General features: G+C 65.9%; 90 protein-coding genes (1 of these 90 running past the window's edge). 52 read left to right on the top strand and 38 right to left on the bottom strand.

What is annotated here, in order from left to right:
• Positions 1-141 precede the first annotated feature (141 nt).
• Positions 142-1,056, bottom strand: coding sequence for a ZIP family metal transporter (locus I8J34_RS05560; protein ID WP_214360388.1), 915 nt, complete (start codon positions 1,054-1,056; stop codon positions 142-144).
• Positions 1,057-1,434: 378 nt separating this feature from the next.
• On the opposite strand from I8J34_RS05560, the gene dnaX reads away from it, so the two are divergent.
• The 10 genes from dnaX (at position 1,435) to I8J34_RS05510 (ending at position 10,173) form a co-directional block, all read left to right on the top strand.
• On the top strand, positions 1,435-3,300 hold the full coding sequence (gene dnaX / locus I8J34_RS05555; RefSeq protein WP_214360387.1) for a DNA polymerase III subunit gamma/tau: 1,866 nt from the start codon (positions 1,435-1,437) through the stop codon (positions 3,298-3,300).
• Between the two features lie 29 nt (positions 3,301-3,329).
• Positions 3,330-3,653: a YbaB/EbfC family nucleoid-associated protein gene (locus I8J34_RS05550; protein WP_214360386.1), complete on the top strand. Its 324-nt coding sequence runs from the start codon at positions 3,330-3,332 to the stop codon at positions 3,651-3,653.
• 81 nt (positions 3,654-3,734) lie between these two features.
• Entirely contained in the window at positions 3,735-4,328 is a 594-nt protein-coding gene (gene recR, locus I8J34_RS05545; RefSeq protein WP_214360385.1) for a recombination mediator RecR, read from the top strand.
• A 34-nt stretch (positions 4,329-4,362) separates the two neighbouring features.
• Positions 4,363-5,568, top strand: coding sequence for a CaiB/BaiF CoA transferase family protein (locus I8J34_RS05540; protein WP_214360384.1), 1,206 nt, complete (start codon positions 4,363-4,365; stop codon positions 5,566-5,568).
• 223 nt (positions 5,569-5,791) lie between these two features.
• Positions 5,792-6,385, top strand: coding sequence for a ubiquinol-cytochrome c reductase iron-sulfur subunit (gene petA / locus I8J34_RS05535; protein WP_214360383.1), 594 nt, complete (start codon positions 5,792-5,794; stop codon positions 6,383-6,385).
• A 3-nt stretch (positions 6,386-6,388) separates the two neighbouring features.
• Positions 6,389-7,660, top strand: a complete 1,272-nt coding sequence (locus I8J34_RS05530) for a cytochrome b (RefSeq protein WP_214360382.1) — start codon at positions 6,389-6,391, stop codon at positions 7,658-7,660.
• Positions 7,660-8,427: a cytochrome c1 gene (locus I8J34_RS05525; RefSeq protein WP_214360381.1), complete on the top strand. Its 768-nt coding sequence runs from the start codon at positions 7,660-7,662 to the stop codon at positions 8,425-8,427. Before I8J34_RS05530 ends, I8J34_RS05525 begins: the two co-directional genes overlap by 1 nt.
• A 93-nt stretch (positions 8,428-8,520) precedes the next feature.
• Positions 8,521-9,117, top strand: a complete 597-nt coding sequence (locus tag I8J34_RS05520) for a glutathione S-transferase N-terminal domain-containing protein (protein WP_214360380.1) — start codon at positions 8,521-8,523, stop codon at positions 9,115-9,117.
• A gap of 61 nt (positions 9,118-9,178) precedes the next feature.
• Entirely contained in the window at positions 9,179-9,601 is a 423-nt protein-coding gene (locus tag I8J34_RS05515; RefSeq protein WP_214360379.1) for a ClpXP protease specificity-enhancing factor, read from the top strand.
• Between the two features lie 110 nt (positions 9,602-9,711).
• A complete protein-coding gene (locus I8J34_RS05510; RefSeq protein ID WP_214360378.1) occupies positions 9,712-10,173 on the top strand; it encodes a hemerythrin domain-containing protein in 462 nt (153 codons plus the stop codon).
• Between the two features lie 60 nt (positions 10,174-10,233).
• Here the strand turns inward: I8J34_RS05510 and I8J34_RS05505 are convergent, their stop codons facing one another.
• Complete coding sequence (locus I8J34_RS05505) at positions 10,234-11,499, bottom strand: D-amino acid dehydrogenase (protein WP_214360377.1); 1,266 nt, start codon at positions 11,497-11,499, stop codon at positions 10,234-10,236.
• A gap of 129 nt (positions 11,500-11,628) precedes the next feature.
• On the opposite strand from I8J34_RS05505, the gene I8J34_RS05500 reads away from it, so the two are divergent.
• The 5 genes from I8J34_RS05500 to I8J34_RS05480 all read left to right on the top strand — a co-directional run bounded on the left by I8J34_RS05500 (position 11,629) and on the right by I8J34_RS05480 (position 21,052).
• Positions 11,629-12,630, top strand: a complete 1,002-nt coding sequence (locus I8J34_RS05500; RefSeq protein WP_214360376.1) for a class 1 fructose-bisphosphatase — start codon at positions 11,629-11,631, stop codon at positions 12,628-12,630.
• 284 nt (positions 12,631-12,914) lie between these two features.
• Positions 12,915-16,580 (top strand): trifunctional transcriptional regulator/proline dehydrogenase/L-glutamate gamma-semialdehyde dehydrogenase, encoded by a 3,666-nt coding sequence (gene putA, locus I8J34_RS05495; protein ID WP_214360375.1) that lies wholly within the window; start codon positions 12,915-12,917, stop codon positions 16,578-16,580.
• A gap of 175 nt (positions 16,581-16,755) precedes the next feature.
• Positions 16,756-17,886: a branched-chain amino acid ABC transporter substrate-binding protein gene (locus I8J34_RS05490; protein ID WP_214360374.1), complete on the top strand. Its 1,131-nt coding sequence runs from the start codon at positions 16,756-16,758 to the stop codon at positions 17,884-17,886.
• Positions 17,887-17,980: 94 nt separating this feature from the next.
• On the top strand, positions 17,981-19,720 hold the full coding sequence (locus tag I8J34_RS05485; RefSeq protein WP_214360373.1) for an autotransporter assembly complex protein TamA: 1,740 nt from the start codon (positions 17,981-17,983) through the stop codon (positions 19,718-19,720).
• Between the two features lie 306 nt (positions 19,721-20,026).
• Positions 20,027-21,052: a porin gene (locus I8J34_RS05480; protein ID WP_214360372.1), complete on the top strand. Its 1,026-nt coding sequence runs from the start codon at positions 20,027-20,029 to the stop codon at positions 21,050-21,052.
• Between the two features lie 94 nt (positions 21,053-21,146).
• Here the strand turns inward: I8J34_RS05480 and I8J34_RS05475 are convergent, their stop codons facing one another.
• Positions 21,147-21,917 carry an outer membrane lipoprotein-sorting protein gene (locus tag I8J34_RS05475; protein ID WP_214360371.1) on the bottom strand — a complete coding sequence of 257 codons (771 nt, stop codon included), beginning with the start codon at positions 21,915-21,917 and terminating at the stop codon, positions 21,147-21,149.
• A 44-nt stretch (positions 21,918-21,961) separates the two neighbouring features.
• On the opposite strand from I8J34_RS05475, the gene I8J34_RS05470 reads away from it, so the two are divergent.
• Together I8J34_RS05470 and I8J34_RS05465 are read left to right on the top strand one after the other, a co-directional pair.
• Entirely contained in the window at positions 21,962-22,711 is a 750-nt protein-coding gene (locus I8J34_RS05470) for an ABC transporter ATP-binding protein (protein ID WP_214360406.1), read from the top strand.
• Between the two features lie 82 nt (positions 22,712-22,793).
• Positions 22,794-24,029 carry a DUF1302 family protein gene (locus I8J34_RS05465; RefSeq protein WP_230411721.1) on the top strand — a complete coding sequence of 412 codons (1,236 nt, stop codon included), beginning with the start codon at positions 22,794-22,796 and terminating at the stop codon, positions 24,027-24,029.
• 39 nt (positions 24,030-24,068) lie between these two features.
• On the opposite strand, the gene I8J34_RS05460 is transcribed toward I8J34_RS05465, so the two are convergent.
• Entirely contained in the window at positions 24,069-24,803 is a 735-nt protein-coding gene (locus I8J34_RS05460) for an N-acyl amino acid synthase FeeM domain-containing protein (RefSeq protein WP_214360370.1), read from the bottom strand.
• A 339-nt stretch (positions 24,804-25,142) separates the two neighbouring features.
• On the opposite strand from I8J34_RS05460, the gene I8J34_RS05455 reads away from it, so the two are divergent.
• From I8J34_RS05455 to I8J34_RS05360, 20 genes are all read left to right on the top strand, one after another.
• A complete protein-coding gene (locus I8J34_RS05455) occupies positions 25,143-25,754 on the top strand; it encodes an XrtA/PEP-CTERM system exopolysaccharide export protein (RefSeq protein ID WP_431193976.1) in 612 nt (203 codons plus the stop codon).
• Positions 25,755-25,813: 59 nt separating this feature from the next.
• Positions 25,814-27,355, top strand: a complete 1,542-nt coding sequence (locus tag I8J34_RS05450) for an XrtA system polysaccharide chain length determinant (protein WP_214360369.1) — start codon at positions 25,814-25,816, stop codon at positions 27,353-27,355.
• A 10-nt stretch (positions 27,356-27,365) separates the two neighbouring features.
• Positions 27,366-28,289, top strand: coding sequence for an XrtA-associated tyrosine autokinase (locus I8J34_RS05445; protein ID WP_214360368.1), 924 nt, complete (start codon positions 27,366-27,368; stop codon positions 28,287-28,289).
• Positions 28,273-29,793 carry a TIGR03016 family PEP-CTERM system-associated outer membrane protein gene (locus tag I8J34_RS05440; protein ID WP_214360367.1) on the top strand — a complete coding sequence of 507 codons (1,521 nt, stop codon included), beginning with the start codon at positions 28,273-28,275 and terminating at the stop codon, positions 29,791-29,793. The genes I8J34_RS05445 and I8J34_RS05440 overlap by 17 nt, the downstream gene beginning before the upstream one ends.
• A gap of 3 nt (positions 29,794-29,796) precedes the next feature.
• On the top strand, positions 29,797-30,882 hold the full coding sequence (locus tag I8J34_RS05435; RefSeq protein ID WP_214360366.1) for an XrtA/PEP-CTERM system-associated ATPase: 1,086 nt from the start codon (positions 29,797-29,799) through the stop codon (positions 30,880-30,882).
• Positions 30,879-32,042 carry a non-hydrolyzing UDP-N-acetylglucosamine 2-epimerase gene (gene wecB / locus I8J34_RS05430; protein WP_214360365.1) on the top strand — a complete coding sequence of 388 codons (1,164 nt, stop codon included), beginning with the start codon at positions 30,879-30,881 and terminating at the stop codon, positions 32,040-32,042. Before I8J34_RS05435 ends, wecB begins: the two co-directional genes overlap by 4 nt.
• Positions 32,039-32,872 (top strand): XrtA system polysaccharide deacetylase, encoded by an 834-nt coding sequence (locus I8J34_RS05425; RefSeq protein ID WP_214360364.1) that lies wholly within the window; start codon positions 32,039-32,041, stop codon positions 32,870-32,872. The genes wecB and I8J34_RS05425 overlap by 4 nt, the downstream gene beginning before the upstream one ends.
• A 22-nt stretch (positions 32,873-32,894) precedes the next feature.
• Positions 32,895-33,932 carry a FemAB family XrtA/PEP-CTERM system-associated protein gene (locus I8J34_RS05420; RefSeq protein ID WP_214360363.1) on the top strand — a complete coding sequence of 346 codons (1,038 nt, stop codon included), beginning with the start codon at positions 32,895-32,897 and terminating at the stop codon, positions 33,930-33,932.
• A gap of 2 nt (positions 33,933-33,934) precedes the next feature.
• Positions 33,935-35,167 (top strand): TIGR03087 family PEP-CTERM/XrtA system glycosyltransferase, encoded by a 1,233-nt coding sequence (locus tag I8J34_RS05415; RefSeq protein ID WP_230411720.1) that lies wholly within the window; start codon positions 33,935-33,937, stop codon positions 35,165-35,167.
• The gene (xrtA, locus tag I8J34_RS05410) at positions 35,164-36,699 is read left to right on the top strand and encodes an exosortase A (RefSeq protein ID WP_214360362.1); all 1,536 of its coding nucleotides are present in this window, start codon (positions 35,164-35,166) and stop codon (positions 36,697-36,699) included. Before I8J34_RS05415 ends, xrtA begins: the two co-directional genes overlap by 4 nt.
• Positions 36,696-37,868, top strand: coding sequence for a TIGR03088 family PEP-CTERM/XrtA system glycosyltransferase (locus tag I8J34_RS05405; protein WP_214360361.1), 1,173 nt, complete (start codon positions 36,696-36,698; stop codon positions 37,866-37,868). The genes xrtA and I8J34_RS05405 overlap by 4 nt, the downstream gene beginning before the upstream one ends.
• A 20-nt stretch (positions 37,869-37,888) precedes the next feature.
• On the top strand, positions 37,889-39,802 hold the full coding sequence (locus I8J34_RS05400) for an XrtA/PEP-CTERM system amidotransferase (RefSeq protein ID WP_214360360.1): 1,914 nt from the start codon (positions 37,889-37,891) through the stop codon (positions 39,800-39,802).
• Positions 39,802-40,308, top strand: coding sequence for a hypothetical protein (locus tag I8J34_RS05395; RefSeq protein WP_214360359.1), 507 nt, complete (start codon positions 39,802-39,804; stop codon positions 40,306-40,308). The genes I8J34_RS05400 and I8J34_RS05395 overlap by 1 nt, the downstream gene beginning before the upstream one ends.
• Positions 40,309-40,320: 12 nt before the next feature.
• Positions 40,321-40,785 (top strand): glycosyltransferase, encoded by a 465-nt coding sequence (locus I8J34_RS05390; protein WP_214360358.1) that lies wholly within the window; start codon positions 40,321-40,323, stop codon positions 40,783-40,785.
• A gap of 53 nt (positions 40,786-40,838) precedes the next feature.
• On the top strand, positions 40,839-41,456 hold the full coding sequence (locus I8J34_RS05385; RefSeq protein ID WP_214360357.1) for a class I SAM-dependent methyltransferase: 618 nt from the start codon (positions 40,839-40,841) through the stop codon (positions 41,454-41,456).
• 98 nt (positions 41,457-41,554) lie between these two features.
• Complete coding sequence (locus tag I8J34_RS05380) at positions 41,555-42,760, top strand: TIGR04063 family PEP-CTERM/XrtA system glycosyltransferase (protein ID WP_214360356.1); 1,206 nt, start codon at positions 41,555-41,557, stop codon at positions 42,758-42,760.
• Entirely contained in the window at positions 42,757-43,878 is a 1,122-nt protein-coding gene (locus tag I8J34_RS05375) for a glycosyltransferase family 4 protein (protein WP_214360355.1), read from the top strand. Before I8J34_RS05380 ends, I8J34_RS05375 begins: the two co-directional genes overlap by 4 nt.
• Positions 43,875-45,224 carry a phenylacetate--CoA ligase family protein gene (locus tag I8J34_RS05370; protein WP_214360354.1) on the top strand — a complete coding sequence of 450 codons (1,350 nt, stop codon included), beginning with the start codon at positions 43,875-43,877 and terminating at the stop codon, positions 45,222-45,224. Before I8J34_RS05375 ends, I8J34_RS05370 begins: the two co-directional genes overlap by 4 nt.
• Positions 45,225-45,252: 28 nt before the next feature.
• Positions 45,253-46,608 (top strand): putative O-glycosylation ligase, exosortase A system-associated, encoded by a 1,356-nt coding sequence (locus tag I8J34_RS05365; protein ID WP_214360353.1) that lies wholly within the window; start codon positions 45,253-45,255, stop codon positions 46,606-46,608.
• A gap of 5 nt (positions 46,609-46,613) precedes the next feature.
• Positions 46,614-47,558, top strand: coding sequence for a polysaccharide deacetylase family protein (locus I8J34_RS05360; protein WP_214360352.1), 945 nt, complete (start codon positions 46,614-46,616; stop codon positions 47,556-47,558).
• Positions 47,559-47,562: 4 nt separating this feature from the next.
• Here the strand turns inward: I8J34_RS05360 and I8J34_RS05355 are convergent, their stop codons facing one another.
• Together I8J34_RS05355 and cysQ are read right to left on the bottom strand one after the other, a co-directional pair.
• Positions 47,563-49,296 (bottom strand): SLC13 family permease, encoded by a 1,734-nt coding sequence (locus tag I8J34_RS05355; RefSeq protein WP_214360351.1) that lies wholly within the window; start codon positions 49,294-49,296, stop codon positions 47,563-47,565.
• Positions 49,297-49,308: 12 nt separating this feature from the next.
• On the bottom strand, positions 49,309-50,076 hold the full coding sequence (gene cysQ / locus I8J34_RS05350) for a 3'(2'),5'-bisphosphate nucleotidase CysQ (RefSeq protein ID WP_214360350.1): 768 nt from the start codon (positions 50,074-50,076) through the stop codon (positions 49,309-49,311).
• A gap of 127 nt (positions 50,077-50,203) precedes the next feature.
• On the opposite strand from cysQ, the gene cysD reads away from it, so the two are divergent.
• Together cysD and cysN are read left to right on the top strand one after the other, a co-directional pair.
• Positions 50,204-51,919 carry a sulfate adenylyltransferase subunit CysD gene (gene cysD, locus I8J34_RS05345; protein WP_313798437.1) on the top strand — a complete coding sequence of 572 codons (1,716 nt, stop codon included), beginning with the start codon at positions 50,204-50,206 and terminating at the stop codon, positions 51,917-51,919.
• Position 51,920: 1 nt separating this feature from the next.
• Entirely contained in the window at positions 51,921-53,831 is a 1,911-nt protein-coding gene (gene cysN, locus I8J34_RS05340) for a sulfate adenylyltransferase subunit CysN (protein WP_214360349.1), read from the top strand.
• 36 nt (positions 53,832-53,867) lie between these two features.
• On the opposite strand, the gene I8J34_RS05335 is transcribed toward cysN, so the two are convergent.
• The 3 genes from I8J34_RS05335 to I8J34_RS05325 are packed head-to-tail and all read right to left on the bottom strand — an operon-like array spanning position 53,868 to position 58,395.
• Positions 53,868-55,661 (bottom strand): asparagine synthetase B family protein, encoded by a 1,794-nt coding sequence (locus I8J34_RS05335; RefSeq protein WP_214360348.1) that lies wholly within the window; start codon positions 55,659-55,661, stop codon positions 53,868-53,870.
• Complete coding sequence (locus tag I8J34_RS05330) at positions 55,658-57,139, bottom strand: lipopolysaccharide biosynthesis protein (protein WP_230411719.1); 1,482 nt, start codon at positions 57,137-57,139, stop codon at positions 55,658-55,660. The genes I8J34_RS05335 and I8J34_RS05330 overlap by 4 nt, the downstream gene beginning before the upstream one ends.
• Before the next feature lie 11 nt (positions 57,140-57,150).
• Positions 57,151-58,395, bottom strand: a complete 1,245-nt coding sequence (locus I8J34_RS05325) for a pyridoxal-dependent decarboxylase, exosortase A system-associated (RefSeq protein WP_214360347.1) — start codon at positions 58,393-58,395, stop codon at positions 57,151-57,153.
• Positions 58,396-58,573: 178 nt separating this feature from the next.
• Between I8J34_RS05325 and I8J34_RS05320 the strand changes: the two genes are divergently transcribed.
• On the top strand, positions 58,574-59,608 hold the full coding sequence (locus I8J34_RS05320; RefSeq protein ID WP_214360346.1) for a GNAT family N-acetyltransferase: 1,035 nt from the start codon (positions 58,574-58,576) through the stop codon (positions 59,606-59,608).
• 13 nt (positions 59,609-59,621) lie between these two features.
• Here the strand turns inward: I8J34_RS05320 and I8J34_RS05315 are convergent, their stop codons facing one another.
• From I8J34_RS05315 to I8J34_RS05280, 8 genes are read right to left on the bottom strand one after another with little or no spacing between them, the layout of a single operon-like run.
• Complete coding sequence (locus I8J34_RS05315) at positions 59,622-60,452, bottom strand: hydrolase 2, exosortase A system-associated (protein ID WP_214360345.1); 831 nt, start codon at positions 60,450-60,452, stop codon at positions 59,622-59,624.
• Positions 60,449-60,697, bottom strand: a complete 249-nt coding sequence (locus I8J34_RS05310; RefSeq protein ID WP_214360344.1) for an acyl carrier protein — start codon at positions 60,695-60,697, stop codon at positions 60,449-60,451. The genes I8J34_RS05315 and I8J34_RS05310 overlap by 4 nt, the downstream gene beginning before the upstream one ends.
• A 35-nt stretch (positions 60,698-60,732) precedes the next feature.
• Positions 60,733-61,647, bottom strand: a complete 915-nt coding sequence (locus I8J34_RS05305) for a hydrolase 1, exosortase A system-associated (protein WP_214360343.1) — start codon at positions 61,645-61,647, stop codon at positions 60,733-60,735.
• A complete protein-coding gene (locus I8J34_RS05300) occupies positions 61,644-62,456 on the bottom strand; it encodes a sulfotransferase family protein (RefSeq protein WP_214360342.1) in 813 nt (270 codons plus the stop codon). Before I8J34_RS05300 ends, I8J34_RS05305 begins: the two co-directional genes overlap by 4 nt.
• Complete coding sequence (locus I8J34_RS05295; RefSeq protein WP_214360341.1) at positions 62,453-63,451, bottom strand: glycosyltransferase family 2 protein; 999 nt, start codon at positions 63,449-63,451, stop codon at positions 62,453-62,455. The genes I8J34_RS05300 and I8J34_RS05295 overlap by 4 nt, the downstream gene beginning before the upstream one ends.
• Positions 63,448-64,425: a glycosyltransferase family 2 protein gene (locus I8J34_RS05290; RefSeq protein ID WP_214360340.1), complete on the bottom strand. Its 978-nt coding sequence runs from the start codon at positions 64,423-64,425 to the stop codon at positions 63,448-63,450. Before I8J34_RS05290 ends, I8J34_RS05295 begins: the two co-directional genes overlap by 4 nt.
• 50 nt (positions 64,426-64,475) lie before the next feature.
• The gene (locus I8J34_RS05285) at positions 64,476-66,218 is read right to left on the bottom strand and encodes an arsenate reductase/protein-tyrosine-phosphatase family protein (protein WP_214360339.1); all 1,743 of its coding nucleotides are present in this window, start codon (positions 66,216-66,218) and stop codon (positions 64,476-64,478) included.
• A 45-nt stretch (positions 66,219-66,263) separates the two neighbouring features.
• Complete coding sequence (locus I8J34_RS05280) at positions 66,264-67,691, bottom strand: oligosaccharide flippase family protein (protein WP_214360338.1); 1,428 nt, start codon at positions 67,689-67,691, stop codon at positions 66,264-66,266.
• A 291-nt stretch (positions 67,692-67,982) separates the two neighbouring features.
• Here I8J34_RS05280 and I8J34_RS05275 point away from each other — a divergent pair, with 291 nt between their 5' ends.
• Complete coding sequence (locus I8J34_RS05275) at positions 67,983-69,560, top strand: acyl-CoA ligase (AMP-forming), exosortase A system-associated (RefSeq protein WP_214360337.1); 1,578 nt, start codon at positions 67,983-67,985, stop codon at positions 69,558-69,560.
• Here the strand turns inward: I8J34_RS05275 and I8J34_RS05270 are convergent, their stop codons facing one another.
• Entirely contained in the window at positions 69,561-70,784 is a 1,224-nt protein-coding gene (locus I8J34_RS05270; RefSeq protein ID WP_214360336.1) for a glycosyltransferase family protein, read from the bottom strand.
• Between the two features lie 200 nt (positions 70,785-70,984).
• On the opposite strand from I8J34_RS05270, the gene I8J34_RS05265 reads away from it, so the two are divergent.
• From I8J34_RS05265 to I8J34_RS05245, 5 genes are read left to right on the top strand one after another with little or no spacing between them, the layout of a single operon-like run.
• On the top strand, positions 70,985-71,233 hold the full coding sequence (locus tag I8J34_RS05265) for an acyl carrier protein (RefSeq protein WP_214360335.1): 249 nt from the start codon (positions 70,985-70,987) through the stop codon (positions 71,231-71,233).
• Positions 71,230-72,057, top strand: a complete 828-nt coding sequence (locus I8J34_RS05260; protein ID WP_214360334.1) for a hydrolase 2, exosortase A system-associated — start codon at positions 71,230-71,232, stop codon at positions 72,055-72,057. Before I8J34_RS05265 ends, I8J34_RS05260 begins: the two co-directional genes overlap by 4 nt.
• Positions 72,054-72,920, top strand: a complete 867-nt coding sequence (locus I8J34_RS05255) for a hydrolase 1, exosortase A system-associated (RefSeq protein ID WP_214360333.1) — start codon at positions 72,054-72,056, stop codon at positions 72,918-72,920. Before I8J34_RS05260 ends, I8J34_RS05255 begins: the two co-directional genes overlap by 4 nt.
• A 12-nt stretch (positions 72,921-72,932) precedes the next feature.
• Complete coding sequence (locus I8J34_RS05250) at positions 72,933-73,676, top strand: tetratricopeptide repeat protein (protein ID WP_214360332.1); 744 nt, start codon at positions 72,933-72,935, stop codon at positions 73,674-73,676.
• A gap of 59 nt (positions 73,677-73,735) precedes the next feature.
• On the top strand, positions 73,736-75,319 hold the full coding sequence (locus tag I8J34_RS05245) for an acyl-CoA ligase (AMP-forming), exosortase A system-associated (protein WP_214360331.1): 1,584 nt from the start codon (positions 73,736-73,738) through the stop codon (positions 75,317-75,319).
• Positions 75,320-75,334: 15 nt separating this feature from the next.
• On the opposite strand, the gene argB is transcribed toward I8J34_RS05245, so the two are convergent.
• The 15 genes from argB to I8J34_RS05170 form a co-directional block, all read right to left on the bottom strand.
• The gene (gene argB, locus I8J34_RS05240) at positions 75,335-76,234 is read right to left on the bottom strand and encodes an acetylglutamate kinase (RefSeq protein WP_214360330.1); all 900 of its coding nucleotides are present in this window, start codon (positions 76,232-76,234) and stop codon (positions 75,335-75,337) included.
• A gap of 82 nt (positions 76,235-76,316) precedes the next feature.
• Positions 76,317-77,477 carry a right-handed parallel beta-helix repeat-containing protein gene (locus tag I8J34_RS05235; RefSeq protein WP_214360329.1) on the bottom strand — a complete coding sequence of 387 codons (1,161 nt, stop codon included), beginning with the start codon at positions 77,475-77,477 and terminating at the stop codon, positions 76,317-76,319.
• 96 nt (positions 77,478-77,573) lie between these two features.
• The gene (locus tag I8J34_RS05230) at positions 77,574-77,990 is read right to left on the bottom strand and encodes an Hsp20/alpha crystallin family protein (RefSeq protein ID WP_214360328.1); all 417 of its coding nucleotides are present in this window, start codon (positions 77,988-77,990) and stop codon (positions 77,574-77,576) included.
• A 119-nt stretch (positions 77,991-78,109) separates the two neighbouring features.
• Positions 78,110-78,571 (bottom strand): dihydroneopterin triphosphate diphosphatase, encoded by a 462-nt coding sequence (gene nudB / locus I8J34_RS05225; protein ID WP_230411718.1) that lies wholly within the window; start codon positions 78,569-78,571, stop codon positions 78,110-78,112.
• On the bottom strand, positions 78,561-78,989 hold the full coding sequence (locus tag I8J34_RS05220; RefSeq protein ID WP_214360326.1) for a barstar family protein: 429 nt from the start codon (positions 78,987-78,989) through the stop codon (positions 78,561-78,563). The genes nudB and I8J34_RS05220 overlap by 11 nt, the downstream gene beginning before the upstream one ends.
• Positions 78,986-79,354 (bottom strand): guanyl-specific ribonuclease, encoded by a 369-nt coding sequence (locus I8J34_RS05215; RefSeq protein WP_214360325.1) that lies wholly within the window; start codon positions 79,352-79,354, stop codon positions 78,986-78,988. The genes I8J34_RS05220 and I8J34_RS05215 overlap by 4 nt, the downstream gene beginning before the upstream one ends.
• 75 nt (positions 79,355-79,429) lie before the next feature.
• Positions 79,430-81,055 (bottom strand): response regulator, encoded by a 1,626-nt coding sequence (locus tag I8J34_RS05210; protein ID WP_214360324.1) that lies wholly within the window; start codon positions 81,053-81,055, stop codon positions 79,430-79,432.
• Between the two features lie 138 nt (positions 81,056-81,193).
• Positions 81,194-82,990, bottom strand: a complete 1,797-nt coding sequence (gene aspS, locus I8J34_RS05205) for an aspartate--tRNA ligase (protein ID WP_214360323.1) — start codon at positions 82,988-82,990, stop codon at positions 81,194-81,196.
• A 48-nt stretch (positions 82,991-83,038) separates the two neighbouring features.
• Complete coding sequence (locus I8J34_RS05200; protein WP_214360322.1) at positions 83,039-83,665, bottom strand: DUF502 domain-containing protein; 627 nt, start codon at positions 83,663-83,665, stop codon at positions 83,039-83,041.
• 9 nt (positions 83,666-83,674) lie between these two features.
• Positions 83,675-83,944, bottom strand: a complete 270-nt coding sequence (locus I8J34_RS05195; RefSeq protein WP_214360321.1) for an FmdB family zinc ribbon protein — start codon at positions 83,942-83,944, stop codon at positions 83,675-83,677.
• A gap of 74 nt (positions 83,945-84,018) precedes the next feature.
• Positions 84,019-84,870, bottom strand: a complete 852-nt coding sequence (locus tag I8J34_RS05190; protein WP_214360320.1) for a prepilin peptidase — start codon at positions 84,868-84,870, stop codon at positions 84,019-84,021.
• Between the two features lie 42 nt (positions 84,871-84,912).
• Positions 84,913-86,148: a type II secretion system F family protein gene (locus tag I8J34_RS05185; RefSeq protein ID WP_214360319.1), complete on the bottom strand. Its 1,236-nt coding sequence runs from the start codon at positions 86,146-86,148 to the stop codon at positions 84,913-84,915.
• Positions 86,149-86,165: 17 nt separating this feature from the next.
• Positions 86,166-87,878 (bottom strand): type IV-A pilus assembly ATPase PilB, encoded by a 1,713-nt coding sequence (pilB, locus tag I8J34_RS05180; RefSeq protein WP_214360318.1) that lies wholly within the window; start codon positions 87,876-87,878, stop codon positions 86,166-86,168.
• An 88-nt stretch (positions 87,879-87,966) separates the two neighbouring features.
• Positions 87,967-89,214 (bottom strand): HlyC/CorC family transporter, encoded by a 1,248-nt coding sequence (locus I8J34_RS05175; protein ID WP_255553115.1) that lies wholly within the window; start codon positions 89,212-89,214, stop codon positions 87,967-87,969.
• Positions 89,215-89,302: 88 nt separating this feature from the next.
• Complete coding sequence (locus tag I8J34_RS05170) at positions 89,303-90,130, bottom strand: cytochrome C assembly family protein (protein ID WP_214360316.1); 828 nt, start codon at positions 90,128-90,130, stop codon at positions 89,303-89,305.
• A gap of 37 nt (positions 90,131-90,167) precedes the next feature.
• Here I8J34_RS05170 and ffh point away from each other — a divergent pair, with 37 nt between their 5' ends.
• Both ffh and I8J34_RS05160 read left to right on the top strand, forming a co-directional pair.
• The gene (gene ffh / locus I8J34_RS05165) at positions 90,168-91,526 is read left to right on the top strand and encodes a signal recognition particle protein (RefSeq protein WP_214360315.1); all 1,359 of its coding nucleotides are present in this window, start codon (positions 90,168-90,170) and stop codon (positions 91,524-91,526) included.
• Complete coding sequence (locus I8J34_RS05160; RefSeq protein ID WP_214360314.1) at positions 91,526-92,356, top strand: ferritin-like domain-containing protein; 831 nt, start codon at positions 91,526-91,528, stop codon at positions 92,354-92,356. Before ffh ends, I8J34_RS05160 begins: the two co-directional genes overlap by 1 nt.
• A 129-nt stretch (positions 92,357-92,485) precedes the next feature.
• Here the strand turns inward: I8J34_RS05160 and I8J34_RS05155 are convergent, their stop codons facing one another.
• Entirely contained in the window at positions 92,486-93,112 is a 627-nt protein-coding gene (locus I8J34_RS05155; RefSeq protein WP_214360313.1) for a c-type cytochrome, read from the bottom strand.
• A gap of 113 nt (positions 93,113-93,225) precedes the next feature.
• On the opposite strand from I8J34_RS05155, the gene yihA reads away from it, so the two are divergent.
• The 4 genes from yihA to I8J34_RS05135 all read left to right on the top strand — a co-directional run bounded on the left by yihA (position 93,226) and on the right by I8J34_RS05135 (position 95,536).
• Entirely contained in the window at positions 93,226-93,858 is a 633-nt protein-coding gene (yihA, locus tag I8J34_RS05150; RefSeq protein ID WP_214360400.1) for a ribosome biogenesis GTP-binding protein YihA/YsxC, read from the top strand.
• 178 nt (positions 93,859-94,036) lie between these two features.
• Positions 94,037-95,044: a porphobilinogen synthase gene (hemB, locus tag I8J34_RS05145; RefSeq protein ID WP_214360312.1), complete on the top strand. Its 1,008-nt coding sequence runs from the start codon at positions 94,037-94,039 to the stop codon at positions 95,042-95,044.
• Positions 95,041-95,394, top strand: a complete 354-nt coding sequence (locus I8J34_RS05140; RefSeq protein WP_214360311.1) for a GNAT family N-acetyltransferase — start codon at positions 95,041-95,043, stop codon at positions 95,392-95,394. Before hemB ends, I8J34_RS05140 begins: the two co-directional genes overlap by 4 nt.
• Complete coding sequence (locus I8J34_RS05135; RefSeq protein ID WP_214360310.1) at positions 95,363-95,536, top strand: hypothetical protein; 174 nt, start codon at positions 95,363-95,365, stop codon at positions 95,534-95,536. The genes I8J34_RS05140 and I8J34_RS05135 overlap by 32 nt, the downstream gene beginning before the upstream one ends.
• Here the strand turns inward: I8J34_RS05135 and I8J34_RS05130 are convergent.
• From I8J34_RS05130 to nifS, 4 genes are all read right to left on the bottom strand, one after another.
• Positions 95,526-96,179 carry a pyrimidine 5'-nucleotidase gene (locus I8J34_RS05130; protein WP_214360309.1) on the bottom strand — a complete coding sequence of 218 codons (654 nt, stop codon included), beginning with the start codon at positions 96,177-96,179 and terminating at the stop codon, positions 95,526-95,528. The two genes, I8J34_RS05135 and I8J34_RS05130, sit on opposite strands and share 11 nt — an antisense overlap.
• The gene (gene bioC, locus I8J34_RS05125; protein ID WP_214360308.1) at positions 96,176-97,060 is read right to left on the bottom strand and encodes a malonyl-ACP O-methyltransferase BioC; all 885 of its coding nucleotides are present in this window, start codon (positions 97,058-97,060) and stop codon (positions 96,176-96,178) included. The genes I8J34_RS05130 and bioC overlap by 4 nt, the downstream gene beginning before the upstream one ends.
• 7 nt (positions 97,061-97,067) lie before the next feature.
• The gene (gene bioB, locus I8J34_RS05120) at positions 97,068-98,051 is read right to left on the bottom strand and encodes a biotin synthase BioB (RefSeq protein ID WP_214360307.1); all 984 of its coding nucleotides are present in this window, start codon (positions 98,049-98,051) and stop codon (positions 97,068-97,070) included.
• Positions 98,052-98,633: 582 nt separating this feature from the next.
• On the bottom strand, positions 98,634-99,710 hold the 3' portion of the coding sequence (gene nifS, locus I8J34_RS05115; RefSeq protein WP_214360306.1) for a cysteine desulfurase NifS. The gene runs 132 nt beyond the window's last position; only the last 1,077 of its 1,209 coding nucleotides appear in the window; the start codon falls outside the window, past its right edge; it ends in the stop codon at positions 98,634-98,636.

Below are 99,710 nucleotides of genomic sequence, written 5' to 3'. Positions count from 1 at the left end.
CTACTTCGACCGGCTCGGCGTACCTCGGCTCTCATGACCTCAACTGCTCGAACCGCCCGGTGCGGACCCGCATGCCGGGTGGTGTGGGAGGGGATCGGTCAGAATACCTGACCGCCCCTATCCCGATTGGCGCCCGCGCGCTCAGGCCAGCGCGGTGTCGAGCAACATCATCACGCAGAAGCCGATCAGCAAGCCTTTCGAGGCCGAGCGCTCGTGGCCGCTGCGATGCGACTCGGGGATGATCTCGTGGCTCACCACCAGCAGCATGGCGCCAGCCGCCAATGCCAAGCCCCAAGGCAGGGCGACGGCCGAGACCTGGATGAGGCTGGCACCGAGGACGGCGGCGATCGGCTCGACCAGACCCGAGGCCGCGCCCACCAACGCGGCGGTGCCAGCCCGATAGCCCGCGCCGCGCAAGGCCAATGCCACCACCAAGCCCTCGGGAATGTCCTGGATCGCGATGCCCATGGCCAGCGCCTCCGCGCCTGCGCCGTCCTTGGCCGCGGCGACGCCGATGGCCAGGCCTTCCGGCAGGTTGTGCAGGGCGATGGCGAAGACGAACAGCCACACTCGGGCCAGCGCTTCGGTGTCCACGCCTTCCGCGCCGTTCAGGAAATGTTCGTGCGGCAGGCGGCCGTCCAGCCACAACAGGGCGCCGCCGCCGGCCAGGATGCCGGCAACCATCACGCCGCCAGCGATCCACGGATCGTTCCACAGCGCCCGCGCGGCATCCAGCCCGGGGATGACCAGCGAAAACGCCGTCGCGGCCAGCATCACGCCGGCGCCGAAGCCGAGCATGGCCGCTTGCGTGCGGGCCGACAACGGGCGGGCGAACAGCACCGGCAAGGTGCCCAGTGCGGTGGCCATGGCGGCCAACAGGCCGCCGGAGAGCGCGCGGCCGACAATCGGATCGGCCGCCATGGCCGACAGCATCCGGTAGAGGTCCTGGCCGAAGACGGCCAATCCGGCGACGAGCAGCAGGATGCCGAGCAGCCGCCGTGGCGGGGCTTCGGGGATGAGGCTGTGGGACAGGAGACGGAGATCGCGGGTGGTCATGGGGCACTCCGGTTCGATATGTGAATGCCTCTAGTTTGCCGAGGTCTGAAAATAGATTCCAACGATTAATTGCTAATGTGGTGATAGGTCGAGTCAATGAATGATGGCAGCGCTGCCAAGACGGCACGGGGCCGGGGTGCCTGGGTCGTCGAGTTCAGTGGCCGAGGGCGTAGCAGGCCATGGCGTCGATCAAGGCCTGGCGCCAGTGGGCGAATGGAGCTTGCATGGCGGCGTTTCCGTTGAGGAGGTGGTGTCAGCATAGGAGGCGACGGGCGGCAATGAAATTTCATTGATTCAATGTTTGTCGTAGCTCCCGGCTATCGCCGTCGTGCGCTCGCCGCCCCCCGGCAAATCGGGTGCCTCTGCTAGAATCGCGCCATGAGTTATCAGGTCCTCGCGCGCAAGTGGCGCCCCAAGAGTTTCGACACCCTGGTGGGGCAGGAGCATGTGGTCCGGGCGTTGACGCATGCGCTCGAAACCGGGCGCCTGCACCATGCCTATCTGTTCACCGGCACGCGTGGCGTGGGCAAGACCACCATCGCCCGCATCCTGGCCAAGGCGCTCAATTGCGAGACGGGCGTGACGCCTACCCCCTGTGGGGTGTGTTCGTCCTGCCAGGAGATCGACAGCGGGCGATTCGTCGATCTGCTGGAGGTCGACGCGGCCACCAACACGCGTGTCGACGAGATGCGCCAGTTGCTCGAAAACGCGGTCTACGCCCCGACCCGCGGGCGCTTCAAGGTGTATGTGATCGACGAAGTGCACATGCTCTCCAACTCGGCCTTCAATGCCATGTTGAAGACGCTGGAGGAGCCGCCCGAGCACATCAAGTTCATCCTCGCCACCACCGATCCGCAAAAGATTCCGGTGACCGTGCTGTCGCGCTGCCTGCAGTTCAACCTCAAGCAGATGCCGCCTGGTCACATCGTCGAGCATCTGTCGCGCATTCTCGAAACCGAAAACATCCCCTTCGATGCGCCGGCACTGCGGCATATCGCCAAGGGCGCCAGCGGGTCGATGCGCGATGCGCTCTCCTTGCTCGACCAGGCCATCGCCCATGGTGCCGGCCAGGTCGAAGAGGCCGGCGTGCAAGCCATGCTCGGCTCGGTGGGGGAAGATCACCTCTATGCGATTCTCGACGGCCTGGTGGCCGGCGACGTGTCGGCGATCCTGCAGGTGGCCGAGGCGATGGATGCGCGCAGTCTGTCCTTCGACGCCGCGCTGCAGGCGCTGGCCTCGCTGTTGCAGCGGATTGCCGTGTTCCAGTTCGCGCCGACGGCGATTGCCGATGAGGTCGAGCAGGCTAGGCTGCAGCCCTATGTCGAGGCCTTCGACCCCGAATTTCTCCAACTGGCCTACCAGATCGCCATTCACGGCCGCGATGAGCTGCCCTTGGCGCCCGACGAGCCGGCCGGTTTCGTCATGACGCTGTTGCGTCTGCACGCTTTCCGCCCGGTGCAGGCGGCACCGTTGGTGGGCGGCGGCAGTGCCCCGATGCCGCGCGTGGCCGAGAAGACGGCGGCAGCGTCGCCTGCGCCGGTGCGCGCTGCCGCGACCGCCATGGCGGCGGCCCCGGTGGCCCGGACGCCGGTGGCAGCGGCTGCCGCCGCGCCGGTGGTGCCGGTCGTCCAGGAGACCGCCGCGCCGCCGGCGCCTGACCTTGCACCGGCTTCTGTTGCCGCACGTGGCGATGTGCCGCCATGGGAGGACTTGCCCGAAGAGGCGCATGCCCGATCGGAGGATCGCCCGCTATCCGGTGATGAGCCCCCGCTCGACACCGTCGAGGTGGCGGCCGAGCCATCCGTGCCCGAACCGAAGCCCACATCCGCGCCCGTGCGGGCTGCTGCCGTCGTGCCGTCGGGCGATGTGGACTGGCATGGCCTGATCGTCGAGCTGGGTCTCAAGGGTATGGTGCGCGAGCTGGCGCAGCACTGCGAATGGCTGGGCATGGCCGAGGGCAGCATCCGCCTGCGGCTGAGCGAAGCCCACCGCCATCTGATCGCCATGAATCGCGGCAACCGCGAACGCCTACAGGCGGAGATCGACCGCCATTTCGACCGTCCGGTGAAGCTCGACATCGAGATCGGCGGCATCGAAGGCGAAACCCCGGCACAGCGCGACGCCGCCACGCGTCAGGCGCGTCTGGCGCAGGCGATCGCCTCGCTGGAGCAGGACCCATTCGTACAGGAAATGATCGAGCGTTTCGACGCCACCTTGCAGGAGGCGTCGGTCCGCCCCTTGTGACATAGCGGATTGCACTGGAGAAAAGCACCATGATGAAAGGCGGTATTGCGGGCCTGATGAAACAGGCCCAGAAGATGCAGGAAAACATGCAAAAGGCGCAGGAAGAGCTGGCATCGATCGAGGTCGAAGGCCAGGCCGGCGCCGGCATGGTCAAGGTCACCATGACCTGCAAGCACGATGTGCGTCGCGTGCAGATCGACGACTCGGTGATGGACGACCGCGAAATGCTTGAAGACCTGCTGGCTGCCGCGGTCAACGATGCCGTGCGCCGGGTCGAAACCACCACGCAGGAAAAGATGGCCGGGTTCTCGGCCGGGCTGAACCTGCCCCCCGGCTTCAAGATGCCGTTCTGATGCTGTGATTCGTGATGGATGGTTGGCCATGGAGGCTCGCGTCTCCAGCCATGACCCATGCCGAAGCACCAATCACCCCCCATGACCCCGTCCACGCTAGACGCCCTCATCGAAGCCCTGCGCTGCCTGCCCGGTGTGGGCCCGAAATCGGCCCAGCGCATGGCCTACCACCTGCTGCAACGCGACCAGCGCGGCGCCGCGCGTCTGGCCGGTGCGCTGGCCAAGGCGCTGGAGGTGCTGCGCCACTGCGCGCGCTGCAACACATTTACCGAAGACGAGATCTGCCAGCGCTGCGCCAATCCGCAACGCGACCCGCGCCTGCTGTGCGTGGTCGAGATGCCCTCCGATCTGGCGATGATGGAGCAGACCCACGCCTTCAAGGGCATGTACTACGTGCTGATGGGGCGCATGTCGCCGCTCGATGGCATCGGCCCGCGCGAGCTCAAGCTCGAGAAGCTGGTCGAGCGGGCGACCGACGGGGTGGTCGAGGAGGTGATTCTGGCCACCAACTTCACCAACGAGGGCGAGGTGACGGCGCACACCGTCAGCGAGCTGATGCGCGCGCGCGGCCTCAAGGTCAGCCGCATCGCCCGTGGCGTGCCGGTCGGTGGCGAACTGGAGCACACCGACATTGGCACCATCGCCCAGGCGCTGATCGAGCGCCGGTCGGTGTGAGCGCCATGCGCCGGCGTCCACAGGCACTTCATCGATGACGCAGAACGCGCACGACAAGCCGCTCAAGGGCGTCCGGGTGATCGAGTTCGGCACCCTGATCGCCGGGCCCTTCTGCACCCGGGTGCTGGCCGAGTTCGGTGCCGAGGTGATCAAGATCGAGGCGCCGGGCAGCGGCGATCCGCTGCGCAAGTGGCGCAAGCTGCATGGCGACACCTCGCTGTGGTGGTATGTCCAATCGCGCAACAAGCAGTCGGTGACGCTCAACCTGAAGGCGCCCGAGGGCGTGGCGATCGCCCGCCGCCTGGTGGCCGGGGCCGACATCGTGGTCGAGAACTTCCGGCCCGGCGTGATGGAAAAGCTGGGGCTCGGCTGGGAGACGCTCAAGGCCGACAATCCGGCGCTGGTGATGGTGCGCCTGTCCGGGTTCGGCCAGACCGGCCCGTATCGCGACCAGCCGGGTTTCGGCGCCATCGGCGAGTCCATGGGCGGGCTGCGCTACATCACCGGCGATGCCGACCGCGCGCCGGTCAAGACCGGCATCTCCATCGGTGACTCGATTGCCGCGCTGTGGGCCGCGCTGGGGGCGTTGATGGCCTTGCGCCATCGCGAGGTCAACGGCGGGCAGGGGCAGGTGGTCGATGTGGCGCTGTACGAGGCCGTGTTCGCCATGATGGAGAGCATGGTGCCGGAGTTCGACCGCTTCGGCTTCGTGCGCGAACGCACCGGCAACGTCATGCCCGGCATCACCCCCTCCAATACCCATACGGCACGCGACGGCAAGCACATCATCGTCGGCGGCAACGGCGATGCCATCTTCAAGCGCCTGATGCTCGCCGTGGGGCGCCCCGACCTGGCCGAGGATCCGGCGCTGGCCGACAACGCCGGGCGCGATGCCCGGGCGGCCGAGATCTACGGCGTCATCGACGACTGGGTCGGTCGGCACGACGGGGCGTTCGTGCTTGAAACGCTGAAGGCGGCGCAGGTGCCGGTGTCGAGCATCTACTCGGTGGCCGACATGTTCGCCGATCCGCAATACCTTGCCCGCCAGATGATCGAGCGTGTCGGCCTGCCCGACGGCGCCTCGCTGGCCATCCCCGCCGTGGTGCCGAAGCTGACGGCCACGCCGGGCGGCACCGACTGGCTCGGCCCGGCGCTGGGGGCGCATACCGAGGCGGTGTTGGCGACATTGGGGTTCAGCGAGGAAGAGGTGCAGCGCCTGCGTACGGACGGCGTGGTTTGACGCAAGGCCGGCCACTGAAAATTAGCGACTTCTGATGCTGTTCTGCAGCATTCGTGGTGTTTTCGAACCGAATCCGGATCAAGTATTTTGCACCGTGATCACCGCAAACCTTTGATTGACAAGCGTTTCAAAAGATCGGGGTTTTTCTGCGGTGCCATATTCGTTATACTCTCGCGGTTTTTGTATCTAGAATTTTTGCTTCCTTTTTGCGGGGAAATGGCTCATGAGCGTTGATGAAAAGATGGACGGTGGCCGTCGGCAGTTGTTGCTGGCCACGTCGGTCGCAGGTGGCGCGGCGGTGGCGGCGACAGCCGTCCCCTTCGTGGCCAGCCTGACACCGTCGGAGCGTGCCAAGGCAGCCGGCGCACCGGTCGAGGCCGACGTCAGCAAGCTGGCGCCGGGCGAAATGATGACCGTCGAGTGGCAAGGCAAGCCGGTGTGGATCCTGCGGCGCACCGAAGAGATGCTGGCGACGCTGGACAAGCTGGACGACCAGCTGGCGGACCCGAACTCCGACAAGTCGATTCAGCCTGAGTATGCGAAGAACCCGGCGCGTTCGATCAAGCCCGAATTCCTGGTGACCATCGGCATCTGCACCCACCTGGGCTGTTCGCCGTCGCAGAAGTTCAAGATCGGCGCAGCCAGTGGTCTGGGCGACGATTGGCCGGGCGGCTTCCTGTGCCCCTGCCACGGTTCGACCTTCGATCTGGCCGCCCGGGTGTATGCCGGCAAACCGGCCCCGACGAACCTGGACATCCCGCCGCACAAGTACCTGGCGGACACCAAGATCCTGATTGGCGAAGATGGGACGGCATAAGTCATGACCACAAAATCTCAAGCCCTGCTCAACTGGGTGGACGAGCGTTTTCCGCTCACGTCGACCTGGAAGGCGCATCTGTCCGAGTACTATGCGCCGAAGAACTTCAACTTCTGGTACTTCTTCGGTTCGCTGGCCCTGCTGGTGCTGGTGATCCAGATCGTGACCGGTATCTTCCTGGTCATGCACTACAAGCCCGATGCGTCGCTGAACGCCGCCGGCGTGCCGGTGGCCTTTGCCGCGGTCGAGTACATCATGCGCGATGTGCCGGGCGGCTGGCTGATCCGCTACATGCACTCGACGGGCGCCTCGGCGTTCTTCGTGGTGGTGTATCTGCACATGTTCCGCGGTCTGCTCTACGGCTCCTACCGCAAACCGCGTGAGCTGATCTGGCTGTTCGGCGTCGGCATCTTCCTGGCGCTGATGGCCGAAGCCTTCATGGGCTATCTGCTGCCCTGGGGGCAGATGTCGTTCTGGGGCGCCCAGGTGATCGTGAACCTGTTCTCGGCGATCCCGGTGATCGGCCCGGATCTGGCGCTGGTCATTCGTGGCGACTTCGTCGTCTCTGACGCCACCCTGAACCGCTTCTTCTCCTTCCACGTCATCGCCGTGCCGCTGGTGCTGATCGGCCTGGTGCTGGCCCACATCGTGGCGCTGCACGAAGTCGGCTCCAACAACCCGGACGGGGTGGAAATCAAGAAGAAGAAAGACGCCAACGGCATCCCGCTCGACGGCATTCCGTTCCACCCGTACTACACGGTGAAGGACATCGTCGGCGTGGTCGGCTTCCTGATTGTCTTCTCGGCGGTCATGTTCTTTGCGCCCGAGGGCGGCGGTTACTTCCTCGAGTACAACAACTTCCTGCCGGCCGACCCGCTGGTCACCCCGCCGCATATCGCGCCGGTGTGGTACTTCACCCCGTTCTATTCGTTGCTGCGCGCCGTGACCTATCCGTTGTTCGGTCTGGATGCCAAGTTCTGGGGGGTGATCGCCATGGGCGCCGGGGTGGTGATCTTCGCCTTCCTGCCGTGGCTCGATCGCAGCCCGGTCAAGTCGATCCGCTACAAGGGCCCGATCTTCAAGACCGCGCTGGTGCTGTTCGTGATCGTGTTCTTCATCCTCGGCTACCTGGGTGTCCAGCCGCCTGACAACGGTGGCATCAAGGACCGTACGACGCAGATCTGCTCGGTGCTGTACTTCGCGTTCTTCCTGCTGATGCCCTGGTACAGCAAGTTGGACAGCTGCAAACCGGAACCGGAAAGGGTGACTTCCTGATGAAAACGCGTGCAATGAAATTCGTGAAGCGCCTGTTCGCGGTCGCGCTGTTTGCGCCGGTGGTGGCCATGGCCGCAGGGGCGGCGCTGCACCTGGACAAGGCGCCGGTCAGTACCGACCCGGCCGCCTTGCAGAATGGCGCAAAGGTCTTCGTCAACTACTGTCTGAACTGCCATGGCGCCAGCTTCATGCGGTACAACCGTCTGAAGGACATCGGCTTGTCCGAAGAGTTGATCAAGGACAACCTGCTGTTCACCGCCGACAAGATCGGCGAGCAGATGAAGATCGCCATGACGCGGGACAACGGCAAGGCCTGGTTTGGTGCGGCACCGCCGGATCTGACCCTGGTCGCGCGGGCCCGCGCGTCGGAATTCGGCAGCGGTGCCGACTGGCTGTATACCTACCTGCGCCAGTTCTACCGTGACCCGAACCGGCCCACCGGCTGGAACAACAAAGTCTTCGAAAACGTCGGCATGCCCCACGTGCTGTGGGAACTGCAGGGCGACCAGGTAGCTCATATCGAAGAGAAGGACGATGGCCACGGCGGCAAGCTCAAGGAAGTCTCGCTCGAGTTGGCCAAGCCGGGTACGCAGACGACGGCCGAGTACGACAAGACGGTTGCCGATCTCGTGTCCTTCCTGGTCTGGATGGGCGAGCCGATGGCCGAGAGCCGCAAGAACATCGGCGTCATCGTTCTGATTTTCCTGACCGGTCTGTTCGTCCTGAGCTACGCGCTCAAGAAGAACTACTGGAAAGACATCCACTGACCGGCAGGCCGTCGTTTCGGCGGCCGCTGGTGATCAATGGCGCCGTATGCCTCCAGGCATGCGGCGTTCAGCATTCATGGAGCTGTTACTGTCATGATGAATCTGTATTCCGGGACGACGGACCCTTTCAGCCACCGTTGCCGGATTGTGCTCTTTGAAAAAGGCATGGACTTCCAGGTGATCGATGTGGATCTCGATCACAAACCCGAAGACATCGCCGTGATCAATCCGTACAACCGTGTGCCGGTGCTGGTCGATCGCGATCTGGTGCTGCACGAGGCGAACATCATCAACGAATACATCGATGAGCGCTTCCCGCATCCGCAGCTGATGCCGCCCGACCCGATCATGCGCGCCCGTGCGCGGCAGTTCCTGCACACCTTCGAGCAGGAGTTGTTCGCCGGCATCGAACTGCTCGAAAAGAACCAGAAGGGCGCCGACAAGGTGCGCGCCCAGGTGCGCGAGCAACTGACGCAGCTGGCGCCGATGTTCGCCAACCAGAAGTTCATGCTGGGCGATGATTTCTCGATGCTCGACGTAGCCGTTGCGCCGCTGCTGTGGCGCCTCGAGCACTACGGCATCGATCTGCCCAAGGCCGCCGCGCCCTTGATGAAGTACGCCGAGCGGGTGTTCAGCCGTCAGGGCTTCATCGATTCGCTGACGCCTTCCGAGAAGGTGATGCGCCGCTGATCCACGACCGCGGGGCTGCCGGCGTCGTGCCGGCCCCCGCGGCAGTGTTGCAGGAAACGCCATGTCCGAGGTCTCCACCAAGCCCTACCTGATTCGCGCCATCCATGCGTGGTGCACCGATCAGGGATTCACCCCTTACCTCGCCGCGCTCGTCGATGAGCATGTTCGCATTCCGCCGGGCACCGCGCGCGAAGGCCAGATCGTCCTCGATATCGGCTTCGAGGCGACCCACCAGCTCGATCTGGGTAACGAAATGATCCAGTTTCAGGCCCGTTTCGGTGGCGTCGCCCAGTGGGTGCGCATTCCGGTCGCCAATGTGCTGGCGGTCTATGCACAGGAAAACGGTCACGGCATGGCCTTCGAACCCGAGCCCTTCGATGGCGAGTCCGCGCCGGCGCCGGAACCTGCGCCCGATGCGACCGAACCGGAGGCTCCCGCCGACAAGCCGGCCGCCGAGCGCAGCCACCTCAAGGTCATCAAGTAACCGCCCGACCGCCGGTCGGCGGGTCGCCGGAGATTGACCTGCGTCACGGCCCGGCGTGCGCAAGCTCGCTATAAACAATCCCGGGATCGATTCGGAAGCGGAAGCGCAAAATGGCCACCATGGAATGGACTGAGAATCTGGAAGTCGGGCTGGGCCCGATGGACGACACGCATCGCGAGTTCGTGGTCTGCTACAACGCAATGGTCAACGCCGACGACAGCGCGTTTCTGGGGCAGCTCGACGCCTTCATCCAGCACACGGTGCGCCATTTCGCGCAGGAAAACGTGTGGATGGAAAAGGTCAATTTCCCGGGCTGCCACCGCGCCGAACATGATCGCGTACTGGCGGTCATCCAGGATGTGCGAAAGCGTGTCGCCAACGGTGACATCGCGCTCGGCCGCCGGTTGGCCGAGGAGTTGCCGGCCTGGTTCGAAACCCACGCTACCGGTATGGATGCGGCGCTGGCCTTTCATCTGCAGACGCTCGACTTCAACTTCAAGACCGGCGAGATCGGTAATCCGGCTGCGCTGGCCGATGTCAGCTGCAGTACGGCGAGTCACGAAACCGCCTGACGGGTGCATGCCGCATTTTGAAAGGCCGCCGGCAAGGCGGCCTTTTCGCATCCACGACCCCTAGTCGAAACGCGAACCCAGAAACGGAAAATCCGGCCGGGGCGGGGTGCCCGACATCAGGTCGGCCAGCGCGGCGGCCGAGCCGCAGGCCAGCGTCCAGCCGAGTGAGCCGTGGCCGGTGTTGTAGTACAGATTGATCATCTTCCCCTTGCCGATCAGCGGCCGGTTGCTCGGTGTCGAGGGGCGCAGCCCGCACCAGGGCACGGCGCCGGCCGGGTCGGTGGCGCCGGGGAAGTTGCGCTGCGTCCAGTCGATCAGGTTCTGGCAGCGGGCGGCATCGATGTTCAGGTCGTAGCCATTGAGTTCGGCCGTGCCGGCAACCCGGAAGCGGTCGCCAAAGCGTGAGCAGACGATGCGTCGCGCCTCGTCGGTGAGGCTCACGTCGGGGCATCGGGCGGGGTCGATCACCGGCAGCGTCACCGAGTAGCCCTTGACCGGATAGACCGGCAGGTACTCGCCCAGCGGTGCCACCAGCCGCGGGCTGTAGCTGCCCATGCACAGCACGTAGGCGTTGGCCTCGAGAAGATCCCGCGTGCCGTCGGCGAGGACGACCTCGAGCCCCGACACCCGCCCGCCCTCGCGGACGATGCGCTCGATGCCCGTGTCGTAGCGGAACTGCACGCCGCGTTTGGCCAGGAACTCGCCGAGCGCGGCGACAAAGGCATGGGCATCGCCCGATTCGTCGTCCGGGGCAAACAGGGCCCCCGCGGGCGGCTGGGCCAGATGCGCCAGGGCGGGCTCGATGGCCAGGGCGCGGTCGCGGTCGCAGGCTTCGGCCGTGATGCCGAGCCGGGCCAGCGCAGCGGCGCGGTGGCGGGCTTCGGTCGCCGCACCGGTACCGAAGAACAGATGCAGGATGCCGCGTTGCTGGTAGCGATAGTCGATGCCGGTTTCATCGCGCAGCTGGCGCAGCTGCTCGCGGCTGTAGCGGGCGAGGGCGGCGATGGCCGCCGTGTTGCGATGGGTGCGCCAGGGCAGGCATTCGCGCAGGAAGGCGGCGCTCCACAGCCACTGGCGCCAGTCGGCGCGCGGCCGGAAGCGCAGCGGCGCGGCGTCGTTGCCCAGCCAGCGCAGCACCGTCATCGGCGCCGAGGGGTTGGCCCAGGGCTCGGGGTGGCTGACCGAGATCTGCCCGCCGTTGGCAAAACTGGTCTCCATGGCCGGCGCACTCTGGCGCTCGACGACGGTGACGTCGAAGCCGGCCTTGTTCAGATACCAGGCAGAGGTGACGCCGGCCAGACCGGCGCCCAGGACCATGACGTGCATGCAGGGCGAGATGCGCAGTGGAGGTGAGGCGCAGGATGCGAGCCGGCATCATACCGCCAACGTGCAGTCGCGCGCCGAAAACGGGATAATTCGCCGATCACGATAGACGAACCCCCTGGAGTCAGTTTCATGCAACGAATTTCGCTCACGCAGTTTCTCATCGAGCAGCAGCGGGCCGGGCGCACCACCGCCGATCTGCGTCTGCTCATCGAAGTGGTGGCGCGGGCGGTCAAGGCGATCAGCGTCAATGTGTCGAAAGGCGCGCTGGCCGGTGTGCTGGGCGAGGCCGGCTCGGACAACGTGCAGGGCGAGGCGCAGAAGAAGCTCGATGTGATCGCCAACGAAATCCTGATCCAGGCCAACGAGTGGGGCGGCCACCTGGCCGGCATGGCCTCCGAAGAGGTCGAAGATGTGCGCCCGATCCCGCGCGAGTTTCCCAAGGGCGGCTATCTGCTGCTGTTCGATCCGCTCGACGGCTCGTCGAACATCGACGTGAACATCTCCGTCGGCACCATCTTCTCGGTGCTGCGTTGCCCCGAAGGCTGCACCGAGCCGGTCGAGGCCGACTTCCTGCAGCCGGGGCGCGACCAGGTGGCGGCGGGCTATGCGCTCTACGGCCCGTCAACCCAGCTCATCCTCACCGTCGGCGACGGGGTGCACGGCTTTACGCTGGACCGCGAGATGGGCAGCTTCGTCTACACCCATCCGTTCATGACGGTGCCGGTCGACACCCAGGAGTTCGCCATCAACGCCTCGAACGCCCGCTTCTGGGAGGCCCCGATCCAGCGCTACGTGAGTGAGATGCAGGAAGGCAAGACCGGTCCGCGCGGTCGCGACTTCAACATGCGCTGGGTGGCCTCGATGGTGGCCGACGTGCATCGCATCCTCACCCGCGGCGGGGTCTTCATGTATCCGCTGGACGAAAAATGCCGCGCCCAGGGCGGCAAGCTGCGCCTGATGTACGAGGCCAATCCGATGGCGATGATCGTCGAGCAGGCCGGCGGTGCGGCGAGCACCGGGCGCGAGCGAATTCTCGATCTGGTGCCGACGCGTCTGCACCAGCGCGTGCCGGTCATTCTGGGCTCGCGCAACGAGGTCGAGCGCGCGGCGCGCTATCACACCGAAGCGTGATCCGACGCCTCTCCTGTCGATCGACCGCGGCCCGTTTTGGCCGCGGTTTTTTTTTCCACCTCCGTCGATGAAGGGGGGCGATCGAGGGCGAATTTTCCTGTGGCGACGGGCTGGCGAAACAGCGTTGCCAAGACGGCGAAACGGGCCGTTTGAGCGATTTACCGCGCTGCGGTGAGTCCTTAGACTGCACGGCTGAGCGGCCGCGAACCCTTGTCCGGCCGCCATTTCCGATCCGTCTTTCGTCCGGTGCCGCCGTGGCGGCGCCGGCAACCAGGAGTTTCACCATGGGTCTGTCTCCCCAAGGCCGTGAAGCGGCCGCGTTGCCGCAGGATGATCGTGGCGCGCTGCGCCGGGCGATCGATGCGGCCTATCGCACGCCCGAGCCCGAGTGCGTGCCGGCGCTGGTGGCGGCGGTGCAATTGCCGGCCGAGCAGGGGGGACGCATCCGTGAACTGGCCCGCAAGCTGGTGGTCGGCCTGCGCCAGAAGCGTACCCGCTCCAGCGGTGTGGATGCGCTGATGAAGGAATTCTCGCTCTCCAGCCAGGAGGGCGTGGCGTTGATGTGCCTGGCCGAGGCGCTCTTGCGCGTGCCCGACCGGGCCACCGCCGACAAGCTGATCCGCGACAAGATCGCCCGCGGCGACTGGCGCGCCCACCTCGGCCAGAGCCCGTCGCTGTTCGTCAATGCCGCCACCTGGGGGCTGCTGATCACCGGGCGGCTGGTATCGACATCCAGCGAAAAGCGCCTCGGTGCCGCGCTCAACCGCATCGTCGCGCGCGGCGGCGAGCCGCTGATCCGCAAGGGCATGGACCTGGCCATGCGCATGCTCGGCGAACAGTTCGTCACCGGGCAGGACATCGACGAAGCGCTCGAGCGCGCCAAGGCCTGCGAGAAGCGCGGCTACCGCTACTCCTTCGACATGCTCGGCGAAGCGGCCATGACCGCCGCCGACGCCGAACGCTACACCCGCGACTACGAAGCGGCCATCCACGCCATCGGCCAGGATGCCGGCCAGCGCGGGGCGGTCGCCGGCAACGGCATATCGGTCAAGCTCTCGGCCCTGCATCCGCGCTATGTGTGGGCGCAGCGCGACCGTTTCATGGCCGAGCTGCTGCCGCGCTTGAAGGCGCTGTGCCTGCTGGCCAAGGGCTACAACATCGGCCTGAACATCGACGCCGAAGAGGCCGACCGGCTCGACCCCTCGCTCGACCTGCTCGAAGCGCTGTCGCTCGACCCCGACCTGGCCGGCTGGGACGGCATCGGTTTCGTGGTGCAGGCTTACCAGAAGCGCGCGCCGGCGGTGCTCGATTTCATCATCGACCTGGCGCGCCGCAGCGGCCACCGGCTGATGATCCGCCTGGTCAAGGGCGCCTACTGGGACAGCGAAATCAAGCGCGCCCAGATCGACGGCCTGCCCGGCTACCCGGTGTATACCCGCAAGGTGTACACCGATGTGTCCTACCTGGCCTGCGCCCGCAAGCTGCTCGCCGCGCGCGACGCGGTGTATCCGCAGTTCGCCACCCACAACGCCCACACGCTGGCGGCGGTGTATCACATGGCCGAGGGCAATTACCGCGTCGGCGACTATGAATTCCAGTGCCTGCACGGCATGGGCGAGACGCTGTATGACCAGGTGGTCGGCGCCGACAAGCTCGGCCGGCTGGTGCGCATCTACGCGCCCGTGGGCAACCATGAGACCCTGCTCGCCTACCTGGTGCGCCGTCTGCTCGAGAACGGCGCCAACTCCAGCTTCGTCAATCGCATCGTCGACGAGAACGTGCCGGTCGAAGAGCTGATTGCCGATCCGGTCGAGGTCGCAGCCCGCCTGGCTGGCGCACCGCATCCGGCGATCGCCCTGCCGCGTGACCTCTATGGCGCCACCCGCGCCAACTCCACCGGCTTCGACCTGTCCAGTGAAGCGGTCCGCGCCCGCCTGGCCGAGGCGCTGGACGCCTCGCGCGCCACGCTGGTGGCGGTGCAGCCGCGGGTGGCCGGTGTGACGGCGGGCGGCACGCCGCAGCCCGTCACCAATCCGGCCTGCCGTGACGACATGGTCGGCTCGGTGGTCGAGGCCGATGCCGCCACCGTGCAGGCGGCGCTTGCCGCCGCGGCCGACATCGCCCCCGAGTGGGGTGCGACGCCGGCACCGCAGCGCGCCAGCATGCTGCTGGCCGCTGCCGACGCGATGGAAGCCGCCGCCCCGGAGCTGATCGCCCTGATCGTGCGCGAAGCCGGCAAAACCTTCGCCAACGCCATTGCCGAGATCCGCGAGGCGGTCGACTTCTGCCGCTACTACGCCCGTCAGGCGGCCGACCATTTCGACCCGGTGGCGCATCCGCCGCTGGGCCCGGTGGTGTGCATCAGCCCGTGGAACTTCCCGCTCGCCATCTTCACCGGCCAGGTGGCCGCGGCGCTGGCCGCCGGCAACCCGGTGCTGGCCAAACCGGCCGAGCAGACGCCGCTGATCGCCGCCAAGGCAGTGGCCTTGTTCCATGCTGCCGGCGTGCCGCTGGCCGCGCTGCAATTCCTGCCCGGCTCCGGCGAGGTGGTGGGCGCTGCGCTGGTGGCCGATGCGCGCACCTGCGGCGTGATGTTCACCGGCTCGACCGAGGTCGCGCGGCTGATCCAGCGCACCCTGGCCGAGCGCGGTGGCGACATCCCGCTGATTGCCGAAACCGGTGGCCAGAACGCGCTGATCGTCGATTCCACCGCCTTGCCCGAGCAGGTGGTGGCCGATGTCATCGCCTCCAGCTACGATTCGGCCGGCCAGCGCTGCTCGGCGCTGCGTGTGCTGTGCCTGCAAGACGAGATCTACGACCGCACGCTGGCCATGCTCAAGGGCGCCGTGGCCGAGCTGCGCATCGGCTCGCCAGAGGATGTGCGCAACGACATCGGCCCGGTCATCGACGCCGCGGCGCGTGATCAGCTCCAGGCCCATGTGGCCGCGATGCGCGATCGCTACGAATGCTCCGCCATGCCGCTGCCCGAGGCCTGCGCTGCCGGCACCTTCATGGCGCCGACGCTGATCGAGATCAGCTCGCTGGCCAGCCTCGAGCGCGAGGTGTTCGGCCCGGTGCTGCATGTGCTGCGCTATCGCGCGCAGGATCAGGGCGTGCTGGTCGACGCCATCAATGCCACCGGCTACGGCCTGACCCTCGGCGTGCATTCGCGCATCGACGAATCGATCGCCTATGTGGCCAGCCGGGCGCATGTGGGCAACATCTATGTGAACCGCAACATCATCGGTGCGGTGGTCGGCGTCCAGCCCTTCGGCGGCGAGGGCCTGTCCGGCACCGGTCCGAAAGCCGGCGGGCCGCTGTATCTGCACCGCCTGGTGCGTGGAACGGCCGGGCCGCAGGAGATGGCCGCGCTGACGCCCATGCCCGACCCCGTGCTCGACACTTTCGCCGAATGGCTCGACGGGCCGGCGCGGGCCTTCGTCGACGGCGAGAGGGTGGTCCAGCTGCGCGACCGTTTCGACGACTATCGTCGCAGCTCGATGGCCGGGCGCGAGTTCGTGCTGACCGGCCCCACCGGTGAAGACAACCGCATCCGCTTCCTGCCGCGCGAGCAGCTCGCCGGCGTGGCCGAGAGCACGGCGGCCTGGCTTCACCAGATTGCTGCCATGCTCGCCACTGGCAGCCGCATCGCGCTCGAGGCCCGGCCCGGGCTCGAGACGCTGGTGGCTGCCTTGCCCGAGGTGGTGCGCCAGCGGGTCAGCGTGGTGCCGGACATCATGGCCACCTTGTTCGATGCGCTGCTGTATGACGGACCCCAGCCGCATGCCGACACGCTGCGCCGCCAGCTGGCTGCACGGCCGGGGCCGATCGTTTCGCTGGTGGGCCCGACGCCGGCCTACGACCTGGCGCGGCTGGTGACGGAGCGCACGCTGAGCATCAACACCGCCGCGGCCGGTGGCAACGCCAGCCTGATGGCGATTTCCAATTGATCCGGTGTGGCGCTATGCTCGTCGCCACGCCCGCAAGACATGGGCAGTCCGTCATGACCCGGCAACGGGGCGTGACCCAGGCAACCATGGTAAGGCGGCAGTGCGCTCCTAGGGCCGCATTGACCGTTGTTGATTGAACCACGATACAACTAGGAGAGACTCCGTGGAACGCAGAATGAAGATCCAACTGACGACGCTCGCTGCTGCAGTTACGCTGTTTGCCGCTGCTCCCGCCATGGCCGCCGAAACCGTGGTCAAGCTGGGCTTTGCCGCCCCGCTGACCGGGCCGCAGGCGCATTACGGCAAAGAGATGCAGAACGGCGTGGTGCTGGCCGTGGAAGAAGCCAATGCCGCCAAAACCATGCTGGGCGACAAGGTCGTGCGCTTCGAGCTGAAGTCCGAAGACGACATGGCCGATCCGCGAACCGGTACCGCGGTCGCCCAGAAACTGGTCGACGAAGGCATCAACGGCATGATCGGCCACTTCAACTCCGGCACCTCGATTCCTGCTTCCCGGGTGTATTCGGATGCCGGCATTCCGCAGATCGCCATGGCGACCTCGCCGGTGTACACCTCCCAAGGCTACAAGACCACGTTCCGCGCCATGACGTCCGACACCCAGCAAGGCTCGGTGGCCGGCAAATTTGCCGTCGATAAGCTCGGCGCCAAGAAGATCGCCATCATCGACGACCGCACTGCCTACGGCCAGGGCCTGGCGGACGAGTTCGGCAAAGCGGTCAAGGCGGCCGGTGGTGAGATCGTCAAGCGCGAGTTCACCAACGACAAGGCCACCGACTTCGCCGCCATCCTGACCAACATCAAGAAGACCAACCCGGACCTGATCTATTTCGGTGGCGCCGATGCACAGGCAGGCCCGATGATCAAGCAGCTGAAGCAGCTGGGCATCCAGGCCAAGTTCATGGGCGGTGAAATGGTCAAGTCGCCGACCTTCGTGAGCCTCGCAGGTGACGCCGCAGAAGGCGCCATTGCCTCGCTGGCCGGTGTGCCGCTGGCCCAGATGCCGGGTGGCAACGACTATGCCGCTCGCTACAAGGCGCGCTTCAATGCTGAGGTCGAGACCTACTCGCCCTATGCCTACGATGCCACCCGCGCCATGATCGAAGCCATGAAGCAAGCCGGCTCGGCCGACCCGTCGGCCTATCTGCCGAAGCTTGCCGCGATTCAGTTCGCCGGCATCACCTCGCGCAGTATCGCCTATGACGCCAAGGGCGATCTCAAGTCCGGCGGCATCACGCTCTACCAAGTGAAGGGCGGCGAATGGACGGTGATGGAAACGGTGCAGTAAGCCGTTCCACGCTGATGCATCGGCGGCGGCCAGCGGGCCGCCGTTTTTCGTTGACCTTGGCGTCCGCGCGGAGCAGCCGTTTTACAATGGCGCGATGACGTCGACCTCTCACCCTCTGTGGCGCTTCCTGGCCGGGCTGTGCGGATGTCTGCTGGCTCCGCTGGCGCTGGCCGCCGCGCCGATCGAGCTGATCGCGCCGGACGCCGTACGCCCGCTGCTGGCCGCACACCTGACCACCCTGCGAGAAGACGCGCTGCCCGATGTTGCCGACGAGCGCGAACGCCAGGCACTGATCCGCCGCACCCGCACGGAAGTCGAGTCGCTGCTGGCCACCGAAGGCTATTTCACGCCGACGGTGCGGCGCGTCGGCGATACCAAAATGCCCATGCGCGTCGAAGTCATTCCCGGCGCGCGGGCCGAGATCGCCGAGGTCGACATCCGCTTTGCCGGCCAGCTGACCGACGCCCGCTACGCCGAGCGGCGCGAGGCGCTACGGCAGGCCTGGGCGCTGCCGGTCGGCGCCCCGTTCCGCCAGGCGGACTGGGACAGCGCCAAGGGGCAACTGCTCGATGCCGTGGCCTATCGCGACTTCGCCGCCGCGCGCCTGACCCAGACACGCGCCGAAGTCGATCCGGAGGCTGCCCGGGTGCGGCTGTCGGTCAGTATCGATTCCGGGCCGCCCTTCACCCTGGGGCCGCTGGAGATCGAGGGCTTGCAGGATTACCCGGACGATCTGGTCGCCCGCTACAACCTGATCGAACCTGGCGACGCCTACGATCAGGATCGCCTGCTCGAATTCCAGAGCGTGCTGCAGTCGACGCCGTATTTCTCCTCCGTCATCGTCGATGTGCCGACCCGCGGCATCGATCCGGAGCGGGTGCCGATCCAGGTGCGCGTGGTCGAAGCCCGGCCCAAACGGGTCGGCCTGGGGATTGGTTTCAGCAGCAACAACGGCTATCGCACCGAAGCGTCGTATCGCGACGCCAATCTGTTCGGTCGCGGCTGGCTGCTGACTACCGGTGTTCGCCTGCAGCAGCGCGACCAACTCGCCTACGCCGACATCTTCCTGCCGCCGGAACGCGGCGGGCGGCAGGACAGCCTCGGTGCCCAGATCGAACGCAGCGATACCCAGGGCCTGCGCATCACCAGCAGCGCCATCGGTGTGGCCCGCCGCCATCAGCGCGGCGACATCGAAACCCACCTGGCGCTCAAGCTGCAACGCGAGATCTATGCACCGGAGGACGCCGAGGAGGATCATCGCCAGGCCTTGTCGCTCAACTGGACGTGGACCTGGCGCCAGGTCGACAACCTGCTCGATCCGCGTGAAGGCTTTGTCGTCTCCGGCCAGATCGGCGGCGGCGCCAAGGCCGCGCTCTCCGATCAGAACTTCCTGCGTCTGGCCGGGCGCGTCGTGCGCTACCAGCCGGTCGGCGAGCGTGACGTGATCATTCTGCGCGCCGACGGCGGTGTGACGCTGGCGCCGAGCCGCGACGGCATCCCGCAGGACTTCCTGTTCCGTACCGGCGGCGCACAAAGCGTGCGCGGCTACGCCTACCAAAGCCTCGGCGTGGCGGAGGGCAGTGCCACGGTCGGAGGCCGCTACATGGCCGCCGTCAGCGCCGAGTATGTGCATTGGCTGAAGAACGACTGGGGCATTGCCGCCTTTGTCGACGCCGGCAACGCCGCCGACGAGCGCGCCACCTTCCGCCTCAAGCCCGGCTACGGCCTGGGTGCCCGCTGGCGCAGCCCGGCCGGCCCCTTGGCGGTCGATCTGGCCTACGGTCACGACGATCGCACGCTGCGCCTGCACTTCGCGATCGCCGTGGCGTTCTAGTCGGGCGTCTTGCCCGATAGGTGCGCCTGCAGGGGGGGCGGCTTTCAACCCGGCAGGACCGGCCAACACCAGCCTGCGGCCTACCAAAGTGGCCAAAACATCACAGGGAAAATGCCGCTCTCCGTCCGCGGGTGTTTCGCGATGTTGCACAAAAGCAACAGCCCGATCCGGAAAGCCACGTTATTTGGGGTTCTCGCTTGCGACAAGACGCCAGGGTTTGCAGAATCACCCCAACTTCTCGGCTTGAGAGGTCAGTCGGGCCCAGGCAACCCCTGGGGTTCAACTACACAATCTTAGGAGAAATCCATGCAGAAGAAACTGATCGCCATGGCCATCGCCGGCATGATCGCCGCTCCGGCCTTCGCACAGTCCAACGTGACCGTGTACGGCATCATCGATACGTTCGTCGGTTTCGGTAAGGCGGGTGACGCCAAGTTCTCGGGTGTTGCCAACGGCGTGCTGAACGGCCCGCGTATCGGCTTCAAGGGCGAGGAAGATCTGGGCAACGGCCTGAAGGCCAAGTTCACCCTCGAGCAGGGCTTCAGCTCCGACGACGGTGAGCCGAACTCGTCCAAGCAATTCCATCGTCAAGCTTGGGTTGGCCTGGAAGGCGGCTTCGGTTTCGTTGGCCTGGGTCGTCAGTACGCGCCGGGTTACCACGCATACCGTAACGCAGCCATCGCTGCTGGCGCGCTGGATCCGTTCGCCATTCTGGCCGGTGCCAAGAGCCTGCAAATCGACGCCGGCTCGGACTCTCGCTGGGACAACTCGATCAACTATCAGTCGAAGTCGTTCGGCGGCTTCAGCGCCCAGGTGATCTACGGCTTCGGTTCGACCGAAGCTGATACTCAAGCGAAGAACCCGAACCGCAACAACGACGACCGCGTTAGTCTGGGTCTGAACTATGCCAATGGCCCGCTGAACCTCGATTACATCTACGTTGATGCTGGCAACACGGCCTTCGGTGATGATCACAAAGAGCACTACCTCGGCGCTGCATACGACTTCGGCGGCTTCAAGCTGGTCGGTTCGTACCAGATCGCTCGCCAGGACGCGGACGATAGCGACGTTAAGGTGTACCAGATCGGCGGTATCATTCCGGTCGGCAATGGCAACATCCACGTTGCTTACGGTGCCCGCAACGAAGACGCGCAAGACTCCGACAGCCGTTCGTTTGGTCTGGCTTACACCCACAACCTGTCGAAGCGCACCATCGCTTACGTCGGTCTGAACCGCACCACGAACGACGACGCAGTTGCTCTGGGCGCGCTGGCCAAGGCAAATGGCGAGAGCTCCAACGCTGTGGGCTTGGGCATCCGCCACGCTTTCTAATCGATTCGTCGATCTGAAAGTTGAAAAAGGCGCCTTCGGGCGCCTTTTTCTATGGGGCGCCGATGATGGCGCCCTTTTCATATTTTGTTCTGCGTCAGTTCAGTTTCTTCAAGTAGTCCTTGGTGAACAGTTTGTCCGGCAGGGGGCGAGGGTTCATCGCGCTGTAGGTCAGGACCGACACATCGCCACTCTTCAGCCCATCGGTCATCACCAGCCGGGTCGGGCGCACGGCGCCGGCCATTTCTCGATAATCCGTGTATTCGCAGGTTTTCAGCAGGCGCCCTGAGACGGCGTAGAACGCGGCCTTGCGGGGGCGTTGGGTGGCGACATCGATCCAGTATTCGACGCGGGCATAGGTGACGCCGTCGTCGACCGCTGTCAGCTCCAACACATGGGCCGGCTTGCCGTCGATGGACTCTTCACGCAGGTACTTGGCGGTGTAGTCGCCCGTGAAGTTGGCGCGGGCCAAGTCTCCGTTGGCCACCTGGCCGGTGAGCCGCTGTGCCAACGACAGGCGCACCGGCTGCGAAACCGAGGGTAGAAAGACCCACAGATCGCGATGTTTCATGAGCAGGATCTGGCCGCGTTCGCTGGCTGGCTCCAGGGTGAGGACCACGGTGTCTTCGCGACCCTTGGACAGCACCCGGTAGCGGCGCTGGTCGGCCGTCTCGCTGTCGCTTTGACGGCTTTCGATGTCGATGTCGACCTGAAAACTGTCCTGCGGAAAGCGAATCGCATCGGTGCTGGCGAGCAGGGCGTTGGCGTCGGGGGGCTCGGCGGCCGAGGCGGTGGCGCCGAACGCGGCGAGGGCGCCGAGAAGTGCGGCACGCAGGGCGGTGCGGCGGAGTCGAAATGGCTGTGTCATGAGTGCTATCCTTGTGGCGGTACGACTTTTACTACGGCTGCGACATGGCGATTGTTCAGGTGGAAAATGTCTCCAAGCGTTATCGCTTGGGGAATCAGACGGTGACCGCGCTGCGCGACGTGACCTTGTCTATCGAGCCGGGCGTGTTTCTGGCCATCGCCGGCCCGTCGGGAAGTGGCAAGTCGACAGTACTGAATATTATCGGTTGCATCGATACGCCTTCGACCGGCCGGGTGTTGATCAATGGCCAGGACGTGTCCGGCAAGCATCCTGACGAGTTGGCCGATCTGCGTGCGCGCACGGTGGGGTTCATCTTCCAGACCTTCAACTTGATGCCGGTGCTGTCTGCCGAGGAAAACGTGGAGTATCCCTTGCTCCAGTTCCCCGAATTGAGCAAAACCGAGCGCCAGGAGCGGGTCAAGCATTATCTGTCGATGGTCGGCCTGCGCAAGTATGCGACACACCGGCCCAACCAGCTCTCCGGCGGTCAGCGCCAGCGCGTGGCGATTGCCCGGGCCTTGGCCACGCATTCGAAGATCGTGCTGGCCGACGAGCCGACGGCGAACCTCGACCGCAAGACCGGTGAGAGCATTCTGAAGCTGATGAAGCAGATCAATCGGGAGTCGGGGACGACTTTCGTGTTTTCCACGCATGATCGGCGGGTGATGAACATGGCCGATAGGCTGGTGCGTATCGAGGATGGTGAAATCAAGGCGCTTGGCATGCGCATGGCTGACGGCTGGAAATTCGTCCAGGACCGTCGTGCACAAGACGAAGAAGATCCGGAAATCTAGGGAGAGCTTGATGAGGCGATGGCGAGCAGTGCTTGGGGCGGGGTGTGTGGCGTGGGCGGGTGTTGCCGTTGGGGCGGACGATTTGGGACTGGACGATCTGCTCGATGTGGCGAAGCCGGCGGAGTCGGGGAGCGCGGTGCAAGGGTTCGCCGAGTTCTCCGCGGCGCGCGCGTACGAATCGCCCTCGCATTGGTCCAAACTGCGCGCACGACTGAATTTGCAAGGCAGTGGCCGCCTCAGCGAGCAGGTGAAGTGGAAGCTGTCGGGGCGTTTCGACGCGGATGCGGCGCCGGATATCGAATCCGACGTCTACCCGGCGGCGGTGCGCCGCGACCGGCGCAGCGAGGCAATGATTCGCGAGGCCTACCTCGATATCTCCGCAGGCGACTGGGACTACCGCTTGGGCCGGCAGCATGTGGTTTGGGGGGAGATGGTCGGCCTGTTCTTTGCCGACGTGGTGTCGGCGCGCGACACGCGCGAGTTCTTCCTGCCCGAGTTCGACCAGATGCGCATTCCGCAGTGGGCCGCGCGTGCCGAGTATTTCGGCGCCGGCTGGCATGGCGAGTTGTTGTGGATTCCGTTCCCCAGTGTCGACAACATCGGCAAGCCGGGCGGTGATTTCTATCCGTTCGTGGCACCCGAGGGAACCCGCTTCGCGGGTGAGGATCGGCCGGATCAACGCCTTGGCAACATGAACTGGGGCGCACGGCTGTCGGCCCTGATCGATGGTTGGGATGTGTCGGGGTTCTTCTACCGGAGTACGGACGTGGCGCCGACCTTCTACCGTGTCGGGACGGCGCCGCTGACCTACGAGGCGCGCCACGACAGGATCAACCAGATCGGCGCGACCTTCTCCAAGGATCTGGGCTTTGCCGTCCTCAAGGGTGAGGCGGTGCATACCTCGGGGCGGAAGTTCAACACGAGCGATGCTGCCGCGCCGTTTGGCCTGGTGTCGTCAGACACCCTGGACTATGTGATCGGGCTGGATGTGCCGCTGGCCAGCGTCTGGCGGGTGAACACGCAGTATTACGCCCGCACCCACTTCGATCATCCGGACGGCATGGTGTGGGACAAGCACGAGCAGGGCGCCACGCTCCTGGTCAATCGCGAGTTCGGCGACAAGTTCGAGGCCGAAGTGCTGTGGGCGGCAAGCCTGAGCGGCGGGGGCTATATGTTGCGGCCGAAGGTCGTGTGGCAGATGGATGCCAACTGGCGCGGCATGGCCGGGCTGGACGTGTTCGGCGGGCCGGCCAACGGGATGTTCGGGCGCTTCGATCGCAGTGACCGCGCCTATGTGGAAGTGCGGCGCATGTTCTGACGCCGGGCGCTGCGCCCCGATGGCCGGGGCGGGCGGCTTCTACATCGTGACCAGAGACGGGTCGGCCTGCAGGCGCTTGAGCAGACCGCGCTGCTCGGTGTCATTGAAAAAATACGAGTAGAGACTTCGGGCGCCTGCGTCGGGCCGGCCGGCATGACGCGCGATCTGTTCGTCGGCATAGTCGAGCGGCAGATGGAGCAGCACCGCCGGCGCACTGACACGCGGGCAGATCCGCTCCTCGCCGGCAACGCGCAGGCCGAGCATGCGCTGGTAGAAGGCGACATGCCGGGGATTGACCTCGATGAACAGGTCGGTCCGCCGGTGGATCAGCCGGCCGAAGATGTAGGCCAGGTGGAAGATCGACGCCAGCACTTCTTTCGAGTTGAAGGCCGGGTCGATGGCCAGCCGTGTGAGCTCGCAGACGCTGGCCCCGGTCCTGCGTACGGCGGTGATCTCGTCCGAATACAGCTCGTCGGCCAGCAAGCCCTCGTCGGAATCGAGCTTGAGCGTCAAGGTGCCGAACATGGTGGTGCCGCGCGAGGCGATCAGCGTCAGCTGGTTCGGTTCGTTGTCGATGCGCGACGGTGCATGGGTGAGCAGCCCGCGCCACGCGTACATGCGCTGGATCAGCATGCTGACGTTGCTGCGTTGGCCGTCGGCCCCATTGCCGAGCCGGATCTGGAAATCGCTGCGTGAAAGGACGAATTCGCGGCTGTCGCGATCGTCGGCGGGGGGGATGCCAAGCGAATGAAGAAGGCCGGAATCGTTTGTCACGTCCCTTTGCGGGATAGCGTGATAAGCTCCTTTCAGCCTTGGATTGTGGTGCTGGTGTGCTTCAAATGTGCTCACTTGGTGACCCTCTTTCGACCGATCTGTTGTCGCGGAATGTGTCATGCCAAGTCGCGGATCGATCAGTTCGGACATGCCAATGGACTGCGTCGCGCTGTATTGACTAGGATCGTACTTTAGCCAGTCCTGTGAAGGAAGGCTGTAAGCGTTTGTGTGTTTGTGTAATTGTTCCTTTTGGACTGTGCCTGCCGCCGCTAGGATTCCGTTGGAATGTCGGAGGCCTTTGCCGGCACAAATGACTTGGAGGGGTTGGAAATGAAGCTCATGCGATCTGTGCTGGGGCTTGTCAGTGTTGCGCTTGCGTCGCTCCTGGTGCTGTCGGGATGTGCCAGCGGAAGTTTCCCGCCAGCGCCTGCCGTGGCGGCCGACGCTGAATACAGTTATGTCATCGGGCCGGGCGATACGGTCAATATCGTCGTGTGGCGCAACCCCGAGTTGTCGATGTCGGTGCCGGTGCGCCCCGACGGCAAGATCACCACGCCGTTGGTCGAAGACCTCCAGGCCATGGGCAAGGATGCCAGTACCCTGGCGCGCGACATCGAGAAAGCGCTCGAGAAATACATCCGCGAGCCGGTGGTGACCGTGATCGTCACGAGCTTTGTCGGCCCCTACAGCGAGCAGATCCGTGTGGTCGGTGAGGCGGCCGAGCCGAAGATCCTCCCCTATCGTCAGAAAATGACGGTGCTGGATGTGATGATCGCGGTGGGTGGAATGACCGAGTTTGCCGACGGCAACAAGGCGTCCATCCTGCGCACCGGCGAGGGGAACAAACAGTACAGTGTCCGCCTGTCGGATCTGCTCAAGCGGGGCGACGTGTCGGCCAACGTCGAGATGCGCCCTGGCGATGTCCTGATCATTCCGCAAAGCTGGTTCTGATCTTCACCCCGAACCGACCGGCCGCCGTCATGGCGGCCGGCACACACAGAAGCTGATCTATGGAAGACGTTCTCCGACAACTCGTTGCGTACCTGCGCGGCATGTGGCTGTATCGCTGGTGGGGGCTGATCGGCGCCTGGCTGGTCGGCGCCATCGCCGCCGGTGCGATCTACATGCTGCCCGACCGGTACGAATCGTCCGCGCGTATCTACGTGGATACCCAGTCGGTGCTCAAGCCCCTGATGTCCGGGCTGGCGGTTCAGCCGAACGTGGATCAACAGATCACGATTCTCTCGCGCACCCTGATCAGCCGTCCGAATATCGAAAAGCTGATCCGGATGGCCGATCTCGATCTCACGGTCAAGACCAACAAGGATCGCGAGGAGCTGATCGCGACACTGAACAAGACGCTCCAGATTCGAGGCACGGGGCGGGACAACCTGTTCACCCTTTCCTATGAAGACACCGAGCCCGAGCGCGCCAAGCGAGTCGTTCAATCGCTGGTGTCGATATTTGTCGAGTCCGGCCTGGGCGACAAGCGCAAGGACACCGACTCGGCGCGGCGCTTCATCGAAGAGCAGATCAAGACCTACGAGCAGCGGCTGGACGAGGCCGAAAACCGCTTGAAGGACTTCAAGATCAAGAACATGCACTTGATGCTGGGCGGCAAGGACTATGTGTCGCAGGTCGGGGAAGTGGCGGGGCAGCTGGCCGCCGCGCGTCTGGCCTTGCGTGAAGCTGAAAACTCCCGCAATGCGCTCCAGCGTCAGCTGGTGGGCGAGGAGCCGGTGCTGCTGCCCGAGAATCAATTGGAGCGGAAGGTCTCGATTCCGGAGATCGATGGCCGGATCGACGTCATGCAGCGAAACCTCGACGGTCTGCTGCAGCGTTACACCGAAGTCCACCCCGACGTGGTCGGCACGCGCCGCATCATCGCGCAGTTGCAGGAACAGAAGAAGGCCGAGGTGGAGGCGCGACGCAGCGAGAGCGGGGGTTACGGCGACGTCAACGCCAACCCGGTCTACCAGCAGATGAAGCTGGCGCTGGCCGACGCGGAAGCCAATGTGGCGTCCTTGAATGCACGAGTGGCCGAGTACGAAGCGCGTCAGGCGCAGCTGCAGGCGTCGGCCAAGTTGCTGCCGCAGGTCGAAGCGGAGCTGGCACAGCTGAACCGGGACTACGAGATCAACAAGAAGAACTACGAGACGCTGGTGGGGCGCCGCGAATCGGCCAATATGTCGGTCGAGATGGAGTCTTCCTCGGGCATGGCCGAGTTCCGCCTGATCGATCCGCCCAGCGTGCCGCTCAAGCCGTCCGCGCCCAACCGCATCCTGCTGATGCCGCTGGGTGGTGCCGGTGCCCTGTTGTTCGGTCTGGCGCTCACCTTCGTGCTGAGCCAGATGCGTCCGACCTTCCTGGACGGGCGGGAGTTGCGCGAGGTGGCCGGACTGCCCCTGCTGGGAACGGTCCACGCCACACCCGATCCGGTGCGGCGGCGGCGTCGGCAGCGCCTCAATCTGGCATTTCTCGGCGGGGTCAGCGGTTATGTCGGCGCGTTTGGCGTGCTGACGGTCGCGTTGGCCATGCTGAAAATTACTTGAAGGTCTTGATATGAGTCTTATCGAAAAGGCCGTTGAGCGGCTCGGCCAACTGAAACAGGCGGGGCAGGACGTGCCGGTGATCACGCCGGTGACTGCCGACGCTGGCGAGACTGCCGAGGTTGCCGCTCCCGAGCGCTCCCGCGTGTCGATTCATGCGCCAGAGGCGGAGCCGGTCAGCCGCGAGGTGCATATCGATCTCGAGCGGCTGGGCCATATGGGTTTCGTGACACCGGATCAGCAGCGCTCGGCGATCGCCGAGGAGTACCGCGTCATCAAGCGTCCGCTGCTGCGCAATGCCTCGTCGATACGCGGCGCCAGCCGGGTGGCCAACGGCAACCTGATCATGGTGACCAGTGCGCTGCCGGGCGAGGGCAAGAGTTTCACCGCGCTCAATCTGGCCATGAGCATGGCCATGGAGCTCGACCACTCGGTGCTGTTGGTCGATGCGGATGTCTCCAAGCCGTCCATTCTCAAGCAACTGGGTCTGCCGCCGGAGCGGGGGCTGATGGACGTGCTGGTCGATGCATCGCTCGATCTGCCCGACGTCATCCTGCGGACCAACATCGAGAAGCTCCGCATTCTGCCCGCCGGTTCGGCGACGCAGCGGGCCACCGAAGTGCTCGCCAGCGAAGGGATGAACCGCTTGCTCGACGAGATGGCGAGCCGATACCCGGACCGCATCATCATTTTCGATTCGCCGCCACTGCTTGTGACGACCGAGGCGCGGGCCCTGGCGACGCACATGGGGCAGATCGTGGTCGTCGTCGAGGCCGAGCGCACGACGCATTCGGCGCTCAAGCAGGCCTTGGCGACCATCGATGCCTGCCCGATCAAGATGATGTTGCTGAACAAATCGACCGTTCAGGGGCCGGGAGGCTACTACGGATATGGCTACGGATATGGGCATGAAGCCGACGATGACAAAGCCGCCTGAGTTTCTGCACGCGATCGCACCGCTGGCGGTTGCCGCGGCCTGCTGCATGGCCGGCGGCGCCTGGGCTCAGTCGGTGGTGCAGGTCACGCCGAGCATCAGTTCGCGGCTGACCTTCACCGACAACGTCAATGCGTCGTCCAACAGCGAAAGCGACTGGCTGCTCGAAGTGTCGCCGGGCATCGCCGTGCGCCGCGACTCCGGTCGGGTCAATGGCAACTTCGACGCCTCCCTGCGCAATGTCGTCTATGCCAATTCCGACGACCGCAACACCACCTTCCTGGCCTTGCGCGGCCGGGGGGAAGTCGAGGCGATCGAGCAATTGCTGTTCGTGGACCTCGGCGCGTCGATCAGCCGCAACAACCAGTCGCTGTTCAGTGGCCGATCGAGTGACGACCCGCTCAATACCAGCGCCGACAACGAAGTGCGCTCCTTCAACCTCGGGCCGCGCCTCGAGTTTGCCTTCGGCAACTCGGCCAAGGGCCGTCTGGCCTACAACAACCACTGGCTCAGTGGCGGCGGCAGCACGCTGAGCAACCGGCGCACCGAGACGCTGACCGGCATGCTGGAAGACGGCGAGGCCTTCGGCCCGTTCGGCTGGTCCTTGAGCTACGACAAGGTCAACAGCCACTATCGCGACAACGACACCGAGGCCACGCGCGAGAACGGGCGCCTCGGTGTGAGCTACACGGTGACGCCGCAGTTCATCCTGCGGGCCTCGGTCGGCCGCGAGTCGAACAACTACAATGCGGGCCGGACCGACGAAGGCACGACCCATGGTTACGGCTTCGACTGGTTTCCCACCACCCGCACCTCCGTCACGGCGTTCACCGAGGAGCGTCTGTTCGGTCGGGGCTACGACATAAAAGTTTCCCACCGCGGACCGCGCAGCAGCTGGCGCCTGAGCTATGTGCGCGACTACACCTCCTCCGAAGAGGTGATCGCCGAGTCGCTCGAAGACTATTACTACCAGCTGATTTTCGACAGCCTGGCCGGGCAGGGGCTGAGCAATGTGCAGCGCGATGTCGTGGCGCGTGCGCTCCTGCAACAGTCGGGTCTGACCGGTTCCGGGCTGCAGGTCGGCTTCATCACCAACGCGCAGTATGTCAGCCGCAACCTGCGCGGCGACTTCACCCTGTCCGGGGTGCGCAATACCCTGACCGTTTCGCTCTATCGCACCGAACGGAGCCGGCTGGCGGAGGATCTGATCGTCTCGGCGACCGATGATTTCCGCAACTTCGACCAGATTCGCGATACCGGCATGATCGTCTCGCTCAACCACAAGCTGTCGGGTCTGTCGACCCTGACCGCTTCCGTCGGGCGCAACAATATCCAGGGCTCCGGGGTGACCTCCCAAGACAACAAGCGCACGACCCTCAACCTGGGGGTGTCACGCAGACTTGGGCCGAAATCGACCGGCGGCCTGACCTATCGCCACCAGAAGTCCACCGGCTCTTCCGACTTCACCGAAAACGCGCTGACAGCGACGCTGGGCGTACGGTTCTGATCCATGTATGAGAATTTTTACCGGCTGAGCGGAAAACCGTTCCAGCTCAATCCCGATCCGGCTTTCTTCTACGGTAGCCGGGGCCATCGCCGCGCGATGGCCTATCTGGAATACGGCCTGCACCAGAACGAAGGCTTCATCGTCATCACCGGGGAGATCGGCGCCGGCAAGACCACCCTGGTGCGCAACCTGCTCCAGAAGCTCGATCCGGCCAAGGTGGTGGCAGCGCAGCTGGTCAGCACCCAGATCGACGCCAACGACATCCTGCAACTGGTGGCGGCCGCCTTCGGCGTGCCGAGCAAGGGGCTCGACAAGGCCGGCCTGTTGTTGGCGCTCGAGACCTTCCTGGTGTCGGTGACGGCCTCCGGCAAGCGGGCGCTGCTCATTGTCGACGAGGCGCAGAATCTCACGCCGCGTGCGGTGGAGGAGTTGCGCATGCTGTCGAACTTCCAGCTGGAGGAGCATGCCCTGCTGCAGAGCTTCCTGGTCGGGCAGCCGGAATTTCGCGACATCATGCAAAGCCCCGAAATGCAACAGCTGCGCCAGCGGGTGATCGCCTCCTACCACCTCGGGCCGCTGGATCTTGAAGAGACGCGTGCCTATGTCGAGCACCGCCTCAAGCATGTCGGATGGAAGAATGATCCGCAGTTCGACGTCGCCATCTTCCCGTCGATTTTCCGCGCCTCCGGGGGGGTGCCGCGGCGCATCAACACGCTGTGCGATCGCTTGATGCTGGCCGGCTTCCTCGGCGAGAAGCGCCGGCTGGGCGAGGCGGAAGTCGACGAGGTGCTGCAGGAGATGAAGGAGGAGCAGCGCAGCGGCCGCGGGATCGGCACGGCGCGACTGGCGCCGCTGGCTGGCGGCGCGGCTCCCGGCAACCTGCCGAGCTTCGATCCGGGCAAGCTCGATCTCGACCCGTCGGTGGCGCGGCAGTTTGCGCAACTGGCCGCCGGCTTCGACGCCGCGCGCATCGAGGCCCGCCTGAGCCAGCTCGAACAGGCCATGTCCACCACGCTGGCGCTGATGAACCGGATCGTCGCGGCGCACGCCATCGACAACGACGAAGACAGCGACAAGGCCGCCAAATGACCGGACCGACGACCGCGCCGGTGATCTGCATCGTCGGCGCACGCCCCAACTACATGAAGATGGCGCCCATCATGCGCGCCTTTGCGGCGCACTCGCCACGCATCCCGACGCTGTTGGTGCATACCGGCCAGCACTACGATGCGGCCATGAACGACCGCTTGTTCACCGATCTCGAACTGCCGCGGGCCGATGTCAATCTGGAAGTCGGCTCCGCCTCCCACGCGGTGCAGACCGCCGAAGTGATGAAGCGCTTCGAGCCGGTCATGGACGCCCACGGCGCGCGCGCCGTGCTGGTGGTCGGCGATGTCAATTCCACGCTTGCCTGCGCGCTGGTGGCCGCCAAACGCCATGTGCCGGTGATCCATGTCGAGGCGGGCTTGCGCAGCGGCGACCGGCGCATGCCCGAAGAGATCAACCGGGTGCTGACCGACCAGATGTCGGATGTGCTGTACACCACCGAGCGCTCGGCGCACGATAACCTGGCCCGCGAGGGGATCGATCCGGAGCGGGCGTTGTTCGTCGGCAACGTGATGATCGACACCCTGATCGCCAATCGCCACAAGGCGGTGGCGCCCGAGCAACTGCTGGCACAAGCCGGCCTCGATCCGCACCGGATTGCCGACGGTTTCGGCGTGGTGACGCTGCACCGGCCGTCGAATGTGGACGATGCGGCGATGCTGCGCCGGTTGATCGAAACCCTGCACACGGTGAGCCGCAAGCTGCCGCTGATCTTTGCCCTGCATCCGCGCACGCGCAAGAACATCGAGGCGCACGGCCTGTCGTCGCTGCTCGAGGCGCCCGGCTTCCTGATCCTGCCGCCGCAGGGCTACCTCGAAATGCTGGGTCTGATGGCCGGTGCGCGTCTGGTCCTCACCGATTCGGGCGGCATTCAGGAAGAGACCACCGCGCTCGGCGTGCCGTGTCTCACCATGCGCGAGAGCACCGAACGGCCGATCACCGTGACCGAAGGCACCAACACCATCGTGGCCGGCGACCCGCAGGCGATCCTCGACGGGGTCGATGCGGTGCTGGCCGGTGGCGGCAAGGGCCGGCGCATTCCCGAGGGCTGGGACGGCCGCGCCGCCGAGCGCATTGCCGCCCACCTGGCGGGCTGGCTGGCGGCACGCGAAGCGCCCTCGGCGGCCGGAGTGCCCGCATGAGCGTCGTCAATGCGCTCACCATCGACGTGGAAGACTACTTCCAGGTGTCGGCGCTGGCGCCGCATTTCCCACGTCGCGACTGGGACACCGTCCCCTGCCGCGTCGAGCGGAATGTCGATCTGATCCTGTCCTTGCTGCATGAATACGGCGCCAAGGGCACCTTCTTCACCCTCGGCTGGATCGCCGAGCGCTATCCGCACCTGGTGCGCCTGATCGCCCTGGAAGGGCACGAAGTGGCCAGCCACGGCTATGCCCACCAGCGCGCCAGCGAGCAGACCCCCGAGGCCTTCGGCGCGGACATCCGTCTGGCCAAAACCGTGCTCGAGGACATCGCCGGCACCGAGGTCAAGGGCTATCGGGCGCCGAGTTTCTCGATCGGCGATCGCAACCCCTGGGCGCACGACTGCATCGCCGAGGCCGGTTACGCCTACAGTTCGAGCGTGTACCCGGTCAAGCACGATCACTACGGCATGCCCGACGCGCCGCGTTTTCCCTATCGGCTCGAAAACGGCCTGATCGAGATGCCGATCACCACGGTGCGTTATCTGGGGCGCAACCTGCCGGCCGGTGGCGGCGGGTATTTCCGCCTCCTGCCGTATTCCGCCTCGCGCTGGCTGATCCGTCGGGTCAATGAAGAGGAGCGTCGTTCGGCGATGTTCTACTTCCACCCCTGGGAGATCGATCCCGATCAGCCGGTGGTGCCGGGGACGAGCCTCAAAACCCGCTTTCGCCACTACGTCAATCTGTCACGCACCGAGGGCAGACTGCGCCAGTTGATGTCCGATTTTGCCTGGGGACGGATGGACGAAGTGTTTCTCGCCACGGCGTAAGCGCGCCGGACCAAGACATCTCATGCCACACGCCGATCTGACCGTCCACGCCCTGACGCAAAGCGACCACGCCGCGTGGGACGCCTTTGTCGTCGACTGCCCGCAGGCCACCTTCTTCCATCGCGCCGCCTGGCAAGGCTTGATGGAAGACGTGTTCGGCCATCGCACGCATTTCCTTTTCGCCCGCCGCGCAGGGCAGATCGTTGCCGTGCTGCCGCTGGCCGAAGTGCACAGCCGCCTCTTCGGCCATTCGCTCACCTCGCTGCCGTTCTGTGTCTATGGCGGCATCGTTGGCGATCCTGACGCGGTCCCGCTGCTCGAAGCCGAGGCCGAGCGCATCGCCCTGGCGCGGGGGGTTCAGCACCTGGAATATCGCAACCTCACGCCCCGGCACACCGACTGGCCGCGGCAGGATCTGTACGTGACCTTCCGCAAGGCCATCGATCCCGATGTCGAGGCGAATCTGGCGGCCATTCCGCGCAAGCAGCGGGCGATGGTGCGCAAGGGCATCAAGAACGGGCTGGTGAGTCAGATCGACCCCGATGTCGAGCGCTTTTTTGCGCTGTATGCCGACAACGTGCGGCGCCATGGCACGCCCGCACTGCCCAAGCGATTTTTCGCGGCCCTGATGACGGCCTTTGGCGACGACTGCCAGGTGCAGACGGTCACCGGCCCCGACGGCAAGTTGCTGTCGAGCGTGCTGAGCTTCTATTTCCGCGACGAGGTGCTGCCCTATTACGCGGGTGACGACCTCGCGGCGCGGGCGCTGGCGGCTAACGATTTCAAGTACTGGGCGCTGATGCAGCACGCCTGCGAGCGCGGCGCGCGCCTGTTCGACTACGGCCGCAGCAAGATCGGCACCGGTCCCTACAGCTTCAAGAAGAACTGGGGTTTCGAGCCGCAGCCGCTGTCCTACGAGTACCGCCTCTACAAACGCGATGCGGTGCCGCAGAACAACCCCATGAACCCCAAGTACCGGGCGTTCATCGCCCTGTGGAAACGGCTGCCGCTGCCGGTGGCCAACGCGCTTGGGCCGTTCATCGTGCGGAATCTGGGCTGACCATGCAAAAGCCGCCGCTGCTCTATCTCGTGCATCGCATCCCGTATCCGCCCAACAAGGGCGACAAACTGCGCTCGTTTCATATCCTGCGCCATCTGGCGATGCACTACCGGGTGTTCCTGGCCACCTTCGTCGACCACCCGGACGACTGGGCCCATGTGCCGGCGCTGAACACCTGGTGTGCCGGCGTGCATGCCGTGCGGCTCAAGCCGACGTCCGCCCGGATCCGCAGTCTGCGCGGCGTGCTGACCGGCGAGGCGCTCAGCGTGCCCTATTACCGCGATGCGGGTCTGCAGGCCTGGGTGCGCGAGGTGGTACGCCACGAAGATATTCGCCAGGCCGTGGTGTTCTCCGGCCCGATGGCGCAGTACCTCGAGGGCTTGCCGCTGGCGCGCACGGTGATCGATTTCTGCGATGTCGATTCCGCCAAATGGACCCAGTACGCCGCCTCGCGGCGCGGCCCGATGGCCTGGCTGTATCGCCGTGAAGGGCGCTTGCTGAGCAATTTCGAACGGCGCTGGGCCGGCCGGGCGGATGTGTCGAGTTTCGTGACCCGGGCCGAGGCCGATCTGTTTCTGGCCGATGCGCCGCATCTGGCCGACCGGGTGCTGGCGATCGAGAACGGCGTCGATGCCGAGGTGTTTTCGCCGGCCAATGGTGGCGAGCGCCCGTTCGGGCGGGGAGGGCCGCATATCGTGTTCACCGGCGCCATGGACTACTGGCCGAATATCGATGCGGCCACCTGGTTCGCGCGCGAGGTGATGCCGCGCGTGTGGACGACGCTGCCCGAGGCCTGCTTCACCATCGTCGGCATGAACCCGACGCCGGGCGTCCGCGCCCTGGCGGTGCCGGAGCGGATCGTGGTGACGGGGACGGTGCCCGATGTGCGGCCGTATGTGCACCATGCCGATGTCGTCGTCGCGCCGTTGCGGGTGGCGCGCGGCATCCAGAACAAGGTGCTCGAAGCGATGTCGATGGGCCGTCCGGTGGTGGCCTCCGCTGCTGCTGCGACCGGCCTGCGGGGCGTGACGGGCGTCACCCATGAGGAGGCCGAGACGCCGGAGGACTACCTGGCGGCCATCCGCCGTTGCCTCGACCCCGAACGCGGGCGTGCGATGGGGCTGGCGGCACGCCAGGCCGTGCTCGACCAGTACGCCTGGGACGCCCATCTGAAGGCGCTTCCGCGCGCCCTGACGGTGTCGGGCAGCGTGCAACCCGAAGCGGTGAGCGCATGAGTAGCGTGCCGCATCCGCTCGATCTGGCGGCGCCGCGTACGCCACCGTGGCACGTGCTGGCGACGCTGCTGGGCGTGTTGCTGGTGTGGGCGCTGGCCTACCGGGACTCGCTGATGGATATGGCGGCCATCTGGTCGCGCTCCGATACGTTTGCGCACGGATTCGTGGTGCTGCCGATCTCCGCCTACCTGATCTGGATGCAGCGCGCGCACCTGGCCGGCTGTCGGCCGAAACCGGCAGTGTCCGTGTTGCCGCTGGTCCTGCTGGCGGCATTCGCCTGGGTGCTGGGGCGTCTGACCAGCGTGGCCGCGCTCGAGCATGTGTCGGCGGTAGCGGTGCTGGTGAGTGCGCTGTGGTGCGGGCTCGGCCACCGGCTGTTTCGTCGTCTGGCCTTTCCGCTGGGCTTCCTGATGTTCATGGCGCCGGTCGGCGAGTTCCTGGTGCCGGTGCTGATGCACTACACCGCCGAATTCACGGTGAGCGCCGTACGGGCCAGCGGCGTGCCGGTGTACCAGGAAGGCCTGCAGTTCGTGCTGCCGAACGGTCGCTGGTCGGTGGTCGAAGCCTGCAGCGGCATTCGCTACCTGATCGCCTCCTTCATGGTCGGCACGCTGTATGCCTACCTGAACTACCAGAAGCTGCACAAGCGGCTGATGTTTGCCTTGGTTGCGCTGCTGATCCCGATCATCGCCAACTGGGTGCGCGCCTACATCATCGTCATGCTCGGCTACCTGAGCGACAACGCACTGGCTGCCGGGGTGGACCACCTGATCTATGGCTGGGTGTTCTTCGGCGTCGTCATTCTCACCATGTTCTGGCTGGGCAACCGCTGGCGCGATCCCGAGCCCGACGACGCAGCTGCAGCCTCGTCGGCGGTGGAGCCGGTGGTGCGGCGCATGCCGACCGGGGCGCTGGTATGGCTGGTGCTGGCCCTGTTTGCCGGGCCGGGGCTCGGCGCCTGGCTGGCGCCGGCCGACCGCGTGGTGTCGGTCACGCTCGGCACGCCCGCGGCGGCCGACGGCTGGCGGGCGCAGGCCGGGCCGCTGCTCCCGTTCAGACCCGCCTTTGCCGGTTTCCGGGCCGACCATGCCGGGCACTACATCGGCCCGGCCGGCGAGGTCGGCCTGTATCTGGCTTTCTATGCCGAGCAGGTGGCTGGCCATGAAATGCTCAGTTCGGACAACCAGATCGTGTTTGGCGAGAAGTCGCCCTGGCATGTGGTCGAGACGGCACTCGAAGACAGCCCGGTCGGGCAAGTGCGCTATGAGCGGCTGAGCGGTCCGCAAGGCCCCCTGTTCGTGTGGCGCTGGTACCAGATCGATGACGATACGCTGACTAACCGGCTGCGCGCCAAACTGCGCTTGTCCTGGGCGCGATTGGCCGGGCAGGGGGACAGCAGCGCGCATGTGGTGGTCATGGTGCACAGTGACAGCGTCGAGTCGGCCCGGCCGATAGCGATGGCCTTCCTGACGGCCCATCGCCACGCCTTGAATGCGACCCTCGCCGCCGCCTCGGCGGAGGCGCAGCGGTGACCGGAGCCCATGTGCCGCTGGTGGCGCATGTCGTCCATGGCTTTCGTATCGGCGGCCTCGAAAACGGGGTGGTCAACCTGATCAACCGGATGCCGGCATCGCGCTATCGCCATGTGGTGATCGCGCTCACCGACTGCGATCCGGCGTTCTGCCGGCGTGTGACGCGGGAGGATGTCGACTTCATCTCGCTGCGGCTGCCGCCGGGCCACGGCCTGCGCCACTATCGCCAGGTCTATCGCCTGCTGCGCCAACTCAGGCCCGACATCGTCCATACCCGCAACCTGGCGGCGCTCGAGATGGTGGTGCCGGCCTGGGCGGCGGGCGTGCCGGTGAGGATCCATGGCGAACATGGCTGGGATACCGGCGATCCGGGCGGCGCGTCGCGCAAGTATCGCCTGCTGCGGCGCCTGTATGCGCCGTTCGTGACGCAGTACATTGCCCTGTCGCGACAGCTCTCGTCATATTTGCAGCAGGGCGTCGGCATTGCCGAGCATCGCATCTCGCGCATCTGCAACGGCGTGGATGCCGTGCGCTTCGCCCCTGCGGCGGATCGGCAGATGCTGGCGCCGGCGGGCTTCTGCCCGGCGCAAGGGGTGGTGTTCGGCACGGTGGGCCGGCTCCAGACCGTGAAGGATCAGCTCACCCTGGTGCGCGCCTTCGGCCGCTGGCTGGCTGACGATGCCGATGCCGCAGCGCGGGCGCGTCTGGTGATCGTCGGCGACGGGCCGCAGCGCGGCGAGGTCGAGGCCGAGATTGCGGCCGCTGGCGTCCAGGACCAGGTGTGGCTGGCCGGCGCGCGGGACGATGTGCCGGCGCTGCTGCAAAGCATGGATGTGTTTGTGCTGCCGTCCAAGGCCGAGGGGATTTCGAATACCCTGCTCGAGGCCATGGCCTCGGGCTTGCCGGTGATTGCCACCGAGGTGGGTGGGAACGGCGAGCTGGTGCAGGCCGAGCGGACCGGATTGCTGGTGCCGCCAGAAGATCCGGCCGCGATGGCGGGTGCGATGCGCGCGCTGTTTCACGACCCGGCCAGACGCAGCGCCCAGCGCCTGGCGGCGCGTGCGCGCATCGAGGCGGAGTTCAGCCTCGACGCGATGGTGGCGGGCTACATGGCGGTCTATGACAGAATGTTGACACGCGCGGGGCGGGCCGTGGCTGTGTCGGCCTAACGAACCTACGGAAGCGATTTATGTGCGGTATTGCCGGTCTGTTTGATCTGGAGGGGCGTCGGGACTTTTCGCGTGAGCTGGTGACGCGGATGAGCGACGTCCAATACCACCGCGGGCCGGATGAAGGCGGTTACCACTTCGAGCCGGGCGTGGCGCTGGCCCATCGGCGGCTGTCGATCATCGATCTGGCCACCGGCCAGCAGCCGCTGTTCAACGAAGATCACAGCGTATGCGTGGTCTTCAATGGCGAAATCTACAACTACCAGTCGCTGGTGCCTGAGCTCGAAGCGCTGGGGCATGTGTTCCGCACCCACAGCGATACCGAAGTCATCGTCCATGCCTGGGAGGCCTGGGGCGAGGCCTGCGTCGAGCGCTTCCGCGGCATGTTCGCCTTCGCGCTGTGGGATCGCAATCGCGAGACCTTCTTCCTGGCGCGCGACCGGCTCGGCGTCAAGCCGCTGTTCTACGGCGTGATGGGCGATGGCAGCTTCGCCTTCGGCTCCGAACTCAAGGTGCTGATGGCGCATCCCGGCCTGGACCGGCGTGTCGATCCGCAGGCCGTCGAGGAGTATTTCGCGCTCGGCTACGTGGCCGAGCCGCGCACCATCTATCGTGGCGCCGCCAAGCTCGATCCCGGCCACACGCTGACCCTGCGGCGCGGCCAGCCGGTGCCGGCCAGCCGGCCCTACTGGGACGTGCGCTTCACGCTCGACAACCCGATCCGCCTGGACGACGCGGTGGCGGAGCTGAACGAGCGCCTGCACGAGTCGATCCGCCTGCGCATGATTTCTGAGGTGCCGCTGGGCGCCTTCCTGTCCGGCGGGGTGGATTCGAGCGCGGTGGTGGCGACCATGGCCGACCTGTCGTCCGGCCCGGTCAATACCTGCTCGATCGCCTTCGACGACCCGGCCTTCAACGAATCCGAATTCGCCAAGATGGTGGCCGACCGCTACCACACCAACCACCATGTCGAGACCGTCCAGTCCGACGATTTCGACCTGATCGATCGCCTATCGTCGCTCTACGACGAGCCCTATGCCGACAGCTCGGCGATCCCCACCTATCGCGTCTGCGAACTGGCGCGCAAGCATGTGACGGTGGCGCTTTCCGGCGACGGCGGGGACGAGAGCTTCGGTGGCTATCGACGCTACCGCCTGCACCTGATGGAGCAGCGCATGCGCGACGCCATGCCGCTGGGCCTGCGCCGGCCGTTGTTCGGCGCACTCGGCCAGCTCTATCCCAAGGCGGACTGGGCGCCGCGCATGTTCCGCGCCAAGACCACCTTCCAGGCGCTGGCCCGGGATGCGGTCGAGGCCTACTTCCACTCGGTGTCGATCCTGCGGGACGACATGCGCAGCCAGGTGTTTTCCGACCGCTTCCGGCGCGAGCTGGGCGACTACAACGCGCGCGAGGTGTTCCGCCGCCATGCCGGCAATGCGCAGACGGACGATCCGCTGGCGCTGATCCAGTACCTGGATCTGAAGACCTATCTGGTCGGCGACATCAACACCAAGGTCGATCGCGCCAGCATGGCCCATTCGCTGGAAGTGCGCGAGCCGCTCATGGACCATCCGCTGGTCGAGTGGCTGGCCACCTTGCCCAACGACCTCAAGATCCGGGGCCAGGAGGGCAAATTCCTGTTCAAGAAGGCCCTGGAGCCGGCACTGCCCGGCGATGTGCTCTACCGCCCGAAAATGGGCTTCGCCGTGCCGCTGGCGCGCTGGTTCCGCGGCCCGCTCCGTGATCGGGTGCGCGAACGCCTGACCGGCGAGGTGATGGCCGATGCCGGCATGTTCGACATGGCCCAGTTGCGCCGCCTGGTGGATGACCACCAGTCCGGACGGCGCGACTACAGCGCGCCGCTATGGACCTTGATGATGTTCGAGTCCTTCCTGCGCGGCGGGGAGGGCGGCAAGCGGGTGGATGCTGCGTAATGTTCGAGGCGTCCGCGACCGGTGTCGAACCGCGGGTGCTGATGTATGTGCCCGGCGGGGGGTTTCAGCTCGAAACGCAGATGCTGCTCGCGCAACTCCATGGCATCGAGGCGATTTTGTTGTTACCAAATGATTCCATCGTCTCGCCATGGATGGCTCCCTATGTCATCCACCGGGTATCCCCTTTGGGCAGCCGGGCCAACAGCGGCCGAGTGCATACCGCACTGCGGTTCGCACGAAATCTCTGGCAGAGCTTTCGGGTATTTCGGCGTACCCGTCCGGACTATGTGGTGTGTGTGGGTTCGTCGATCTGCGTGCCGGGCTTCCTGGTGGCGCGGTTGATGCGCTTGAGAACTGTCTATATTGAGAGCATTACCCGAACCGACGAATTGTCGGTTACCGGTAGGCTGATCGAGCGCTTTCACCTGGCCTCGCGGTTTTATGTGCAGTGGCCGGAGCAGGTGGCAGGTCGCCGTGGGCGGCACTACCGGGGGGAGGTGTTGTAATGGACCCTCGCCATGACGACCTTCGTAACCGTTGGAACCACGCATTTCGATCCCCTGATTCGAGCGGCCGACCACATGGCAGGGCAGAGGCGACTGCCCGGCCCTGTCGTGTTTCAGATCGGCGCCGGCCGGTATGAGCCGGTCAATGGGGCTTTTTTCCGTTTCAAGCCGAGCATCGATGACGAACTTGCCGACGCCGACCTGGTGATCACCCATGGCGGTGCCACGGTGTTTGCCCTGCTCGCCCTGCGCAAGCGCTTCGTGGCAGTGGCCAATACCTCGCTCGACGGCAATCATCAAGCGCGCTTCCTGTCGTTCCTGGGCGAGCGTTCCTCGGTGATTTGGGCGGACGATCCGGCCATGCTGGAGCAAGCCGTTACGGAGGCGATCAATCATGCGCCCGCGCGTCTCGAGGCGCCGTCGCTGGCGCCGGATCTTCTGACTTACATGGGGGTGTGCGATACTCGGGCGGCATGATCCGGCGAGCGCGTAGGCACGCGCTGACGACTGACGCTTCGAGGGCTGTCCCGATGCTTTCCAATACCCGTCTCGATACCATCCGTCGCAAAACGCTCGGCAAGAAAGTGCTGGACGTGGGCTGTGTCGACCACCGTTCAAGCAATGAACAGGGCGAGGAATGGTTGCACCGCGTCATCCGCGAGCAGGCCGCGGAGTTGGTCGGTCTCGATTTCGAAGCCGACGAGGTGCGCAAACTCAACGAGCGCGGCTACAACATCGTGCATGGCGATGCCGAGGTGAAAGAGCTCGGCCGGACCTTCGAGGTGGTGGTGGCGGGGGAGCTGATCGAGCATCTCGAGAACCCGGGCCGCTTCCTGCGCAACATGCGCAAGCATCTGGTGCCGGGCGGCGAGATCGTCCTGACGACCCCCAACCCGTTCTATCCCAAGCGGCTGGCCGAGATCCTGAGCGGACGCAAGGCCCAGGTCAATCCTCAGCATGTGTCGTGGTTCTGTCCGCAAACCCTGGAAGCCATGATGGCACGGGCGGGGTTCGTCGATATCGAGATCACGCCCTTCAACAACTCGCAGCGTCTGCGCGGGTTGGTCGAGGCGGTGAGTCGCTTCCGGCCGTGGTTTGCCACCAATCTGCTGGCCTGTGCCCGCAATCCGGCCGAACCGACGCCATGACATGACGGGAAAATTTAACGATCATCTGCGGGTAGTGTCGGCGGCCGGCGCAAAGTGCGCTACGCTGGGCCCCCGATAGCAGCCAGTGTTTACCGGGCATGAAAACGCTTCATATTCTGGACCATTCGATTCCCCTCCACAGCGGTTACACCTTTCGCACGGCCAATCTGCTGCGCGAGCAACGGGCGCTGGGTTGGGAGACGCATCACCTGACATCGCCCAAGCAAGGGCCCTGCGCCACCGCGGCGGAAGAAGTCGACGGCCTGCTGTTCCACCGTACGCCGGTGCCTGCCATCCAGTGGCCGGTGGTCGGCGAAATGGTGTTGATGAAGGCCATCGAGCAGCGGCTCGACGCCCTGGTGGCCGAGATCCGGCCGGACATCCTGCATGCCCATTCGCCGGTGCTCAATGCACTGCCGGCGCTGCGCGTCGGGCGCCGCCACGGCATTCCGGTGGTGTATGAGGTGCGCGCCTTTTGGGAGGACGCCGCGGTCGATCACGGCTCCACGCAGGAAGGCAGCGTGCGCTACCGGATGACGCGCGCGCTGGAGACTTATGCGCTGCGCAACGCCAGCCATGTGTTCACCATCTGCGAAGGGCTGCGTACCGACATGCTCGGGCGCGGCATCGCGGCTGACAAGGTGACGGTGATTCCCAATGCGGTCGACGTGAGCCAGTTCCAGCCTTCCGGCGTGCCGGATGCCGCGCTCAAGCGCGAGCTCGGTCTCGACGGCTGCGATGTGGTCGGATTCATCGGATCCTTCTATGCCTACGAAGGCCTCGATCTGCTGCTGGCCGCCTTTCCACAGATGCTGCACCGCCACCCCAATCTGCGCCTGCTGCTGGTCGGCGGGGGGCCGCAGGATGCCCGTCTGCGTGCGCAGGCCGAAGCGCTCGGCGTGGCCGACAAGGTGGTGATGCCCGGCCGGGTGCCGCATGGCGAGGTCAAGCGCTACTACGACCTGATCGACGTGCTGGCCTATCCGCGCCACGCGATGCGTCTGACCGAACTGGTGACGCCGCTCAAACCGCTCGAGGCCATGGCGCAGGGACGCATTTTCGTGGCCTCGGACGTGGGCGGGCATCGGGAACTGATCCGCGATGGCGAGACCGGCGTGCTGTTCCCGGCCGGCAACGCCACCGCCCTGGCCGATGCCATCGGCGCGCTGTTCGACCGCCGCGCCCAGTGGGGCGCCATGAGCGTGGCCGGCCGCCACTTTGTCGAAGAGGTGCGCAACTGGAAGAACAGCGTGGCCAACTACGTGCCGGTGTATCAGCGTCTGGTCGCGACTGCATCGGCATGAGTTTCGAGCATTTGCATCTTGTCGTGGTCGGGCCCTTGCCGCCACCGGCCGGCGGCATGGCCAATCAGACCCGGCAACTGGCCGAGCTCCTGCGTGGCGAAGGGGCCCAGGTCTCCGTCGTGCAGACCAACGCGCCGTACCGCCCGCGCTGGGCCGGCCGACTGCCCGGCCTGCGGGCCGCGTTCCGGTTGATCCCCTATCTGTTTGCCCTGTGGCGGGCCTGCCGCCATGGCGACGTGATGCATCTGATGGCCAATTCGGGCTGGTCCTGGCACCTGTTCGCCGTGCCGGCCATCCTCGTGGCCCGGCTGCGCGGCGTGCCGGTGGTGGTGAATTACCGGGGCGGCGAGGCGGGCAGCTTCCTCAGCCGGGCCGCCGGTCAGGTGCGGCTGGCCATGCGCCAGGTGGCGGCACTGGTGCTGCCCTCCGGTTATCTGCAAGCGGTCTTCCAGGGCCATGGCATGCGCGGGACGGTCGTGCCCAACATCATCGACATGACGCGTTTCCGGCCGGCCACCGAGTCGCGCGCCGGGCAAGCGCCCCATGTGGTCGTGGCGCGCAATCTGGAGAGCATTTACGGCATCGACGTGGCGCTGCGTGCATTTGCGCAAATCCGTGAGGCGCTGCCGGCGGCGACCTTGTCTATCGCCGGCAGCGGCCCGCAGCTGGCCAGTCTGCAAGCGCTGGCCGACAGTCTGGGGGTGTCCGACGCCGTGCGATTTACCGGGCGACTGGACCGGGACGACATGGCCGCGCTATACCGTTCGGCCGACGTGATGATCAACGCCAGCCGGGTGGACAACATGCCCAACTCGGTGCTCGAGGCGCTGGCCAGCGGCGTGGCGGTGGTGTCCACCCATGTGGGGGGCGTGCCCTATATCGTCGAGGACGAAAGCACGGCACTGCTGGTGCCGCCCGATGCGCCGGAACCGATGGCGCAAGCGGTGTTGCGCTTGCTGACCGACGACGCCCTGCGCCGGCGGCTGGTCGATGCCGGCCTGGCCGAGGTGGTGCGCTACCAATGGGCACGGGTCAGCCTCCAGTGGCTGGCGGTGTATCAGCGTGCGCTCGGGCATGTGCCGGCCACCGGCGAAGCGGTTGGGGAGGCGAGACCATGAGTGTGTACACCCGGCTCGTCTCGAACATTCTGTTCCCGCTGCAGGAACGTCTGAAGGGGCACGACACGCTGCGTATCCGCCGTGCCATGGAAGCCTCGCAATGGTGGTCGGCGGACCGGCTGGTGCGCTTTCAGGCCGAGCGCCTGCGCACGTTTCTGGGCGATGTGGCCGAGCATGTACCGTACTACCGGCAGGTTTTCGCCGATGCGGGGCTGGTGCCGGCCGAGGTGACCGGTGCGGCCGACTTGCAGCGCCTGCCGTTTCTCACCAAGTCCTTGATCCGTGCGCATACCGACGATCTGCGCGCCAGCGATGCGCGTGGTCTGGCCCGCTTCAATACGGGCGGCTCCAGCGGCGAGCCTTTGATTTTCTTCATCGGCAACGAGCGGGTCAGCCACGACGTGGCGGCCAAATGGCGTGCCACCCGCTGGTGGGATGTGGATATCGGCGATCGCGAGATCGTGGTGTGGGGCTCGCCGATCGAGCTGGGCGCGCAGGACCGGGTGCGCCAGTGGCGCGATGCGCTGATGCGCACCGAGCTGATGCCGGCCTTCGAGATGTCCGAGGACAAGCTCGATGGCTTCGTCGCCCGCATCCGTGCGTGTCGCCCGGCAATGCTGTTCGGCTATCCGTCGGCGATCAGCCATATCGCCCGCCATGCCGAGAAGCGTGGCGTGCGGTTGGACGATCTGGGGCTGCGGGTGGTCTTCGTGACCTCCGAACGGCTGTACGACGATCAGCGCGAATGCATCGAGCGCTTGTTCGGCTGCCCGGTGGCCAATGGCTATGGCGGCCGCGATGCGGGCTTCATCGCCCACCAGTGCCCGTCGGGCAGCATGCATATCACGGCCGAAGACATCATCGTCGAGATCGTCGACCCGGCGGGGCAGGTGCTGCCCCCCGGCGAGTCGGGCGAGATCGTGGTGACCCATCTGGCGACCCGCGATTTCCCCTTCATCCGCTATCGCACGGGCGACATCGGCGTACTCGACGATGCGCCCTGCGCCTGCGGTCGCGGTTTGCCGGTGCTCAAGGAAATCCAGGGGCGCAGTACCGATTTCGTGATCGCTGTGGATGGCACCGTGATGCATGGCCTGTCCCTGATTTATGTATTGCGCGATATTCCCGGTATTCGGGCATTCAAGATCGTGCAGGAGTCGCTGACCCTCACGCGTGTTCTGGTGGAGCCGGGCGAGACGTTTTCCGAACGCGACGCGCAGACCATTCGCGACGGGCTGCAGGCGCGGCTGGGGGCATCGGTCGAGATCGCGGTCGAGCCGGTGGCGCAGATCGCACCCGAGCGCTCGGGCAAGTTCCGCTATGTGATCAGCAAGGTGGCAGGATGAGCCGCAGGATGGGTCAAGGAGTGTCGTTGTGAGGGATCTGGTCGTTACTGCCATGTTCGTGATTGCCGCGGTGGCGGCGATCCGGCGACCGTATTACGGGGCCTTGCTGTGGGTGTGGATCGGCCTGATGAATCCGCACCGGCTGGGTTGGGGCTTTGCCTATGATCTGCCGTTCGCCATGGCCTCGGTGGTGGTGCTGGCCTTGGGCATGTTCTTCTCGACCCGGGCGATCCGCTGGCAGTCCGGCGGACCGGCGGTGGTGCTGATCCTGATGATCCTGTGGATGACGCTGACCTCGTTCACGGCCATCCTGCCCGAGCCAAGCCAGGCCAAGCTGATCGAGGTGCTCAAGGTATTGGGCATGACCCTGGTGGTGGGCGCCCTGGTGGCCAATCGCGAGCAGATCTTCGGTCTGGTGTGGGTGGTGGCCGGGTCGATCGCCTTCTTCGGGGTGAAGGGCGGCATCTTCACGCTCGCCCATGGGGGGGAGTTCCGTGTGTGGGGGCCGCCATCGAGCCTGGTCAACGGCAACAACGAACTGGCGCTGGCGCTCATCATCACCATTCCCTTCCTGTATTTCCTGGCCAACCAGGCCACTCTGGCGCGGACGTTCGTACTGGTGCGGCGGATCCCCGAAAAGTGGATGCGGCGTGCGCTGTTCCTGTCGATTCTGCTGTGTGCGGTGGCGGCCATCGGCAGCCACTCACGGGGCGCGCTGCTGGCGATCGTGGCGATGGGAATCATGATGTGGTGGCGCAGCCGGGCCAAGCTGTCGATGGGCGTGCTGCTGCTCGTGCTCACCCCGGCCATTCTCCTGCTGATGCCGGAAGAATGGTTCTCGCGCATGGGAACCATCGAAACCTACGACGAAGACCTGTCGGCGCTGGGGCGCATCAACGCCTGGCACATGGCGGTCAATATCGCCAACGACCGGATTTTCGGCGCCGGTTTCGCCACCGCGTCGCCGGTGGTGTTCAACGCCTATGCCCCCAACCCCGACTGGGTGCTGGTGGCGCACAGCATCTACTTCCAGATACTCGGCGATCATGGCTACATCGGCCTGGGGCTCTATCTGCTGTTCTGGATCCTGACCTACCGGACGGCCGGCCGGCTCGCAGCGATGGCTGACCGTGGCCCCCAATTCGCCTGGGTGGCCCAGCTCGGCAACATGTCCAAGGTGAGTCTGGTCGGTTTCGCCGTCGGCGGGGCCTTTCTCAGTCTGGCCTACTGGGACATGCCGTATTACGTGATGATCATCCTGCTGGCCACCGAGCGCTACGCCAAAGAGGTGCTGGCCAAGACCGCCGACGAGGCGGCCGGTGGCGCGACCAAGGATGCCGGCAGCGGTCCGCAGCGAGGCGGCTCGGCCGCCGTGGCGGGTTGAGCGACATGCTCGGTTCCGCCATCCGGATGGCCAGCGCGCGCGGGGGCGATGCCCGCCTGAGCATCTTTCTCTTCCACCGCGTGCTGCCCGCACCGGACCCGTTGTTTCCAGGTGAGGTGGATGTGGCCGCCTTCGACCGCATGGTGGGCTGGATCTCGCGCTGGTTCCACGTGTTGCCGCTGACCGATGCGCTGAGTCGCTTGAAAGAAGGCCGCTTGCCGGCCGGATCGGCGGCGATCACCTTCGACGACGGCTACGCCGACAACCTGACCCATGCGCTGCCCATTTTGTTGCGCCATCGGGCGAGTGCCACGCTGTTTGTCGCCACCGGATTCCTCGACGGCGGGCGTATGTGGAACGACACGGTGGTCGAATCGGTGCGGCGTACGCCGCTGGCGCAACTCGATCTGGCCGATATCGGGATGGACAGCGTGCCAACCGGCAGCGATGCCGAGAAGCGTCGGGCGATCGAGATGCTCATTCCCCGCCTCAAGCATCTGCCGCCTGAACAGCGGCAGGCGCAGGTGGCGGCCGTGGCGCAGGCCTCGCGGGCGGTGTTGCCCGACGATCTGATGCTGCGCAGCGCCCAGCTCAAGGCCTGGCGACAGGCCGGCATGGCGGTGGGGGCACACACGGTGAGTCACCCGATCCTGTCGACCACCGAGCCGGCCGCGGCGCGGCAGGAAATGGCCGACAGCAAGATGGCGCTCGAGTCGCTGCTGGGCGAGCGCATCGGCCTCTTTGCCTACCCCAACGGCAAGCCCGGGCAGGACTACCAACCGGCGCATGCCCGCCTGGCCGCCGAGCTCGGCTTCGATGCCGCGGTGGCAACCACCTGGGGCGCCGCCCGGCGCGACAGCGACCCCTTCCAGCTGCCGCGCTTTACGCCGTGGGACCGCACCAAGCTCCGTTTCGGCTTGCGCCTGGTGCAAAACCTGATGGCCAGTTGAGCGATCAGGGATAGAACGGAAACACCCGCGGCACCAGCAGCAGCACCACCGCGCCATAGACCAGCGCTACCGGCGTGCCGGTGCGCACGAAGTCCATCACCCGGTAGCGCCCCGGCGAATACACCATCAGGTGCGTCTGATAGCCGAAGGGAATCAGGAAGCCGGCGCTCGCGCCATAGGCCACCAGCATCACGAAAGGGGTCGGATCGGCGCCGAAGGCATGGGCCGTCGACAGCGCGATCGGAAAGGCCAGCGCCGCCGCCGCGTTGTTGGTGACCACCTCGGTCAGCGCGATGGTCATCAGGTAGAGGCCGACAAAGGCGCCCCACACGCCCAGCCCGCCGAAGCTCTGCGCGACGAAAGCCGAAATGACGGCCGCCGCGCCGGAGGACTCCAGCACCCGGGCGATGGCCAGGGCGGCGCCGATCACCAGGATCAGCTCGAAAGGGAAGCGCCGCCGGATCTCCGCCATCGACAGCAGGCCGCCGGCCAGGAAGGCGCCCAGCAGCACCAGCAGCCCGGCGAACAGCGGCAACCAGTCGGCGGCGGCGGCGATGATCACCGCCGCGAAGCCGCCCACCACCCAGCGGGTTTGCGGATCGGTCAGCTTGGGCTGCAGCGGCGCGCCGCCTACCCGGTGAAAGTTGCGCACCAGGTTGCGATGCTGGGCAAAGTCCGCACCGACGGCCAGTAGCAGCGCATCGCCGACACGCAGCGGGATCCGCCCCAGCTGCCCGGTCAGCCGCTTGTCGCCGCGGCGGATGCCGACCACGCCGGCGTCGAACATGGTGCGGAAATCCACCTCGCGCAGGGTGCGGTTGGCCAGCTCCGAATCGCTGGTGATCACCACCTCGACCAGATTCGAGCGCAGCAGATCGTCGGCCCGCGTGCCGAACACCTGCAGGCCGGGAAAGCGGTCGATGACCTGCATCTTCTCGACCTCACCAGTAAAGATCAGCACATCGTCGGCCAGCAGGATCTCGTCCGGCGCGACCGGCGAGATCAGCCGGCCTTCGCGCAAGATCTCGACCAGGAACAGGCCGTCGAGATTGCGCAGTTTGTTCGTTTCGATGCTGCGCCCGATCAGCGGCGAGCCGGCCGCCAGCCGCGCCTCCAGGAAATAGGCCTGACGCGCGTTGCCCTCGTCGCCATCGCGTACCGGCAGCCACCGCGCCACCAGCGTCAGGCAGGCGATGCAGGCGAGTGCGACCGGCAGGCCGACAGTGGTCATCTGGAACATCGAGATGCCCGGAAGGCCGGCGCGCTCGGCGAAGGAATTGACCACCAGGTTGGTGGAGGTGCCTACCAGCGTGGTGATGCCGCCCAGCACCGCGGCGTAGGACAGCGGCAGCAACAGGCGCGAGGCCGGATGGTGGCGCTGGCGCGACACCGTACCCAGCAAGGTGCTGACCACCGCGGTGTTGTTGAGAAAGGCCGAGCAAGCGGCCGTCACCAGACACAGGCGGAAAGTGGCAAGGCGCTCGCTGCCTTTGAGCAGGGTGTCAGAAAAGCGCTCGATCAGCGGCGCGCGTTCGAGTACCAGCGACACCAGCAGCAACAACAGCAGCACGGCCAGGCCCGGGTTGGCATAGCTCTCGAGCAGCTCGCGCTCGCCGATCAGGCCCAACAGGTGATAGGCGCCGGCCCAGGCGCAGAAGAGCACGGCGGGCGACAGGCGGCCATGGATCAGCAACGCCACCAGCGCGGCGAGCGAGAGGAGCACCCCAGTGGCGGCCATGCGCGGGCGCGCTCAGTCCGCGGTGCCGGCGGCGACGAAATGCGGGTTGGCGAAGTCGGGCTTGCCGTAACGCAGCGGCGCGCCGTCGATCTCGGTGAGCTGCCCGCCAGCGGCGGCCAGCACGGCATGGCCGGCGGCGATGTCCCATTCCATGGTGCGGCCCAGACGCGGGTAGAGGTCGGCCTCGCCGGCGGCGATCAGGCAGATCTTGAGCGAGGAGCCGGCACCGCGCAGCTCGGCCACCTGGCGTCCGGCCAGGAAGGCGTCGAGGGCGCTCGCGTCGCCATGCGAGCGACTGGCGACGACGGTGAGCCCGGCCTCGGGCACGGCACGCACTGCGATCGGACGGCGGCCGGCGGCGTCTTCGATGAAGGCGCCATGGCCGACGGCGCCGGCAAACAACCGGTCCAGCGCCGGGGCCAACACCACGCCGAGCGTCGGCTGGCCATTCTCGATCAGTGCGATGTTCACCGTGAACTCGCCGTTGCGGCTGATGAATTCCTTGGTGCCGTCGAGCGGGTCGACCAGCCAGAAACGCTCGCCCACGCTGGGCACCTTGCCGGCCGCGACGGCCTCTTCGGCGACGATGGGCGTGCCCGGGAGCAAGGCGGCCAGCGCCGGCAGGATCAGCGCTTCGGCACGTTCGTCGGCTTCGGTCACCGGCGACTGGTCGGCCTTGCCGCGCACCGAGAAATCCGAGCGATAGATCGTCATGATCAACTCGCCGGCGTCGCGGACGATGGGCAGCAGGCGTTCGAGCAGGGCGGGGCGGTCAAGCATGGCAGGGACTCCAAGGGCCGGGAGGGTTCCGGCGAAGGCGTTGGCAATCGTGCAGTTAATTATTTAACACCGATCTCGGCCAAATAAATGTTTAATATATCACCATGCCAAGTCGATTGAACCGTCCATGCCGCGCCGACTGACCGGTGAAGCGCTGAACGCAGCGCGGCGCCGGGCGGTTGAGTTGCGCCGGCAGGGGCGGACGCTGGCCGAGGTGTCGGCGGCGACCGGCCTGTCGGTGCCGACCGTGGTGGCCGCGGCCAAGGCCTTTGCACAGGGCGGCTGGAGCGCCGTGGATGTGCGCCCGCAAGGGCGGCCGGTGGGCAGTGGCCGGGCCATCGACAAGGCGCGTGAGGACGAGATTCGCACCACCTTGCTGGCCACCGCGCCGGAAGCGGCCGGTGAGGCCACCGGTCTGTGGCAGCATCAGGCGGTGGCGCGCTGGCTGGTGCGGGCGTTCGGCATCGACCTGGGCGAGCGTACCGTGGCGCGCTATGTGGCGAGCTGGGGCATCGATCCGCCGGACTGGCTGCGCGAGTTGCGCGATGCCGGCGCGGCACCAGCGGGCGAGCCGGCATCGCGGGCGCGCTTGTGGTGCGGTGAGCAGCGGCTGGATGCGATGCGCACGGTGCTCTTCGCGCGCGGGCCGCGCGGCCGGCTGTATTGGCGCATCGTGCCGCTACTGCTGCAAGCGCCGGCGGTGGTCGATTTTCTTCAGCGTCTGTGCGCCTTGGCGGCGCGGCCGCTGCAAGTTCACTGGGTGGGCGCCGACGTGACACAGGTCGGTGCGGTAGCCGACTGGCTGGCGGAGCACGCTGCCGCGCTCGAACTGGTGCGCCACCGGGCGCCCGAACGGCCGCCGGCGCTCACGTATGATTCGGACAACACGGCGTCGGCGCAGTTGGCCGGCACCGATCAACAGGGTTTGCGCAAGAGGACAACCATGACACTGACCCATCTGCAACGGCTCGAAGCCGAGAGCATCCACATCATGCGTGAGGTGGTGGCCGAGGCCGACAATCCGGTCATGCTGTATTCGATCGGCAAGGACAGCGCGGTGATGCTGCACTTGGCGATGAAGGCCTTCTACCCGGCCAAGCCGCCGTTTCCGCTGCTGCATGTGGATACGCGCTGGAAATTCCGCGACATGTACAGCTTCCGCGACAAGATGGTGAAGGAGCTGGGCCTCGACCTGCGGGTGCACATCAACCCCGAAGGCGTCGAGAAGGACATCAACCCCTTCACCCACGGCTCGGCCATTCACACCGACATCATGAAGACCGAGGGCCTCAAGCAGGCGCTCGACATGTACGGCTTCGACGCGGCCTTCGGCGGGGCCCGGCGCGACGAGGAAAAGTCGCGCGCCAAGGAGCGCATCTTCTCCTTCCGCAGCGCCGCCCATCGCTGGGATCCGAAGGCACAGCGCCCCGAGTTGTGGAAGCTCTACAACGCGCGCAAGCACAAGGGCGAGTCGATGCGCGTCTTTCCGCTGTCGAACTGGACCGAGCTGGACATCTGGCAATACATCTACCTCGAAGACATCCCCATCGTGCCGCTGTACTACGCGGCCGAGCGCCCGGTGGTCGAGCGCGATGGTGCGCTGATCATGGTCGACGACGAGCGCATGCCACTCAAGGCCGGCGAGGTGCCGATGATGCGCAAGGTGCGCTTCCGCACCTTGGGCTGCTATCCGCTGACCGGTGCGGTGGAATCCGAAGCCGACACGCTGCCGGCGATCATCCAGGAGATGCTGCTGACCAAGACCTCGGAGCGGCAGGGGCGGGTGATCGACCACGATTCGGCCGCGTCCATGGAAAAGAAAAAGCAGGAGGGGTACTTCTAAAATGGCCCACGTATCCGATCTCATCGCCACCGACATCGGCGAATACCTGCGCAGCCACGAGCACAAGAGCCTGCTGCGCTTCATCACTTGCGGCAGCGTGGATGACGGCAAGAGCACCCTGATCGGGCGCCTGCTGTTCGAATCCAAGATGCTGTTCGAAGACCAGATGGCCGCAGTCGAGGCCGACTCGAAAAAGTACGGCACCCAAGGTGAAAACATCGACTTCGCGCTGCTGGTCGATGGCCTCGCCGCCGAGCGCGAGCAGGGCATCACCATCGATGTGGCCTATCGTTTCTTCTCGACCGATAAGCGCAAGTTCATCGTCGCCGACACGCCGGGGCATGAGCAATACACTCGAAACATGGTCACCGGCGCCTCGACCGCCGACGTGGCCATTTTGATGGTCGATGCGCGCAAGGGCATCCTGACGCAGACCCGACGCCACAGCTACCTGGTGTCGCTGATCGGCATCCGCCACATCGTGGTCGCCATCAACAAGATGGACCTGGTCGACTACTCGGAAAAGACCTACCGCAAGATCGTCGAGGATTACCGCGATTTCGCCGCCCGGATCGGCATCGAGGACGTCACCTTCATCCCGCTGTCGGCCTTCAAGGGCGACAACATCATCGCCCCCAGCGAGCGCCTGCCCTGGTATCACGGCAGCACGCTAATGGGCTATCTCGAAACCGTCGAGATCGACGAGGAGCGCATGCAGAAGGCGCCGTTCCGGTTGCCGGTGCAGTGGGTCAATCGCCCCAATCTCGACTTCCGCGGCTTTGCCGGCACGGTGTCGAGCGGCATGATCCAGCCCGGCGATCGCGTGCGTGTGCAGCCCTCGGGCAAGGAAAGCACGGTGGCGCGCATCGTGACCCACGACGGCGACCTGCCGCAGGCCGTGGCCGGCCAGTCAGTGACGCTGACGCTGGCCGACGAGATCGACATCTCGCGCGGCGACGTGATCTCTATCGCCGAGCACCCGGCCAGTTCGGCCGACCAGTTCGAGACCACCGTCGTCTGGATGCATGACGAGCCGCTGCTGCCCGGCCGCGCCTATCTGCTCAAGATCGGCACCAAGACGGTCACGGCGACGGTCACCGAAATCAAGTACCAGGTGAACGTCAACACCATGGAACACATCGCCGCCAAGAAGCTCGACCTCAACGGCATCGCGGTGTGCAACCTCAGCCTCGACCGCCAGATCGCCTTCGACGCCTATGCCGACAACCGCGACACCGGCGCCTTCATCCTGATCGACCGCTTGAGCAACAACACCGTCGGCGCCGGCATGATCCACTTCGCCCTGCGCCGTTCGCACAACATCCACATGCAGCATGTGGACGTCGACAAGGCCGCGCGCGGCGGCATGAAGGGGCAGAAGCCCTGCCTGCTGTGGTTCACCGGTCTGTCGGGCGCCGGCAAATCGGCGATCGCCAACATGGTCGAGAAGAAGCTCCACGCCATGGGCCGCCACACCTACCTGCTCGACGGCGACAATGTGCGCCACGGCCTGAACAAGGACCTGGGCTTCACCGACGCCGACCGTGTCGAGAACATCCGCCGCGTGGCCGAAGTGGCCAAGCTGATGGTCGACGCCGGCCTGATCGTCATCACCGCCTTCATCTCCCCCTTCCGTTCCGAGCGCCGCATGGCGCGCAGTCTCGTGGAAGAAGGCGAGTTCCTCGAAGTGTTTGTCGACACACCGCTCGAAGTGGCCGAAGAGCGCGACCCGAAAGGGCTCTACAAGAAAGCGCGACGCGGCGAACTGAAGAACTTCACCGGCATCGATTCACCCTACGAGGCGCCCGAAGAGGCCGAAGTGCGGCTGAAAACGGTGGGCAACTCGGTCGAGGCGTCGGCGGATCAGGTGATCGCCGTGCTTCGGGAAAAAGGCATTCTGCCTAGCGAGTAAGGCGGGGACGGGGCCGCCGATGGGCGGCCCCGAGCATCAATGGGAGGTCGGCCGCGCCAGCCACAGCTCCATCATCATCAATATCCACACCAGCTCCCCGTAGTAGCCCGGGTGCGCCGGCAGCAGCTCGTCGATCAGGCGGTCGATCAGCGCCGGCTGGACGATGCCGCGCTGCTTGAGTTGGCCGAGCGTGTCGCCGGCCAGTTCGCGCAGGCCAGCGTGCTGGCAGGCCCAGACGCCGAAGGGCAGGCCGAAGCCGTGCTTCTTCTTCTTGATGATGGTCTCGGGCAGGAAGTCGCGCAGCGCTTCCTTGAAGAACCAACGCAGCGTGAAGCCGCGCAGTTTGTAGTCGAGCGGCAGGGCCAGCGAGAAGTCGAGCAGGGCGTCGTCGAGCAGCGGGAAGTCGACGTCCACGCCGGCCAGCTCGGTGGTGCCGAGGATCTTGGGCAGGTCGTTGTCGGCGAGGGTGTATTTCCAGTCGAAGGCAAGCTGGCGGTTGAGGTCGCTGTCGGCCCGGATGCGTGACCACACCTCGCGGGCGGCGCGGGCCGGGGCCTCCTGGTCGATCTGTGCGAGGTAGTCGGGCGTCAGCAGGTTCTCGGCGCCGACGCGCACCAGCAGCGTGTACTGGTGGATGCGGTCGGGCAGCGGCACGCGGGCTTGTTCGACGTAGCTGGCGGCCTTCTTGACGATCGGCAGGCGCTTGCTGATGTCGAGGTCGAGCATCGGTTCGAGCAGGCTGCGGCGCAGGGCGCCGGGCACGTCGTCGTACCAGCCGAAGATCTTCTGCTTGGCATAGCGGGTGTTGCCGCCGAAGAGCTCGTCGCCACCGTCGCCAGCCAGCAGTGTGTCGATGCCGTCACGGCGCGCGATGCGCGCGCACAGCCAGGCGGGCACGGCCGAGGAGTTGCCGAAGGGCTGGTCGTAATGCTGCGCGACCTTGGGGATGCCTTCGAGCAGATCGTCGGGCGTCACATAGTATTCGTGATGATGGGTGCCAAAGTGCTGCGAGGCGGTGCGAGCATAGTCCATCTCGTCGTAGCCGCTGGCATCGAATCCCATGGAATAGGTTTCGGCCGGCTTGCCGCCGACCTTGCACAGCATGCCGGCGACGGTGGAGCTGTCGGTGCCGCCGGAGAGGAAGGCGCCGACCTTGCCGCGCTCGGCGGCGCGGGCGACCGCAGTCTCCACAATGTGGCGGAACTGCAGCTTGGCCTCGGCGAAATCCATCCGTGCCGGTTCCTGGAAGCTCGGGCGCCACCAGGCCTCGAGCTGCCGCTGGCCGTTTTGCCACAGCAGCCGGTGCCCGCCTTCCATGCGCTGGACGTCCTTGAAGATGGTCAGCGGTGCCGGGATCACATGATGGAAGAGGTAGGCGTGCACGGCCTGCGGGTCGATGCCGGCGCTGGCGCCCGACAGGGCATCGGCACGATCGGCGAACAGCAGCCGGCCGCCGCGTTCGGCAAAGCACCATGGATGGGTGGCGAAGCGGTCGGTAGCCAGAAAGACGGAATGGGCGTTGCGATCGACGATGGCCACCGCGAAGCGGCCATGCACCCGGTTCGGCGCGGTTTGGCCATGGCGGGCGTAGAGCAGGCGCCAGGCGGCAGCCGGCGAGGCGGGCACCGACGCACCACCGAAGTCGGCCGGGGCGAACACCGGCCGGCCACGGCTCAGGCACAGCACGCCGTCCTGTTCGTCGAGGGTGACCCGGTCACTCAACGCCGCTTCGGCATGCGGCCACTGCAGGCGCTCGTGGGGCGGGCGATGGGCGATGTCGGCGGCATCCGGTTGAGGGGGAGAAAGGTCGAGCGAGGCGTCCTGTGTCATTGCGTTGAATATCGTTTGATCAGACCGGCCCATAGTATGCGGATTTTCTGCAGACAGTAGCGTTCGGCGCCGTCGGGCAATCGTGCTGCACGCCACAGCATGAGCATCAAAACGGCATACACCGCGGCGCCAATGGCGATCCGCGCCAGCAGATGCACGGCCAGCGGCAGCGCCAGCGGCGGCAGGGCGTGCAGCGCGGCGGCCATGCCGGCGGCGGCCAGCGCGGGGCGCCAGATCTGCGCCAGCAAGGCACCGGCGGTGAGCCCCGGCGTCCAGCGCTGTACCAGCACGAAGAACAGCACGGCCCCGGCCGAGACCGCACCGAGACGGATCTGGGCGATGCCGGCCAGATCGCCCAGGCGGGCGAAGGCCAGCGCCAGGATCAGAAACAGCGCCGGCTCCATCCAGGCGATGGCCGCCAGCGCCTTGACCCGACCCTGCGCCAGCAGCAGGTAGATGCTGCTGTGGGTGACCGCGCCGACCACATTCACCAGGGCCAGGATCTGGATCAGTGGAATGGTCATCGTCCACGCTTCGCCGAGCAGCAGCGGCACCGCCTGCGGGGCGACCATGGCCAATCCGACACCGGCCGGAATCGCCAGCAGCGACTGTACGCCGAGCGCCAGCGAAAAGCCGCGCAGCAGGTCGTCGCCCCGGTCGCGTTTTTCGACGAAGGCGGGGAACAGCACGCGGCCCAGCGGGGCGAGCAACTCGCTGGTCGGCATGGCGGCGATTTCGTCGGCCAGTGCGTAGCTGCCCATGCCCGCCGGGCCGTGATTGCCGACCACGAACTTGTCGACCCGGGTGGCGACATAGGCGCCGATGTTGCGCACCAGCACCCATTGCGAGAAGGACCACAGTTGCCGTGCCCGGGCGAGGCTCAGGCGGGGGCGGAATTCATGCATGCGGTAGCTCAGCAGCACCCCGACCATCCGCCCCGACAGCGCGCCGACGACCATCGCCCAATAGGAGCGCAGCCACAGCGCCATCGCCACGGTGACCAGAAAACCGGCCAGCCGGCGCAGGAAGAAGAAGCGGAAATCCTGACCGAAGCGCATGTGCTTCTGGAAATCGACGATGCCGATGTTCTCGGCGCTGCCCAAGAGTACCGAGAAGGCCATGACATACAGCACCGGACCGACACGACCGTCGCCGAAATAGTCCACCGCCAGCGGGGTGAGCAGGACGATCAGCGTGGCCGAGACGCCGGCCTGCAGCAGGCGCAGCGTCCAGGCGGTGTCGTAGTCTTCGCGGGTCGGTGCTTTGGCATGAATCAGCGCCACATGTACGCCGAGGTCGAGCAGCACGTCGATCAGGCCGACCACGATCGAGGCCATGGCGACGATGCCGAAGTCTTCCGGCACCAGCAGCCGCGCCAGGATCAGCGTGCTGAGCAGGCCGATCAGGCGGTCCGACCAGCGCATGCCGACAACCAGCAATGCGCTGAGAGCCAGACCGGTGCGTTGGGGCGGCGGCATGTCGACGCGGGTCAGACCAGCACTTCAACCACACCCGGATGGCCGAGGAACTGCTGCGGGCTGGCCGTGGCGCCATAGGCGCCGGACTGGAAAACCACCACCAGATCGCCGATCTCGGCATGGGCCAGCAGCATGCGCTCGCCGAGCAGATCGAGCGGGGTGCACAGCGGCCCGACCACCGAGACGAGCTCGTCGGCGGGCGCATCCATGCGGTTGCCGATGGCCAGCGGGTAGTTCTTGCGCAGCACCTGGCCGAAGTTGCCGGAGGCCGACAGGTGATGGTGCAGGCCGCCATCGGTGACCAGGTAAGTTAGACCGCGCGACACTTTCCGGTCGGTGACCCGGCACACATAGATGCCCGCCTCGCCGACCAGGTAGCGGCCCAGTTCGAGACAGAGCTGGGCCTCGGGCAGTGCGTGGCGGGCCTGCTCGGCGATCTGCGCGAGGTTGGCGCCGATAGGCGCGAGATCGAGCGGGGTGTTGCCGGGAAAATAGGGAATGCCTAGCCCGCCGCCGAGGTTGAGGCTGCGCACCGGCGCGGGGGCGTGGGCCGCCAGTTCCACGGCCAGCGCGAAGCTCTTTTGCTGCGCTTCGATGATCGCCTCGGCGCGCAGGTTCTGAGAGCCTGAAAAAATATGAAAGCCTTCGAACTGCAAGGGGGTTTTGGCCACGCGCGCCAGCACCGCCGGGATGCGCTCGGCGTCGATGCCGAAGGGCTTGGAGCCGCCGCTCATCTGCATGCCCGAGGCCTTGAGCTCGAAGTCCGGATTGACGCGCAGGGCGACCCGCACCGTCCAGCCGGTGTCGACCGCGATGGCCGCCAGCCGGTCGAGCTCCTGCTCGGACTCGACATTGAGCAGGATGCCGGCGGCCGCGGCCTGGCGCAGCTCGGTCTCGCGCTTGCCCGGCCCGGCAAAGCTGATCGCCGTCGGCGCAACGCCGGCATCGAGCGCCACCTTCATCTCGCCGATCGAGGCCACATCGATACCGTCGACCCGGTCACGCATGTGCGCGACCAGCACTGGCATCGGATTGGCCTTCATGGCGTAATGCAGCTTGATGGCCACCGGCAGTGCGGCGCGCAACTCGGCGATGCGCCTATCGATGGCGGCGCGCTCGTAGGCATAGAACGGCGTCTGCCCGATACGCGCGGCCAGGCGTGACAGCGGCTGACCGCCGACGATCAGTTCGCTGCCGGCAACCGGAAACGTGTCGATGGGCGCGTGCGCAGCAGCAGAGCGAGGAGTCGAAGTCATGGTGTCGGGGGCGGGATTCTGTTGACGGGGGGAGGTGTGTGAATCCTGCTAGCATGCGCGCGGCGCGCTCGGCAGCACAGGGCGTTTTTCACGGCGGATGCTTGCCGGTGGAGTCTACAACGACACGCAGCGCATGCGTGGCTTGTCGGCCGCCGGTGGAATAAGGAACACAGTAGGCATGCCATGTCATCGGATCAATGTGGACGAAGCGGGCGAGGCGCCGATGGCGCAGGCCTGGCAGGCCAGCAGCTTCGACACCGAGTGGGCCTGGTTTCGCTTGCTGGCACGCACCGCCTTGCCGCCCGAATCGGCACCGGCGTTGTGGTATGCCGACGCCGACGGGCAGTTGCTGGCCGGCTTGCCGGTGCGCCGCGACGGCCCGCGCCGCCTGGCGGCCTTGGGGAATTTCTACACCGCTTCTTTTGCGCCTCAATTGCGATCCGTCGCCGCCATGAGCGCGCTGCTGCGCGAGATGATGGCCGCCGAGCGTGCCTACAGCCTGGATCTGCAGCCCATGGCGCCGGAGGATTCGCGCTTCGAGGCCATGCGCACCGCGCTCGCTGGCGCCGGGCTGGTGTGCTTCGACTACTTCTGTTTCGGCAACTGGTATCTGCCGGCGCGCGGCCTGCGCTACGACGACTACCTGGCCGGCCGGCCCGGTTCGCTGCGCAGCACGCTCAAGCGCAAGGGCAAGAAGTTTGCGGCGGCCGGCGGGCGGATCGAGATCGTCAGCGGCGGCGCTGAGCTCGACGGCGCCATGGCCGCCTATCAGCAGGTGTATGACGCGAGCTGGAAGCGCACCGAGCCCTTTCCCGACTTCATGCCGGGCTTCATGCGCCTGTGTGCCGAGCGTGGCTGGCTGCGCCTTGGCGTGGCCCGTCTGGGTGAGGTGCCGATCGCCGCGCAGGTTTGGGTGGTGCGCGACGGCCATGCGGCCATCTACAAACTGGCCTATGACGATGCGCAAGGCGAATGGTCGGCCGGCAGCCTGCTGACGGCGGCGCTGATGCGGCGGATGCTGGACGAGGAGCAGGTCGACGAAGTGGATTACCTGATCGGCGACGACGCCTACAAGCGCGACTGGATGACGCATCGTCGCGAGCGGCGCGGTCTGCGCGCCTACGACCCGCGCCGCTGGCGCGGGGCAATGGCAACGCTGGGCGAAATGCTGCGACGGGCGGCCCGCCCGCTCGTGGCCCGATGGCAGCGCTGAGGTCGTCGGCGGCTCAGGCCGGCGGGGTGGCGGCTGGCGCGTAGCGCGCGGTGGTCTGCGCGACCAGATCGGGCGCTTCGTCGCGCTTGTGCAGTTGCCACAAGGGGGCGCCGACAAAGGGATGGGCGGTGACCTGCGCGCCCAGTTTTTCGAGCGCGTCGAGGTTGCGGCGGCAGGCGATCGACAGTTCGGCGCCGGCGTCGGCGACATGTTCGAACCAGTCGATGCGCACGCCTTCAAGGCCGCTCAGTGCGCCGAGCTTCTGCGCGCTGATGCCCTCGACCAGCGGGCCGGACAGCGAGTACCCGGCCACCTCGACCACAGCGCCGCCGGCCAGTGCGGCACGGATATCGTCGGTGGATTCGGCGGGCAGGCCTTGCCCCATCAGCCAGGCGACCCGCTGGCGCAGGGTCTGGGTGACGAAGGGTTTGCCGTCGGCCACGGGCTGCCACAAGAGCAGTTGCGGGTAGCGGCCGGGCGCCTTGGCGGCGACGCTGGCGGCCAGCAGGGCACCGAGGCGAAAGCCCCACAGCGTCACCGCCTGGCCGGTCTTGTCTGCCAGCCAGGACGCCGCATCGCTGACATTGCGCTCCCAGATGTCCCAGCGGGCGTCTTCGAACTCGCCCTCGCTCTCGCCGGTGCCGAACAGGTCGATGCACAGGCTGGCGTAACCCAGATGGGCGAAGGCGCGCGCCTGTTCGGCGACGATGGCGCGGCAGCGGTTCATTTCCTCGGCGAAGGGCGGCACATACAGCACGGCGCCGCGCGGGCGGCCCTGCGGCAGGCATTCGAGCGCGAACAGCCGCGCTCCGTCCGATTCGAGGAAGAACGGCCGCATGGTCATGCCAGTTTGGTGTCGATGTAATTGGACAAGGTGCCGACTGTACGGAACAGGTCTTCGTTGATGTCGTCGTCGTCCACCTCGATGCCCAGCTGCTCTTCCATGGTGCTCAGCAGGCTGACCACGGTGAGCGAGTTGAACTCGGGGAAATTGCCCAGCAGCGGCGTGTCGGCGGTCAGGCCGTTGGCTCGATCGCCGAGTTGCAGGGTCTGACGCAGGAGGTCTTTGGTGATGTCCAGAGGGTTCATGGTGGGGGCGTTCGCAGGGTATGGGGAAAACGGTTTCAGGAATTGGCCGGCACGCGCGCGGCGGGAGGATCGAGCAGCCAGGCGCGGGCCAGGGCGATGATTTCATTGCGGGCGGCCAGCGTCGAATAGGTCTGGTCGGCATCGGGCAAGTCGTGGCGGGTCACGCTGCGGGGGGCCGTCATGGCTTGCTGCCAGGCGGCATCGGCGGCGACGATCTCGTCGAATTCCATGCTGACCAGGCTCTGGCCACTCATCAGCAGCAGCATGTCGCCCTTGAAGCGCGCCAGGCCGGCACGCATGCGCGGCACGGCGGGGGCGGCCGGATCGTCCGGCGTCGGGCCGGCCGCTACCGCGGGGGTTGGGCGTGAGGGCGCGAGCCGTTGTTTCAAGCGGCCCGCGACCATGCGCGCCACGGTGGCCAGCGCCGGCAGGGGGTTGAACTGGAGGCGCAGCACCTTGAGCCAGAATTCCTTTTCGCGGATGCGGCGGCTGTAATGACGTTTGACCATGACAGCGTTGCCGGCGTCCTCGTTGCTCACCCACGGGTTGCCGACCATGATGCCGGTCACCTCGGGGAACTTCCAGGCGTTGATCAGGATCGCCGAGGCGGCATCGCAGCCGCCCCACAACACCACTTCCTGCATGCCGGGCACGAGGCTGCGGAAATGGGCGAGCGCGGCGCGCAGATCGGCCTCGACGTCGGCGAATCCGCGAAACGCGCCCTCGCTGTCGCCCAGGCCGCGATAGTCGAAGCGCATCACCGGGATGCCGTCGGCGGCCAGCTCGCGCGCCAGCTTGACCTGCAGACGGCCCACGCCGCCACGATACTGCGGGCCGCCGGCGACGATGGCCAGCACGCCGCGCGCTTTCACCGTGTCGGGCACATGGGCGACGCTGATCAGGGCGTCGCCCTCGCAGTCGAAGACCGAAGGGATTTCGTTAACCGTCATGGTGCGGCCTCGGCAATCTGTCCGCCCTGGCGGGCGCCGGTGACCGCGGCCGGGCCATGGCGGGCGCTGCCGGCGATGAGTGCGGCGCGGACCTCGCGATAGCGCGCTTCGGCCGTGGCCAGCTGGGTCGGGTCGATCTCGATGTCGGAATAGTCGCTCCGGCTGCGGCTGATCTGGCCGGACTTGAGCCGGGCCGAGTGATCGCCGGTATTGCCGTGGCCGGTGTTGGCGAAGGTGTCGTAGCGCGAGGGGATCGGGGTGTCGAAACCCAGCCAGTCGGACAGCGCGGCCAGCGTTGCGTCGGTGTCGGTGATCAGGCTCTCGGCATCGAGATAGAAATAGCGCGGGCCGAGAGCGGCGGCGATGTCGCCCAGCTCGCCGATGCGTTCGATGTAGTAGGCCGCGGCGCCGTCCGGCGTGGCCTCGGGCAAGTGCGGGGCATGCTTGCGGAACAGGGCGACCAGGCTCTTGATCGACTGCACCGGCTCGCGCAGCATGAAGATGGTGTGCGTGCGGCCCCGCTGCAGCAGGGCGGGCGCCACATGGTGACCGGTGTGCAGCACCTTGTCGAACATGTAGCGCGCGCCGGGCTTGGCGGTGTGGCGGGCGAAGTGGCGCAGTTTCTGCCGCCACAGGCTCTTCCAGCTGTAGTAGCCGATATGCATCTCGTAGTAGCCCTCGACCTGCGGGTGGCTGCCGATGAGATGGCCGAACAGGCTGGTGTTGGCCCGCATGTGGCTGAGCAGGAAGATGTTGCGGTGGCGCAGGACCAGTGACGGATTGCGGATCAGGGCGTGCAGCAGGCTCATGCGGGGCTCGTGCTCTCGTGGCGGGCATGCCCGGTCAGGGCGCGCAGGGCCAGCCACAGCGTCCAGGCCAGCGCCTTGAGGGAAAAGGAAATCATCAGCGACTCCTTCATGTAGAACAAGGCGTCGCCGATGCGGCCTGCTTGCGCGAGTATCTGCGCGATGTGCTTGAGTTCATAGCCTTTTGCCCGTTGTGCGTAGCGGCGGATGCTGGCCGATCGCGCTCCCAGGATTGCCTTGTCGAAGATGCGCAACTGATAGAGCTTCTTCTCCAGCGCGCCGACCATGGTCGAGGCGTTGTCGGCGCCTTGCCGGTTCGGAATATGGTGCCGGGCCACGACGATCGGGTTGTAGAGTATGCCGTCGGCAGCATCGATGGCGCGCAGGAATATGTCACGGTCCTCTTCGTAGCGCAGCGATTCGTCCAGGCCGCCGAGCTCGTCGAAGAAACTGCGCCGGTAGATGGAGCAGTTCAGGTGGGCGAAACTGGGCAGCTTCAGCAGCGCGTCGGCATCGATCGGCCGGCTGCCGGCGGCGTCGGCTGGACCGCAGGCGAAGCGCTCGGCGCCGCGAATCCAGAGCGCCTCCGAGGGCTGGCGCCCGTCGTGGAACACGGCTTGCTGGTCGCTGAGGTAGAGATCGACCGCCGATGCGCTCGCCCGCAGGCTGGTGTCGCAGCGCTGCAGGTGCTGCGGATCGTCCCACAGGTCGTCGTCGTCGAGGAAGGCGAGATACTCGCCGCATGCCAGGGCGGCACCCGTGTTCCGGCTGAAGCTGGGGCCGTGGCCTGCCGCGCGCGGCGGCAGCGGATGGAGCCGGACCCGCGGGTCGGCGGCGGCGTCGAGTTGCCGGTAGGCGGCCAGATCGGCCTCGGTCGCGCCGTCGATGATGGCGATGACCTCGAAACGCGGGCCTGCCTGTGCCAGCACCGAGCGCAGCGCCCGGTCGAATTCCATCGGGCGGTTGCGCGTGGGAATCACGACCGTGAAGCGGGTCACGCGGCGCCTTTGCCGGAGGTGTCCGGGGCGCGCAGGCGGTTGACCAGCGCGGCGGGCAGTCGGGCGATCATGGCTTTGAGGCGCAGGTTGCGATCGATCTGTGCGGCCGGCACACGGGCGAGTTGCTCGCGCATGGTGCGGTAGTCGTGTTCGAGCCATGCCCAGGAGGCGGCATCCACGCGTGAGGCGGCGATGGCGCGCTCAAGCGCCACATGATATTTCGCCGGTATCCAGCCGTCCTGTCGGGCGCGGTCGAGCATGCTGGCGCGTTCGATGTTGACCCGACTGCGCTGGCGCGAAAAATTGCCGGCATGGCGGCGGGTCGATGCGGTGATCGTGTCGTCGCTGGCAACGGCGCCGTGCAGCACGCAACGCCAGGTCATGTGGGCGTCCCAGCAGCCGAGTCGACTGAACACCGGGTCGATGCCGCCGCTGCGCTCGTAGAGGCGCCGGCTCATCATCGCGGCGGTTGGGAACACCGGGTTGTAGTCGAGAAAGCGGGCCAGCTGATCCGGGCCGAAATAGCGGAATCCGTCGGCATCGGCGGCCGGCAGCCCGTCCCACCAGCCCGCGGGAATGTCGTCCCAGGCATGAAAGCCTTCGATCGCCGCGTCGCCGAAGCTGGAGAAGTTGGCGAAGAGGAATTCGGCATCGGGATGGCGCTCCAGCAGCGCGGCCTTGCGCGACAGATGGTTCGGGAACCACTGGTCGTCGTCGTCGCACATGGCGATCCAGTCGGATCGGCACAATTCGATGGCGGTCTTGAGTGCGGCGCCGGGGCCGACGTTGTCGATGCGGTGGTAGCGGATCGGCCCGTCGATGGCCTTGATCACGCGCTCGGAATCATCGGAGGAGCCATCGTCGACGATCACGATCTCGGTGGGCGGGAGCGCCTGCGCAAGGATGGCGCCGATCGTCTCTCCGATCAGGTGGGCCCGGTTGTAAGTGGCGATGGCGACTGAGATCTCGAGCATGCGTGTCCTGTGTTTCGCGTTGAGGGTCGATGGGTGGGCGGCCGGCCTGCTCAGGTTTTCGACGCGATGAGCATGGCGGTCAGGGCCTTGACGTTGCGCGTGACCTGATCGAACACGCGCTCATACACGGCCACCGGTTTGCCGTAGGGGTCGGGGATCTCGCCGTTCTCGTCCGCCAGCGGGTCGGCCATGCCAAGCAGAAAGGTGCGCCGGCTGGCGTCGGGGAAGCTGGCCTGCATGGTTTTCAGGTGCGCCAGCTCCATGACGAAGACGATGCTCGCCGCGTTGGCCATGTCGGCGGTCAGGTGGGTGGACGACCAGGCGGACAAGTCGGTGGCATGGGCTTGCGCCACATCCACCATCACCGGATCGGCCGGGCGCTGGCCCTGAGCATGAAAGCCGGCGGAGTCGATCCGCACCGTCTCGGGCAAGGCCGCGCTGGCCAGGTAATGCGCCACGGCACTGCGGTTGATGTTGCCATGGCAGACGAACAGCACCCGGTTGGCCGAGCCGAGCGCCTGGCGAACGGTGCCGTTGGACCAGGCCGCGCGCTGGGCGGCGAGCAGGCGGGCGTCGGCACGGAGCCGGCGGTAGCGCTGCCAGTAGCTGCCGACGATGCGGCCCATGTCGACCAGGCCGGGCAGCGGGTCCGACAGCCGCTGCACGTCGAAACGATGGCGCCAGTGCAGACACAGCGCGGTGTCCTTGAGCACCGAGCGCCAGGACGGTATGCGCACGAGGCGCGGCGGCGCGTTCTTGCGGGCGATGTGCTCGAACCAGTCGACATCGCGGGCCAGATTGCGGCAGATGACACCAGCGCGAGCGGGGGGCGAGAGCGCGGCCTTGCCCTGGCACAGCAGCGTGTACAGCATCGCGGGGAAGTTGGCGCCCGCCGCCGCGGCCAGTGGCAAGGATCCCCAGAAGCGGCCGTTGATCTCCATGAGGCGGAACTGGCCGCTGGCCGGGTCGTGCTTGAATTCCACCATGGCCACGCCATGCCATTTCATGGCTGCCATCAGGCGTCGTGCGGCGTCGAGCAGGGCCGGGGTGATGTCGACGCTCATGCGCAGGCTGCTGCCGCCGCCGGTCAGGGGGACTTCATGCAGGCGCCGGTGCTGGAAGGCGTAGACCACCTCGCCGTGGTCGGCGAGCAGCTCGATGCCTTCGCCGTCGCCGCGGAAATACTCCTGGAGGATCACTTCGCCGAAGCGCAGTGCGTGCGCGACATGGGCGCGCAACTCGTTGTCGTCGAAGGCGTAGCTGACGGTGAGCTGCACATTGCGGGCCTGATCGGTGCCCACCGAGCTGACCGGTTTGATGACGATCGGGAAATCGAATTGCGCACGGGCCGCAGGGAGTTCGTCGAGGGTGGCGACGCGCACGCTGCGGGGAACCGGAATGCCGATGGATTCGGCCAATGCCACGGTGGCGGCCTTGTCGAGCGCGATCTTCAGGCTCTCGGTCGGTGCCATCGCGATGTGGCGATCGTCGACTCGCTCGCGCTGTCGAAGCAGCGGCGACAGCGTGCGCTCGGTCACCGGGATGATCAGGGCGTAGCGGCCGGCCTCGGTGACGTCGTGCATCCAGGCGATAAAGGCGTCGGGATGCAGCAGCGGGTCGGGATAGACCCGGCACGCATCGATGACGCGCGAATAGCCGGTCAGCGGCTTGTCGACATGACTGGCGACGTCGACCACGAGGCCGATTTCCTTCAGCGAACGGGCGACCGACAATGCCGGAGCGAGGTCGGCATCGAGCACCAGGATGCGGTCAGTGGTCGAAGTAGCGGTCATGGGATGGCGACGGCGCGCGTGCGGGGGGAAGGTCGGTGCATCATTTTAGGCCGCGCCTGCGGCGCCGCAACGTTTCCGGATGATACCAAGCACCGTCGACTCGAGGCCGGATGGCTTGCCGCCCAGTTGCCATAGCAGCATCGAGCTGCCGGCGTAGATCAGCGCCCCGATCACCGCCTTGAGCGCGAGCGCGCCAAGAGTGGGCAGGTCGGCGGGGAAGGGGATATGTGTGAGCAATGCGGCCATGGCCCCGGCGGCCAGCGCGGGCCGCCACAGGAAGGCGAAGATGTGATGTGCCGGCAAGCGCAGGTGGCGGGTGCAGACGCCGGTCAGGACGGCGGCTTCGACTGCCGACAAGGCGGTTTTCATGAGGATCAATGCGCTCAGCCCGCCAAATTGAAAGGCCGGGTAGAGCAGGGCCAGGAAAACGAGGGTGCGTACCAGACCGATGCGCGCGGCGCTGGCCTGAAGGCCGGTCATGGTCATGAAGCGGCCGAGGTTCTCGGCAATGGCGAAAAACAGCCAGAAGAAAGCGAACAGGCCGATCAGCGGCGCGGCCTCGGTCCACTGGGCGCCGAGAATCACGGCGGTCAGCTCCGGTGCGACGCACCACAAGCCGACCGAGGCCGGTGTGATCAGGGCGACGAAGATCGAGGTGGAGATCACGAAGGCGTTGCGCAGCCGATCGGGCTCGTTTTGCAGTTTGGCGAAACCGGGGGTGAGCGCCGAGCCGGCCGGGCTCATCAGGTCGACCGTGACGGTGCCGGCCACATCGACCCCGACCGAGTAGAAGCCCAGCTCCCGTTTCGATATCAGTCCGGTCAGGACAAAACGATCGGCGGCATTGAACAGTTGCCGGGCGATGTTGGTGACCAGAATCCAGCGGGAGAATTGCCACAATTGTCCAATGCCCTGCAGGCGAAACCGGGGGCGGTACGGGCTCATGCCGTAGCTGAAGGCGACCTCGTAGGTGTATCGGGCAAAGGCGCCGAGCACGATCGCCCAGTACGAGCGCAGGGTGACGGCCAGCGCAATGGTGGTGGCCACGCCCATCAGGCGCGGGTACATGCGGAACCGGAAGAGGCGGTCGAACTCGAGCTCGCGATGGAAGGTGACGGTGCCGATGTTCTCCAGGCCCTTGATGGCGAGGCTGGCGCCCATGATCAGGCTGATGCCGATGACCTCGGGCGCGTTGGCATAGTCGGCCATCCAGGGCGAGGCCACCATCAGCAGGCCGCCGAAAATGAGGGATTTGATCAGGCGCAGCGTCCAGGCGGCATCGAACTCCGGACGTCCGGCACGCTGATTGTGGATCAGTGCCAGGTCGAAGCCGAAGTCGAAGAAGCCGTCGATGATCGAGACGACGGCGGCCACCGTTGCCACCAGACCGAAATCCTCCGGCATCAGCAGGCGCGCGAGGATCATCGTGCTGACCAGACCGAGCAGTCGGTGCGACCAGCGCGTGGCGATCATCCATGCGGCGCCGATGACGAGCTTGCCGCGCAAAGGAGGCGGTGGGACGGAGGTTGGGGGCATCGAAAGGCCAGCGTCTCGAAAGGACAAGAGAGTAACGCAACTGCGCCAAACGCCATGTGACGTTGGACACGTCGCGGTCGGTGTCGGATGAGCTCTGGCGCGTTTCGCACCATGACGGAATGCTCAGCGCAGTTGGGCCGTCGTGCGAGAAGATACGGGATAATTTCGCGCCCCGGCATGCCGGGGCCAAATGTCCAACGTCAAGCACCAACCATTGGGAGCCGCCAGATGGCGTCACTGATCCATGAACTGATAACGCAGAGCGCCACGCAGACGCCCGACGCCACCGCACTGCGCGCCGGCGATCGTAGCTGGTCGTATGTCCAGTTGGCCGACGAGGTGCAGCGCACCGCGGCCCTGTATGCCCAGTTGGGCCTGAGCGGCGGGGAACGGGTGGCGGTGTGGCTGGACAAGCGGGCCGAGACCGTCTTTGCGTTGTTCGGCGCTTCGCGCGCCGGCGGCGTGTTCGTGCCGGTCAACCCGCTGCTCAAACCGGCGCAGGTGGAGTACATCCTCAAGGACTGCAACGTGCGCGTGCTGGTGACCAGCGCCGAGCGGCTGGCGCTGCTGCAGGAGGTGCTGCCACGCTGCCACGATTTGCGTCAGGTGGTGGTGACCGGCGATACCGTCGCCGCACCGGTCGACCCGCTGCGCATCGTGCGCTGGGCCGATCGCCCTGAGGCGGCGGCGCCCGCCGTGGATGCCATCGATGCGGACATGGCGGCCATTCTCTATACCTCGGGCAGTACCGGCCGTCCCAAAGGAGTGGTGCTGTCGCACCGCAACCTGGTGGCCGGGGCGGCGAGCGTGTCGAGCTATCTGGAGAACACCGCCGACGATCGCATCCTCGCGGTGCTGCCGCTGAGCTTCGACTACGGCCTGAACCAGCTGACCACCGCCTTCCAGGTCGGCGCCTGCGCCGTGTTGATGAACTACCTGATGCCGCGCGACATCGTGCGCATGGTGCAACGCGAGCGCATCACCGGTCTGGCCGCGGTGCCGCCGCTCTGGGTGCAACTGGCCCAGCTCGACTGGCCGCCCGAGGTCGGGGCGCATTTGCGCTACATCACCAACTCCGGCGGGCACATGCCGGCCAACGTGCTGGCGGCCTTGCGCGCGCGGCTGCCGACGATGAAGCCTTACCTGATGTACGGCCTGACCGAAGCCTTCCGCTCGACCTATCTGCCGCCGGCCGAGCTGGACCGGCGCCCCGGCTCGATGGGCAAGGCCATTCCCAATGCGCAGGTGCTGGTGGTGCGCGAGGACGGCACCGAGTGCGAACCGGGCGAGCCCGGCGAGCTGGTGCATCGCGGGGTGCATGTGAGCCTGGGCTACTGGAATGACCTGGAGAAGACCGCCGAGCGTTTTCGTCCGGCACCGGGCCAGCCGGCCGGTTTGCCGATGGCGGAGATCGCAGTGTGGTCGGGCGATACGGTCAAGAGGGACGAGGAAGGTTTCCTGTACTTCGTCGGTCGGCGCGACGAGATGATCAAAACCTCGGGCTACCGGGTCAGTCCGACCGAGGTCGAGGAGGTCGTCTATACCACCGAGGCGGCCGCGGAGGCCGCGGCCATCGGTGTGCCCCATCCGGTGCTGGGGCAGGCGATCGTGCTGGTGGTCTTTACCCCCGCTGCACCGGCGCATGCGCCGGAGACTATTCTCGCCACCTGCCGCGAGCGCTTGCCGGGCTTCATGGTGCCGGTCCGTGTGCTGGTGCATGAGACGCCCTTGCCGCGCAATCCAAACGGCAAGATCGATCGCAAGCAGCTGGGCGAGGTGTATGCGGCGTTGTTTGACGGCGCCTGATCAGCTGGCCATGCGATCGAGCAGCTTGGCCAGTTGCGCGGTGCGCTGGCGTCGTGAGGCGGCGGCGACGATCTCTTCATCGGCCAGCGCGCGCCGTGCCGGATCGGTGAGGAAAGCGCCCAGCGCCTCGCGGATCGCCTGCGGCTGCTCGAGCGGCACCACCAGCGGCACGCCGGCGGCGGCCAGCTGCCGGCCGGTGTCGCCCGCCGGGTCCGCCAGACCCAGAATCGGCCGGCGGGCGCGCAGGTATTCGTAGAGCTTGGCGGGAATCTGATGGTTGCAGTTGCCCGCCTGCAGCACCAGCAGACCGTCGGCCCGCTGCATCTCGGCAATGGCGTCGCGATACGGCAAGGGGGGCAGGACCTCGATCAGGTCGGTCAGATCGTGGGTGGCTGCCAGATGCCGGATCAGGTCCTCATGCACCGGCGCGCGAAACCTCAGACGCAGTTGCGCGGTCAGTGCGGGGTTTTCCCGGCGCAGCGTGGCGAGGGCCGCAAACAGCTGCGTGGGGTCGCGCTCCTGCGGATAGACGATGCCGCTGTGAAGCAGGGTGAGATGGCCAGGGGTCAGCGGCTCGTCGGCGACTTCGTCGGCAAAGGCCGCTTCGTCGTAACCGTTTTCGATGAGGTGCATGCGCGCCGCGGCATCCGGGTAGCGTTGCCGGTAGTCGGCGAGCGCACTCGGGGCGGTGAAGCTGAACGCGGCGGCCTGCCGGGCAGCGCTTTCTTCGATGCGCTTGAACGCCCGCCACTGCGCCGGATCGGCCGGGTAGTCGGGTTGGGCCATGGGGTCGCGGAAGTCGGCGAGCCAGGGCAGGCCGGAATGCTGCTGAAGGCCGGCTGCAATGCGGTGCGCGGTGGCGATCGGATAGGTCGACCAGAGCGCCTGGGGGCGATGACGCCGTATCAGTGCGCGGCCGTGGATGGCAGCGGCAAATTGCCAGTTGGCCCAGCGATCGGGCAATGCCAGCCAGCCCGGATAGCGGCCGGCGATCGACAGGTGACGGGCGGCATCGAGCCCGAAGGCGCGGCAGACCACGGTACCGGCCGGGATCTGCGCCAGCTGGTCGTCGCTGGTCGCCGGGTAGGCACAGGGCGTGATACTCAGTACGATCGGCTCCCACCCGAACTCGGGCAGGTGCTGAATGAAGCGCAAACTGCGCTGCACGCCGCTGCTTCCCTGGATCGGCGGGAAGTGGTAGGCGATCATGAGGAGGCGCTTCATGGTGGGGCACCTGGCGATGGTCGGTGCCCGCAGAGTCATGACGACCGGGAACCAGTTCATGTCTTCGGGGCGAACACGGCCATTATAATAACTAGTTCATGCCTTCGGTACGGAGGCGGCCCCTATAATGGCCAGCGTCGTGGCGTGGCCGGCCAGCGGTGTGTGCCACGCACACCCGACTGGTGCGAGGAGTAACCGTATTGGATATCAAACAGCAAGTGTTGCAGGTGGTGGACGAAGTGCTCGCGTTGAATGGCCGGGCCTTGGCCTTCGAGCTCGACACGCCCTTGCTGGGCGCCGTACCCGAACTCGATTCGATGGCAGTCGTCGGCGTGATCAACCTGCTCGAAGAGCGGTTCGGTTTTTATGTGGAAGACGACGACATCGACGGCTCGACCTTTGCGACGGTCGGCAGTCTGGTCGCATTCGTTTCCGGCAAGCTTCGGTGACCGACATCCTCCGTGAAGCCTTCTTTCTTCCCGGTGACCACGCACCCGGGCGCTTTGCCCTGCTGCGTCGTCCGGCGGGTGAAGTGCGGGGGGCTTTTCTCTACATTCATCCCTTCGCCGAAGAGATGAATCGCTCACGCCGAATGATGGCGACGGCCGCCGAGGCCTTCGCGCACGCTGGCTGGGCGGTCTTGCAGATCGATCTCACGGGCTGCGGCGACAGCGGCGGCAGTTCGGCCGACGCGGGTTGGCGTCGCTGGTTGGACGATGTATCGGCGGGCTATGCGTGGTTGCGCGAGCATCTCGACCTCACGCCGCATCTGTGGGGCTTGCGCGCCGGTTGCCTGCTGGCGGAGAGCTGGCTGCGCCAGACCGACAGCGCGGCCTCGGCGCTTTACTGGCAACCGGTGCTCAGCGGCCGACAGCATCTGTCGCAGTTCCTGATGCTCAAGGCGGCGGGCGCGATGGCGGGCGAGGGCAGCGCCAAGACGATCATGGGGCCGCTGCGCGAGCGGCTGGCCGGGGGCGAAGCGGTGGATATCGCCGGCTACACCGTCAGCGCGGAGCTGGCTCGGGGGCTGGAAGAAGCGTCGCTGGAGAACGCTGCCCGCCCGCACGGCCAGACCGTGGTGGTGGAGGCCGTGTCCGGCGAGCGCAACCTGACGCCGGCCTCGGCGGATGCCCGGGCCCGGTGGCTGGAGGCGGGCGCGGCCGTGATCTGGGAGGTCGTCGGCGGGTCGCCGTTCTGGCTCACTCAGGAAATCACCCTCGCTCCCGCAATGACAAGCCGCACGCTGGCACTCATCGGCGCCTGGGATCAATGAGCACCGTCGAGCGTCCTGTGCTGTTCGAGTGTGCTGGCGAGACGCTGGTCGGTATCGTTGCCGCGCCCGAGCGGCCCATGCGTACCGGGGTGCTCGTTCTGGTCGGCGGGCCGCAGTACCGGGTCGGCAGTCATCGCCAGTTCGTCATGCTTTCGCGTGCCCTGGCGAGCAGGAACATCGCCTGCATGCGCTTCGATTTTCGCGGCATGGGCGATGCCACGGGCGAGCCGGTCGGTTTCGACGCGGTGGGGGCCGACATCGCCGCCGCGCTCAAGACCTTTCGTGCCGAGGTGCCGGGGCTCGAGCGTGTCGTCATCTGGGGGTTGTGCGACGGCGCCAGCGCGGCTTGCCTGTTCGCCCGTGGAGACGCGTCCGTGGCCGGACTGATGCTGCTCAATCCCTGGGTGCGCACCGAGGCGACACGCGCCAGGACCTACCTGAAGCACTACTACCCACGCCGCCTGCTCGACCGTGATTTCTGGATGCGCCTGATGCAGGGCGAGATCGGTGTGGCCAGGGCGCTCAAGCAATTCGTCGGCGGCCTGTCGCGTGGGCGCTCCGAGACGGATGACAGCGACTCGCTGCCCGAACGGATGATCGGCGCCTTGCATGGCTTCGACGGCGCCGTGCTGGTCGGACTGAGCGGGCATGACTATGTCGCCCGTGAATTCGAGGAGTCGGTGCGCGGCAACGTCCGCTTCGACGCGCTGCGGGCGTCGGGACGCATGACGATCCGCCAGTTTTCGGATGCCGATCACACCTTTTCGGCGAAGGCCTCGTGCGAGGCCATGGAGCGGGCTTGCGTGGAGTGGATCGAGGCCCTCGATGGCGACCAGGGCATGGCGCGATCTTCACGGGCTTAACGGGAGAACCGGATGACGATGCGAATGATCGGGGCATGGCCCCGGATGAAAATGGCCGCGGCGATCTGGGCGCTCGCGTCGGCAGTGCCTGCGATGGCGCTGAGCCCGTCGGCGCTCGGCGACGCGGGCTGCGGTAGCCTGGACAACCACTTCGGGCCGTTCGATTACCGTGTCGACAAGCGGCAGGCGGCGGCGGTCGAGTCCGCACATTTCACGCCCGAGATCGAGAGTCTGTTGCACGGCAAGTCGGGATCTCTGGGGGGCGAGCTGGACTATACGCTGCGCGCCTTGCCCAATCACCACCGCGCGTTGATGTCGATGGTGCGTCTGGGCTTTCGCGACAAGACGGAGCGACCCCACGGGGCACGCTACAAGGTCGAATGCTGGCTGATCCGTGGCGAGGTCTTTCGCGACGACGACCCGATGGTCAAGATGATCTACGGGGTGTATTTGCTGCGCAAGGGGCGGACTCAGGACGCAGTAGAAAAGCTTGAAGCCGCCGACAAGCTCGGTGAGGACAATGCCAACCTGCACTACAATCTTGGCTTGGCTTATGTCAAAATCGGGCGATATGACGATGCGCTCAGGCATGCGCACAAGGCCTATGCGCAGGGATTCCCCCTCCCCGGGCTACGCGAGCAATTGCAGCGCGCTGGGAAGTGGCGGGCACCGACGGCCGACGAGCAGCATGTCGATGCCGACAGGTCGCCGCCGCCAGACGAGGAGAGCCGCCAAGCGCCGATCGTCGCGGACTGATAGCCCCGGAAAGGTTCGATGCATGGCCCGATCCCTCCTTTCCATTCGAGAGATCGCCCATGAACCGACCCCGCTTGCTGCACGACCTGGTGGCGTTCGCCACCGCCACGACGCCCGACGCCCCGGCGTTGTATCAGAAGGACACCTGCCTTTCGTTTGCCCAATTGCAGGCGCAGATCGAGACGTTCGCCGCGGCCCTGTGCGGGTTGGGTTTGCTGCAGGACGAGCGGGTGGCGGTCTATCTCCCCAAGCAGGTCGAAGCGGTGGTGTCGATATTCGCCTCGGCCGCGGCCGGCGGGGTGGTCGTGCCGGTCAACCCCCTGCTCAAACCCCAGCAGGTCGCCTACATCCTGAAGAACTGCAATGTCAGGGTTTTGGTCACCTCGGCCGACAGGGCGCATCAGCTCGAATCCGTCCTGGCCGAGTGCCATGACCTGAACACCATGGTGTTGGTGGCGCCCGAGGGCGATCTGGCGATGGCATCGCCGGCCCGCGTATTGAGCTGGGAGGCGGCCATGCGCACCCCGCCGAAGCCGGTCCACGCCCGTATCGCTACCGACATGGCGGCGATTCTCTACACCTCGGGCAGCACCGGTCTGCCCAAAGGGGTGGTGTTATCGCATCACAACATGGTGGCGGCGGCCGAGAGTACGGCGGAGTTCCTCGCGCTGACGCCGGAGGACCGCTTGCTGGCGGTGCTGCCCTTGAGTTTCGACTATGGCTTGAGTCAGCTGACCTCTGCCTATTCGGCCGGCGGCTCGGTCGTGCTGATGGAGTATCTGCTGCCGCGCCAAGTCATCAAGAACGTCGCCCGCTACGGCGTGACAGGGATATCCGCGGTGCCGCCCATCTGGAACCAGTTGGCCATGCTCGACTGGCCGCAGGAAGCGGTCGATTCGCTGCGCTACATCACGACCTCGGGCGGTGTGGCGCGCAAGGCGACGCTGCGCAGTCTGCGCGACAAGTTGCCGCGGACCCGTGTCTTCAAGATGTACGGGCTGACCGAGGCCTTCCGGTCGTCCTACCTGCACCCCGAGGAAATCGACGAACGCCCCGACTCAGTGGGCAAGGCGGTGCCCGGCGCGCGGCTGAGCGTGGTGCGTGAAGACGGCTCGCCTTGCGCACCGGGCGAGCCGGGCGAACTGGTACATCGCGGGTCGCTGGTCGCCATGGGTTACTGGAACGATCCGGCGCGCACGCGCGAGCGCTTCCGGCCGGCGCCTGGCCAGAGCGCCGGGCTGGTGCTGCCGGAGATCGCCGTGTGGTCCGGCGACCAGATGCAGATGGACGAAGACGGCTACCTGTACTTCGTCAGCCGCAAGGACGAGATGATCAAGACCTCCGGCTATCGGGTCAGCCCGACCGAGGTGGAAGAGGTGGTGTTCTCCTCGGGGCTGGTGGCCGAGGCCGTGGCGCTCGGCGTGCCGCATCCGGATTTGGGCCAGGCCATCGTGTTGCTGGCTCATGGGGGGCATGGCAAGGTGCTGGAGGCGGCGAGCCTGCTCGACTATTGCCGCGAACAGCTGCCGACCTACATGATCCCGACCCACCTAGAGGTGCGCGACGACCTTCCCAAGAACCCCAACGGAAAGATCGATCGCGCGGCGCTGAGTGCCGAATACCGGGATTACTTCGTCAAATAGACGGCCGCCGGGATCCTAGCGGCTCTTGATCATCGTGCCCACGCCGTGATCGGTGAGGATCTCCAGCAGCAGGCAGTGTTCGACCCGGCCGTCGATGATGTGCACCGAATTGACGCCGCTGCGTGCGGCGTCCAGCGCGGAGCCGATCTTCGGCAGCATGCCGCCCGACAGGGTACCGTCCTCGACCAGGGCGTCGATGTCCTTGGGGGTCAGGCCGGTGAGTAGTTTGCCGCTCTGGTCGAGCACGCCCGGGGTGTTGGTGAGCAGGACCAGCTTTTCGGCCTTGAGGATCTCGGCCAGCTTGCCCGCGACCACGTCAGCGTTGATGTTGTAGGTTTCGCCGTCTTCGCCGACACCGATCGGCGCGATCACCGGGATGAAGTCGCCCTGGTCGAGGAAGGAGATGAGGCTCGGGTCAATCTGGGTGATTTCGCCCACCTGGCCGATGTCCACCACGTCGCCGAGCGGTGCGCCGGTTTTCTGCATCAGCAGTTTCTTGGCGCGGATGAAGCGTGCGTCCTTGCCGGTCAGGCCGACGGCCTTGCCGCCGTGCTGGTTGATGAGGTTGACGATTTCCTTGTTGACCTGCCCGCCGAGCACCATTTCCACCACTTCCATGGTCTCGGCGTCGGTGACGCGCATGCCCTGAATGAACTCGCCTTTCTTGCCGACCCGGGTCAGCAGGTTCTCGATCTGCGGGCCGCCGCCATGCACCACCACCGGATTCAGGCCCACCAGCTTGAGCAGGACGACATCGCGCGCAAAGCAGTCTTTCAGGTGCGGGTCGGTCATCGCGTTGCCACCGTATTTGATGACGATGGTCTTGTCGAAGAAGCGCTTGATGTAGGGCAGGGCTTCGGCGAGGATGCCGGCCTTGCGCGCCGGGGAGATCGGGGTCGGGGCGTCGGTGCTCATCGGGGCGGTCGCAGTGTGATGAAGAAGGCTTGATTCTAACGGCGGGATCCCGCACCGCAAAGTGCGCTGCCGGTGTGTCGCTTCAGGGGCGCGGTGACTGTATGGCGCCCGGCGCCCAGCGGCGCGGCGGGCTCAGCGGTCGGGTGCCATAGGGCAGGACGAATTCATGCCGCGGGCGCAGGTCGGCACCGTGCCAGGGCATGGCGGCGCGCACCGCGCCGCGCAGCAGGCTGTTGGCCGGCAGGCGGAAGTCGAGTGCGCCGTCCGGCCTGATAGCGGGCAGGCTCAGGTTGCCGACAAATTCGCCGGGGTTGCCCTGGGCAAAGGCCGCGGGTCCGACGAGCAGGTTGTTGCAGGCCATGACCTCGGGCGACGGGGTCGCGGCGTGCTGCCAGACAGACAGGAAACGGGCGCCGATACGCGGTGCGCTGATCAAGGTGTTGTGGCAGAGGCTCAGGCGGTTGTCGTCATTCCGGTAGCCCTCGGCGCCGAAGCTGATCAGCGCCGGGTTCGAGGTGTTTGCCGATTGACCGATGATGTTGCCGACCACCCTGGCGCGCCCGCCTTCGGGAAATTCCAGCTCATAGGCGGCCTCGCCGGTCGGCCCGTCGACCAGCAGGTTGTATTCGATGCGGTGGCGACGGGCGCGTGATTTCACCAGGTGGGCCTGATAGCCGCCTTCGACGCGGCTGCCGCGAAGGGTGAATTCGGCGATCCGCCCGACATAGAGCAGGTGGTGCAGGGCGCCGGGATGGCGCGGTGCCTGGGCGAACACGCTGTTTTCGACATGCAGCCGGGCCTCGGGGTCGTTGCTGGTGAGAATGCCGTTTTCGTTGTCGATGAAACGGCTGTTGGTGACCCTGAGATGGCCGTGTTCGAAGCGGATGCCGGCGCCATTGAGGTGCGGCACGCGGGCGCCGCGAAAGGTGATGTTGTCGATAAGGATGTGGCCGCCGCGCACGACCCAGATGGCCTTGCCTTCGGCCGACTGTCCGGCCGCATCCAGCACGGGGCCGTCGTCCAGGCCGCGAATGGTCAGCCGCTGCTGGGTCCATACGGCGACATCGCCCGGGTAACGGCCGGGTGCGATTTCGACCGTGTCGCCGTCGCGCGCCAGTCGGGCGGCGTCGGCAATGTGTTGCAATGCCTCGTCGGGGCCGACCCGCAACACGGCGGCCGAAACGGGAACGCAGAGAAGACTGGTCAGCAGTAGGGGCAGGCGGCCGGCTGGGCGTCGGGGCATGGGGGCCTGAGTCGGATCGAGAACGCTCAGGCGCCAGTGTGACCGGCCTGGCCCGGCAGCGCCAGTCGGGCGCCACCGGGCTGGGGGCGATGCGGCTTACTCGATGGTCAGGCGCTTGGCCTGGACGGATGCTTTCTTGGGCAGGTTCAGCTCCAGGACGCCATCGACGAACTTGGCCGTGGCCTTGGTTTCGTCGACATCCTGGCCCAGCTGGAAGCTGCGCGATACCTTGCCGTAGTAGCGCTCGGTGCGCAGTATGCGCTCGCCGTCCTTTTGCTCCTTCTGCGCCTTGCGCTCGCCGGTGATGGCGACCACCGGGCCGTCGATGTGTACATGGATGTCGTCCTTGGCGATGCCGGGCAGTTCGGCATGGACCGCATAGGCGTCCGGCGTCTCCTTGACGTCGACCCGCACTTGCGGGGCTTCGCCGGTGTTGCCCCCGAACTCGACAGGGCGTACGAAAAATCCGCGGAAGAAGTCTTCGAACGGATCGTGGCGTGTGATGTTGCTCATGGGATCCTCCTTGTCTGATGGGTGACGATTCACGTAATCCAAAGTAGTGTCGTCAGCGCCGTTTTCAAGGGGGCGTGGATGCAAGCGCTTGTTTCTGCGCGCATCTAGCGGCGTGCGGTTCAGCCGGTGTGGGGGCGGGCGAGGGATTCGGAGAGGCACAGGCGCAGGGCGTCCCGGTTGGTCCATGACCAGATCCGCGCCAGCGCTTCGTCGGCGCAGACCCACTCGGCGGCGTCGTGTTCGCGCGGATCCGGCCGGACGGCGAAGGGTGGCAGACACAGGCTGAACACCGATTCGGTGTTGTGACCCACATCCGGTGCGTAGCGGTGACGCCATGCCGGGGGAATCGGGAAGCGGTTGGCGAGTCGATGGTCGGTGAGCCGGGCGGCGTTGATGGACAGGCCGGTTTCCTCGCGAACCTCGCGGACGGCGGCGTCGATGGGGGGCTCGCCGGGCGCCAGGCTGCCGGTGACCGATTGCCAGAAGTCGAAGGGCGCGCGCCGGTGCAGCAGCAGCACCTGCCGCGCCGGGGTGTAGATCACCACCAGGACGGAATGGGGGCGCTTGAAATCAGTGCTCACGGGGGATGACCGTGCCGTGTACCCCGTCGCTGAAGACATGGAAGGGCACGCCTTGTGCCTGCCAGTGTTCGCAGCAGTCGGTGAGGATGTCGGTGAGGATCGGGGCGCTGTCCGAGTCCGGCGCGGCGTCCAGCAGGATCAGCACGTAGCCGCTGGCCGGCAGCCATGACAGGTCGGTCAGGCAGTCGTAGAGCGCGTCCCAGTTGTGGCCGAACCAGCGGGGCATGTCGAAGCACTGGGCGAGGGCGTCGAGGATGCTCGCCTTGTCGGAGAGGCCGGCGAGGGAGAGTTCGAAGATCCGGCGCTGTCGGGCTTGCGCGGTCGCAACGAGTGTGCCCAGTTCGTCTCGCGACAAGGGCAGGAGGCGGTTTTCGCCATCCAGTGCGAGGTCGTGGCCCGTGGGGGGGGATGCGCTCATCGGGCCTCCGGAATGCGTCGAAAACTGCGGTAGTGATCTGCAGTGTAGTAGTAAACGTCCGGTGGATTGCCGCCTGCAACGATGCGCCGCGCCCCGCGGCTGCGCTCGCCCGGGGTGGGCACGGTGTATTCGCGGTAGTAGCCGCGTGGCTTGGCGGGCAGGCGCTTCTCGCGATTGAAGAAGATCGTGCCGTCCTTGGCGTAGGGGAAGGGGCCGCCGCGTTCGATGCGCGCCAGGGTGTCGAGCGCTTCGGCGGGCAGCCAATCGATATCGCTGTGGGCCGCCGGTGGCTCCTGCGAACAGGCTGGCAGCAGCGCGAACAGCGCGAGCAGAACAATCAGCAGGGGCTGGGCTAGGCGATGCATGCGCAGTCGATCAACCGGGGGATGGCGGGAGTGTAGCAGTTGCGGATCCGCGGTCGGGTGGGCGCTGGGGCCGGTTTAGACCTTGATGTCGCGAATTCCGAATTTCGCCTTCAGCGTGGCATGGAAGTCTTTCAGCGCCGGCAGGCGGGCATTGTTGGGGTCTTGCCGGCGGACGCGGTCGATCAGTTGCTGTGCCTGGTCGGCGTACTGGTCGTTCCAACCGCGGTTCTCGATGTGGCGCAACAGCGCCAGTGCCGCGTTGAACAGCACGTGCACGTTGTTCGGCATTTTGCCCACCGCGCTCAGCATTTCCCGGACCGCGCCGTCGAAATCGCCCGCCTTGGCCTTTTCCGCACCCGTGGCGACGAGTCCGCGGACTTCCTGGTGGACCTGCTTTTCGAGGTCTTCGGCCAAGGCGGCATAGCCGCGGGCATCGAGCATCTTGCGGGTGTTTTCGACGGTGCGCGGGGTGTCCGCAGTGCGCATGATGTCGAGGACGACTTCGGCGCCGGCGTCTTCCATGCCATGGTCGAAACAGGCGCGCGCCAGCTCCTGCTTGAGACCGAGCGACACTTTGCCGAGGCGGGTCGATTCGCTCAGGGCGGTCTCGACGGCCGCTTTGGCCTTGGCTTCGTCGCCGAGTTTGCCATGCAGCATCGCTGCCGACAGTGCCGTGCACAGCTTGCCGCGCTCGCTGGAGGCCATGGTCCGGTCGAGATCGCGCAAGGTGGCCGCGGCGTCTTCCAGCTTGTTGTTGCCGATCTGCGCCTGCAGCAACCAGACATGGTCGTCCGGGTCGCGAAAATCCGAATATTTGCCTTTTCGCACTACCTCGCCGAGCACCGCTTCGGCGGTGTGGGCATCGTCCATTTCGAGCGCAATGGCGCCGAGACGGCGTAGGCGGCCCAGGCGATGGGGCGAGACGGCGGCCGCGCGGGCAAGAATGTCGCGCGCCTTGCCGAGCTCTCCGGCGGCTTCGCGGGTGCGCGCCAGCCAGTCGTAGGCATCGAGGAACTGGTCGTTCTCCTCGACCAGTCCCGCCAGGAGATCTTCGGCTTCGGAGTAGCGCTGGCGCATGTAGAGCGCCTTGGCCAGGCCGAGGCGGGCCCAGGGCACTGCACGCAAATCGAGCACTTGCTGATAGACCCGTTCGGCTTCGTCGGCCTCGCCGGAGAGGATGTGCAGCTCGGCGCGCAGCCGAAGAAAGTCGAGTTGATATTGGGGGTGTTGTGCTTCGCCCTCGAGACAGGCGCGCAGCGCGCCTTGCGTGTCGCCAGCGTCGATCAGGGTGTAGGTGGGCAGCAGCGCGTCGCGTTTGATGAGGGCCCGCACGATGCGGGTGTGCAGGGTGTCGGCGGCAAACGGTTTGAGGACGTAGTCGTTCGGCGCCAGTTCGGCTGCGGAGACGACCTTTTCGTACTGGCGCTCGCCGGTGACCATGACGAACAGCGTGGCCAGCGGAATGATGCCGTTGTGGCGCAGGTCTTCGAGCAGGTGCTGGCCGTCCTGTCCGTCGCCAATGTGGTACTCGCACAGGATCAGGTCGAAGGTGTTTTCGCGCAACTTGCGCACCGCCGCGCCCGCCGAGACTGCCAGCTGGACCTTGTCGATACCGCTCTCACCCAACATGTTGCGCAGCTGGGTGCGCATGTTGGGGTTGGCCTCGATGACGAGGGCGGTGACGGCAGACAGGTCAGGCATGGAGTCGAAGGCGCCGTGAAATAGGGGGTGTCAAGCTGAATTGTCGGCCATCCTGCTGCGATCTTGAGCGGTACCATGAAAACAAAACGAGGCGGCCGGAGCCGCCTCGTTGCCGGGGTGTTACCGCAGGACGCGTGTTCAGTCCTTGGCAACTTCCACCGAGGTGTCCACTTTCTGGCGCAGGCGGATGTGCAGATCGCGCAGCTGGCGCTCGTCCACGTCGCCGGGTGCGTCGGTCAGGAGACATTGTGCGCGCTGCGTCTTGGGGAAGGCAATCACGTCGCGGATCGACTCGGCGCCGGTCATCAGCGTGACCACACGGTCCAGGCCGAAGGCCAGGCCGCCGTGGGGCGGGGCGCCGAACTTCAGGGCATCGAGCAGGAAGCCGAACTTCTGGCGGGCTTCTTCGTCCTGGATGTTGAGCGCGCGGAATACCTTGGACTGTACGTCGGCCTGGTGGATACGCACCGAGCCGCCACCGATTTCCCAGCCGTTGAGGGCCAGGTCGTAGGCCTTGGCAAGGCAGGCGCCGGGAGCGCTTTCGAGCAGGTCGACATGCGCGTCTTTCGGGGCCGTGAAGGGGTGATGGCAGGCCACCCAGCGCTTGTCTTCGTCGTCGTAGTCGAACATCGGGAAGTCGGTGATCCACACCGGCGTCCAGGTCTCGCCGGTGAGATGGCCCTTCTCATGGCCGATCTTGACGCGCAGCGCGCCGAGCGCATCGTTGACCACCTTCGACTTGTCGGCGCCGAAGAACATCAGGTCGCCATCCTTGGCACCGGAGCGCTCGATGATGGCCGCCAGGGCGGTGTCGGAGAGGTTCTTGACGATCGGCGACTGCAGACCGTCGCGCCCTTTGGCGACCTCGTTGAACTTGATCCAGGCCAGACCGCGGGCACCGTAGATGCCGACGAACTTGGTGTATTCGTCGATCTCGCCGCGCGACAGCTCGCCGCCACCGGGGATCAGCAGGCCTGCGACCCGCCCGCCGCTGGTGGCCGGGCCGGAGAAGACCTTGAAGTCGACATCCTTCATCACGTCGGTCAGCTCGGTGAACTCGAGCGCGACTCGCAGATCGGGCTTGTCGGAACCGAAGCGGTGCATGGCTTCGGCATAGGTCTGGCGCGGGAAGGGGGAGGGCAGTTCAACCTCGAGCGCTTCCTTGAAGACGAAGCGGATCAGCCCTTCCATGAGCTCGGTGATCGCCGCCTCGTCCATGAACGAGGTCTCGATATCGACCTGGGTGAATTCCGGCTGGCGGTCGGCGCGCAGGTCTTCGTCACGGAAGCACTTGGTGATCTGGTAGTAGCGGTCGAAACCGGCCACCATCAGCAACTGCTTGAAGAGCTGCGGCGACTGGGGCAGCGCGAAGAATTGCCCCGGGTGAACCCGCGAGGGGACCAGGTAGTCGCGCGCGCCTTCCGGCGTGCTCTTGGTGAGCATCGGGGTTTCGACGTCGATGAAGCCGTTGGCGTCGAGAAAGCGGCGGAAGGCCATCGCGACCTTGTAGCGCAGCATCAGGTTGCGCTGCATGTGCGGACGGCGCAGGTCGACCACGCGGTGGGTCAGGCGGGTGGTTTCCGACAGGTTCTCGTCGTCGAGCTGGAAGGGCGGCGTGACCGACGCGTTGAGCACTTCGATCTCATGGCACAGCACCTCGATCTCACCGGAGGTGAGGTTGGCGTTTTCGGTGCCGGCCGGGCGACGGCGGACCTTGCCGGTCATGCGCAGCACGAACTCGTTGCGTACCGACTCGGCCACCGCGAACATGTCGGCACGGTCCGGGTCGCAGACGACCTGGACCAGACCTTCACGGTCGCGCAGATCGACGAAGATCACGCCGCCGTGGTCGCGCCGGCGATGCACCCAGCCGCACAGCGTGACGATCTGGTCGAGGTTGGCGGCGGTGACCTGGCCGCAGTATTGAGTACGCATGATTCTGATTCCGTTTGGATTCGCCGGACGGCCCGCTGCCGCCGCTGGCTAGGTTTCGACAGGGGCCGGCAGGGGCACTTCGGCCCGTTTGCCGGGGGTGACGACCCCCATGGAGATGATGTACTTGAGGGCCTCGTCGACGCTCATTTCGAGTTCGATGACGTCGCCACGCGGCACCATCAGGAAAAAGCCCGAGGTCGGGTTCGGCGTCGTCGGTACATAGACGCTGATGTAGTCACCGCTCAGATGGCGTGCCGCGTCGCCCCCCGGCTTGCCGGTCAGAAAGGCGATGGTCCAGGCGCCCTGGCGCGGATACTGGATCAGCAAGGCCTTGCGGAAGGCGTGGCTGGAACTGGAAAACAGCGTGTCGGAGACCTGCTTGACGCTGGAGTAGATCGACTTCACCACCGGAATCCGCGCCAGCAGGGATTCCCAGATCAGCACCAGACGCTGACCGAGCACATTGGCGCCGATCAGGCCGGTGAGCAGGATGATCAGCAAGGTGACCGCCACGCCGATGCCGGGAATGTCGAGCCCGAGCAGCACCTTGGGCTGCCAGTGCTCGGGGATCCACAGCAGGATGCGGTCGAGCGTGCTGACGATCCAGGCGATGACCATGAAGGTGATGGCCAGCGGGATCCAGATCAGCAACCCGGTGATGAAGTATTTTTTCATGCGTCGGCGTCAGTGGCAGGCACACCCGCCGCCACAACCGGCGTCGGATGCGCCGGCGGATGCGGTGGATTCGGCCTTGGCCGGTGTTGCCTTGCTGCCGCTCTTGAAGTCGGTGGCATACCAACCCGAGCCTTTCAGCTGAAAGCCGGCGGCGGTCAGTTGCTTGGCGTAGGCTTCGGCGCCGCAGGCGGGGCAGACCGTCAGCGGCGCATCACTCATTTTCTGCAAATGTTCTTTTTCGGCACCGCAATTGGTGCAGCGATAGGCGTAGATCGGCATGACAAGCTCCGAAAAATCAAGCCCGTAAGTCTATCGTATTGATCTGTGCCCGGGAAGCGATGCGTCGTGTCGTCTCAGAGCAATTGCAGGTAGCGAGCGTTCAGAGCATCGCCGGCAAACAGGGCGATCAGGCCGGCCGCGGCCAGGTAGGGACCGAAGGGAATCGGCGTGTTGCGGCCATGGCGCGCGAAGAGCATGAGCCCCACCCCCACCACGGCACCGACCACCGACGACAGCAGGATCGTCAGCGGCAGCATCTGCCAGCCCAGCCAGGCGCCGATGGCCGCCAACAGCTTGAAGTCGCCGTAGCCCATGCCCTCCTTGCCGGTGACCAGCCGGAACAGATGAAAGACCGACCACAAGCTCAGATAGCCGGCCATGGCGCCGATGACCGCGTCGGCGAGCGGCGCGAAGACGCCGCCCAGGTTGAACAGCAGGCCGAGCCAGATCAGCGGCAGGGTGATGGCGTCTGGCAGCAGCTGGGTGTCCAGATCGATGCCCGCCAGCGCGATCATGGCCCAGATGAACAGCACGGCGCCGATCGTTGCCGCACTGTTACCGAACTTCCAGGCCGCCAGCGCGGAAAGCACTGCGGTGGCGAGCTCGACGACTGGATAGCGGCGGCTGATGGGCGCCTGGCAGTGCCGACAGCGACCGCGGAGCATGAGGTAGCTCAGCAAGGGGACGTTGTCGATGGTGCTCACCGGCGTGGCGCAATGCGGACAGCGGGAGCGCGGCGTGGCCAGATTGAAGCGCGCTGGCGGCTCGACTGTCTCGCCACGCAGCTCGGCGGCCTGTACCGCCCACTCGTTCTCCATCATCTTCGGCAGGCGATAGATGACGACGTTCAGGAAGCTGCCGACGAATAGTCCGAGCAGGCCGACGAACGTGATGAGCGCGAGTGGCTCGTTGAGGAGTTCGATCATGGGAGCGTCTGCGCCTCGGCCCGGCCGAGGCGCCCTGGAGCGTTAGACGACGGCGCCGAGTTTGAAGATGGGCAGATACATGGCGACGACGAGGCCGCCGATGACGGTGCCGAGGAAGACCATGATGATCGGTTCAAGCAGCTGGGACAGAGCGGCAACCGCGTCATCGACTTCGCGCTCGAAAAACTCGGCGACCTTGGCCAGCATCCCGTCCAATTGCCCGGATTCCTCGCCGATGGAGACCATCTGTACCACCATGGTCGGAAAGACCTTCACCGCCTGCATGGCGACCGTCAAGCTGGTGCCGGTGCTGACATCGGCCTGGATCTGTTTGGTCGCCATTTTATACACATGGTTGCCGGCTGCGCCGCCGACCGAGTCCAAGGCTTCGACCAGTGGCACGCCCGCCGCGAACATGGTGGACAAGGTCCGTGTCCAGCGGGCGATGGTGGCTTTGCGAATGACGTCGCCGATCACCGGAAACTGCAAAATGAGCCGGTCCATGGTGTTCTGCGCCTTCTCCGAGCGCTTGTAGGCCATGCTCAGGCCGACAACGAGGGCCACAATCAGCGCGAGCGCGATGTACCAGTTCTCCACAAAGAAGTCGGACATGGCGACGACGATCAGCGTCGGGGCCGGCAAGTCGGCACCGAAGCTGGAGAACACCTTCTTGAACTCGGGAATCACGAACAGCATCATGATGGAAATCACGAGGGCGGCGACCACCACCACCGCAATCGGATAAAACAAGGCCGACTTGATCTTGCTCTTGATGGCCAGGATCTTTTCCTTGTAGGTGGCCAGGCGATCGAGCAGGCTGTCGAGGATACCGGCTTGCTCGCCGGCCGCGACCAGGTTGCAGAACAACTGGTCGAAATGCACCGGGTGCTTGCGAAAGGCCTGCGACAGGCTGCTGCCGGTTTCCACGTCGTTGCGGATGTCGTTGAGCAGGCGACCCAGTGACGGGTTGCCCGAACCCTTGATGCCGATGTCGAAGGCCTGTAGTAGGGGGACGCCGGATTTCATCATGGTGGCCATTTGGCGCGTGAACAGCGCGATGTCCTTGTCCGTGATGCGCCGCCCACGGGCCAGGCGACGTTTCTTGACCTTGGTGACGAGGATGCCCTGGCGGCGCAGCGTGGCCTGCACGACGGCTTCGCCGCCGGCGCGCACCTCGCCCCGGACGATCTTGCCTTTCTTGTCCTTGCCTTCCCAGTCGTAGAGGTGTTCCTTGATCTCGTGGGTCGGGCGTCGGGACGAGCGGGTTGCGGTTGCCATGTGTGGTGTGCCTCGAATTATTCGTTGGTCGTGGCCAGGACTTCGGCGAGGGATGTCATGCCGGCCTTGACCTTGCGCAGACCGGAGCGGCGCAGATCGGCGACGCCGTCCAGTTCTGCCTGGGCGGCGATCTCCAGAGAGTTGCCGTTGTTCATGATGATACGGGCAATGTCCTCGGTGATCGGCATCACCTGGTAGATGCCCACGCGGCCTTTGTAGCCGCTGCCTTTGCACTTGTCGCAACCGATCGGGCCGTAGGGCTTCCAGGAACCGTCGAGTTCGGCCTCGGAAAAACCGGCCTCGAGCAGCACGTCGTACGGGATGTCCATGGGTTGCTTGCAACTGCACAGCCGTCGCGCCAGACGCTGGGCGGTGATGAGGATGACCGAGGACGCGATGTTGAAGGGCGCGACACCCATGTTGCGCAGGCGCTCCAGTGTGCTCGGGGCGTCGTTGGTGTGCAGGGTCGATAGCACAAGGTGGCCGGTCTGGGCGGCCTTGATCGAGATTTCGGAAGTCTCGAGGTCGCGGATCTCACCGACCATGATGACGTCCGGATCCTGGCGCAGGAAGGCGCGCAGGGCATTGGAGAAGGTCAGCCCCGCCTTTTCGTTGACGTTGACCTGATTGATGCCGGCCAGGTTGATTTCCGCGGGGTCCTCGGCGGTTGAGATGTTGACGTCGCCCTTGTTGAGGATGTTCAGGCAGGTGTAGAGCGAGACGGTCTTGCCGCTACCGGTCGGGCCGGTCACCAGGATCATGCCGTAGGGCCGCTGGATGGCAGCCAGCAGTGCGGCCTTTTGTTCGGGGTCGTAGCCGAGCGCGTCCACGCCGAGCATGGCCGAGGATGGGTCCAGGATCCGCATGACGATCTTTTCGCCATGGATGGTGGGCAAGGTGGAAACGCGGAAGTCGATGGCCTTGTTCTTCGACAGCACGAGCTTCATCCGCCCGTCTTGCGGGACGCGCTTTTCGGAGATGTCCAGGCGGGAGATGACCTTGATGCGGGCGGCGATCTTCTCGCGCAGAATCAGTGGGGGCTGGGCGATCTCGCGCAAGGTGCCGTCGGTACGCACACGGATGCGGTAGTACTTCTCGTAGGGCTCGAAGTGGATATCCGACGCCCCTTCGTTTATCGCGTCGATGAGCACTTTCTGGATGAAGCGGACGACAGGGGCGTCATCGACTTCCGCCTGGGCCTCGTCCTCGGCGGCGCTGGGCGCGTCCTGCTCCAGCATGTCCATGTTGAACTCGTCGCCGGTCAGGGCTTCGAGGCTCTCTTTGGCGGATTCGCCATTCTTCTCGATGGCGGCGCCCAGCTTGCTGGCCTCGACAATCACCGGGTCGACCGACAGACCACTCTGGAAGCGGATTTCGTCGAGCGCACGCAGGTTGGTCGGGTCGGCGAGGGCGACGGTCAGACGGTTGCCGCGCTTGGCGATGGGCAGCACATGGTGCTTGGCGATCAGCTTGCGGTCGATCGCATCGGCCAGCACGGTGCTCGGATCGAGGGCCGCGATGTCGAGGACCGGGTGGCCGAAGGTGTCGGCGGCAAAGCGGGCGACATCCCGCTCGCTGAGCAGGCCACGGCGGGCGGCTTCGAGGATGAAGCCGTTCACCTTGTTCTGCTGTTCGGCGGTGCACGCCACGGCATCCGCTTCTGTCAGGCGGTTCTGCTGGACCAGCGCGCGCGCCAGACCCGTCAGTGCGATTTGTGGATTTGCAGCCATGACCACCCGTTATGGAACCGACATAGCATGTTGCATCGCTTGATGTGGCTTGTAAAGCTTCCGGCGCAAGCCCTTGTGAGCACTGGCTTTATGTTCTCGGCTTGAACAGCCGGGCGGTTTTCACCATGCGATCCTGGGTTTGCACCACTTCGATGGGCACATCGCCGATACGTATCGACAGACCGGCCTCCGGAATGTCTTGGAGGTACTCAACGATCAGCCCGTTCACTGTTTTCGGTCCATTTACCGGAAGGTTGAGCCCTAATTTGCGATTGAGGTCGCGCAGATTGTGGCCGCCATCGACGAGCACGCTGTCGTTGGCATGCCAGGCCAGACGATCGCCGCCGGCAGGGGCGCTGGTCGTGAACTTGCCGATCATCTCCTCGATGATGTCTTCGACCGTGACCAGACCGAGCAATTCGCCGTATTCGTCGACCACCAGGCCCATGCGCTGCTTGTTCTCCTGGAAGAACTGGAGCTGCGAGTACACCGGTGTGTCGGCCGGGATGAAATAGGTCTTGGTGGCCATCTTGCGCAAGACGTCGTGGTCCAGCTCGTCCTCCAGCGTGTGGCTGAGCATGCGCCGCAGATGAAGGATGCCGACCACGTTGTCCGCTTCGCCGTCGAAGACCGGCAGGCGGGTGTGGTAGCTGGTGGCCAGTTGCTGGCGGATTTCGTCGATCGGATCGGACAGGTCGATGCCTTCGATGGCGCCGCGCGGCGTCATCACGTCTTCCACCGTGATGTCTTCGAGCTCGAACATGTTCAGCAGGATGCTGCGGTGCTTTGACGGGATCACATGGCCGGCTTCCAGCACCATGCTGCGCAATTCCTCCGCCGACAGGTGCGACGGGCCATCCCCACCCTGCGGATGGAGCCGCAGCGCGCGGAGCAACACGGCCACGAACAGATTGACGAACCAGACCGCAAAGTAGGAGGCGCGCAGCAAGAAGGTGAGCGGAAAGGCATAGATCACCGCCAGGCGGTCGGCATAGCGGGCGCCGATGACCTTTGGGGTGATCTCGGAGAACACCAGGATCATGAAGGTGACCGCCAGCGTCCCGAGTCCCAGCGCCCAGCGCTCTTCGCCGAACAGCGCGATGGTGATGACGCTCACCAGCGTTGCCGCGGCGGCATTGACCAGGTTGTTGAACAGCAGGATGACGCCGAGCAGCTTTTCGGTCTGGCCCAACAGATTCAGCGCCAAGACGGCGCCGCGGTGGCCGCTGGACGCCAAGGCTTTGAGGCGGTAGCGATTGGCGACCATCATGGTCGTCTCCGCCATCGAGAACAGGCCGGAAAACACCAACAGCAAGGCAAGTGCAGCAATCTGCACCGATAAGGGAATGTCGGACACGGCCTGCTAGGAGGGACGGGGTGAATCGAGTATTCCGGCGCGCCGGAACGATGTCAAGGCAAGGACCTCAGCTCGCGCGCTGCAGCAGGACTTCCAGCACGAAGCGGCTGCCGACATAAGCCAGCATCAGGGCGGCGAAGCCGGCAATGGTCCAGCGCTGGGCCAGCTTGCCGCGCCAGCCCCACAGCCGCCGACCCACCAACAGGGCGCCGAACAGCAGCCAGGAGATGGCTGCGAAGATGGTCTTGTGATCCACCGAAAACGCTTTGCCGAACAGTTCTTCGGAAAACACCACGCCGGAGATCAGCGTCAGGGTGAGCAGCACGAAGGCGATGCGGATCAGGCGGAACAGCAAATGCTCCATGGTCAGCAGCGGCGGCAGCGAGGCGAAGGCGTTGGACAGGCGGGCGCTATGCAGGCGCTTTTCGGCGATGGCCATCAACAGTGCGTGCAAGGTGGCCAACGTGAACAAGCTGTAGGCCAGCATGGCGACGATGAAATGCGCGCGAAAGGCGGGCGAGCCGGCCTTATCGAGCAGATGCGGCGGCGGGAAAAGCCCCGGCAACAGTGCGCTGACCGCCGCGGCCGGCATGACGAAGGTCTGAAGGCCGTCGAGCCGGGAGAAGAAATTCTCGATCCAGTAGAACAGCACTGCCAGCCACACCATCAGCGAGAGCGCCGTGCCGAACCCGAAATGCATGCCCTTTCCGGGAAACAGCTCGCTGTGGAGGACGACACCATGCGTCACCAGGGCGAGCAGCAGTGCAATCCGTTCCCAGCGCGACAGGCCGCGGCGCGGCATGTCGCCGGAAGGATGCCAACGGGTGCGCCAGAAATGCACGCCGAGCGCGGCATACATGGAGGCGGGCAGCAGATGCAGTAGAATCGATGGCATCCCGCAAGTTTACTCCAAGCCAGATTTCCGGACCATCATGCTCGACAATTTGACCACACGGCTTTCCAAGGTCGTCAAAACCATTCGCGGCCATGCCCGGCTGACCGAAGACAACATCCAGGAGGCGATGCGCGAGGTGCGCATGGCCTTGCTCGAAGCCGACGTGGCACTGCCCGTGGTGAAGGACTTCGTTGCCCGGGTGCGCGAGAAGGCGGTCGGTCAGGCGGTGATCGGCTCGCTCACGCCGGGGCAGGCCCTGGTCGGTGTGGTGCACGACGAGTTGTGCGCGCTGATGGGTCAGAAGAACGAAGGCCTGGATCTGGCCGCCCAGCCGCCTGCGGTGGTGCTGATGGCCGGTTTGCAAGGCGCCGGCAAGACCACTACCACCGGCAAGTTGGGCAAGCTGCTGCGCGAGCGCAAGAAGAAAAAGGTGCTGGTGGTGTCGGCCGACGTCTATCGCCCGGCCGCCATCGAGCAGTTGAAGACCGTGGCCGGGCAGGCCGGTGTCGAGTTCTTCCCCTCCGACATTTCCCAGAAGCCGGTCGATATCGCGCTGGCGGCGCTGGACTATGCCCGCAAGCATTTCATCGATGTGTTGCTGGTCGACACGGCGGGCCGCTTGGCCATCGATGAGGCGATGATGGCCGAGATCAAGGCCCTGCATGCCGCCATCCGGCCGGTCGAAACCCTGTTCGTGGTCGATGCCATGCTGGGCCAGGACGCGGTCAATACCGCGGCGGCCTTCAACGAGGCCTTGCCCCTGACCGGCGTTGTGCTCACCAAACTCGACGGCGACTCGCGCGGCGGTGCGGCCCTGTCGGTGCGCCATGTCACCGGCAAGCCGATCAAGTTTGCCGGTGTGGGCGAAAAGCTCGACGGGCTGGAAGAGTTCTTCCCCGAGCGCATGGCGTCTCGGATTCTCGGCATGGGCGACATCATGGGCCTGGTCGAGGACGCGCGGCGCAATGTCGACGAGGAAAAGGCCAAGGCCTTTGCCCAGAAGCTCAAGACCGGCAAAGGCTTTGACCTCAACGACTTCAAGGAGCAGATCGGCCAGATGCGCAAAATGGGCGGGCTGAGTTCGATGATGGACAAGCTCCCCGCGCAGTTTGCCCAAGCGGCTAGCCAGTTGCAGGGCGGCGCTGAGGAGAAGATGGTCGGTCGGGTCGAAGGCATCATCAATTCCATGACCCCGCTCGAGCGGGCAAAGCCCGAGCTTCTCAAGGCCTCGCGCAAGCGGCGTATCGCCGCCGGAGCCGGAGTGTCGGTGCAGGAAGTCAATCGTCTGCTCAAGCAATTCGAGCAGACGCAAAAGGTGATGAAGCAATTCTCCAAGGGCGGCATGGCCAAGATGATGCGCGGCATGAAGGGGATGCTGCCGGGCATGATGCGGTGATGCCCTCTGGCCAGGCGCCGGCGTCGCTGTTCGACGCCGTGCGCGGCGCGCTGCTGGCCTGCGACAGCGAAGAGAAGTGCGAGCGCGTGCATGCGCTCAAGGCCGCGTTCGACGGCGGGCGTTTATGCCTCGGCGACGCGTCGCCGCCCGAGCCGATCGTCGACTGCGGTCGTCCGCTGCGCCCCGAGCTGGTGGCGCCAAACAAGCTGCGCAAGCGCCGACCGGGCAGTCCGGATGGTCATGCCGCCTTGCTCCATGCCATCGCCCATATCGAATTCAACGCGATCAACCTCGCGCTCGACTGCGCTTACCGTTTCCGTAATCTGCCTGAGGCCTTCTACCGGGGGTGGGTCGATGTGGCTGCCGAAGAGGCAACGCATTTCCTGCTGGTGCGCGAGCGCCTGCAGGCCCTGGGCTCCGACTACGGTGCGTTTGCCGCGCACAACGGTTTGTGGGAGATGACGGTTCAGACCGCCGACGATCCGCTGGCGCGCATGGCATTGGTGCCGCGCGTGCTGGAGGCCCGAGGTCTGGACGCAACGCCGCCGATCATGGACAAGCTGCGGGCCATCGGTGACGAGGCCACCTGCCGGGTGCTGGACATCATCCTGCGCGACGAGGTCGGCCATGTGGCGCTGGGAGACCACTGGTTCCGCTACTTCTGCCGCCTCGAAGGCCTGGCGCCGGAGGCGACCTATCTGAACTTGATCGCACAATTCAACGCGCCTTGGCCCAAGCCGCCGCTCAATCTGCCGGCGCGGCGACGTGCCGGTTTCAGCGAGGCGGAACTCGTCGTGCTCTCGGCACCGCGACCTGGCGGTCGGACCTGAGGCTGCCTGCGCGACGCGCCACGAGCGGCGAAGCCGCCGGCGAACCGGCGCTTGATCCGGGCCGCCAAGAAAAAGGGAGGTGACATGTCACCTCCCTTTTTCTTGCACTGCGATTACGCTTAATTCGGCTTAGCGCAGCCCGGCGATGTAGTCCGCGACGGCCTCGATTTCCTTGTCGGTCATCTTGAGCGCGATCATCCGCATCATCTTGTTCGGGTCGTTGGTGCGCTCTTCGGCACGGAAGGCCTTGAGCTGAGCCACGGTGTACTCGACAAACTGGCCGGACAGGCGCGGGAACTGGACCGGCAGGCCTTTGCCGGCCGGGCCATGGCAGGCGGCACAGGCGGGCAGGCCCTTGGAGGCATCGCCGGCGCGCCACAGCTTCTGGCCCCACTCGACGGTCGCTCCGTTCTTGGCCACGGCGGGTTGAAGCGTCTGGCTGCCGAAGTAGTGGGAGACGTTGACGATGTCTTCCGGGGTCAGGGCGGCGGCCATGCCGTTCATGACGGCGTTGACGCGGACCGGCGGTTTGCCGTCGGTCGACTGGAATTCATGGAGTTGCTTGGCCAAGTATTCCGGAATCTGGCCAGCCAGCTTCGGGTTGGCAGACAACTGGCTGTTGCCGTCAGGGTTGTGACAGCCGGCACAGATGCCCTCGGCCGTCGCCTTGCCTTTTTCCAGATCGGGAGCTTGTTGTTCGGCCTGAACACTACCGGCGGCCAGAAAAAGGGAAAGCAGCAGGGAACGCTTCAGCATGATCTTGATGTCCTCGGGTGCCGTGGTCGGTGGTTCAAATCCTGATATTCTATAACAGCTTGCCGGGTTTGCGCGACGCAACACCCGCCCCATTTCCCCGAGTCGCCCACCGAATGTCCCTCTTCCGTCACGCCGCATTTGAAATTTCCGTTGCCGAACCCCGCGGCCTTCCGCCCCCGAACGGCGCCGAGATCGCCTTTGCGGGGCGCTCCAATGCGGGAAAGTCCAGCGCCATCAACACGCTGGCGGCGCATACGCGTCTGGCCTTCGTCTCCAAGACGCCCGGCCGTACCCAGCTGATCAATTTCTTCCGCTTGCGCTGCGGTGCGGTGATGGTCGACTTGCCGGGCTACGGGTATGCCGAGGTGCCGGAGAAGATCCGCCGGCAGTGGCAAGGGTTGCTGGAGAATTATCTGCGTGAGCGTCCGAATCTGATCGGTCTGGTGCTGATCATGGATTCACGCCGCCCCCTGACGCCGCTCGACCGGCAGATGCTCGACTGGTTTGCCCCGAGCGGCCGACCGGTGCACGTGTTGCTGACCAAGAGCGACAAGCTCACCCGCAGTGAAGCGGCGAAGACCCTCGCGGCGACGCGCAAGGCGCTGGCCGAGTGGGGCGAGGCGGTCAGCGTGCAGATGTTTTCGAGTCTCAAGAAGACCGGAATCGACGAGGTGGAGCAGGTCGTCGGCCAATGGCTGGAAGCCCTGCCGGCAATGGACGCTACCGAAGGCGAGGGTGAAAAATAAACCCCCGGCCAAAGGGGAGAAAGCCGGGGGCTGAACGCCCTGCCTGAACGGCAGGGCTCCCGCTCAGGGAGGTTGAAGCGGGAGATGGCTTTCACCATCTGTTTTCCTAGATCAAAGGCGGTCGGGAAAGTTCCCGGCATACTTTTTCGTTCTGTTTCGTTCTGTGTCGAGTGTTGAGATGACTTCGAATTCTGCTTTTCCGGCCACCCGCATGCGTCGCATGCGCCGCGACGACTTTTCCCGCCGCCTGATGCGCGAGAACGAACTGTCGGTCAATGACCTGATCTACCCGGTGTTTGTCCTGCCCGGCCAGGGCCAGCGCCAGACGGTGGCTTCCATGCCCGGCGTCGAGCGGGTGTCGCTGGATGGCTTGCTGGGCGTGGCCGATCAGGCGGTGTCGCTGGGCGTGCCGGCGCTGGCGCTGTTCCCGGTGATCGAGGCCGGCAAGAAAAGCGAGGCGGCCGAAGAGGCCTGGAATCCCGAGGGGCTGGTGCCGACCGTGGTGCGTGCACTCAAGGCGCGTTTTCCCGAGCTGGGCGTGATCACCGATGTGGCCCTCGATCCCTACACCAGCCATGGGCAGGACGGGCTGATCGACGCCTCTGGCTATGTGATGAACGACGAGACGCTCGAAGCGCTCGCCAAGCAGGCGCGCAGCCATGCCGACGCCGGTGCCGACATCGTGGCGCCGTCCGACATGATGGACGGCCGTGTGGCCCGCATCCGCGCCGAACTCGATGCCGGTGGCCACATCCTGACGCGCATCCTCGCCTATTCGGCCAAATACGCCTCCAGCTACTACGGGCCCTTCCGCGATGCCGTGGGCTCCTCGGGCAACCTGGGCGGCGGCAACAAATACACCTATCAGATGGATCCGGCCAACTCGGACGAGGCGATCCGCGAGGTATCGCTGGATATCGCGGAAGGCGCCGACATGTTCATGGTCAAGCCCGGCATGCCGTATCTGGACATCGTGCGGCGGGTCAAGACCGAGCTGCAGGTGCCGACCTTCGTCTATCAGGTCAGTGGCGAATATGCCATGCTCAAGGCCGCGGGGGCCAACGGCTGGTTGGACGAAAAAGCCTGCGCGCTCGAAGCGCTGGTGGCTTTCAAGCGGGCCGGGGCCGACGGCGTGCTCACCTATTTCGCGCTGGACGCCGCGCGCTGGCTCAAAGCCGGACAGTGAGCTTCACGCTCCGACCGATGGCCGCCGGTGATTTGCCGGCGGTGCTGCAAGTCCAGCGCCTGGCTTATGGCGACGCCTACCAGGAGCTGGCTGAGGTGCTCGACGCCAAGCGTCAGCGCAGCCCTGCGGCATGCTGGGTGGCCAGCGATGCGGCGGGTAGGATGTTGGGCTATGTGCTGGCCCATGACTGGCCGGGCGAGGCGCCGCCGCCGTTGCATGCATCGCTGCCGGATGTCGCTGGTGGCCGGGGCGCCTTTCTGCACGATCTGGCGGTTGCTCCGAGGGCGCACGGAACAGGCGTTGGTCGGAGCCTGTTCCGTGCGCCATTGGGTGAGGCAGGCCGGGCATGAGGTATTGACGCTGGTGTCGCTGGCCGATGCGGTGGGGTACTGGCGTCGGGCCGGCTTCGTCGATCATGTGCCGCAGCCGGCGGCAGCCCTGGTCAGCTACGGCGAGGGCGCACGCTACATGCGCCTCGCGCTCACGCCCTGATACCGAGCCGTCCGACGGCGCGCGGCAGCGCCAGTACGCTCGGCAACTTCACATCGACATAGGCTGGCCGGCCGCTGGCGCGGCTGATCCACACCGTGCGCATGCCGAGGCGCTTGGCCGCCTTGAGATTGGCCAGACTGTCTTCGACCAGAATGCAGCGCGACGGCTGCAGGCGATGGTCGGCCAGCAGGTGGCGGAAGGCGCGATGGCCGGGCTTGGGCTGCAGGCGCATCTGCTCGATGGCGAACACGCGATCGAACGCATGTCGAATCCCCATGATGCTCAGCACCGCGTTGGCATAGTCGGCCGGCCCGTTCGAGAACACGATCTTCCGCCCCGGCAGGCGCCTGAGGCCATGGCGCAGGGCGCGGTCGAAGACCACCAGATCATGCAGCCGGTCGAAGCGGTGCGTCTCGCGCAGGAAATGGGCGGCGTCGGTGCCGTGATGGCGCATCAGGCCCAGCAGCGTGGCGCCGTAGCGGTGCCAGTAGCAGGTGCGCAACGCGTTGGCCTCGCCTTCATCCACCGCCAGATGACGCATGATGTACTCGGTCATGCTGCGGTTGATGTGCGGAAAGATGTGCGCGCTGGCGGTGTGCAGCGTATCGTCCAGATCGAACAGCCACACGGGTCCAAGGCTCATCGCGGCCCGCCCCGGCGCGGCTGGAAATGGACGATCGCGTGGCCGTCGGCGGTGGTGCGCGGTTCGGGCTTCCAGGCGTGGCCGTAGACGATCTCGAAGGTGGCCGGCAGCCGGCCATCGGTTCGGCGCGCCTCATAGCGCGCGCGTGCCCGTTGCCAGGCGGATTTTCCGCTCAGGCCGCGCGGGCGCGCTGCGCTGGCGTTGGCGCTGCCGGATTGGCGCAGGTCGGCGAACAGGCTGTCGAGATCGGTGTAGGTCAGGGTCAGCCGGTCCATGTCCATCACCGGATCGCTGAAACCGGCCGCCACCAAGGCGTCGCCGATGTCGTGCATGTCGATGAAGCGGTGCACGCGCTGGCCCTCGGCATCGGCGAAGGCGTCGCGCAGCTCGCGCAAGGTGTCGGGGCCGAGGGTGGCGAACATCAACATGCCGCCGACCTTCATCACCCGCGCCATTTCCTTGAGGGCCGGGGCCGGGTCGTCGAGCCAGTTGAGCATCAGGTTCGACCACAGCATGTCGAAGCGGCCGTGGGCAAAGGGCAGGGCGGCAGCGTCGGCGGCCGCGAGCTGTGGCCGGCTACCGCGCCCGAGCAGGCGCTGGACGCGGCCGACCGGTGGGGTCGCCTTGCGCAGCATGGCCGGCGCGATGTCGGCCCCGATGCGCAGCGCCTTGGGGTAGCGCTCGGCAAGCCGGCGCAGGTCGCGGCCGGTGCCGCAGCCCAGATCGAGAATGGCGTCGGGCTGGTGGAGGATGCCTTCGAGGCGCTCGTCCATCTGCTGCGCGACAGCGCGTGCCAGCGCATCGACGCCGTCGTAGCTGTCGGCGGCGGCGTCGAAGTGCCGCCGGATGCAACCGGCTTCGAGATGAAAGTCGCCCGCCATCGAGTGCTTAGATGGCCTTCAGTCCGAGTTTGGCGAAGAGCTGTTCGTCGCGATCGGTGTCCGGATTGTCGGTGGTCAGCAGGCGCTCGCCGTAGAACATCGAGTTGGCACCGGCGAAGAAGCACAGCGCCTGCATCTCGTCGCTCATCTGCTGGCGACCGGCCGACAGGCGCACGAAGCTCTTCGGCATGGTGATGCGCGCAGCGGCGATGGTGCGCACGAACTCGATCGGATCGACCTGTTCGCTCTCGGCCATCGGCGTGCCTTCGATCGCCACCAGGTTGTTGATGGGCACCGACTCGGGCGGCGGGTTCATGTTGGCCAGCTGGGCGATCATGGCGGCGCGGCTGCGGCGCCGTTCGCCCATGCCGATGATGCCGCCGCAGCACACGTTGATGCCGGCGTTGCGTACCCGGTCGAGGGTGTCGAGGCGGTCTTGGAAGGTGTGGGTGGTGATCACTTGGCCGTAGAACTCGGGCGCGGTATCGATGTTGTGGTTGTAGTAGTCGAGGCCGGCGTCGCGCAGTTTTTCGGCCTGACCGTCCTTGAGCATGCCGAGGGTGACGCAGGTCTCCAGCCCCAGGGCCTTGACCTCGCGGATCATGTCGATCACCGGTTCGAGGTCTTTGTCTTTCGGGCCGCGCCAGGCCGCGCCCATGCAGAAGCGGCTCGAGCCCTTGGCCTTGGCGGCGCGGGCGTTTTCCAGCACTTCGTCGAGCGGCAGCAGACGTTCGCGCTCCAGGCCGGTATCGTAGCGGGCCGATTGCGAGCAGTAGCCGCAGTCTTCGGAGCAGCCGCCGGTCTTGATCGACAGCAGCGTGGAGCGCTGGACGGCGTTCGGGTCGAAGTGCTCACGGTGCACTTGCTGTGCCCGGAACAGCAGATCGTTGAAGGGTAGCTCGAACAGCGCCTCGATTTCAGCGACCTGCCACTTGCGAGCCGCGGGCGTGGCGGCATTTGCCGTTTGGGGGGCTGCTTGTTGAGAAGTCATTGTCATGGCGTGGGGAGTTTCTGTAATTAAGAATTAGGGAGAGGTGAGCCGAAAAATTTTTTCATTATAGAGGCTCGTTCCGGGATTGGGTTGGATTGTGGTGCACCGCGCTGCGCCGACGGCGCCCTGCGGTCTGCTGTGTCCCGATACCGGGTCACGCGCATTGTCTGGGATGGACTGCAAGCGGGGCATCGCTGGTGGACATGCCCCGTATGGCAGACCGTTTTTCGTCCGGACTCAACCCGGGGGCGGAATTTTCATGGTGGAAGGCATCCGGCCAGAGCTGTCGTCCGGCGCTAGCAGGTATCGCGGCTCATCGTGCTGCGGGCAGTTGTGTCGGTGGCGCTGCGGGCGGGCGCTTCTCGCCGCGCTCGCCCCGAGCCTTCGAGCGGCAGAAAGGGGCGTGTCGGTACGTCGGCCTGCGTTCGGAGGTGCGACGGCTTGCATCGGGCCGAGCAGATTCGCGCGGGGCTGCCTACCGTCTTCGTTGGCGCGGGACCGGGGTGTGTCCAGAGGCTTCGACCAAGGGCGGGCGGTTGCGGACGGGCATCGACGATGCCCTTCTGCAACCGCCGCAGGTCGCTACGCGTAGGTTGGTGAAAAGCCGGTGCCCAGCGATTCGCTCGGTCCGTTGTTGCTCCAGTAGGGCGAGAGTTTGCGCAGCTGCTCGATGATGGGCGGGGTGGCGGAAATTACGTGCTGGATTTCTTCGGCCGTGTTCCAGCGCGACAGCGAGAAGCGGATGGTGCCGTGGGCGGCGGTGTAGGGAATGCCCATCGCGCGCATGACATGGGACGGTTCGAGCGAGCCCGAGGTGCATGCCGAGCCGGAGCTGGCCGCGATGCCCAGTTTGTTGAGCAGCAACAGGATGGCTTCGCCTTCGATGTATTCGAAGGCGATGTTGCTGGTGTTGGGCAGGCGATGGCGGGTGTCGCCGGTGGCGAAGCAATGGGTGATCTGGCTCAGCAGGCCCTGCTCGAGCTGATCGCGCAGCCCGCGTACCTGGGTGTTTTCGGTGGACAGATGCTCCAGGGCGAGTTCGCAGGCTTTGCCGAGGCCGACGATGGCGGCCGAGTTTTCGGTGCCGGCCCGCCGACCGCGCTCCTGGTGGCCGCCGCGCAGGAGGGGGCGGAAACGGCAGCCCCGGCGCAGATAGAGTGCGCCGATGCCTTTGGGCGCATGGAGTTTGTGGCCCGATAGCGAGAGCATGTCGATTTTTGTCCGCTTCAGATCGATCGGGATCTTGCCCACGGCCTGTACGGCGTCGGTGTGAAACATGATGCCTTTCGCTGCGGCGATCTCGGCCATTTCCTCGACCGGAAAGAGGGTGCCGGTTTCGTTGTTGGCCCACATGGCGGAGACGACGGCAACGCGCTCGTGCAGCATCGATTTGTACTCATCCAGATCGATGCGTCCGCGCTTGTCCACCTTGAGTGTGTGCACGATGTAGCCTTCTTTTTCCAGCCACTCGCCGAGACTGAGGATGGCCGGGTGCTCCACCGCCGTGATGATGACCGTGTTGCGCTCGGGCTGGGCTTTGAGCGCGGAGAGGATGGCGGTGGCGTCGGACTCGGTCCCGCAGGAGGTGAAGATGATCTCGGATTCATGCTCGGCGCCGATCAGCGCCTGCACCTGGGCGCGCGCGGTCTTCAACGCGCG

The organism is Denitromonas iodatirespirans (assembly GCF_018524365.1).
Taxonomy (GTDB): domain Bacteria; phylum Pseudomonadota; class Gammaproteobacteria; order Burkholderiales; family Rhodocyclaceae; genus Nitrogeniibacter; species Nitrogeniibacter iodatirespirans.
The sequence above is the reverse complement of the archived record's forward strand: the minus strand, read 5'-3'. Positions and strand labels throughout refer to the sequence as shown.

Coding starts and splice junctions, on each gene's coding strand:
- I8J34_RS05290 (WP_214360340.1), bottom strand. CDS start 64,425: ATGCTCGAGATCTCAGTCGCCATCGCCACTTACAACCGGGCCCACCTG.
- I8J34_RS05330 (WP_230411719.1), bottom strand. CDS start 57,139: ATGCCGCCGCCCCAACGCACCGGTCTGGCTCTCAGCGCATTGCTGGTT.
- wecB (WP_214360365.1), top strand. CDS start 30,879: ATGACCGGACCGACGACCGCGCCGGTGATCTGCATCGTCGGCGCACGC.
- I8J34_RS05285 (WP_214360339.1), bottom strand. CDS start 66,218: ATGACCGCTACTTCGACCACTGACCGCATCCTGGTGCTCGATGCCGAC.
- I8J34_RS05370 (WP_214360354.1), top strand. CDS start 43,875: ATGAGTGTGTACACCCGGCTCGTCTCGAACATTCTGTTCCCGCTGCAG.
- ffh (WP_214360315.1), top strand. CDS start 90,168: ATGCTCGACAATTTGACCACACGGCTTTCCAAGGTCGTCAAAACCATT.
- recR (WP_214360385.1), top strand. CDS start 3,735: ATGACCCCGTCCACGCTAGACGCCCTCATCGAAGCCCTGCGCTGCCTG.
- I8J34_RS05395 (WP_214360359.1), top strand. CDS start 39,802: ATGTTCGAGGCGTCCGCGACCGGTGTCGAACCGCGGGTGCTGATGTAT.
- I8J34_RS05200 (WP_214360322.1), bottom strand. CDS start 83,665: ATGAAAAAATACTTCATCACCGGGTTGCTGATCTGGATCCCGCTGGCC.
- I8J34_RS05540 (WP_214360384.1), top strand. CDS start 4,363: ATGACGCAGAACGCGCACGACAAGCCGCTCAAGGGCGTCCGGGTGATC.
- pilB (WP_214360318.1), bottom strand. CDS start 87,878: ATGGCTGCAAATCCACAAATCGCACTGACGGGTCTGGCGCGCGCGCTG.
- I8J34_RS05445 (WP_214360368.1), top strand. CDS start 27,366: ATGAGTCTTATCGAAAAGGCCGTTGAGCGGCTCGGCCAACTGAAACAG.
- argB (WP_214360330.1), bottom strand. CDS start 76,234: ATGAGCACCGACGCCCCGACCCCGATCTCCCCGGCGCGCAAGGCCGGC.
- I8J34_RS05220 (WP_214360326.1), bottom strand. CDS start 78,989: ATGAGCGCATCCCCCCCCACGGGCCACGACCTCGCACTGGATGGCGAA.
- I8J34_RS05300 (WP_214360342.1), bottom strand. CDS start 62,456: ATGAGCCTGCTGCACGCCCTGATCCGCAATCCGTCACTGGTCCTGCGC.
- bioC (WP_214360308.1), bottom strand. CDS start 97,060: ATGGCGGGCGACTTTCATCTCGAAGCCGGTTGCATCCGGCGGCACTTC.
- petA (WP_214360383.1), top strand. CDS start 5,792: ATGAGCGTTGATGAAAAGATGGACGGTGGCCGTCGGCAGTTGTTGCTG.
- I8J34_RS05360 (WP_214360352.1), top strand. CDS start 46,614: ATGCTCGGTTCCGCCATCCGGATGGCCAGCGCGCGCGGGGGCGATGCC.
- dnaX (WP_214360387.1), top strand. CDS start 1,435: ATGAGTTATCAGGTCCTCGCGCGCAAGTGGCGCCCCAAGAGTTTCGAC.
- I8J34_RS05335 (WP_214360348.1), bottom strand. CDS start 55,661: ATGACACAGGACGCCTCGCTCGACCTTTCTCCCCCTCAACCGGATGCC.
- I8J34_RS05475 (WP_214360371.1), bottom strand. CDS start 21,917: ATGACACAGCCATTTCGACTCCGCCGCACCGCCCTGCGTGCCGCACTT.
- I8J34_RS05470 (WP_214360406.1), top strand. CDS start 21,962: ATGGCGATTGTTCAGGTGGAAAATGTCTCCAAGCGTTATCGCTTGGGG.
- yihA (WP_214360400.1), top strand. CDS start 93,226: ATGTCCCTCTTCCGTCACGCCGCATTTGAAATTTCCGTTGCCGAACCC.
- I8J34_RS05515 (WP_214360379.1), top strand. CDS start 9,179: ATGTCCGAGGTCTCCACCAAGCCCTACCTGATTCGCGCCATCCATGCG.
- I8J34_RS05210 (WP_214360324.1), bottom strand. CDS start 81,055: ATGCCTGACCTGTCTGCCGTCACCGCCCTCGTCATCGAGGCCAACCCC.
- cysD (WP_313798437.1), top strand. CDS start 50,204: ATGCCGCGCCGACTGACCGGTGAAGCGCTGAACGCAGCGCGGCGCCGG.
- I8J34_RS05490 (WP_214360374.1), top strand. CDS start 16,756: ATGAAGATCCAACTGACGACGCTCGCTGCTGCAGTTACGCTGTTTGCC.
- I8J34_RS05215 (WP_214360325.1), bottom strand. CDS start 79,354: ATGCATCGCCTAGCCCAGCCCCTGCTGATTGTTCTGCTCGCGCTGTTC.
- I8J34_RS05485 (WP_214360373.1), top strand. CDS start 17,981: ATGACGTCGACCTCTCACCCTCTGTGGCGCTTCCTGGCCGGGCTGTGC.
- I8J34_RS05130 (WP_214360309.1), bottom strand. CDS start 96,179: ATGAGCCTTGGACCCGTGTGGCTGTTCGATCTGGACGATACGCTGCAC.
- I8J34_RS05250 (WP_214360332.1), top strand. CDS start 72,933: ATGACGATGCGAATGATCGGGGCATGGCCCCGGATGAAAATGGCCGCG.
- I8J34_RS05235 (WP_214360329.1), bottom strand. CDS start 77,477: ATGCCCCGACGCCCAGCCGGCCGCCTGCCCCTACTGCTGACCAGTCTT.
- I8J34_RS05480 (WP_214360372.1), top strand. CDS start 20,027: ATGCAGAAGAAACTGATCGCCATGGCCATCGCCGGCATGATCGCCGCT.
- I8J34_RS05530 (WP_214360382.1), top strand. CDS start 6,389: ATGACCACAAAATCTCAAGCCCTGCTCAACTGGGTGGACGAGCGTTTT.
- I8J34_RS05170 (WP_214360316.1), bottom strand. CDS start 90,130: ATGCCATCGATTCTACTGCATCTGCTGCCCGCCTCCATGTATGCCGCG.
- I8J34_RS05270 (WP_214360336.1), bottom strand. CDS start 70,784: ATGAAGCGCCTCCTCATGATCGCCTACCACTTCCCGCCGATCCAGGGA.
- I8J34_RS05500 (WP_214360376.1), top strand. CDS start 11,629: ATGCAACGAATTTCGCTCACGCAGTTTCTCATCGAGCAGCAGCGGGCC.
- I8J34_RS05420 (WP_214360363.1), top strand. CDS start 32,895: ATGCCACACGCCGATCTGACCGTCCACGCCCTGACGCAAAGCGACCAC.
- bioB (WP_214360307.1), bottom strand. CDS start 98,051: ATGACTTCTCAACAAGCAGCCCCCCAAACGGCAAATGCCGCCACGCCC.
- I8J34_RS05455 (WP_431193976.1), top strand. CDS start 25,143: ATGCGATCTGTGCTGGGGCTTGTCAGTGTTGCGCTTGCGTCGCTCCTG.
- I8J34_RS05155 (WP_214360313.1), bottom strand. CDS start 93,112: ATGCTGAAGCGTTCCCTGCTGCTTTCCCTTTTTCTGGCCGCCGGTAGT.
- I8J34_RS05230 (WP_214360328.1), bottom strand. CDS start 77,990: ATGAGCAACATCACACGCCACGATCCGTTCGAAGACTTCTTCCGCGGA.
- putA (WP_214360375.1), top strand. CDS start 12,915: ATGGGTCTGTCTCCCCAAGGCCGTGAAGCGGCCGCGTTGCCGCAGGAT.
- I8J34_RS05435 (WP_214360366.1), top strand. CDS start 29,797: ATGTATGAGAATTTTTACCGGCTGAGCGGAAAACCGTTCCAGCTCAAT.
- I8J34_RS05325 (WP_214360347.1), bottom strand. CDS start 58,395: ATGACTTCGACTCCTCGCTCTGCTGCTGCGCACGCGCCCATCGACACG.
- I8J34_RS05315 (WP_214360345.1), bottom strand. CDS start 60,452: ATGACCATGCGGCCGTTCTTCCTCGAATCGGACGGAGCGCGGCTGTTC.
- I8J34_RS05190 (WP_214360320.1), bottom strand. CDS start 84,870: ATGATCGAACTCCTCAACGAGCCACTCGCGCTCATCACGTTCGTCGGC.
- I8J34_RS05440 (WP_214360367.1), top strand. CDS start 28,273: ATGACAAAGCCGCCTGAGTTTCTGCACGCGATCGCACCGCTGGCGGTT.
- I8J34_RS05380 (WP_214360356.1), top strand. CDS start 41,555: ATGAAAACGCTTCATATTCTGGACCATTCGATTCCCCTCCACAGCGGT.
- I8J34_RS05520 (WP_214360380.1), top strand. CDS start 8,521: ATGATGAATCTGTATTCCGGGACGACGGACCCTTTCAGCCACCGTTGC.
- I8J34_RS05310 (WP_214360344.1), bottom strand. CDS start 60,697: ATGAACCCTCTGGACATCACCAAAGACCTCCTGCGTCAGACCCTGCAA.
- I8J34_RS05280 (WP_214360338.1), bottom strand. CDS start 67,691: ATGATCGCCACGCGCTGGTCGCACCGACTGCTCGGTCTGGTCAGCACG.
- I8J34_RS05185 (WP_214360319.1), bottom strand. CDS start 86,148: ATGGCAACCGCAACCCGCTCGTCCCGACGCCCGACCCACGAGATCAAG.
- I8J34_RS05415 (WP_230411720.1), top strand. CDS start 33,935: ATGCAAAAGCCGCCGCTGCTCTATCTCGTGCATCGCATCCCGTATCCG.
- I8J34_RS05195 (WP_214360321.1), bottom strand. CDS start 83,944: ATGCCGATCTACGCCTATCGCTGCACCAATTGCGGTGCCGAAAAAGAA.
- I8J34_RS05355 (WP_214360351.1), bottom strand. CDS start 49,296: ATGGCCGCCACTGGGGTGCTCCTCTCGCTCGCCGCGCTGGTGGCGTTG.
- hemB (WP_214360312.1), top strand. CDS start 94,037: ATGACTTCGAATTCTGCTTTTCCGGCCACCCGCATGCGTCGCATGCGC.
- I8J34_RS05525 (WP_214360381.1), top strand. CDS start 7,660: ATGAAAACGCGTGCAATGAAATTCGTGAAGCGCCTGTTCGCGGTCGCG.
- I8J34_RS05245 (WP_214360331.1), top strand. CDS start 73,736: ATGAACCGACCCCGCTTGCTGCACGACCTGGTGGCGTTCGCCACCGCC.
- I8J34_RS05275 (WP_214360337.1), top strand. CDS start 67,983: ATGGCGTCACTGATCCATGAACTGATAACGCAGAGCGCCACGCAGACG.
- I8J34_RS05425 (WP_214360364.1), top strand. CDS start 32,039: ATGAGCGTCGTCAATGCGCTCACCATCGACGTGGAAGACTACTTCCAG.
- I8J34_RS05320 (WP_214360346.1), top strand. CDS start 58,574: ATGCCATGTCATCGGATCAATGTGGACGAAGCGGGCGAGGCGCCGATG.
- I8J34_RS05560 (WP_214360388.1), bottom strand. CDS start 1,056: ATGACCACCCGCGATCTCCGTCTCCTGTCCCACAGCCTCATCCCCGAA.
- I8J34_RS05160 (WP_214360314.1), top strand. CDS start 91,526: ATGCCCTCTGGCCAGGCGCCGGCGTCGCTGTTCGACGCCGTGCGCGGC.
- cysQ (WP_214360350.1), bottom strand. CDS start 50,076: ATGCTTGACCGCCCCGCCCTGCTCGAACGCCTGCTGCCCATCGTCCGC.
- I8J34_RS05450 (WP_214360369.1), top strand. CDS start 25,814: ATGGAAGACGTTCTCCGACAACTCGTTGCGTACCTGCGCGGCATGTGG.
- I8J34_RS05550 (WP_214360386.1), top strand. CDS start 3,330: ATGATGAAAGGCGGTATTGCGGGCCTGATGAAACAGGCCCAGAAGATG.
- I8J34_RS05305 (WP_214360343.1), bottom strand. CDS start 61,647: ATGACGGTTAACGAAATCCCTTCGGTCTTCGACTGCGAGGGCGACGCC.
- xrtA (WP_214360362.1), top strand. CDS start 35,164: ATGAGTAGCGTGCCGCATCCGCTCGATCTGGCGGCGCCGCGTACGCCA.
- I8J34_RS05255 (WP_214360333.1), top strand. CDS start 72,054: ATGAGCACCGTCGAGCGTCCTGTGCTGTTCGAGTGTGCTGGCGAGACG.
- cysN (WP_214360349.1), top strand. CDS start 51,921: ATGGCCCACGTATCCGATCTCATCGCCACCGACATCGGCGAATACCTG.
- I8J34_RS05505 (WP_214360377.1), bottom strand. CDS start 11,499: ATGCACGTCATGGTCCTGGGCGCCGGTCTGGCCGGCGTCACCTCTGCC.
- I8J34_RS05400 (WP_214360360.1), top strand. CDS start 37,889: ATGTGCGGTATTGCCGGTCTGTTTGATCTGGAGGGGCGTCGGGACTTT.
- I8J34_RS05385 (WP_214360357.1), top strand. CDS start 40,839: ATGCTTTCCAATACCCGTCTCGATACCATCCGTCGCAAAACGCTCGGC.
- aspS (WP_214360323.1), bottom strand. CDS start 82,990: ATGCGTACTCAATACTGCGGCCAGGTCACCGCCGCCAACCTCGACCAG.
- I8J34_RS05510 (WP_214360378.1), top strand. CDS start 9,712: ATGGCCACCATGGAATGGACTGAGAATCTGGAAGTCGGGCTGGGCCCG.
- I8J34_RS05390 (WP_214360358.1), top strand. CDS start 40,321: ATGACGACCTTCGTAACCGTTGGAACCACGCATTTCGATCCCCTGATT.
- I8J34_RS05375 (WP_214360355.1), top strand. CDS start 42,757: ATGAGTTTCGAGCATTTGCATCTTGTCGTGGTCGGGCCCTTGCCGCCA.